Origin of the sequence: Spirillospora sp. NPDC127506 (assembly GCF_040302145.1) — a bacterium.
Classification (GTDB): Bacteria; Actinomycetota; Actinomycetes; order Streptosporangiales; family Streptosporangiaceae; genus Spirillospora.
Map to the genome: position 1 here is coordinate 1 of NZ_JBEORG010000003.1, position 112,308 is coordinate 112,308.

109 protein-coding genes and 2 tRNA genes (1 of these 111 only partly in view) are annotated in these 112,308 nt (G+C 73.5%); 46 read left to right on the top strand and 65 right to left on the bottom strand.

Annotated features, from left to right (window positions below):
- Positions 1–15: 15 nt before the first annotated feature.
- Positions 16–89: transfer RNA gene (locus ABTW95_RS04345), tRNA-Met, on the bottom strand.
- Between the two features lie 132 nt (positions 90–221).
- Here ABTW95_RS04345 and ABTW95_RS04350 point away from each other — a divergent pair.
- The gene (locus ABTW95_RS04350; protein ID WP_500224482.1) at positions 222–1,430 is read left to right on the top strand and encodes a cytochrome P450; all 1,209 of its coding nucleotides are present in this window, start codon (positions 222–224) and stop codon (positions 1,428–1,430) included.
- Here the strand turns inward: ABTW95_RS04350 and pruA are convergent.
- Positions 1,427–3,058 (bottom strand): L-glutamate gamma-semialdehyde dehydrogenase, encoded by a 1,632-nt coding sequence (pruA, locus tag ABTW95_RS04355; protein WP_500224485.1) that lies wholly within the window; start codon positions 3,056–3,058, stop codon positions 1,427–1,429. The two genes, ABTW95_RS04350 and pruA, sit on opposite strands and share 4 nt — an antisense overlap.
- 14 nt (positions 3,059–3,072) lie before the next feature.
- Positions 3,073–3,981, bottom strand: a complete 909-nt coding sequence (locus ABTW95_RS04360; protein ID WP_500224486.1) for a proline dehydrogenase family protein — start codon at positions 3,979–3,981, stop codon at positions 3,073–3,075.
- Between the two features lie 118 nt (positions 3,982–4,099).
- Between ABTW95_RS04360 and ABTW95_RS04365 the strand changes: the two genes are divergently transcribed.
- Entirely contained in the window at positions 4,100–5,203 is a 1,104-nt protein-coding gene (locus ABTW95_RS04365; RefSeq protein ID WP_500224489.1) for a PucR family transcriptional regulator, read from the top strand.
- Here the strand turns inward: ABTW95_RS04365 and ABTW95_RS04370 are convergent.
- Complete coding sequence (locus ABTW95_RS04370) at positions 5,200–6,774, bottom strand: acyl-CoA synthetase (protein ID WP_500224490.1); 1,575 nt, start codon at positions 6,772–6,774, stop codon at positions 5,200–5,202. The genes ABTW95_RS04365 and ABTW95_RS04370 overlap by 4 nt on opposite strands.
- A 103-nt stretch (positions 6,775–6,877) precedes the next feature.
- Positions 6,878–7,213 carry a cupin domain-containing protein gene (locus tag ABTW95_RS04375; RefSeq protein ID WP_396452795.1) on the bottom strand — a complete coding sequence of 112 codons (336 nt, stop codon included), beginning with the start codon at positions 7,211–7,213 and terminating at the stop codon, positions 6,878–6,880.
- Between the two features lie 71 nt (positions 7,214–7,284).
- Between ABTW95_RS04375 and ABTW95_RS04380 the strand changes: the two genes are divergently transcribed.
- A complete protein-coding gene (locus ABTW95_RS04380) occupies positions 7,285–8,238 on the top strand; it encodes a helix-turn-helix domain-containing protein (RefSeq protein ID WP_500224492.1) in 954 nt (317 codons plus the stop codon).
- A gap of 297 nt (positions 8,239–8,535) precedes the next feature.
- On the opposite strand, the gene ABTW95_RS04385 is transcribed toward ABTW95_RS04380, so the two are convergent.
- The 4 genes from ABTW95_RS04385 to ABTW95_RS04400 all read right to left on the bottom strand — a co-directional run bounded on the left by ABTW95_RS04385 (position 8,536) and on the right by ABTW95_RS04400 (position 10,746).
- Positions 8,536–8,609 (bottom strand) — tRNA-Met (locus ABTW95_RS04385).
- A 50-nt stretch (positions 8,610–8,659) separates the two neighbouring features.
- On the bottom strand, positions 8,660–9,709 hold the full coding sequence (locus ABTW95_RS04390) for a YlbL family protein (protein ID WP_500224495.1): 1,050 nt from the start codon (positions 9,707–9,709) through the stop codon (positions 8,660–8,662).
- 27 nt (positions 9,710–9,736) lie between these two features.
- On the bottom strand, positions 9,737–10,180 hold the full coding sequence (locus ABTW95_RS04395) for a molybdenum cofactor biosynthesis protein MoaE (protein ID WP_500224496.1): 444 nt from the start codon (positions 10,178–10,180) through the stop codon (positions 9,737–9,739).
- A 29-nt stretch (positions 10,181–10,209) separates the two neighbouring features.
- Positions 10,210–10,746: a PPA1309 family protein gene (locus tag ABTW95_RS04400; protein WP_396448996.1), complete on the bottom strand. Its 537-nt coding sequence runs from the start codon at positions 10,744–10,746 to the stop codon at positions 10,210–10,212.
- 32 nt (positions 10,747–10,778) lie between these two features.
- Here ABTW95_RS04400 and ABTW95_RS04405 point away from each other — a divergent pair, with 32 nt between their 5' ends.
- Positions 10,779–13,772, top strand: a complete 2,994-nt coding sequence (locus tag ABTW95_RS04405) for a UPF0182 family membrane protein (protein WP_500224497.1) — start codon at positions 10,779–10,781, stop codon at positions 13,770–13,772.
- 52 nt (positions 13,773–13,824) lie between these two features.
- Here ABTW95_RS04405 and ABTW95_RS04410 read toward each other — a convergent pair whose 3' ends face one another.
- Complete coding sequence (locus ABTW95_RS04410) at positions 13,825–14,907, bottom strand: NAD-dependent epimerase/dehydratase family protein (protein WP_500224500.1); 1,083 nt, start codon at positions 14,905–14,907, stop codon at positions 13,825–13,827.
- An 89-nt stretch (positions 14,908–14,996) separates the two neighbouring features.
- On the opposite strand from ABTW95_RS04410, the gene ABTW95_RS04415 reads away from it, so the two are divergent.
- The 3 genes from ABTW95_RS04415 to ABTW95_RS04425 are packed head-to-tail and all read left to right on the top strand — an operon-like array spanning position 14,997 to position 17,200.
- Positions 14,997–16,406, top strand: coding sequence for a zinc-dependent metalloprotease (locus ABTW95_RS04415; RefSeq protein ID WP_500224503.1), 1,410 nt, complete (start codon positions 14,997–14,999; stop codon positions 16,404–16,406).
- Positions 16,403–16,579 (top strand): hypothetical protein, encoded by a 177-nt coding sequence (locus tag ABTW95_RS04420; protein WP_500224505.1) that lies wholly within the window; start codon positions 16,403–16,405, stop codon positions 16,577–16,579. The genes ABTW95_RS04415 and ABTW95_RS04420 overlap by 4 nt, the downstream gene beginning before the upstream one ends.
- Positions 16,580–16,633: 54 nt before the next feature.
- Complete coding sequence (locus tag ABTW95_RS04425) at positions 16,634–17,200, top strand: NUDIX hydrolase (protein ID WP_500224506.1); 567 nt, start codon at positions 16,634–16,636, stop codon at positions 17,198–17,200.
- 25 nt (positions 17,201–17,225) lie between these two features.
- On the opposite strand, the gene ABTW95_RS04430 is transcribed toward ABTW95_RS04425, so the two are convergent.
- The 3 genes from ABTW95_RS04430 to ABTW95_RS04440 all read right to left on the bottom strand — a co-directional run bounded on the left by ABTW95_RS04430 (position 17,226) and on the right by ABTW95_RS04440 (position 19,389).
- On the bottom strand, positions 17,226–17,879 hold the full coding sequence (locus ABTW95_RS04430; RefSeq protein WP_396448991.1) for a hypothetical protein: 654 nt from the start codon (positions 17,877–17,879) through the stop codon (positions 17,226–17,228).
- Positions 17,876–18,427 (bottom strand): M48 metallopeptidase family protein, encoded by a 552-nt coding sequence (locus ABTW95_RS04435; RefSeq protein WP_500224508.1) that lies wholly within the window; start codon positions 18,425–18,427, stop codon positions 17,876–17,878. The genes ABTW95_RS04430 and ABTW95_RS04435 overlap by 4 nt, the downstream gene beginning before the upstream one ends.
- Before the next feature lie 161 nt (positions 18,428–18,588).
- Positions 18,589–19,389: an enoyl-CoA hydratase/isomerase family protein gene (locus ABTW95_RS04440; protein ID WP_500224510.1), complete on the bottom strand. Its 801-nt coding sequence runs from the start codon at positions 19,387–19,389 to the stop codon at positions 18,589–18,591.
- 176 nt (positions 19,390–19,565) lie between these two features.
- Here ABTW95_RS04440 and ABTW95_RS04445 point away from each other — a divergent pair, with 176 nt between their 5' ends.
- Positions 19,566–20,897, top strand: coding sequence for an ABC1 kinase family protein (locus ABTW95_RS04445; protein ID WP_396448988.1), 1,332 nt, complete (start codon positions 19,566–19,568; stop codon positions 20,895–20,897).
- Positions 20,898–21,074: 177 nt separating this feature from the next.
- Here the strand turns inward: ABTW95_RS04445 and ABTW95_RS04450 are convergent, their stop codons facing one another.
- The 5 genes from ABTW95_RS04450 to ABTW95_RS04470 all read right to left on the bottom strand — a co-directional run bounded on the left by ABTW95_RS04450 (position 21,075) and on the right by ABTW95_RS04470 (position 25,374).
- Positions 21,075–21,278 carry a hypothetical protein gene (locus ABTW95_RS04450; protein WP_500224511.1) on the bottom strand — a complete coding sequence of 68 codons (204 nt, stop codon included), beginning with the start codon at positions 21,276–21,278 and terminating at the stop codon, positions 21,075–21,077.
- 91 nt (positions 21,279–21,369) lie between these two features.
- Positions 21,370–21,648: a WhiB family transcriptional regulator gene (locus ABTW95_RS04455; protein ID WP_089326219.1), complete on the bottom strand. Its 279-nt coding sequence runs from the start codon at positions 21,646–21,648 to the stop codon at positions 21,370–21,372.
- A gap of 120 nt (positions 21,649–21,768) precedes the next feature.
- Complete coding sequence (locus tag ABTW95_RS04460; protein ID WP_500224514.1) at positions 21,769–22,095, bottom strand: hypothetical protein; 327 nt, start codon at positions 22,093–22,095, stop codon at positions 21,769–21,771.
- A gap of 239 nt (positions 22,096–22,334) precedes the next feature.
- Entirely contained in the window at positions 22,335–23,207 is an 873-nt protein-coding gene (tesB, locus tag ABTW95_RS04465; RefSeq protein WP_500224515.1) for an acyl-CoA thioesterase II, read from the bottom strand.
- Positions 23,208–23,307: 100 nt separating this feature from the next.
- Positions 23,308–25,374, bottom strand: a complete 2,067-nt coding sequence (locus ABTW95_RS04470; RefSeq protein WP_500224517.1) for an ATP-dependent DNA helicase UvrD2 — start codon at positions 25,372–25,374, stop codon at positions 23,308–23,310.
- Between the two features lie 135 nt (positions 25,375–25,509).
- Between ABTW95_RS04470 and ABTW95_RS04475 the strand changes: the two genes are divergently transcribed.
- Entirely contained in the window at positions 25,510–25,800 is a 291-nt protein-coding gene (locus ABTW95_RS04475; RefSeq protein WP_396448983.1) for a mycoredoxin, read from the top strand.
- A 95-nt stretch (positions 25,801–25,895) separates the two neighbouring features.
- Here the strand turns inward: ABTW95_RS04475 and nudC are convergent, their stop codons facing one another.
- Both nudC and ABTW95_RS04485 read right to left on the bottom strand, forming a co-directional pair.
- Positions 25,896–26,804: an NAD(+) diphosphatase gene (nudC, locus tag ABTW95_RS04480; RefSeq protein WP_500224522.1), complete on the bottom strand. Its 909-nt coding sequence runs from the start codon at positions 26,802–26,804 to the stop codon at positions 25,896–25,898.
- Positions 26,805–26,924: 120 nt separating this feature from the next.
- Positions 26,925–28,310 (bottom strand): dipeptidase, encoded by a 1,386-nt coding sequence (locus ABTW95_RS04485; protein ID WP_500224528.1) that lies wholly within the window; start codon positions 28,308–28,310, stop codon positions 26,925–26,927.
- A gap of 106 nt (positions 28,311–28,416) precedes the next feature.
- On the opposite strand from ABTW95_RS04485, the gene ABTW95_RS04490 reads away from it, so the two are divergent.
- A complete protein-coding gene (locus ABTW95_RS04490; RefSeq protein ID WP_500224531.1) occupies positions 28,417–28,695 on the top strand; it encodes a DUF4031 domain-containing protein in 279 nt (92 codons plus the stop codon).
- A 34-nt stretch (positions 28,696–28,729) separates the two neighbouring features.
- Here the strand turns inward: ABTW95_RS04490 and ABTW95_RS04495 are convergent, their stop codons facing one another.
- Complete coding sequence (locus ABTW95_RS04495) at positions 28,730–29,338, bottom strand: HD domain-containing protein (RefSeq protein WP_396448980.1); 609 nt, start codon at positions 29,336–29,338, stop codon at positions 28,730–28,732.
- Between the two features lie 172 nt (positions 29,339–29,510).
- Here ABTW95_RS04495 and ABTW95_RS04500 point away from each other — a divergent pair, with 172 nt between their 5' ends.
- Genes ABTW95_RS04500 through ABTW95_RS04515 form a run of 4 tightly spaced genes read left to right on the top strand, consistent with a single transcriptional unit; the run spans position 29,511 to position 34,949 of the window.
- A complete protein-coding gene (locus tag ABTW95_RS04500) occupies positions 29,511–30,683 on the top strand; it encodes an ATP-grasp domain-containing protein (protein ID WP_500224532.1) in 1,173 nt (390 codons plus the stop codon).
- Positions 30,680–32,266, top strand: a complete 1,587-nt coding sequence (locus tag ABTW95_RS04505) for an IucA/IucC family protein (protein ID WP_500224534.1) — start codon at positions 30,680–30,682, stop codon at positions 32,264–32,266. Before ABTW95_RS04500 ends, ABTW95_RS04505 begins: the two co-directional genes overlap by 4 nt.
- Positions 32,257–33,876 carry an IucA/IucC family protein gene (locus tag ABTW95_RS04510; protein WP_500224536.1) on the top strand — a complete coding sequence of 540 codons (1,620 nt, stop codon included), beginning with the start codon at positions 32,257–32,259 and terminating at the stop codon, positions 33,874–33,876. The genes ABTW95_RS04505 and ABTW95_RS04510 overlap by 10 nt, the downstream gene beginning before the upstream one ends.
- The gene (locus tag ABTW95_RS04515; protein ID WP_500224537.1) at positions 33,873–34,949 is read left to right on the top strand and encodes a type III PLP-dependent enzyme; all 1,077 of its coding nucleotides are present in this window, start codon (positions 33,873–33,875) and stop codon (positions 34,947–34,949) included. Before ABTW95_RS04510 ends, ABTW95_RS04515 begins: the two co-directional genes overlap by 4 nt.
- A 66-nt stretch (positions 34,950–35,015) precedes the next feature.
- Here ABTW95_RS04515 and ABTW95_RS04520 read toward each other — a convergent pair whose 3' ends face one another.
- The gene (locus ABTW95_RS04520; protein ID WP_396448975.1) at positions 35,016–35,654 is read right to left on the bottom strand and encodes a DinB family protein; all 639 of its coding nucleotides are present in this window, start codon (positions 35,652–35,654) and stop codon (positions 35,016–35,018) included.
- Between the two features lie 100 nt (positions 35,655–35,754).
- On the opposite strand from ABTW95_RS04520, the gene ABTW95_RS04525 reads away from it, so the two are divergent.
- The gene (locus tag ABTW95_RS04525) at positions 35,755–37,347 is read left to right on the top strand and encodes an AMP-binding protein (protein ID WP_500224539.1); all 1,593 of its coding nucleotides are present in this window, start codon (positions 35,755–35,757) and stop codon (positions 37,345–37,347) included.
- A gap of 95 nt (positions 37,348–37,442) precedes the next feature.
- Here the strand turns inward: ABTW95_RS04525 and ABTW95_RS04530 are convergent, their stop codons facing one another.
- The 5 genes from ABTW95_RS04530 to ABTW95_RS04550 all read right to left on the bottom strand — a co-directional run bounded on the left by ABTW95_RS04530 (position 37,443) and on the right by ABTW95_RS04550 (position 45,865).
- Positions 37,443–37,748: a hypothetical protein gene (locus ABTW95_RS04530; RefSeq protein ID WP_396448973.1), complete on the bottom strand. Its 306-nt coding sequence runs from the start codon at positions 37,746–37,748 to the stop codon at positions 37,443–37,445.
- A 53-nt stretch (positions 37,749–37,801) separates the two neighbouring features.
- Positions 37,802–38,581, bottom strand: a complete 780-nt coding sequence (locus tag ABTW95_RS04535; protein ID WP_396448972.1) for a class I SAM-dependent methyltransferase — start codon at positions 38,579–38,581, stop codon at positions 37,802–37,804.
- Between the two features lie 122 nt (positions 38,582–38,703).
- On the bottom strand, positions 38,704–42,075 hold the full coding sequence (locus ABTW95_RS04540) for an ATP-dependent helicase (protein WP_500224543.1): 3,372 nt from the start codon (positions 42,073–42,075) through the stop codon (positions 38,704–38,706).
- A 39-nt stretch (positions 42,076–42,114) separates the two neighbouring features.
- The gene (locus ABTW95_RS04545; protein ID WP_396448970.1) at positions 42,115–45,288 is read right to left on the bottom strand and encodes an ATP-dependent helicase; all 3,174 of its coding nucleotides are present in this window, start codon (positions 45,286–45,288) and stop codon (positions 42,115–42,117) included.
- 133 nt (positions 45,289–45,421) lie between these two features.
- Positions 45,422–45,865, bottom strand: a complete 444-nt coding sequence (locus ABTW95_RS04550) for a GlcG/HbpS family heme-binding protein (RefSeq protein ID WP_396448969.1) — start codon at positions 45,863–45,865, stop codon at positions 45,422–45,424.
- Between the two features lie 201 nt (positions 45,866–46,066).
- Here ABTW95_RS04550 and ABTW95_RS04555 point away from each other — a divergent pair, with 201 nt between their 5' ends.
- A complete protein-coding gene (locus tag ABTW95_RS04555) occupies positions 46,067–47,815 on the top strand; it encodes a PucR family transcriptional regulator (protein ID WP_396448968.1) in 1,749 nt (582 codons plus the stop codon).
- Here the strand turns inward: ABTW95_RS04555 and ABTW95_RS04560 are convergent.
- The 8 genes from ABTW95_RS04560 to ABTW95_RS04595 form a co-directional block, all read right to left on the bottom strand.
- Positions 47,812–49,155, bottom strand: a complete 1,344-nt coding sequence (locus ABTW95_RS04560; protein ID WP_500224548.1) for an MFS transporter — start codon at positions 49,153–49,155, stop codon at positions 47,812–47,814. The two genes, ABTW95_RS04555 and ABTW95_RS04560, sit on opposite strands and share 4 nt — an antisense overlap.
- Positions 49,142–49,504: a Rieske (2Fe-2S) protein gene (locus tag ABTW95_RS04565; protein ID WP_500224549.1), complete on the bottom strand. Its 363-nt coding sequence runs from the start codon at positions 49,502–49,504 to the stop codon at positions 49,142–49,144. Before ABTW95_RS04565 ends, ABTW95_RS04560 begins: the two co-directional genes overlap by 14 nt.
- 9 nt (positions 49,505–49,513) lie before the next feature.
- Positions 49,514–50,731 carry an NAD(P)/FAD-dependent oxidoreductase gene (locus ABTW95_RS04570; RefSeq protein ID WP_396448999.1) on the bottom strand — a complete coding sequence of 406 codons (1,218 nt, stop codon included), beginning with the start codon at positions 50,729–50,731 and terminating at the stop codon, positions 49,514–49,516.
- A gap of 16 nt (positions 50,732–50,747) precedes the next feature.
- Positions 50,748–51,092: a Rieske (2Fe-2S) protein gene (locus ABTW95_RS04575; RefSeq protein WP_396448965.1), complete on the bottom strand. Its 345-nt coding sequence runs from the start codon at positions 51,090–51,092 to the stop codon at positions 50,748–50,750.
- A 69-nt stretch (positions 51,093–51,161) separates the two neighbouring features.
- Positions 51,162–51,875: an iron-containing redox enzyme family protein gene (locus ABTW95_RS04580; RefSeq protein WP_396454247.1), complete on the bottom strand. Its 714-nt coding sequence runs from the start codon at positions 51,873–51,875 to the stop codon at positions 51,162–51,164.
- Between the two features lie 33 nt (positions 51,876–51,908).
- Positions 51,909–53,360, bottom strand: coding sequence for an aldehyde dehydrogenase family protein (locus ABTW95_RS04585; RefSeq protein WP_396448353.1), 1,452 nt, complete (start codon positions 53,358–53,360; stop codon positions 51,909–51,911).
- Between the two features lie 2 nt (positions 53,361–53,362).
- Positions 53,363–53,827, bottom strand: coding sequence for a RidA family protein (locus ABTW95_RS04590; RefSeq protein ID WP_500224553.1), 465 nt, complete (start codon positions 53,825–53,827; stop codon positions 53,363–53,365).
- Entirely contained in the window at positions 53,820–55,430 is a 1,611-nt protein-coding gene (locus ABTW95_RS04595) for a gamma-glutamyltransferase (protein ID WP_396448350.1), read from the bottom strand. Before ABTW95_RS04595 ends, ABTW95_RS04590 begins: the two co-directional genes overlap by 8 nt.
- Positions 55,431–55,739: 309 nt before the next feature.
- Here ABTW95_RS04595 and ABTW95_RS04600 point away from each other — a divergent pair, with 309 nt between their 5' ends.
- Together ABTW95_RS04600 and ABTW95_RS04605 are read left to right on the top strand one after the other, a co-directional pair.
- Complete coding sequence (locus ABTW95_RS04600; protein ID WP_500224555.1) at positions 55,740–57,365, top strand: hypothetical protein; 1,626 nt, start codon at positions 55,740–55,742, stop codon at positions 57,363–57,365.
- Positions 57,366–57,370: 5 nt separating this feature from the next.
- Complete coding sequence (locus ABTW95_RS04605; RefSeq protein WP_396448348.1) at positions 57,371–58,108, top strand: YoaK family protein; 738 nt, start codon at positions 57,371–57,373, stop codon at positions 58,106–58,108.
- 36 nt (positions 58,109–58,144) lie between these two features.
- On the opposite strand, the gene ABTW95_RS04610 is transcribed toward ABTW95_RS04605, so the two are convergent.
- The 6 genes from ABTW95_RS04610 to ABTW95_RS04635 all read right to left on the bottom strand — a co-directional run bounded on the left by ABTW95_RS04610 (position 58,145) and on the right by ABTW95_RS04635 (position 63,037).
- Positions 58,145–58,453: an MGMT family protein gene (locus tag ABTW95_RS04610; RefSeq protein ID WP_396454246.1), complete on the bottom strand. Its 309-nt coding sequence runs from the start codon at positions 58,451–58,453 to the stop codon at positions 58,145–58,147.
- A complete protein-coding gene (locus ABTW95_RS04615) occupies positions 58,437–59,708 on the bottom strand; it encodes a S8 family serine peptidase (protein WP_396448346.1) in 1,272 nt (423 codons plus the stop codon). The genes ABTW95_RS04610 and ABTW95_RS04615 overlap by 17 nt, the downstream gene beginning before the upstream one ends.
- Complete coding sequence (locus ABTW95_RS04620; protein WP_396448345.1) at positions 59,696–60,463, bottom strand: hypothetical protein; 768 nt, start codon at positions 60,461–60,463, stop codon at positions 59,696–59,698. Before ABTW95_RS04620 ends, ABTW95_RS04615 begins: the two co-directional genes overlap by 13 nt.
- A 40-nt stretch (positions 60,464–60,503) precedes the next feature.
- Positions 60,504–61,853: a S8 family serine peptidase gene (locus ABTW95_RS04625; protein ID WP_500224558.1), complete on the bottom strand. Its 1,350-nt coding sequence runs from the start codon at positions 61,851–61,853 to the stop codon at positions 60,504–60,506.
- A complete protein-coding gene (locus ABTW95_RS04630) occupies positions 61,847–62,716 on the bottom strand; it encodes a hypothetical protein (RefSeq protein WP_396448343.1) in 870 nt (289 codons plus the stop codon). Before ABTW95_RS04630 ends, ABTW95_RS04625 begins: the two co-directional genes overlap by 7 nt.
- 120 nt (positions 62,717–62,836) lie before the next feature.
- Positions 62,837–63,037 carry a CsbD family protein gene (locus ABTW95_RS04635; protein WP_396448342.1) on the bottom strand — a complete coding sequence of 67 codons (201 nt, stop codon included), beginning with the start codon at positions 63,035–63,037 and terminating at the stop codon, positions 62,837–62,839.
- 193 nt (positions 63,038–63,230) lie between these two features.
- On the opposite strand from ABTW95_RS04635, the gene moeZ reads away from it, so the two are divergent.
- Positions 63,231–64,412 carry an adenylyltransferase/sulfurtransferase MoeZ gene (moeZ, locus tag ABTW95_RS04640; RefSeq protein WP_396448341.1) on the top strand — a complete coding sequence of 394 codons (1,182 nt, stop codon included), beginning with the start codon at positions 63,231–63,233 and terminating at the stop codon, positions 64,410–64,412.
- A 117-nt stretch (positions 64,413–64,529) separates the two neighbouring features.
- Here moeZ and ABTW95_RS04645 read toward each other — a convergent pair whose 3' ends face one another.
- Positions 64,530–65,249: a TetR/AcrR family transcriptional regulator gene (locus ABTW95_RS04645; RefSeq protein WP_396448339.1), complete on the bottom strand. Its 720-nt coding sequence runs from the start codon at positions 65,247–65,249 to the stop codon at positions 64,530–64,532.
- Positions 65,250–65,410: 161 nt separating this feature from the next.
- On the opposite strand from ABTW95_RS04645, the gene ABTW95_RS04650 reads away from it, so the two are divergent.
- From ABTW95_RS04650 to ABTW95_RS04660, 3 genes are all read left to right on the top strand, one after another.
- Positions 65,411–67,567, top strand: a complete 2,157-nt coding sequence (locus tag ABTW95_RS04650) for an MMPL family transporter (protein WP_396448338.1) — start codon at positions 65,411–65,413, stop codon at positions 67,565–67,567.
- 121 nt (positions 67,568–67,688) lie between these two features.
- Positions 67,689–69,965 (top strand): MMPL family transporter, encoded by a 2,277-nt coding sequence (locus tag ABTW95_RS04655; RefSeq protein WP_396448337.1) that lies wholly within the window; start codon positions 67,689–67,691, stop codon positions 69,963–69,965.
- A complete protein-coding gene (locus tag ABTW95_RS04660; protein WP_396448336.1) occupies positions 69,950–70,252 on the top strand; it encodes a hypothetical protein in 303 nt (100 codons plus the stop codon). The genes ABTW95_RS04655 and ABTW95_RS04660 overlap by 16 nt, the downstream gene beginning before the upstream one ends.
- Positions 70,253–70,274: 22 nt before the next feature.
- On the opposite strand, the gene ku is transcribed toward ABTW95_RS04660, so the two are convergent.
- Positions 70,275–71,174 (bottom strand): non-homologous end joining protein Ku, encoded by a 900-nt coding sequence (gene ku, locus ABTW95_RS04665; protein WP_396448335.1) that lies wholly within the window; start codon positions 71,172–71,174, stop codon positions 70,275–70,277.
- A gap of 113 nt (positions 71,175–71,287) precedes the next feature.
- On the opposite strand from ku, the gene ligD (ABTW95_RS04670) reads away from it, so the two are divergent.
- From ligD (ABTW95_RS04670) to ABTW95_RS04705, 8 genes are all read left to right on the top strand, one after another.
- A complete protein-coding gene (gene ligD, locus ABTW95_RS04670) occupies positions 71,288–72,262 on the top strand; it encodes a non-homologous end-joining DNA ligase (RefSeq protein ID WP_396448334.1) in 975 nt (324 codons plus the stop codon).
- 27 nt (positions 72,263–72,289) lie between these two features.
- Entirely contained in the window at positions 72,290–73,198 is a 909-nt protein-coding gene (gene ligD / locus ABTW95_RS04675) for a non-homologous end-joining DNA ligase (protein WP_500224564.1), read from the top strand.
- Between the two features lie 107 nt (positions 73,199–73,305).
- The gene (locus ABTW95_RS04680; protein WP_396448332.1) at positions 73,306–74,679 is read left to right on the top strand and encodes a dihydrolipoyl dehydrogenase family protein; all 1,374 of its coding nucleotides are present in this window, start codon (positions 73,306–73,308) and stop codon (positions 74,677–74,679) included.
- Positions 74,676–74,951, top strand: a complete 276-nt coding sequence (locus ABTW95_RS04685; RefSeq protein WP_500224567.1) for an Rv3202a family protein — start codon at positions 74,676–74,678, stop codon at positions 74,949–74,951. The genes ABTW95_RS04680 and ABTW95_RS04685 overlap by 4 nt, the downstream gene beginning before the upstream one ends.
- A 212-nt stretch (positions 74,952–75,163) precedes the next feature.
- Positions 75,164–75,793, top strand: coding sequence for a TetR/AcrR family transcriptional regulator (locus tag ABTW95_RS04690; protein ID WP_396448330.1), 630 nt, complete (start codon positions 75,164–75,166; stop codon positions 75,791–75,793).
- A gap of 179 nt (positions 75,794–75,972) precedes the next feature.
- The gene (locus ABTW95_RS04695) at positions 75,973–76,206 is read left to right on the top strand and encodes a DUF3107 domain-containing protein (protein WP_396448328.1); all 234 of its coding nucleotides are present in this window, start codon (positions 75,973–75,975) and stop codon (positions 76,204–76,206) included.
- Between the two features lie 108 nt (positions 76,207–76,314).
- On the top strand, positions 76,315–76,617 hold the full coding sequence (locus tag ABTW95_RS04700) for a GlsB/YeaQ/YmgE family stress response membrane protein (RefSeq protein WP_396448327.1): 303 nt from the start codon (positions 76,315–76,317) through the stop codon (positions 76,615–76,617).
- 548 nt (positions 76,618–77,165) lie between these two features.
- Complete coding sequence (locus tag ABTW95_RS04705; protein ID WP_396448326.1) at positions 77,166–78,605, top strand: DEAD/DEAH box helicase; 1,440 nt, start codon at positions 77,166–77,168, stop codon at positions 78,603–78,605.
- Positions 78,606–78,652: 47 nt separating this feature from the next.
- On the opposite strand, the gene ABTW95_RS04710 is transcribed toward ABTW95_RS04705, so the two are convergent.
- Entirely contained in the window at positions 78,653–79,363 is a 711-nt protein-coding gene (locus ABTW95_RS04710) for a glycerophosphodiester phosphodiesterase (RefSeq protein WP_500224571.1), read from the bottom strand.
- Positions 79,364–79,421: 58 nt separating this feature from the next.
- On the opposite strand from ABTW95_RS04710, the gene ABTW95_RS04715 reads away from it, so the two are divergent.
- Positions 79,422–80,297 (top strand): alpha/beta fold hydrolase, encoded by an 876-nt coding sequence (locus tag ABTW95_RS04715; RefSeq protein ID WP_500224573.1) that lies wholly within the window; start codon positions 79,422–79,424, stop codon positions 80,295–80,297.
- A 3-nt stretch (positions 80,298–80,300) separates the two neighbouring features.
- Here ABTW95_RS04715 and ABTW95_RS04720 read toward each other — a convergent pair whose 3' ends face one another.
- Entirely contained in the window at positions 80,301–81,230 is a 930-nt protein-coding gene (locus ABTW95_RS04720; protein ID WP_500224575.1) for an SDR family oxidoreductase, read from the bottom strand.
- Positions 81,231–81,322: 92 nt separating this feature from the next.
- Here ABTW95_RS04720 and ABTW95_RS04725 point away from each other — a divergent pair, with 92 nt between their 5' ends.
- The gene (locus tag ABTW95_RS04725) at positions 81,323–81,904 is read left to right on the top strand and encodes a TetR/AcrR family transcriptional regulator (RefSeq protein ID WP_500224576.1); all 582 of its coding nucleotides are present in this window, start codon (positions 81,323–81,325) and stop codon (positions 81,902–81,904) included.
- Between the two features lie 40 nt (positions 81,905–81,944).
- Here ABTW95_RS04725 and ABTW95_RS04730 read toward each other — a convergent pair whose 3' ends face one another.
- The gene (locus ABTW95_RS04730) at positions 81,945–82,559 is read right to left on the bottom strand and encodes a TetR/AcrR family transcriptional regulator (RefSeq protein WP_500224579.1); all 615 of its coding nucleotides are present in this window, start codon (positions 82,557–82,559) and stop codon (positions 81,945–81,947) included.
- A 93-nt stretch (positions 82,560–82,652) separates the two neighbouring features.
- Here ABTW95_RS04730 and ABTW95_RS04735 point away from each other — a divergent pair, with 93 nt between their 5' ends.
- Entirely contained in the window at positions 82,653–83,897 is a 1,245-nt protein-coding gene (locus ABTW95_RS04735; RefSeq protein ID WP_500224580.1) for an alpha/beta hydrolase family protein, read from the top strand.
- On the opposite strand, the gene ABTW95_RS04740 is transcribed toward ABTW95_RS04735, so the two are convergent.
- Positions 83,876–85,192, bottom strand: coding sequence for a metal-dependent hydrolase family protein (locus tag ABTW95_RS04740; protein ID WP_500224582.1), 1,317 nt, complete (start codon positions 85,190–85,192; stop codon positions 83,876–83,878). The genes ABTW95_RS04735 and ABTW95_RS04740 overlap by 22 nt on opposite strands.
- A gap of 59 nt (positions 85,193–85,251) precedes the next feature.
- Entirely contained in the window at positions 85,252–85,854 is a 603-nt protein-coding gene (locus tag ABTW95_RS04745) for a class I SAM-dependent methyltransferase (protein ID WP_500224584.1), read from the bottom strand.
- An 80-nt stretch (positions 85,855–85,934) separates the two neighbouring features.
- Here ABTW95_RS04745 and ABTW95_RS04750 point away from each other — a divergent pair, with 80 nt between their 5' ends.
- Positions 85,935–86,579, top strand: coding sequence for a class I SAM-dependent methyltransferase (locus ABTW95_RS04750; protein ID WP_500224586.1), 645 nt, complete (start codon positions 85,935–85,937; stop codon positions 86,577–86,579).
- Here ABTW95_RS04750 and ABTW95_RS04755 read toward each other — a convergent pair.
- Positions 86,548–88,131 carry an FAD-binding oxidoreductase gene (locus ABTW95_RS04755; RefSeq protein WP_500224589.1) on the bottom strand — a complete coding sequence of 528 codons (1,584 nt, stop codon included), beginning with the start codon at positions 88,129–88,131 and terminating at the stop codon, positions 86,548–86,550. The two genes, ABTW95_RS04750 and ABTW95_RS04755, sit on opposite strands and share 32 nt — an antisense overlap.
- Positions 88,131–88,655, bottom strand: coding sequence for an Imm21 family immunity protein (locus tag ABTW95_RS04760; RefSeq protein ID WP_500224592.1), 525 nt, complete (start codon positions 88,653–88,655; stop codon positions 88,131–88,133). Before ABTW95_RS04760 ends, ABTW95_RS04755 begins: the two co-directional genes overlap by 1 nt.
- Positions 88,656–88,790: 135 nt before the next feature.
- Here ABTW95_RS04760 and ABTW95_RS04765 point away from each other — a divergent pair, with 135 nt between their 5' ends.
- Together ABTW95_RS04765 and ABTW95_RS04770 are read left to right on the top strand one after the other, a co-directional pair.
- Positions 88,791–88,982, top strand: coding sequence for a DUF1059 domain-containing protein (locus ABTW95_RS04765; protein WP_500224594.1), 192 nt, complete (start codon positions 88,791–88,793; stop codon positions 88,980–88,982).
- A gap of 133 nt (positions 88,983–89,115) precedes the next feature.
- On the top strand, positions 89,116–90,024 hold the full coding sequence (locus ABTW95_RS04770) for an oxygenase MpaB family protein (RefSeq protein WP_500224595.1): 909 nt from the start codon (positions 89,116–89,118) through the stop codon (positions 90,022–90,024).
- On the opposite strand, the gene ABTW95_RS04775 is transcribed toward ABTW95_RS04770, so the two are convergent.
- Genes ABTW95_RS04775 through ABTW95_RS04790 form a run of 4 tightly spaced genes read right to left on the bottom strand, consistent with a single transcriptional unit; the run spans position 90,021 to position 93,127 of the window.
- Positions 90,021–90,857 carry a RecB family exonuclease gene (locus ABTW95_RS04775; protein ID WP_500224597.1) on the bottom strand — a complete coding sequence of 279 codons (837 nt, stop codon included), beginning with the start codon at positions 90,855–90,857 and terminating at the stop codon, positions 90,021–90,023. The two genes, ABTW95_RS04770 and ABTW95_RS04775, sit on opposite strands and share 4 nt — an antisense overlap.
- Before the next feature lie 15 nt (positions 90,858–90,872).
- Positions 90,873–91,580: an MBL fold metallo-hydrolase gene (locus ABTW95_RS04780; RefSeq protein WP_500224599.1), complete on the bottom strand. Its 708-nt coding sequence runs from the start codon at positions 91,578–91,580 to the stop codon at positions 90,873–90,875.
- A gap of 10 nt (positions 91,581–91,590) precedes the next feature.
- The gene (locus ABTW95_RS04785) at positions 91,591–92,457 is read right to left on the bottom strand and encodes a PHP domain-containing protein (RefSeq protein ID WP_500224602.1); all 867 of its coding nucleotides are present in this window, start codon (positions 92,455–92,457) and stop codon (positions 91,591–91,593) included.
- 13 nt (positions 92,458–92,470) lie between these two features.
- On the bottom strand, positions 92,471–93,127 hold the full coding sequence (locus tag ABTW95_RS04790) for a DUF6758 family protein (RefSeq protein ID WP_396448310.1): 657 nt from the start codon (positions 93,125–93,127) through the stop codon (positions 92,471–92,473).
- 83 nt (positions 93,128–93,210) lie between these two features.
- Between ABTW95_RS04790 and ABTW95_RS04795 the strand changes: the two genes are divergently transcribed.
- Positions 93,211–93,600 carry an NUDIX hydrolase gene (locus ABTW95_RS04795; protein ID WP_396448309.1) on the top strand — a complete coding sequence of 130 codons (390 nt, stop codon included), beginning with the start codon at positions 93,211–93,213 and terminating at the stop codon, positions 93,598–93,600.
- Here ABTW95_RS04795 and ABTW95_RS04800 read toward each other — a convergent pair.
- Both ABTW95_RS04800 and ABTW95_RS04805 read right to left on the bottom strand, forming a co-directional pair.
- Positions 93,595–94,926 (bottom strand): CPBP family intramembrane glutamic endopeptidase, encoded by a 1,332-nt coding sequence (locus ABTW95_RS04800; protein WP_500224608.1) that lies wholly within the window; start codon positions 94,924–94,926, stop codon positions 93,595–93,597. The two genes, ABTW95_RS04795 and ABTW95_RS04800, sit on opposite strands and share 6 nt — an antisense overlap.
- Before the next feature lie 53 nt (positions 94,927–94,979).
- On the bottom strand, positions 94,980–95,918 hold the full coding sequence (locus ABTW95_RS04805; RefSeq protein WP_396448307.1) for an HpcH/HpaI aldolase/citrate lyase family protein: 939 nt from the start codon (positions 95,916–95,918) through the stop codon (positions 94,980–94,982).
- A 39-nt stretch (positions 95,919–95,957) separates the two neighbouring features.
- On the opposite strand from ABTW95_RS04805, the gene ABTW95_RS04810 reads away from it, so the two are divergent.
- Positions 95,958–96,458 (top strand): hypothetical protein, encoded by a 501-nt coding sequence (locus ABTW95_RS04810; protein ID WP_396448306.1) that lies wholly within the window; start codon positions 95,958–95,960, stop codon positions 96,456–96,458.
- On the opposite strand, the gene ABTW95_RS04815 is transcribed toward ABTW95_RS04810, so the two are convergent.
- Positions 96,459–97,346, bottom strand: coding sequence for an RNA polymerase sigma-70 factor (locus ABTW95_RS04815; protein ID WP_396448305.1), 888 nt, complete (start codon positions 97,344–97,346; stop codon positions 96,459–96,461). It lies immediately after the preceding gene.
- Positions 97,347–97,486: 140 nt separating this feature from the next.
- Between ABTW95_RS04815 and ABTW95_RS04820 the strand changes: the two genes are divergently transcribed.
- Both ABTW95_RS04820 and ABTW95_RS04825 read left to right on the top strand, forming a co-directional pair.
- On the top strand, positions 97,487–98,785 hold the full coding sequence (locus ABTW95_RS04820) for a magnesium transporter MgtE N-terminal domain-containing protein (protein WP_500224618.1): 1,299 nt from the start codon (positions 97,487–97,489) through the stop codon (positions 98,783–98,785).
- Positions 98,782–99,279 (top strand): DUF1003 domain-containing protein, encoded by a 498-nt coding sequence (locus tag ABTW95_RS04825; protein WP_500224622.1) that lies wholly within the window; start codon positions 98,782–98,784, stop codon positions 99,277–99,279. Before ABTW95_RS04820 ends, ABTW95_RS04825 begins: the two co-directional genes overlap by 4 nt.
- Here ABTW95_RS04825 and ABTW95_RS04830 read toward each other — a convergent pair.
- Positions 99,276–99,731, bottom strand: a complete 456-nt coding sequence (locus tag ABTW95_RS04830; protein ID WP_500224624.1) for a MarR family winged helix-turn-helix transcriptional regulator — start codon at positions 99,729–99,731, stop codon at positions 99,276–99,278. The two genes, ABTW95_RS04825 and ABTW95_RS04830, sit on opposite strands and share 4 nt — an antisense overlap.
- A 110-nt stretch (positions 99,732–99,841) precedes the next feature.
- On the opposite strand from ABTW95_RS04830, the gene ABTW95_RS04835 reads away from it, so the two are divergent.
- A complete protein-coding gene (locus tag ABTW95_RS04835; protein ID WP_396448301.1) occupies positions 99,842–100,981 on the top strand; it encodes an Mrp/NBP35 family ATP-binding protein in 1,140 nt (379 codons plus the stop codon).
- 673 nt (positions 100,982–101,654) lie between these two features.
- Here ABTW95_RS04835 and ABTW95_RS04840 read toward each other — a convergent pair.
- The 5 genes from ABTW95_RS04840 to sigE form a co-directional block, all read right to left on the bottom strand.
- Positions 101,655–102,017 (bottom strand): sec-independent translocase, encoded by a 363-nt coding sequence (locus tag ABTW95_RS04840; RefSeq protein ID WP_396452167.1) that lies wholly within the window; start codon positions 102,015–102,017, stop codon positions 101,655–101,657.
- Between the two features lie 99 nt (positions 102,018–102,116).
- Entirely contained in the window at positions 102,117–103,895 is a 1,779-nt protein-coding gene (locus ABTW95_RS04845; protein ID WP_396452166.1) for a S1C family serine protease, read from the bottom strand.
- Positions 103,896–103,997: 102 nt separating this feature from the next.
- Positions 103,998–105,134, bottom strand: coding sequence for a sigma-E factor regulatory protein RseB domain-containing protein (locus ABTW95_RS04850; RefSeq protein WP_500224629.1), 1,137 nt, complete (start codon positions 105,132–105,134; stop codon positions 103,998–104,000).
- A complete protein-coding gene (locus tag ABTW95_RS04855) occupies positions 105,131–105,745 on the bottom strand; it encodes an anti-sigma factor family protein (RefSeq protein WP_500224630.1) in 615 nt (204 codons plus the stop codon). The genes ABTW95_RS04850 and ABTW95_RS04855 overlap by 4 nt, the downstream gene beginning before the upstream one ends.
- 68 nt (positions 105,746–105,813) lie before the next feature.
- On the bottom strand, positions 105,814–106,557 hold the full coding sequence (sigE, locus tag ABTW95_RS04860) for an RNA polymerase sigma factor SigE (RefSeq protein WP_396454810.1): 744 nt from the start codon (positions 106,555–106,557) through the stop codon (positions 105,814–105,816).
- A gap of 191 nt (positions 106,558–106,748) precedes the next feature.
- Here sigE and ABTW95_RS04865 point away from each other — a divergent pair, with 191 nt between their 5' ends.
- Complete coding sequence (locus ABTW95_RS04865) at positions 106,749–107,408, top strand: O-methyltransferase (RefSeq protein ID WP_396452159.1); 660 nt, start codon at positions 106,749–106,751, stop codon at positions 107,406–107,408.
- 8 nt (positions 107,409–107,416) lie between these two features.
- Entirely contained in the window at positions 107,417–108,022 is a 606-nt protein-coding gene (locus ABTW95_RS04870) for a hypothetical protein (RefSeq protein ID WP_500224634.1), read from the top strand.
- Positions 108,023–108,041: 19 nt separating this feature from the next.
- On the opposite strand, the gene ABTW95_RS04875 is transcribed toward ABTW95_RS04870, so the two are convergent.
- Both ABTW95_RS04875 and ABTW95_RS04880 read right to left on the bottom strand, forming a co-directional pair.
- Positions 108,042–109,511, bottom strand: coding sequence for a leucyl aminopeptidase (locus ABTW95_RS04875; protein WP_396452156.1), 1,470 nt, complete (start codon positions 109,509–109,511; stop codon positions 108,042–108,044).
- 151 nt (positions 109,512–109,662) lie between these two features.
- On the bottom strand, positions 109,663–109,830 hold the full coding sequence (locus ABTW95_RS04880; protein ID WP_285698573.1) for a DUF3117 domain-containing protein: 168 nt from the start codon (positions 109,828–109,830) through the stop codon (positions 109,663–109,665).
- A gap of 178 nt (positions 109,831–110,008) precedes the next feature.
- Here ABTW95_RS04880 and ABTW95_RS04885 point away from each other — a divergent pair, with 178 nt between their 5' ends.
- The 3 genes from ABTW95_RS04885 to ABTW95_RS04895 all read left to right on the top strand — a co-directional run.
- The gene (locus tag ABTW95_RS04885) at positions 110,009–110,794 is read left to right on the top strand and encodes an enoyl-CoA hydratase-related protein (RefSeq protein ID WP_396452154.1); all 786 of its coding nucleotides are present in this window, start codon (positions 110,009–110,011) and stop codon (positions 110,792–110,794) included.
- 123 nt (positions 110,795–110,917) lie between these two features.
- The gene (locus tag ABTW95_RS04890) at positions 110,918–111,682 is read left to right on the top strand and encodes an ABC transporter ATP-binding protein (RefSeq protein WP_500224639.1); all 765 of its coding nucleotides are present in this window, start codon (positions 110,918–110,920) and stop codon (positions 111,680–111,682) included.
- Positions 111,683–111,686: 4 nt separating this feature from the next.
- A protein-coding gene (locus tag ABTW95_RS04895) for an FtsX-like permease family protein (protein WP_500224641.1) crosses the window boundary here: on the top strand, positions 111,687–112,308 show its beginning. 1,964 nt of this gene lie beyond the right edge of the window; the window shows 622 of its 2,586 coding nt (coding positions 1–622); it begins with the start codon at positions 111,687–111,689; its stop codon lies beyond the right edge, outside the window.

Sequence of the window (112,308 nt, forward strand, 5' to 3'; positions counted from 1 at the left end):
GGGACCCCAGACCAGTAGCGGGGGCAGGATTTGAACCTGCGACCTCTGGGTTATGAGCCCAGCGAGCTACCGAACTGCTCCACCCCGCGGTGATGGGTCAACTGTATGGGGTGGGGGGTGGTTAGGCAAACGGGTTCGGTTTGGGGGGTTGGAGGGCGGCGGTGCGGGCGGATACTGGCGGGCAGTGTTGTGTACGGCGCCTGTGTGACGGGAGGCCGCTGGTGGCGGATGTCTATGATCCTTTCGATCTGGGGTTCCAGGCCGATCCTTATCCGGCGTATCGGCGTCTCCGTGACGAGGAGCCTGTTCACCGCCATGAGGATCCGCCGTTTTGGGCGCTTTCTCGGTTCGCGGATGTCTGGGCGGCGACGCGGGATCCGGGCACGTTCTCGTCGGCGCGGGGTTTGACGTTCTATCCGGATGAGATCGGCACGCTGGGTCTGGCTCCGACGATCGTGATGTTGGATCCGCCGCGCCATACCGCTTTGCGGCGGCTGATCAGCCACGGTTTCACTCCTCGCCGTGTCGCGGCGATGGAGGGCCTGCTCCGCGGGTTCGTCCGGTCGCGGATCGCCGTGATGGAGCGGAAGGCGGCGGACGGCGGGATCCCTGACCTGCACCGGGATTTCTCGTCTCCGCTGCCGACGTACGCGCTGGCGCATCTGCTGGGTGTGCCGGAGGCGGATCGGGCCCGGTTCGACCCGTGGGTGTCGGCGCTGACGACCCTCCAGGACGAGGGTTTCGGCTTGCGGTCGCTGAAGAGCGAGGCGGTCGGGGCCGTGGCGGAGATGTTCGGGTACTTCACCGATGTGATCGCGGCGCGCCGCGCCGACCCGTCCGATGACCTGATCAGCGCGCTGGTGGCGGCGGAGCTGGACGGGGAGCGCCTCTCCGACTGGGACGTGCTCGGGTTCTGCTTCGTGATGGTCGCGGGCGGCAATGACACGACCGGCAACCTGATTTCGCACGGGGTGGCGCTGCTGGACGGCGACCATGCGCAGCGCGAGCGGCTCGTCGCGGACCCGTCTCTGATCCCGAACGCGCTGATGGAGTTCCTGCGCCTCGAAGGTTCGGTGCAGGCGCTGGCCAGGACGACGACCCGTCCGGTCATGCTGCACGGGACGGAGATCCCCGAGGGGGAGAAGGTGATGATGCTGTTCGGGTCGGCGAACCGGGACGAGCGCGAGTTCGGCCCGTCCGCCGACGAGCTGGACGTCACCCGGGAGATTCCGCGCCATCTGGGCTTCTCCAGCGGCGTCCATTTCTGCATCGGCTCGCATCTGGCGAAGCTCCAGGCCCGGGTGGCGCTGGAGGAGCTTCTCCAGGCCCACCCGGATGTCGGTGTGGACCTGGAAAGGTCCGAACGGATCTCGTCCCCGTTCACCCGCGGCTGGGTGTCGCTCCCGGCGACGGGCATCGGCGGGTCTTAGCCCATGTGGGGGTACCGGTAGTCGGTCGGCGGGACGAACGTCTCCTTGATGGAGCGCGGCGACGTCCAGCGCAGCAGGTTGAACACGGAGCCGGCCTTGTCGTTGGTGCCGGACGCCCGCGCGCCGCCGAACGGCTGCTGGCCCACCACGGCGCCGGTCGGCTTGTCGTTGATGTAGAAGTTGCCGGCCGCGTAGCGGAGCACTTCGGCGGTGTGGGCGGCGGCGGCGCGGTCGGTCGCGATGACGGCGCCGGTGAGCGCGTAGTCCGCGACGGACTCCATCTGGGCGAGCATCTCGTCGTACCGGTCGTCGTCGTAGACGTGGACGCCGAGGATCGGCCCGAAGTACTCGGTCCGGAAGATCTCGTTCTCGGGGTCGCCGGAGACGAGGACGGTGGGCCGGACGAAGTACCCGACGGAGTCGTCGTACGTCCCGCCCGCCACGATCTCGACGCCGGGGTCGGCCTGGGCCCGGTCGATCGCCGCCTTGCTCTTGGCGAACGCGCGCTCGTCGATGACCGCGCCCATGAAGTTGGACAGGTCCGCGACGTCTCCCATGGTGAGCCCGTCGACTTCGGCGGCCAGTTCCTCTTTGAACCCGCCGTCCCAGATCGACCGCGGGATGTAGGCCCGGGAGGCCGCCGAGCACTTCTGCCCCTGGTATTCGAACGCGCCCCGGACGAGCGCGGTCTTGAGCACGGCCCGGTCGGCGGACGGGTGCGCGACGACGAAGTCCTTGCCGCCGGTCTCCCCCACGATCCGCGGGTAGCCGCGGAACTTCTCGATGTTGTTCCCGACGGTCTTCCACAGGTGCCGGAACGTCGCGGTCGATCCGGTGAAGTGGATGCCGGCCAGTTCGGGGTGCTGGAGCGCGACGTCGGAGACGGCGAGCCCGTCGCCCGTCACCAGGTTGATGACTCCGGCCGGCAGGCCGGCCTCTTCGAGCAGCCGCATCAGCAGGACGGCGGAGTACGTCTGCGTCGGGGACGGCTTCCACACGACGACGTTGCCCATCAGAGCGGGCGCGGTCGGCAGGTTCCCGGCGATCGCGGTGAAGTTGAACGGGGTGATCGCGTAGACGAACCCTTCCAGCGGCCGGTGGTCGGAGCGGTTCCACACGCCGGGGCCGCTGATCGGCTGCTCGGCGAGGATCCGCCGGGCGTAGTGCACGTTGAAGCGCCAGAAGTCGACCAGTTCGCACGGGCTGTCGATCTCCGCCTGCTGGACGGTCTTGGACTGCCCGAGCATGGTGGCGGCCAGCAGCGTCTCCCGCCACGGCCCGGCGAGCAGGTCGGCGGCCCGCAGGAAGATCGCGGCGCGGTCGTCGAAGGACATCGCCCGCCAGGCCGGCGCGGCCTTCAGCGCGGCGTCGACGGCGTCCCGCGCGTCGTCCCGGGTGGCGGTGCCGAAGGTCCCGAGCACTGACGCGTGCCGGTGCGGCTGCACGACGGCGACTTTGGCGCCGGCGCCGAGCCGCCGCTCGCCCCCGATCGTCATGGGCAGGTCGATCGGCGCCTCCGCGGTCAGCTCGGCGAGCTTCGCCTCCAGCCGGGCCCGCTCGGCGCTGCCCGGCGCATACCCGCGCACCGGCTCGTTCACCGGCGTCGGGACGTTGGTCACGGCGTCCATGGAAATGGCCCTCCTTAGCGGGAGACGAACGAACGGAGAAAGAAGGCGAGGTTGGCGGGGCGTTCGGCCAGGCGCCGCATGAAGTAGCCGTACCAGTCGGCCCCGTACGGGACGTAGACGCGCACCCGGTGGGCCTCGGCGAGCCGCCGCTGCTCGGCGCCCCGGATCCCGTAGAGCATCTGGAACTCGTAGGACGAGGGCGGCCGCCCGGCGGCGAGCGCGAGCGCGATCTGGATGATCCGCGGGTCGTGGGTGGCGACCATCGGGTAGCCGTCGCCCTCCATCAGCAGCCGCAGCCCCCGCACGTAGGCGCGGTCGACCTCGCGGCGGCTCTGGTAGGCGACCGAGGCGGGTTCGGCGTAGGCGCCCTTCACCAGCCGGACGCGCGACCCCTCCCCCGCGAGGTCGCGCAGGTCCCCCGCGCTGCGCCGCAGCATCGCCTGGATCGCGACGCCCGCCCAGGGGAAGTCGCTGCGCAGCTTGCCGAGGGTCTCCAGCGTGGAGTCGACGGTGGTGTGGTCCTCCATGTCGAGCGTGACGGTCATGCCGGCCCGCCCCGCGGCGGCGCAGATGTCCCGCGCGTGGTCGAGCGCGAGTTCGCCCGGGAGGGCCTGGCCGAGCGCGGACAGCTTCACCGAGGCGTCGGCGCCGCCCGCGAGCCCGTGCTCCTCGAGCACCGCGAACATGCGCAGGTAGGCGTCCCGGGCCGCCTTCGCCTGCGCGGGCTCCCGGGTGTCCTCGCCCAGATGGTCGAGCGTGACGCTGAGCCCGGCGCCGCCGAGTTCCCGGACCGTCCCGAGCGCCGCCTCAAGATCGTCCCCGGCGACGAACCGGTCGACGACGCCCCTGGTGAGGGGCATGGACGTGACGAGGCCGCGCATCCGGTCGCTGCGCGCGGCGGCGAGGAGAAGAGGACCGAGCATGGGAGCCTCCAGCCTTCGAGGAACACCTCGAACGGTAGAAGCGGCGCCGCCGTCCCCCTACAGCCAAATGCCACTTTCATCCCGGCTACACTTCATACAGACGTATGAAGGGAGGCGTATGGCCCCCGACCTCCAGGACATCGTCGAGCAGGCGGCCGACCTCCTGCGCGCTCCCGCCACGCTGGAGGACCGCGACTTCCATCTCGTCGCCTACGCCGCCCACGGCGACACGATCGACCCCGTCCGGATGGACTCGATCCTGCACCGCCGCGCGTCCGAGGCCGTCCGCGCCCGCTTCGAACGCCACGGCATCGCCCGCGCCACGGGCCCGGTCCGCATCCCGGCCGACACGTCCCTCGGCCAGCTCGGCCGCCTCTGCCTGCCCGTCCGCTGGAACAACGTGACCTACGGCTACCTGTGGCTTCTCGACGACCAGGAAAGGATCACGAGCGCCCAGGCGGCCAAGGCGATGCCGCTCTGCGAACGGGCCGCCCTCCTCATGGCCCGCCAGGCCAGGGAACGCGACGACCTCGCGTGGAAGGTCGCCGATCTGCTCTCCACCTACCCCGAGACCCGCGCGCAGGCGGCGGACGACCTGTCCGGAGCCGCGGCTCCGGACACCCCGCTCACCGTCGCGGTCCTGCGGACGCCGTCCCCCGAGCCGCTCAATCCGTGGCAGCTCCACCACTCCGTCCTGACGACCGTCTGGCAGCGCGACCACGTCCTGGTGATCCCGGCTTCGACGCCCACCGCGCCCACCCTCGACAGGGCCCGCCGGCTCCTGGAGGAGCGCAACGGTCCAGTCCGGGCAGGGGTGTACTCCCCGTGCGCGACGTTGGAGGACGTCCACGAAGGCTGGCTCCGCGCCCGCATCGCGGCGCGTACCGCCGCCCCCGGCGAGACCCGCGACTGGGCGGACTTGGGCGCGCTCCGCCTCCTCCGCACAGCAGGCGACGAAGCCCTCGCCCAAACGACCCAGACCCCGGGCACCACCCGCCTGCTACAACACCCGGACCTGGCCGAAACGGCCCGCACCTACCTGGACCTGGCGGGCAGCGTCCAGCAAACGGCGAAGGCCCTGAACATCCACCGCCAGACCCTCTACCACCGCCTGCGCCGGATAGAAGACCTGACGGCCCTCTCCCTGACCAGCGGCCAGGACCGCCTGACCCTCCACCTGGCCCTGACCCTCGCCCCCCATCTGAGGCAGGACGGCTCCTAGCCTTCGGCCAGGGAGGCGTGGCGGTCGCGTAGCTCGCGCTTGAGGATCTTGCCGCTGGGGTTCTTCGGCAGCGAGTCGGCGAGCACCACGTACTTGGGGCGCTTGTACGACGCGAGGCGCCCGCGGGCGTGCGCGTCGACGTCGTCGACCGTCAGGGCGGCGCCGGGCTTGGGGACGACCACCGCGGTGACGGCCTCGATCCAGTGCGGGTGGCTGATGCCGAAGACGGCGACCTCGGCGACTCCGTCCAGCTCGTAGAGGGCCTCCTCGACCTCCCGGCTGGCGACGTTCTCCCCGCCCGTCTTGATCATGTCCTTCTTGCGGTCGACGACGGACAGGTAGCCGTCCTCGGTCATGATCCCGAGATCGCCGGAGTGGAACCAGCCGCCGCGGAACGCCTCGGCGGTCTTCTCCTCGTCCCGGTAGTAGCCGAGCGCCGCGTGCGGGCTGCGGTGGACGATCTCGCCGATCTCGCCCGGCGCCACGGGGTTCCCGTCGTCGTCCACGAGGATCGTCTCGACGTTGATGGACGCGCGGCCCGCGCTGCCGGCCCGCTCCAGCTGCTCGTGGGGGCGCAGGATGGTGGCGAGCGGCGCCATCTCCGTCTGCCCGTAGAAGTTCCAGAGCCGCACGTCCGGCAGCCGCCGCAGCAGCTCCCGCAGGACCTCCACCGGCATGGGCGAGGCCCCGTAGTAGCCCTTGCGCAGGCTGGAGAGGTCCCGGGTCTCGAAGTCGGGGTGCCGCAGCAGCGAGATCCACACCGTGGGCGGGCAGAAGAGCTTGGTGACCTTCTCCCGCTCGATCGTCTCCAGCAGGGCGGCCGGCTCGGGCGACGGCAGGATGATGCTGGTCGCGCCGAGGTAGACGTCGACGGAGAAGAAGCAGTCGAGCTGCGCGCAGTGGTACATCGGCAGCGTGTGCACCTCGACGTCGTCGGCGCTCATCTCCCCGTCGATCACGCAGCTCACGTACTGGCTGATCAGCGACCGGCTGGACAGCATCACGCCCTTGGGCCGCGACTCGGTGCCGGAGGTGTACATGAGCCGGAGCGGATCGTCGTCGGCGACCAGCACGTCCGGCGCCGAGTCGGGCCCTTCACGCCACCAGGAGTCGACGTCCTCCCATCCGTCGGCGGCCGCGGCCCCCGACAGCGGGATCCACCCCCGCACGCCGCCCTCGACACCGGCGGTGGCGAGGGCCTTCTCCGCCGTGGGGGCCAGCGCGTCCTCCGCGATGATCCCGGACGCCCCGGAGTGCCCGACGATGTAGGCGACCTCGTCGGCGGTGAGCATGAAGTTGACGGGCACGAGCACCACGCCGAGCTTCGCCGTCGCGAACGCGATCACCGCGTACTGCCAGCAGTTGTGGCTGAGCAGCGCGATGCGGTCGCCCTTGCCCACTCCGCGCGCGGCCAGCGCGTGCGCCGCCCGGTTGACCGCGGCGTCGAACTCCGCGTACGTGACCCGCAGATCCCCGCTGACGACGGCGAGCTTGTCCGGATACCGCCGCGCCGTCCGATGCAGCAGATCCCCCACCGAGTGCTGACGAGCACGAGCCACCGAGTCGGACAAGACCGCCACCTCCCCAACAAAAGCCCAGGTCAGCGGCATGCAACCACACCTGCCGCGCCTCCGCCACCCCCAAAAGGGGGTATCGGCGGGCCCGAAAGCAAGCTCACCCTTCGGGGTAGAAGAGGAACAGGGTGCACCCCTCCTCCGTCTGCGGAACGTGGCTGGATCCCGCCGGCGCATGGATGAACGACCCGGCCGGGTAGTCGCGCTCGCCGTCGTTGAAGACCCCGGACACCACGAAGACCTCCTCGGGGCCGGGTTCGTGCACGTCGACGCCCTCCCAGCAGCTGTTCGGGTCCATCTCCAGCACGTGCGCGGACGCGCCGCCGTCCCCTTTCCACAGCGACCGCACCCGTATCCCGGGGAAGATCTCGCGAACCGGCGCGTCCTGCACAGCGGACCACACATAGCCGGGCACCTGAGGCTCTGTCGAACTCATGGATCCACCTTGACGAAGCGCAGCACGACCTGCCGAGTGTCAGAAAAGACATTGAGCGGTACTTTTCTGCCATGCACCGAGTCGTCGCCCTGGTCCGCCCGCGGCAGTCGACGTTCGAACTGGGCTGCGCGGCCGAGGTTTTCGGGACGCCGCGTCCCGACCTCCCCGACCGCTACACGTTCACCGTGTGCGCGGAGCAGCCAGGCCCGATCACCACGCTCGCCGGCTACTCCATGCACGTGCCCGACGGCTTGGAGGCATTGGACGAAGCGGACACGGTGCTGATCCCGGGCTGGCTTCCCCCGGCCGAGCCCCCGTCCCCCACCTTGGCCGACGCTATCCGGCGTGCCCACGAACGAGGGGCACGGTTGGTCTCCATCTGCACAGGCGCCTTCGGGCTGGCGCACACCGGCCTGCTGGACGGAAGGCGAGCGACCACGCACTGGGCGCGCACAGCCGAACTGGCCGAACGCTTCCCCGCCGTCAAGGTCGACCCGGACGTCCTCTATGTGGACGACGGCGACATAGCGACGAGCGCGGGCGCAGGCGCGGGCATCGACCTCTGCCTGCACCTGGTACGCACCGACCAGGGCGCGAGCTACGCCGCACACCTGGCCCGGAGCATGGTCATGCCCCCACACCGCGAGGGCGGCCAGCTGCAGTACGCGGCACCCCCGCACCCGACCCAGATGGACGGCTCCCTAGCCCCGCTACTCGAGTGGGCGACCACCCACCTGGCAGCCCCCTTGACCGTGGAAACGCTGGCGGCCCGAGCAGGAGTCTCCCCCCGAACACTGGCCCGCCGTTTCACAGACCAACTAGGCGTCCCCCCAGGCCAGTGGCTACTGACGCAACGAATAACGGCAGCCCGCCAGCTACTGGAAACGACGGACCTCCCGTTGGAGGCCATAGCCCACCGAGTGGGCCTGTCCTCGGCCACGAACCTGCGCAGACGCTTCCAAAAGGCCCTAGGAACAACCCCAGGCGCCTACAGAAGAGCGTTCAATCCCCACCACCCCTTCTAGGGGCCGAAGCACCTGCAACCGGCCGACCACCCAGATCATGGGCAGGAGTCAAAGCGGCAGAGGCACAGAGACCCGAAGCCCGCGGAAGGCCAGGACGGAAGCCTGCGGGAGGCCAGGACCGAAACCACGGTGGGCGAGGGGCGAAGCCCCAACGGGGGACAGGGGCGGAGCCCCGGGGGCGGGCGGGTGGGGGGCGGGCGGCGGAACCGGGGGGCTCCGGGGGGTCGCCCCCCGGACGACATGCGAAGAGTCCCCAGGGAAGCCGCCAGAGGCGGCGACCAGGGGACCCCAGACCAGTAGCGGGGGCAGGATTTGAACCTGCGACCTCTGGGTTATGAGCCCAGCGAGCTACCGAACTGCTCCACCCCGCGGTGATGTTTCAAGTCTATGCCATGGCGGGGGGTGGTTCGGTCGGGCGGCGTCATTTGGTGCAGGCGGGGACGTCGCCTTTGCCGGATGTGAGGGCGTTGATGGCTTGGATGCTGCTGTGGAGGGTGTCGGCGCGGACGAGGCGGAGGCCGCCGGGGCGGGCGTCGAGGGCGTCGGCGCAGTTGTCCTTGGGGGTGAGGAAGACGGTGGCGCCGGCTTTGCGGGCGGCGATCATCTTCTGCTGGATGCCGCCGATGGGGCCGACTTCGCCTTTGGGGGTGATGGTGCCGGTGCCGGCGATGAATTTGCCCTGGGTGAGGGGGCCGGGGGTGAGTTTGTCGTAGATGGCGAGGGAGAACATGAGGCCGGCGGAGGGGCCGCCGATGTCGCCGATGCTGATGTCGATCTTGAAGGGGAATTTGTACTGGTCGGACAGGACGATGCCGACGACGGCGCGTTTGCCGGCGGGGTCGGCGACGGTCTTGAGGGCGGCCTTCTGCTCCTTGCCGGCGCGCTTGTAGGTCAGCGTGACGGTGTCGCCGATCTTGTGCTTGGCCATGGCGCCGGTGATCTGGGAGACGCTGGTGGTCTCGGCGCCGTCGAGCGCGGTGATCTCGTCGCCGGGTCTGAGGACGCCGTCGGCGGGGCGTCCTTTCTGGACGCCGTCGACGACGACGCGGGTGGTGACGGGGATGCCGAGTTCGTGGAGGGCGGCGGCTTCGGCGTTCTGCTGGGAGTCCTGCATCGCCCGGGTGTTCTCCTGGTCGACCTCTTTGGGCGACTCGTCCTTGGGGAAGATCGTCTCTTCGGGGACGATGGCGGTGTCGCCGTCGAGCCAGCCGCGGAGGGCGGTGAAGAGGTCGATGCGGCCGCCGGGGCCGCCGCGGTAGGTGACGGTGGTGAAGTTCAGGTTGCCCTGGTCGGGGTAGGTCTTGCGGCCTTCGATGCGGATGAGGGGCTGGCCTTTGTCGTTCGTGCCGAGGGTGTTGCTCGTGGGTCCGGGCATGAGCGCGACGTAGGGGACGCGCATGACGGAGCCGATGGCGGCGAGCACGAGGACGAGCACGCTCGCGACGGTGAGCGTGGCGGCACGGCGAGACATGCCGGAAACTCTATGCGGTCGGGGGGCTCAGCAGGCTCCGACCCACTCGTCGTCCCCGTCGGCGAAGGTCTGGTGCTTCCAGATGGGGACGTTGGCCTTGAGGTCGTCGATGAGGCTGCGGCAGGCGGCGAACGCTTCGGCGCGGTGGGCGGAGGACGCGGCGACGACGACGGCGATGTCGCCGATCTCGAGGGCGCCGACGCGGTGGACGGCGGCGAGGCCGAGGACGGGGTGGTCGGCGGCGACCTTCTCCATGACGGCGCGCAGTTCCCGTTCGACGGTGGGGTGGGCGCTGTAGGAGAGGCGGCTGACGGCGCGGGCGTGGTCGTGGTCGCGGACGGTGCCGGCGAAGACGGCGATGCCGCCGGCGCCGGGGGCGCCGACGGCGGCGTACGCCTCGTCGATGGACAGGGGCGTCTCGCGGACGCCGATCAGCCGGATGACGTCCTCGCCCGCAACGCTTTGGGTCACGTCCCGCAGGCTACCTCGCCGGGAGCGGCCTATGGCCGCGGGGACGCGCCGGGTTCGTCGGGTTCGAAGGTGGCGGCGAGCGCTTCGGCGAGGGCGGGGACGAGGTCGGGCCCGGCGAGGACCTCGTCGTCGCTGTCGTGGCGGCGCAGGCGGAGGGCGGAGTGCCGGGCGCCGTCGCGGAGGACGCCGACGACCATGCGCACGTCTTCCCGCTGCGGGTGGGACGCGGCGAACTCGGCGGCTTCGGCCTCGTCTTCGGGGATGTCGTCCTCGACGCCGGGCGGCAGGACGACGCGTTCCATGACGAGGGCGCAGCCTTCGACGGCGTCGGGCCAGGCGATGGAGGCGAGGGAGTCCTCGATGGCGTCTCTCTCCGGGAGGGCCGGCTGTTCGAGGGCGGCGAGGGTGTCGGCGTCGGGGGCTAGGCCGAGCTGGTCGGCGAGTTCGGGTTCGGCGCGGCGGAGCTCGGTGCTCCGGACGAGGGCGTAGAGGCGGGGCGCGCTGTCCCAGCCCTCCTGGGCCGAATGACGTTCCAGGTCCAGCACGACTTCTTCCAGAAGGCTCACGGGCCCATCTTTCCCCCAATCGGGACCTGGAAATGCCGGAACCTCCGCGGCAGTCGGTAAGTTGCATCTACAGCACCGGCGGGCTGCCGGTGAGCGAGACCTCGATCGGAGGGGCCGACTTGACGTTCCGGACTCCCGCTTTCGGGCGCCGGCTCGGTACCGGACGGACGCGGCTGGTCCTGCCGGTTCTGGTGGTACTGGCCGTGCTGCTGGTCGTCTTCATGATCTTCACGACGACGTACACGAACCTGCTGTGGTACCGCTCCATCGGCTTCTCGTCCGTCTACACGACGCAGCTGCAGGCGAAGATCGCCCTGTTCTTCGGGGCGGGCCTGCTGATGACGCTGGTGGTGGGCGCGAACATACTGATCGCCTCCCGGCTGCGTCCGGCGTACCGGCCGCTGTCGGTGGAGCAGCAGGGCCTGGAGCGCTACCGCGCGGTGATCGATCCGCGGCGGCGGCTGATCTCCTTCGTGCTGCTGGGCCTGCTGGGCGTGCTCACGGGCTCGTCGGTGGCGGGCCAGTGGCCGGTGTGGCTGGCGTTCCTGAACCGGACGCCGTTCGGCGTGGAGGATCCGCAGTTCCACAAGGACGTGTCGTTCTACGTCTTCACGTATCCGTTCCTGCGGCTGGTCCTCGGTGTGGTGTTCGCCACGGTGATCCTGTCGATCCTGGCCGCGGTGATGGTGCACTACCTGTACGGGGGGCTGCGGCTGCAGGGGCCGGGCGACAAGGCGAGCCCGTCCGCGCGGGCGCACCTGTCGGTGCTCTTCGGGGTGTTCATCCTGCTGAAGGCGGTCGCGTACTGGTTCGACCGGTACGGCCTGGTGCATTCGGAACGCGGGGTGACGACCGGCGCGTCCTACACGGACGTCAACGCCCTGCTGCCCGCGAAGACGATCCTGTTCGTCATAGCGCTGCTGTGCGCCGTGATGTTCTTCAGCAACCTGCTGCGCCGCGGCATGATGCTGCCGGGCGTCGGGTTCACCCTGCTGGTGCTGTCGGCGATCCTGCTGGGCGGCGTGTACCCGCTGCTGATCCAGCAGTTCCAGGTGAAGCCGGACGAGCTGGCCAAGGAGCGCCAGTTCATCGCGCGCAACATCAAGTTCACCCGCGCGGCCTACGGGGTGGACGGCGCGAAGGTGGTCCCGTACGGGTCGCAGCCCGTGACGGACAAGAAGAAGCTGCGGGAGGACGCCGACAAGCTCACCGACGGCGGCGTCCGCGTCCTCGACCCGAACGTGGTCGGCGAGACGTTCCAGCAGCTGCAGCGGATCCGCCCGTTCTACCAGTTCCCGGACACGCTCGACGTGGACCGCTACCAGGTGGACGGCAAGACGGTCGACACGATCGTCGCGCTGCGGGAGCTGTCGGGCGCCCCGGCGGGGCAGCGCAGCTGGATCAAGGACCACATGGTCTACACGCACGGCTACGGCTTCGTGTCGGCCTACGGCGACCGGTTCGACTCGCGGGAGCCGGACTTCATCACCCGCGACATGCCGGCGTCCCAGAACCAGCAGATCAAGGTGGCGCAGCCGGAGATCTACTTCGGCGAGCGCTCGCCGGAGTACTCGGTGGCCGGGGGGCGCGGCCAGCAGGAGCTGAACTACCCCGACAACAGCGCCTCGGGGCAGCAGAGCAGCACCTATGAGGGGCAGGGCGGCGTCCGCATCGACTCGTTCTTCCGCAAGCTGCTGTACGCGGCGAAGTTCCAGGACAAGAACCTGCTGCTGTCCGGCGCGATCAACCAGGACGCCAAGATCCTCTACAACCGGTCGCCGCGCGAGATGGTGCAGAAGGCCGCGCCGTGGCTCACGCTGGACGGCGACCCGTACCCGGCGGTGGTGAACGGGCGCATCCTGTGGATCGTGGACGGCTACACGACGTCCAGCAGCTACCCGTACTCGGAGCGGATGAGCCTCGGGGACGCGACCCGCGACACCATCACCGACACCCGGTCGGCGGTGGCGCAGCAGGCGAACGACCACATCAACTACATGCGGAACTCGGTGAAGGCCACCGTCGACGCCTACGACGGCAGCGTTCACCTGTACCAGTGGGACGAGAACGACCCGGTGACCAAGACGTGGATGAAGGTGTTCAAGGACACCGTCCAGCCGCGCTCGTCGATCCCGCCGGAGCTGGAGGCCCACTTCCGCTACCCGCAGGACCTGTTCAAGGTGCAGCGGAAGATCCTCACCAAGTACCACGTGACGGACCCGTCCGCGTTCTACAACGGCGAGGGCTTCTGGGAGGTCCCGCAGGACCCGACGGTGAGGGGCAAGCGGCAGCCGCCCTACTACCAGAGCCTGCGGATGCCCGGCCAGGACAGCCAGTCGTTCGCGCTGACGACGGTGTTCAACCCGCGCAACAACCCGCAGCTGGCGGCGTTCATGGCGGTGGGGTCGACGCCGGGGCGCGACTACGGGCAGATCCAGATCCTGCAGATGCCGCGCAACGCGCAGCCGGCCGGGCCGGGCCAGGTGCAGAACTCGTTCGAGACCGACTCGAAGGTGAAGAACGACCTGTTCGCACTGCGGCAGGGCGGCACGAAGACCGTCGCCGGCAACCTGCTGACGATCCCGTTCGGCGGCGACCTGCTGTACGTGGAGCCGATGTACACCAAGGCGTCGGGCGGCAAGGAGCAGCAGCCGTACCCGATCCTCGGCAAGATCCTCGTGCGGTACGGGGAGAGCATCGCGGCCGCGGACACCTTCGCCGACGCGCTCGACCAGGTCCTCGGCGGGACGGGCTCCGGCCCGCAGGCCCCGGCGCAGCAGGGCGCGCCGCCCGGCGGCGAGCTGAGCGCGGCGGCGCAGAAGGCGATCAACGACCTGAACAAGGCCGTGACGGACTACGAGAACGCGCAGAAGAAGGGCGACTACCCGGGCATGGGCGACGCCTGGAAGCGGATCAAGGACGCGCAGGCGGCGCTGGCCGCCGCGGGCAAGGCCGCCCCGAAGGCGTCGCCGAGCCCGTCGCCGTCCCCGAGCGCGACGCCGAGCGCCACACCGTCGTCGAGCTGACGCCCGGCTCCGCCCGGGCCGGGCGGGGCGGGGCGCCGGCGCGCGGCCCGGGCTACCTGCGGCGCTTGCGGGCGCGGCGGATGGCGGCGGCGGCGCCGATCGCGGCGACGGTGGCGCCCGCGGCGGTCGCCACCGTGGCCTCCTTGCCGCCGACGCGGCGGCCGACGACGGCGTGCCGCCCCGCGGTCTCCTCCATCGCGACGCGCAGGGCGGCGGCGTTGTCGTACATGGGCTTCCAGCCGGCGGCGCGGAGCCGGGCGCAGTCGACGACCCACGGGTAGGCGACGTAGTGCAGGTCGGTGGCGGGCGCGGGGGTCATGCCGAGCCGGTGCAGCCGCTGCGCCATGCCGAAGGTGAGCGCGGCGGGCAGCTCGAAGCTGCGCTTGCCGGTGATCTCGGCGACCTCCTCGGGGCCGAGCCAGCCCTCGCCGCCGACGGCGACGGGGCCCCGCACGCCCTCGGTGACGACGACGTCCAGCGCGGAGGCGAGGTCCTCGATGTGGCAGAACTGCCAGCCGGGGGTGCTGCCCTTGACCGACAGCAGCCGCGGCGCCTCGAAGTGGCGGGTGACCACGGTGTCGACGCCGGGCCCGACGACCGCGGCGGGGCGGACGACGGTGACGTCCAGGCCGGGGTGGGTGACGGGCGCGGTCGCGGCCAGCTCCTCCATCTCCAGGTAGTCGCCGGCGATGCTGGTGCTGGCCTCGGCGAGCAGCGGCGCGTCCTCGCTCAGCGGCACCTCGTTGCCGGGCCCCGCCCCGTACACCATCGCGGAGGTGACGAGGACCACCCGGCGGACGCGGGCGGCCGCGGCGGCGGTGACGACCGTCTGGGCGCCGCGGACGTTGTGGGTGCGGCGCTCGCGCGGGTCCGCGTCCGGGGACCGCTCGATGTCGAGGTTGACGATGACGTCCACGTCGGAGAGCCGCCCCGAAAGCAGCGGGTCGCGGATGTCGGTGACGCGCCAGGTGACGCCGGGCACGTCGCCGCGCTGCCCGTCGATGGCGACGACCTTGCGGATCTCTTCCCGTCCGGCGAGCCGGGCGGCCAGCAGCCGCCCCGCCCCGGACGCGGCGCCGGTGACGGCGACGACCGGGGCCTTGCTACGCCGAGGGCGAACCTTGCCCGTTGCCACGGGGCTGCCCCCTTCCTTGAGTACGCGACCTTGCCGGGACCGGCTAACGTTGCGGATATGAGCCCATCATGCATCCCAGGGGCGATCCGATGAGCAACACTCCCTTCGGCTTCAACCGTCCCGGCGACGGAGACGACGACGACCGGCCCCAGGATCCATTCAAGGGCATGGGCGGCGACATGGCGCAGTTCGCCGACATGCTGCACCGGTTCGCCGACATGATCGGCGCGCAGGGCGCGGGCGGCGGGGCGGGCGGCCCGCTGAACTGGGATCTGGCCAAGAACATCGCGCGGCACACGGTGGTGGAGCAGGGCGACCCGTCGGTCGTCGACACCGAGCGGCGCCAGGTCGAGGAGGCGCTGCGCCTGGCCGACCTGTGGCTGGACGAGCGGACGACGCTGCCCGCCGGCATCCGCACGCCGCAGGCGTGGAGCAGGTCGGAGTGGATCGAGCAGACGCTCCCCGTGTGGGCGAAGGTGTGCGACCCGATCGCGACCCGGATGGTCGACTCGATGGGCGGAGCGCTCGGCGGCGGCGAGATCCCCGCCGACGTGCAGGCGATGGCCGGCCCGCTGATCGGCATGGTCAAGCAGATGGCCGGCGCGATGGTCGGCGGCCAGGCCGGGCAGGCGCTCGGCGCGCTGGCCCGCGAGGTCACCGGCTCGGTCGACGTGGGCCTGCCGCTCGCGCCGGACGGCGTCGGCGCGCTGCTGCCCGCGGGCGTCGAGGCGTTCGGTGAGGGCCTGGAGGTCTCCGCCGACGAGGTCCGGCTGTATCTGGCGCTGCGCGAGGCCGCCCACCAGCGGCTCTTCGCGCACGTCCCGTGGCTGCGCTCGCACCTGCTGGGCGCGGTGGAGGAGTACGCGCGCGGCATCACCGTCGACCTCTCGGGCATCGAGCAGGCCGTGCAGGGGCTCGACCTGAGCAACCCGGAGGCCCTCCAGGAGGCGCTCGGCGGCGAGATCCAGCTGCAGCCCGAGGAGACGCCGCGGCAGAAGGCGGCGCTGGCCCGGCTGGAGACGACGCTCGCGCTGGTCGAGGGCTGGGTCGACACGGTCGTGAACGAGGCCGCGGAGGGGCGGCTGCCCGGCTCGGTGAAGCTGGCCGAGGCGGTGCGGCGGCGCCGCGCCACCGGCGGCCCCGCCGAGCGGACGTTCGCGACGCTGGTCGGCCTGGAGCTGCGGCCCCGCCGCCTCCGCGAGGCGGCCGCGCTGTGGCGGTCGCTGGGCGAGGCGCGCGGCACGCAGGGCCGGGACGCGGTGTGGGATCACCCCGACCTGCTCCCGACCGCGGACGACCTCGACGACCCGGACGGCTTCGTGCACGGCCGCGACGAGATCGAGGGCCTGTCCGACCTGGACCTGACCAAGCTGACCAAGGCGCCCGACGAGGGCGGGGAGTCCGCGGAGAAGCCGGACGAGAAGCCGGACGACGAGAAGCCGGACGACGGGGGGCCCGGCGGCGGGCCCGGCCCGGACGACGGCGGGCCGCGCGCATGACCGGGCCGCGTCCGCCCCGGGTGAACGGCTGCCGCTACGCGCCCGGGTCGTCCACGAACGCCGTGCGGCGCCGTGTCGCGCGGGCGAGCCTGTGCTGGCAGCGCCCGATCGACCAGGAGCGCCGTCGCCGCCGCCCCGACAACTCCCGCTACCCCCGCGTGGGCCGCACATGACGCGGGCCGCCCGATGACCGCGCGGCGCGGGCTCCACCCGGCGCGGAGGGGCCGGTGACCCGGGGTTCACCGGCACCGGACGGCCTCTACGGCGATGCGGTGCGGGTGCTGGCGTCGTGGCGGGCGCCCGACGCCGGGCAGGAGCGGGTGCGGCGGGACTTCCTGCGGCATCTGGAGGAGCATCCGGCGGACGGGATGTGGCGCGCGTGCGCGGCCGGGCACATCACCGCCAGCACGGCCGTGCTGGACGCGTCCCGCTCCCGCGTGCTGCTGACCCTGCACGCGAAGGTCAAGGCGTGGCTCCAGCTCGGCGGGCACTGCGAGCCGGGCGACGCCACCCTCGCCGCGGCGGCGCTGCGTGAGGCGACGGAGGAGTCGGGCATCGCGGGCCTGCGGCTGCTCCCCGAACCCGTCAAGCTGGACCGGCACGCCGTCCGCTGCCATCCCGGCGGAACCTGGCACCTGGACGTCCAGTACGTCGCGATCGCCCCGGCGGGGGCCCGGCACGCGGTGTCGGACGAGTCGGACGACCTCGGCTGGTTCCCGGTGGACGACATCCCCGAGCCCACAGACGACGCCGTCCGCGACCTGGTGGCGCGCGCGGTCTCGCTGAGCCGCTGACGCGCACGGCCCCGTCCGGCCCGGTTCAGCGGCCCAGGGGGTGGCCTTGCAGGAGCGCGCGGGTGTTCTCCCAGCCTTCGAGGCCGGGGTCCAGGCGGCGCAGGTCGGCGAGGGTGCGCAGGCGGTGCCAGCCGGGGCCCTGCGGGACGAGGCCCGGGCGGGGCGCGGCGGCGCGGAGGCGCGCCAGGGCGTCCGGTGTGTCGAGGTCGACGTCGTGCAGGGCGGCGGCGAGCCAGCCGGGCAGGGGCAGGCGGGCGGCCAGGGCGACGAGCGTCCCGTCTTCGGCCCGGCAGGCGGCGGACGGGGCGCTGCCGACGGCGCGGAACAGCTTGCCGAGCAGCAGCGGCGGCAGGTCGGGGGCGTCCTGCGCGACGAGCGCGGCGGATCCGGCGCCCAGCGCGTGCAGCGCGGCGAACGCGCCGGCGAGGGTCGCCTCCCGGACGATCGGGGTGCCGGGCCAGGTGACCGCCTCGGCGTCCGGCTGGTCGGGCGGGTCGAGGACGAGCGCGGGCGTCACCAGGTCGAGCCCTGCGACGACCTCGTAGGTGTCTTCGAGCAGCGCGAGCCGGAACTCGCCGGGGTCGATCCCCGGCGGGACGTCCCTGGGGCGGGCGGGGAGCGAGAGCACCGCGGCGAAGCGGGCGGGCGCTCCGGGCGCCCGGTCGGGGGCGTCGGTCACCCGGCGGCCTCGTGCGGGTACTCCGCGCCCGGGTGCAGCCCGTCGCCGCGGTGGATGCCGTCCCCGGCGGCCTCGCCGTCGGGCGCGTCGGCCTCCAGCGGCAGGTGCGCGGCGGCGGCGACGCCCTCCAGGTAGCCGCGGGCGCGGTCGGCCTTCGGGTAGTTGCCGACCAGCTCCCAGAAGTCGGCGCCGTGCCCCGGGACGAGCAGGTGCGCCAGCTCGTGGACGAGGACGTAGTCGACCACCCAGCCCGGCATGCCGCGCAGCCGGGTGGACAGCCGGATCGTGCCGTCGTCCGGGGTGCAGGACCCCCAGCGGGTGCGCTGGTTGGCGACCCAGCGGACGCTGACCGGGTCGGCGCGGCCGTCCAGGTAGCGGCGGGACAGCTCGCGGGCGCGCGACTGGAGGTCGGCGTCGGTCGGCCGCCTGCGGCGCTCGCGCTCCTCGAGCCGTTCCAAGATGGTCGCGATCCACTGTTCCTCTTCGGCCTTGGTGAGCCTGGACGGAACCATCACCACCACCTTGTCGCCGTCGCGGTAGGCGGACACGGTTCGCCTGCGCCTGGCACTGCGGCGGACCTCAACATTAGGGGGCACGCTTGAACCGTACTCGAAATTTGCCCGCACCAAAGGGGGTGTTTGACGTCGCCGCAGGTCAGGCCCTATGTTTTGACCATCCCCCGGGGGCGTGTGGAATCTCCGCGCGCGTTTTACTCACCCGTGAATTGCGGGCTGCGCCGCTCCTTCCGGGCCGTCAGTCCTTCGATCATGTCGCGGGACGACATCGTCAGCGGCTGCGCGAGCGACTCCCAGCGCAGCGCCGCCTCCATGTCGGCGTGGCCGCCCCCGGAGAGCGCGACCTTGGTGAGCCGGGTCGCGATCGGCGCCTGCGCGGCGACCCGCGCGGCGACGGCGAGCGCCTCCTCCAGCAGGTCCGCGCGCGGGAAGGCCCGGTTGACCAGCCCGTTCGCGGCCGCCTCGGCGCCGGTGAGGACGCGTCCGGCCAGCAGCATCTCGCGGGCCAGCGGGAGCCCGGCGACCTCGGGGAACAGCCAGGTCGCGGCCATCCCGGGGTGCAGGCCGAGCGCGGTGAACGGGGCGAGGAGCTTGGCGTCGTCCGCGGCGTAGCGCAGGTCGCAGGCGAGGGCGAGGCAGAGCCCGGCGCCGACGGCGTGCCCGTTGACGGCGGCGATCGTCGGGACCTCCAGGCCGCGGATCAGCAGCCACGTCCGGTAGAACTCCAGCATGCGGTCGCGGAGCGGCGGGACGGAGACGGAGTTGGTGCCGGCCAGCCAGGACAGGTCGCCGCCGGAGCTGAACGCGCTGCCGGCGCCGGTGACGACGACGCAGCGCAGTCCCGCGTCGGCGCGCAGGCCGCCGATCGCTGCCTTCCACGCGGCGGTCATCTCGTCCGACATCGCGTTGCGGCGCCCGGGGTCGTTCAGCGTGAGGACGGCGACCCCGTCGGGGCGGCGTTCGACGAGCAGCGCGTCGGCGGAGTCTCCGGGCATGCCCCGCACGCTACCGAATCCCGTTCCGCCCGTGTCCCCCGGACCGCCCCCACCGCCGTGAGAAAGCGCACACTTACCACATCGGTGCAGGTCACGCGTGCGAGCCGGTTCCGGCACCGGCGATACTTGCCGACCGTTGTGGCGTGAACGACACCCGATCACCGACAATGTACGGCGTGAGCGATCTTCCCCGCCGCGCGGTGACGCGGTCAGCAAAGCTGGCGTCCCTCCCCATCGGCTTCGCGGGTCGCACCGCCCTCGGCGTCGGGAAGCGGACCTTCGGCAAGCCCGCCGAGGCGGTCGCGATGGAGATCCAGACGCGCACCGCCGAGCAGCTGTTCAAGGTGCTCGGCGAGCTCAAGGGCGGGGCGATGAAGCTCGGCCAGATGCTGTCGATCTTCGAGGCGGCGCTGCCGCCGGAGATCGCCGGCCCCTACCGGGCCACGCTGACCAAGCTGCAGGAGGCCGCTCCCCCGCTGCCGGCGGCGACCGTCCACAAGGTCCTGGAGGAGTTCCTCGGCGAGGACTGGCGCGACTACTTCGAGTCGTTCGACGACAGGCCGGCCGCCGCGGCGTCCATCGGGCAGGTGCACCGGGCCGTCTGGCACGACGGCCGCGCGGTCGCGGTGAAGGTCCAGTATCCGGGCGCGGGCAAGGCGCTGATCAGCGACTTCAACCAGCTCGCCCGCCTCGGGCGGCTGTTCGGCGTGCTGATGCCGGGGCTGGACGTCAAGGCGATGCTCGCCGAGCTGAAGGAGCGGGTGGCCGAGGAGCTCGACTACACGATCGAGGCCGAGTCCCAGTCCCTGTTCCGCGAGGCGTACCTGGACGACCCGGACTTCTACATCCCCGAGGTCATCGCGCAGTCCGGCGACATCCTGATCACCGAGTGGATGGACGGCACCCTCCTCTCGAAGATCATCAGTGACGGCGACCAGGACACCCGGAACCACGCGGCGCTGCTGTACTGCCGGTTCCTGCTGTCCGGCCCGAAGCGGTCGGGGATGCTGCACGGCGACCCGCATCCCGGCAACTTCCGGCTGCTGGAGGACGGCCGGCTCGGCGTCCTGGACTTCGGCGCCGTGGACCGCATCCCCGGCGGCTTCCAGCGGCGGCTCGGGCTGCTGCTGCGCATCGGCACGATGGCCGACATCGACGAGATCGAGGAGGCGCTCCGCGGCGAGGACTTCATCCGCGAGGGCGTGGAGATCGACACCGAGTCGCTGCAGGCGTTCCTCGCCCCGATCACCGAGCCGTTCATCACCGAGACGTTCAAGTTCAACCGGGAGTGGCTGCGCGACATGGCCGCCCGGGTCACCGACCTGCGGCCGTCCAACGTCGTGCGGCAGCTGAACCTGCCGCCCGAGTACGTGATCATCCACCGGGTGCTGTCGGCGGGCACCGGCGTGCTGTGCCAGCTGGAGTGCGAGATCCCCGCCCGCGCCGAGTCGCTGAAGTGGGTGCCGGGCTTCGCCGGCGACGAGGACGGCGAGCTCGTCCCCGGCTGACGACCCGGCCGCGGACCAGCGGGGCCCCGCGCATTGATGAGATGCGCGGGGCCCGTTGTTCGCGCGCCCGGTGAAGTGGGGCACCGGACGCGCTCCACGTGCCCGCCGGGAGGCGCGCCGCCCGCCGAACCATCCGAGAAGGACGGGGGCGCGGCTGCGACCGGCGGGCGTCCGGTCTCAGTGGTCCCGGTGCCGCGGCTCCGGGACATGGGCGTACGCCTCGCCGCTCGCGGTCGGCGCGAGCAGGACGCGGCGGACGCGGGAGGCCCTCGTCCGGGCGTCCCGCCGCGCGCGGCGGAGTGCGCGCACGCGCGCGGCCAGCTCGTCGGACACGGTCACGGGTATTCGCTCACGGGCGAGGTCCTGGCTGAGCATCGTCATCTCGTTCCCCCCGGCGGCCCGGAGGCGCGGTCCCCGCGCGGGGGCCGCGCCTCCGGGGCGGATTCGGTCGATCGTCGCGGGCATGCCCGCCTCACACCGCCACTTCGTCCGGGCGCGGGTGCTTGCGCGGGCGGCCGCGCGGCCGCTTGCGCGGAACGATGACACCGCGGACGAACAGCTCGCCGCCCCAGACGCCCCAGGGCTCCTTGCGCTCGAGAGCGCCGGCGAGGCACTCCTTGCGGAGCGGGCACTCCAGGCACAGGGCCTTGGCGAGCTCGACGTCGGCGGGAGCCTCGGCGAAGAACAGCTCCGGGTCGGTCCGGCACGGAAGCGTGAGGTCCTCCTCGCTGATCGCGAGGGCCCCCTGCATCACAGTCACCCTTGTTCCTCTCGTTGGATCTCAACGGGTGTGTCGGTGGGTCGTCTGGACAAAGAAGAAGGCCGCGGATCCGGTGTCTGGATCCGCGGCCTGGGGGCTTGCCGGCCTTCGCTAGACCGGTCGCCTCCAGGGATACGGACCCGACACGCCACCCTTGACGGTGACGCCCACGTGGGCCGTGGCCGGAGCCTGGACGTTCGTGTCCTCGATGAGGTGTTCGAAGACACTCCGCCCCTGGTCGTCCTGGATCAGCTGCTCAAAGCGCAGATCGCGCAGCTTCGCGCGCCGCTGCCCGCGCAGCCCGCCGGACGCCGGGAGATAGGCGTCGGGCATGGACATGCGGGACATCGAGGCGCCGCGCACCGAGACACAGGGCATGGAGGCGCCAGGGACGGACGCGGTCCAGGACGACGCGAGTTTCAGCAACGTGCTGCTCACCGGACTGCACACCACCTCTCTGGCTCCTCGGGCCGGGGGCCGGTGGATCAAGATCCACACGGTCGGCCGGTTGAATGCTCGCGACGAGCGTACGGGGATCCCGCCGAATCAAGCAAGATATTTTTGACCTGCGGTTTTGTGGGTGACTTCACCCTTTTCCCGGGGAACCCGCGCCGCCTCGCGGGCGTCGAAGCTCACGGGAGCCCCATAGGGGGACGATCATCCCACAGGCCGCCGGATCAGCGCCGCGGCTCGGCGGAGACCCGGACGAGCCCCTCCTGCATCACCGAGACGACCAGCTCCCCCGACCGGGTGAACACCTGGCCGCGGGCGAGGCCGCGGGCGCCGCCGGCGAACGGCGTGTCCTGGTAGTACAGCAGCCAGTCGTCGGCGCGGAACGGCCGGTGGAACCACATGGCGTGGTCGAGGCTGGCGCCCATCGTCCGCTTGTCGCCCCAGGCCAGGCCGTGGTTGAGCAGGACGGTGTCGAGCAGCGTCATGTCCGAGGCGTAGGTCATGAGGCAGACGTGCAGCAGCGGGTCGTCCGGCAGCTCGCCGTCCACTTTCAGCCACACCTTCGACTCGGGGCTGGCGAGCGACGGGTCCCTGGCCGCCTCCCACGTCAGCGGGGTCGCGTGCCGGATGTCGAACGGGCGCCGGTCGGCGAACTCGCGCGCACCGACCTCGCCGAAGATCGGCGTCAGCCGCGCCAAGCTGTCCGGCAGCGTCTCCGGGGGCGGCGCGTCCGGCATCGCGGCCTGGTGGGACGGGCCGTCCTCGACGATCTGGAACGACGCCGACAGCGTGAAGATCGCCTTGCCGTGCTGGATCGCCATGACCCGCCGCGTGGTGAACGACCGCCCGTCCCGGACCCGGTCGACGGTGTAGACGATGGGGACGAGCGGGTCGCCGGGCCGGATGAAGTAGGCGTGCAGCGAGTGCACGGGCCGGTTCGCGGGGACGGTGCGCCCGGCGGCGACGAGCGCCTGCCCGGCCACCTGGCCTCCGAAGACGCGCTGCCTCCGCTCCTCGGGGCTGCGGCCGCGGAAGATGTCGTTCTCGATCTGTTCGAGGTCGAGGAGGTCCAGCAGGGCCTTGAGCGATTCCTTCACGGCGGCCAGTCTTCCGCATCGGCCCGCGTGACCGCGATCTCACCCCTGCGGCACCGGCTCATCCGCCGGGCCCTGTGACGGGGATCTCAGCCAGCGCGGGTCAGTGGCCGCAGAGGGCGAGGACGGCGTCGCCGTAGCGGTCGAGCTTGACCCTGCCGACGCCGGGGATGCGGGCCAGGTCCTCCAGCGACTCGGGGCCGCGCTCGGCGATCGCCTGGAGGGTCGCGTCGGTGAAGACCACGTACGCGGGGATCTTCTGCTCGGCGGACACCTGGGCGCGCCACTCCTTCAGCGCGATGAGCAGCTCCTCGTTCAGCTCGGACGGGCAGTCCTCGCAGCGGCCGAGCTTGCGCTCGACGGCGGCGGTCAGCGGGCGCCCGCAGACCCGGCAGGGCTGCGGGCCCTTCGCCGGGCGCCGCTTCGACCGGTCGGCGCGGGGCGGCGTGTGCGTGGCGGCCTTGCCCGTCAGGCCGTCGAGGAAGCGGGACGGGCGGCGGTTCTGCGCCCCGCCCGGCGACCGCGACAGCGCCCACGAGAGCGCCAGATGGACGCGCGCCCGCGTCACCCCCACGTACAGCAGGCGGCGCTCCTCCTCGATCTGCGCGGGCGTCTTGGCGTAGACGATCGGGAGCGTGCCCTCGGCCAGCCCGACGAGGAACACCGCGTCCCACTCCAGGCCCTTGGCGGCGTGCAGGGACGCCAGCGTGACGCCCTCCAGCGGCGGCGCGTGCTGCGCGGCGGCGCGCTCCTCCAGTTCGGCGACGAACTCGGCGAGCCCGGCCTTCGGGTCGTCGGCGGCCATGTCCTCCGCGAGCTGGGCCAGGGCGGCGAGCGACTCCCAGCGCGCGCGGGCGGCGCCCGCGCCCTCGGGCGGCCGGTCGGAGAACCCGGCCCCGGACAGGACGTGCCGGACGGTCTGGATCAGCCCCATCCCCTCGGTCTCGGCGTCGGCGCCCGCCCGCGCCGCGCCGCGCAGCCGGACCACCGCCTCGCGCACCTCGGGCCGCTCGAAGAACCGCTCGGCTCCCCGCACCACGTACGGGACGCCCGCCGCCGCCAGCGCCGCCTCGTAGGTCTCCGACTGCGCGTTGATCCGGAACAGGATCGCGATCTCGCGCGCGGGGACGCCCTCGTCGATCAGCTTGCGCGCCCGGCGGGCGGCGTCGTCGGCCTCGGCGACCTCGTCGTCGTACTCGTTGAACACCGGCTCGGGGCCGTTCTCCCGCTGGGCGACCAGCTCCAGCCCGTGCCGCGCTCCCCCGGCCCGGCCGATCACCCCGTTCGCGAGCCGGACGACCTGCGGCGTCGACCGGTAGTCGCGGACGAGCTTCACGACCTTCGCGCCGGGGTGCTCGCGGGTGAAGCCGAGCAGGTGGGACGGGGACGCGCCGGTGAACGAGTAGATCGTCTGGTTGGGGTCGCCGACGACGCACAGGTCGTCGCGGTCGCCGAGCCAGGTGTCGAGCAGCATCTTCTGCAGCGGGTTGACGTCCTGGTACTCGTCGACCACGAAGTACCGGTACTGCTCGCGGACCTGGTTCGCGACGTCCCGGTGCTCGGTGAGGACGGCGGCGGTCAGCTCCAGCATCCCCTCGAAGTCGAGGAGGTTGCGCTCGCGCCTGAGCTGCTCGTACATCGCGTAGACGCGCGCCACGTCCACGACCTCGGCGGGCGGTCTCCGGCCGGCCCCGGCGACCGCGGCCGGGTAGTCCTCGGGGCGGTTCTGGGTGACCTTCGCCCATTCGATCTCGCTCGCGAGGTCGCGCAGCTCGGTCCGGCCGAACGACAGCCGGCAGGCCCGCGCCGCGTCCGCGACGAGCCCGATCTTCGAGTCGATGATCTTCGGGGGTTCGCCGCCGACGACGCGCGGCCAGAAGTAGCTGAGCTGCCGCAGCGCCGCCGCGTGGAACGTCCGGGCCTGGACGCCGGGCGCGCCGAGCTGCCGCAGCCGGCCGCGCAGCTCCCCCGCCGCCCGCGTGGTGAACGTCACGGCGAGCACCCGCTGCGGCGTGACGACGCCCGTCAGCGTGGCGTAGGCGATCCGATGCGTGATGGCCCTGGTCTTGCCCGTCCCGGCGCCCGCGAGCACGCACACCGGACCCTTCACCGCCTCGGCGACCGCCCGCTGCTCGGGGTCGAGTCCCTCCAGCACCGACTCAGCCAACATGCCCCCATACTCGCAGCCCGTCCCACCTGCCTCAGCCGATACGCCCACCTGTGGACAGCGGAGGAATGCGCGGGGCGCGTCTACTGTTCTCCGGTAGGCACTGATCGTCCGAACGAACGAGGAGACGACGAAGCGATGGCGACGCCTTCGACCGCGCATGGCACGGGCCCGAGCGGCCGGCTCACCATGTACACGACCACCTGGTGCGGGTTCTGCCGCCGGCTGAAGAGCCAGCTCGCCCGGGACGGCATCGAGATGGTCGAGGTCGACATCGAGCGCGACCCGGAGGCCGCCGACTTCGTCATGAGCGTCAACGGCGGGAATCAGACCGTCCCCACCATCCTCTACCCCGACGGCACGGCCGCGACGAACCCGAGCGCCAAGGAGGTCAAGCGCCGCCTGGCGGAGATCGCGAAGACCGCGTAGGCCCATCGCGGAGCAGGCCCGCCGGCCACCGGGCCGGCGGGCCTGCTCATGCCCGCGTGCGCGGGGAGCGGACTGCTCGCGCCACGTGAGCGGCTTCAGAAGGCGGGCATCTTGGGGAGTTCGCCGCCGTACCAGCGCATGATGAGCTGGGCGGCGATGGACAGCGGGCCCGGGGCGACGATCTCGCCCGACTCGATGGCGGCGCGCAGCTCGTCCCGCGTGTACCAGGCGGCGTCCAGGATCTCCTCCGGGTCGGGGTTCAGCGGGACGTCGCCGTCCGCCCGCGCGGTGAAGCCCAGCATCAGGCTCTGCGGCAGCGGCCACGGCTGGCTGCCGAGGTAGCGGACGTCCCGGACGGCCAGCCCGACCTCCTCCTTCACCTCCCGCGCGACGGCCTGTTCGAGGGATTCGCCCGGTTCGACGAACCCGGCGAGGATCGAGCGGCGGTCGGCGGGCCACTGCGGTCCGCGGGCGAGCAGGACGCGGTCGGCGTCGTCGGTCACCAGCATGATCACGGCCGGGTCGACGCGCGGGAAGTGCTGCGAGTCGTCGCGCGGGCAGACGCGCACGTGCCCGGCGGACTTCACCCGCGTCTCCGCTCCGCAGCGCGGGCAGTACCGGTTCGTGTTGTGCCAGTGCTCCAGCGCGACGGCGTGGGTGAGCAGGCCGGAGTCGCGGTCGTCGAGGAGTGCGCCGACGCGGCGCAGCCCGGCCGGCTCCGCCCCCTCGATGGTGGGCAGCGGGCCGGACACGCCGTAGTAGACGACGCCGTCGTCGTCCGCGCCGAGGAGCCAGCGCTCTCCGTCCGGCGCCCGGTCCGGCGGGACGAGGACCAGCGCGGGAGCGGGCTCGCGGGTCACGAGCGCCCGCCCGTCCCGGACGATCAGGACGCGCGTCTTCGGATCGTTCCAGGTGGCCTCCAGCCAGGCGTCGTCGCTGCGGTTCAGCGCGACCCGGTCGAGGGTTCCGCGCGCGAGCGCTAGCCACTCGAGGCTCTCTGTCACAGGGGGCACTCCTCTCACACGCACGCGGGGCGTCGTCGGGGGCGACGCCGGGGGCGACGCCGGGGGCCCGCCTCACGCGGCCGCGGGCGGACACGTCGGCGGATACGCCGGCCGGATACGTCAGCGCAGCGCGGTGGCGAGTTCTTCCCAAAGGTACGCGGCGGCCTCCGCGCCCTTGAGCAGCAGCGGGATCTCGACCTTCTCGTTGGGCGCGTGGATGCGGTCGCCGTTCAGCCCGACCGCGACGAAGATCAGCGGCGCGTCCAGGATGTCGGCGAGGTCGGCCTCGGGGCCGCTGCCGCCCTCGCGGGTGAACAGCACCTCGGTGCCGAACGCCCGCTCCATGGCGCGCCGCGCGGCGGCGACGCCGGGCGAGTCGATCGGCGAGAAGCACGGCCGGACGCCGCCGCCCGGGATGCGGACCTCGGCCTCCACGCCGGGCGGGACGTGCTCGGCGACCCACGCCTCGAACGACTCCTGGACCTTGCGGGGGTCCTGGTCGGCGACGAGCCGGAACGAGATCTTCGCGTGCGCCTCGCGCGGCACGATCGTCTTGCCGCCCGGCCCGGTGTGCCCGCCCCACATGCCGTTGATCTCGGCGGTCGGGCGCGCCCAGACCCGCTCCAGGGTCGTGTAGCCCTTCTCGCCGTACGGGGCGCGGCTGCCGCCTGCGGTGCGCAGCCACTCCTCCTCGTCGAACGGCAGGCGCGCGAACAGCTCGCGCTCCTCGTCAGTCAGCGGGACGACGTCGTCGTAGAAGCCGGGCAGGGTGACGCGCCCGCCGGCGTCGTGCAGGGCGGCGAGCAGCGCCGCCATCGCGTGCAGCGGGTTCGGGACGGCGCCGCCGAACGAGCCGGAGTGCAGGTCGCCGGACGGGCCGCGCAGCGTGACCTCGGCCTCGGTGAGCCCGCGCATCCCGGTGCACATGGACGGGACGTCCTCCGCCCACATCGTGGTGTCGCTGATGACGACGGCGTCGCAGGCGAGCCGGTCGCGGCGCTCGCGGAGCAGCTCGGCGAAGTGCACCGACCCCGACTCCTCCTCGCCCTCCACCAGCAGCTTGACGGTCACGGGCGGCGCCTGCCGGCCGGACGCGGCGAGCAGCGCGCGGAGGCCGAGCGTGTGGAAGAACACCTGGCCCTTGTCGTCGGACGCGCCGCGCCCGATGAGCCGGTCGCCCTTCTCGACGGGCTGGAACGGGGCGGTCTCCCACTCCTCCAGCGGCTCGACCGGCTGGACGTCGTGGTGGCCGTAGACGACGACGGCGGGGGCGTCCGGGTCGTCGGCGGGCCATTCGGCGAACACGGCGGGCAGCCCGGCGGTCTCCCAGATCTCGACGGTCGGGAAGCCCTGCTTGCGCAGGCGGGCGGCGAGCCACTCGGCCGATTCGCGCACGTCGGCGGCGTGCGCGGGGTCTCCGGAGATGGACGGGATCGCCAGCCACTCCTTGAGGTCGGCGACGAACCGGTCCCGTTCGGCCTGGATGTACCCGACTACGTCGTTCACCCGCATGCCCCTTCGCATGTGTCGTGTCGTACCGTTGCACCGGCTCCGCAGGCCGTCACCGCCGCGAGCTTACATCGGTGTCAACGCAGTGTTAGGGGAAGCAGCCGTGATCCTCATCGATCCGCCGCTGTGGCCCGCGCGCGGCCGGATCTGGTCGCACATGGTGAGCGACGTCTCCTACGAGGAGCTGCACGCGTTCGCGGCGGAACTGGGGATGCCGCCAAGGGCGTTCGAACGCGACCACTACGACGTCCCGTCCGAGCTGTACGAGGCGGCGGTGCTGCAGGGGGCGCAGGCGGTCAGCTGCCAGGAGCTTCTCCTGCGGCTCACCAGGGCGGGCCTGCGCCGCCGCAAGGACTACCGCCCCCGCGTCGCCGGACGCTAGCCGCCTGTCGCCGGACGCCAGGCGTTGCCGGACGCTAGGCGTTGAGGAGCATCAGTTCCGTCCGGACGTTGTTGCGCGCCGGTTCCTCGAAGCGTTCGCGGGCGGCGGGCGTGTGGAAGAGCTCGGGGAGGGCCAGCAGGCCGTTGAGCACTTCGGCCCGCCCGGCGCGGAAGAACTCGTCGGGGACGAACGCGTACTCCTCCCGGACGGCGGCGGCGTAGGCGGCGTAGGTCTCGGGGTCCGCGCCGAGGATGGCGAGGTCGGCGTCGCACAGGACCTGGCCGTTGCGGTCGTCTCCGTCCGGCGCGTGCGTGGCGGTCAGCTCCACCAGCCGGACGACCTCCTCGACGCGGGCGGGCGCGAGGTCGGTGTCGGCGAGCATGCGGGCGGCGAGGCGGGCGCTGCGCTCCTCGTTGTCCGCCCGTTCGGGGGCGTAGACGGCGTCGTGGAACCAGGCCGCGAGCCGCACGGCGTCCGGGTCGGCGGCGTGCCCGGCCAGCTCGTCCACGAGGTCGAGGACGGCGGTCAGGTGCGTCCGAGTGTGGTAGCGGCGGTGGGGCTCGCCGTAGCGTTCGTCCAGTTCTGTCCCGATATGCCGGGTGTGAGGCCCTGCCAGCGCGACCCACCGGTCGACAAGATCCATGGCCCCATCCTGGCCGATGGGCGCCCGGCCGGGACACGCGGTGCGCCGTTCTTGCACGCGCCGCACCGCCCCGCCACTATGGTGATCACCGTGAGTTAGGCAAGCCTTACCTCACCACGGCTTGCCGCACCATCCGCCCGAACTGGAACCGCCCGAGCTGGAAAGGCCGACCGTGGCCGCCTCTGTCCATCTGGTCGCCGGGAAGGCGACCGACTCGGTGACGTACGGGTTCCTGCCCGCCGCCGCGCGCCTGGGCCGCGACGTGACGCTGCTCACCGACCGCCCCGCCGCGTACCGGTCCGGCCCGCACGCGTTCGGCGGGCCGGTCGTCGGATGCGACGTCTCCGACTTCCGGGACATCGTCGCCCGCGTCGCGGACGCCGGCGGCGAGCCCGCCGCCGTCTTCTCCAACAGCGACTTCCTGCAGGCGCCCGCCGCGCTGGCGGCCGCGTATTTCGGTCTCCCGGCCAAGGACTGGCGGGCGGCGGCCCGCGCGAAGAACAAGGCCCTCATGCGCCGCCACCTCGCGGCCCTCGACCCCGTTTTCTCGGCGGACGCGCGGCGGGTGCCCGCGGACGCGCCGTACCCGCTCGTCGTGAAGCCGCGTGAGGGAGTGGCCAGCGAGGACGTGTTCCTCGTCAACGACGCCGCGGAGCTGAACGCACGGATCGAGGAGATCTCCACCCGGCGGGACGACCCGCTGGTGGCGGAGGAGTACCTGCCGGGGCGCCTCCACACGCTGGAGACCCTCGGCGATGGGCGGGAGCTGCGGGTGCTGGGTTCGTTCCGTACGACGCTCTCACCGCCGCCCTTCTTCGTGGAGGAGCGCCTCGAGTGGACGGAGCCGCCCCCGGAGACGCCCCAGATCCTGCGTCAGCTGGAGGCGCTGGGCATCGGCTTCGGCGCATGCCACACCGAGTTCGTCGTCCACGAGGGCCGCGCCCGCATCATCGAGGTCAACTACCGGCTGATCGGCGACCACTGCGACTTCCTCCTGGCCGACCTGCTGGGCGTCCCGCTCTTCGAGCAGATCCTGCGGGTCCACCTGGGCGAGCCGTTGCCGGGCCCGCCGGCACCGGGCGTGCCGCGTCCGCGGCACGCGGTCGCGGAGCCGGTCATCGCCGACCGCTCCGGCACGCTCACCGCGGCCCCCGGCCCGCTGCGGCTGGACGACGGCCCGGTGCGGCTCTCCTACCGGCCGCAGCGCGCGGTGGGCGACACGATCGCGGTCACCCGCACCAACCGCGACTACCTGGGCACCGTGCGCGCCATCGGGCCCGGCCCGGACGAGGTCGACGCCGCCCTCGCCCGCTTCCGCGCGGCCCACGACTGGACGATCACGTGACGGGCGACCCCGAAGGCCCGTTGGCGGCCCGTGTCCTGGACGCGCTGCTGCGCGAGGACTACGGCGGCATACGCCGCTTCGTCCGCGACGGCGCGTTGGAGATGCCGGGCCGTTCCGTGCGCCTGCTGCGGGCGCGTCCCGTCTTCCTCGCCGAACTCGTCGTGGACCCCGAGCAGGGCCTCAAGCTCACAGACGTCTTCCGAGCCGTCCGCGCGGTCGCCGACCCGCGCGACGACACGGCGGCCTTCGAGCGCGAATGCCTCGACGCGCTGGCGGCCGCCAAGCTGCATGACGACGCCCGTCCGGCCGTGCACCGGCGGCTGGCGCGCGTCCCCGACGAGCTGCGCCGCGGACCCGGGACGTTCTACGAGACGCTGGCGGCCTACAACGGCCATCCGGTGCACCCGGCAGGGCGGGGCCGCGCGGGGCTGTCCATGGCCGATCTGAGCCGCTACGCGCCCGAGTTCGCGCCGTCGTTCCCGCTGCGGTGGGCGGCCGTCCGGAACCCGGTGCTCGCCGGGCCGCTGCCGGAGTGGTGGCCCGCCCCGTCCGACGTGGGGCTGGAGCCGGGGCCGGCGCTCTTCCCGGTCCATCCGCTGGCGGCGCGGCGGGTGCGCGAGCAGCCCGGCGCGACGCTGGCCCCCGCACCGTTCCTGCGGGTCGCCCCGACCCTGTCGATGCGCACCGTGGCCGTCCTGAACGGCGAGACACCGCACGTCCACCTGAAGATGCCGCTGCCGATCAGCACGCTCGGCCTCCGCAACCGGCGCACCATCAAGCCCGGCACCCTGCCGGACGGCGCACTGGTCGAACGCATCCTGCACCAGGTGCTCCGGCGCGAACCTGGGCTCCCCGTCCTCCTCGCAGACGAGCAGACCTACGGCCACGCCAACGACCCCCTGCTCGCCTACCTGGTACGGCGTTTCCCCGCGGACACGGCGCGCGCGCACATCGTGCCCGTGGCGGCCTTACTGGCGGAAGACCCCGCCGGGGGCCACGTCATCGAGCGCTGGGATGTCGAAGACCTCTTCGGCACCTACCTGTCGGCGCTGTTCGCATGGAACGTCACGCTGTTCCGCTACGGCATCGCGTTAGAGGCGCATCAGCAGAACGTCGCCCTCGTCTTGGACGACACGTCCCCGCCCCGCCTCCTCATCAAGGACAACGACGGCGCCCTGATCGACCCGTCCCGGCTCAGGGAGCGTGTGGCTCCATCCCCGGGCACGGACCCGCGCGACCTCTCGGACCGCCGGATGGTCGTCCACGACCCCGACGCGCTCGCCCGCGTGTTCGTCACCATCACGCTGCACCTGTGCGCGGCGGCGGTCGCCGCCGGCCTCGCGGAGCGCGGCCTGCTCCCCTGGCGCACCGCGATCACGATGGTCCGCGACCGGCTCGACGGCGCGCTCGGCCCGGACGACGCGTTCCTGCGCTCCCGCACCCTCGACGCCGACACGCTGCCGGGCAAGGCCATGGTCACCGCCGGGACCCTCGTCGACAAGGCCAGGACCGGCGCGGCCGACATCAACAAGCACTACGGGCCGCCAGGGCCCAATTACCTACGGGACGCGACGTGCTGCTGACTGGGCTCTCACAACACACCGGTGCGGCCGCCACGGCCGGCGACGCCACGGCGACCGCGCTGCTCAACTGCCTGATCCGCGAGGTATGCGCGCCCGAGCAGCAGGTATGGCCGGACGGTGCGCGGCTCGTCGTCCGCCTGCCCCGGGCCGGGGTCGTGTTGCGCGCGGGCCTGGCCCGTCCCCCGGCCGGCCCTACGCACCGCCTGGCACCGCCCTACGAGGAGCGACGCGAGGACGAGTGGATCCCGGCCCCATGGGATCGGCTGGCGAACCTGGTCGCGGGCGAGCTGGAACTGGCGACAGGCCGTCCCAACCCGGAGTTCCTTGCCCAGGTGGACGCCAGCCACACCGCACTGGCCGCCATCCTCGCCGCCAGGGGCGAGCCCTCGGACGACCGGTACATCGCCTCGGAGCAGGCCCTCGTGGCGGGGCACCGTTTCCATCCGTCTCCGAAGTCCCGCCAGGGGGCGCCCGAAGACTGGCTGCGGTACGCACCCGAGACGAGGGCTCGTTTCCGTCCGCACTGGCTGGCCGTCCACGAGGACCTCATCGCCGAAGAAGGGCACCCGGACGCGTTCACGGCCTTGTCGTCCCATGGGCCGGACGCTCCGCCCGGCCGAAAGCTGCTTCCCGTCCATCCGTGGCAGTTCTCCCTGCTGGCGGACAACCTCGTCCTGCGGAGCGCCATGGCGCAGGGCCTCGTACTCGACCTCGGTCCGTCCGGCATGGAGGCGATCCCGACCTCGTCCGTCCGGACCGCCTACCTGCCGGACGCGGACGTGTTCTGCAAGTTCAGCCTGGACGTGCGCATCACCAACTGCGTGCGCAAGAACGCCTGGTACGAGCTGACCGGAGCGATGGCCCTCAACGATCTACTGCCGCCCATCTTCGAGAAGCTGGACTCGACGCTCCTGTCAGAGCCCGCCTACCGCAGCGTCGCGCTCCCCGACCGCCGCCTGTACGAGGGCCTGGGGGTGATCCTGCGCCAAGGCGTCAGATCGCTTCCCGGGACACCACTGCTGGCAGGAGCGCTGACCGACCCTTACAGCACGTTCCTCGCAGACCTGCCCGCCCTCTCGACCCCGGAGAACGCACGAGCATGGTGGGACGCCTACGTCGCTCATGTGGCACCACCCGTTCTTCGCGCCTACTTGGATCACGGTGTCGTCCTGGAACCGCACCTCCAGAACGTCCTTGTCTGTGTCGACTCAACGGGAATGCCCGTCCATGCCGTGTTCCGCGACCTTGAGGGGACCAAACTGACCGCCGGGCGCTGGGACCTCGCCCACCTCCCGCCCCGCGTGGCCGAAAGCATCACCTACGCGCCCGACCGGGGCTGGAACCGCGTCGTCTACTGCCTGCTGGTCAACCACCTCACGGAGATCGCGGCCGCCGTGGCCGACCTCCATCCGCACCTGGAAGCAACGCTCTGGCAGGACGCGAGGAAGTACTTCGCCGCGCACGACCGCCACCCTCAAGTCAGGGCTCTGCTGGCCGGAGTCCCGCTGCCGGCCAAGGCGAACCTCCGCACCCGCTGGGCGCGCGCGGCCGACCGAGGCGCCACCTACGTTCCCGTGCCCAACCCGCTGGCAGCACCCCGACCGCTATGAACGAACTCGCCCTGAGCCTCGACGCCTACCCGGCCTACGTCTACGACCTGCCGGGCTTGGAACACCACATAAGGACGATCCGTGCCGCTCTCGGCCCCACGGAACTGTTCTATGCCGCGAAGGCCAACCCGGATGCCGAGATACTCCGCACCCTCGCGCCCCACGTGGACGGCATCGAGGTGTCATCAGGCGGCGAACTGGCCCACGTCCGGCAAACCCTGCCGGGCAAACCGCTGGCCTTCGGCGGCCCCGGGAAGACTCCTGAAGAACTGCGCCAAGCCCTGACCGCGGACCGCATCCACGTGGAAAGCCCGAACGAGCTGAGACGACTGGCCGCGCTAGGCCCCGCCGACATCCTTCTCCGCGCGAACCTGCCCTTGAACACCCCGAACGCCGCCCTCACCATGAGCGGCCCTTTCGGCATGGACGAGGACGCGCTCAACGAATGCGCCCGCCTCCTGGCCGACAACCCGCACCTCACCCTCCGGGGCGTGCACGCCCACCTGGCCTCCGGCCTGGACGCGCCCACCATGCTCGACCTCGCCCACCAGATAGCCGACTGGGCACTCCCCTGGCTGAAGGCCCGCGGCGTGGACGAGCCCGAACTGAACGTGGGCGGTGGAATGGCGGTGGACTACACGTCCCCCGAAGCGCTCTTCGACTGGCGTACCTATGGCACCGGCCTGGCCTCCATCCCGGCCAAGGTCCGCATAGAGCCGGGCCGTGCCATCACGGCCTACCACGGCTGGTACGTCACCGACGTCCTGGACGTGAAGACGACCAGGGGCGAGACCTACGTGATCCTCAGGGGCGGTACGCATCACCTCAGAACCCCGGTGACGAAGGGCCACGACCAGCCCTTCAGCATCCTGACCGCCATGGGCCCGGAGTCACCCGCCACCCTCGTCGGCCAGTTGTGCACCCCGAAGGACGTGTTCGCCCGTGACGTCCCCGTCCCGCCCCTGTCCCCCGGTGACGTGGTCGCCTTCGCGATGGCCGGCGCCTACGCCTGGAACATCTCCCACCACGACTTCCTGATGCACCCCAAGCCGGCCTTCCACTACCTGCGCTGAGCTCCCTTTCGTCCGAGACCGGGCGACGGACGGGTCGTGAACGTCCTGGGCCACCGCTGAGGAGCGTCAGGGACGCGGCTCCCCGTACCAGCGCCAAGAGGTGAGGCGCGGGCGGCCGGGGAGTTCCGCGCGTCCCGTCGCCCACAGCAGCGTCGTCCAGGGGTCGGTGTCGCGGGGCGCATCGGGGAACAGGCGGCCGAGCGCCCGCGAGCACAGGCCCGCGGGCGGCTCCCAGGCGAGCCCCAGCCCTTCGGCGAGGTCATGGGTGTGGACGAGCGTCTCCACGACCCCCATGGCGGCGAAGCCCTCGGCGTCGGCGGCGCCGAAGACGTGGTGGGCGCGGACATCGGGAGAGGCGGTGCGCACCATCGCGACGAGAAGTCCGCCGCACGCATCGAGCACTTGCAGCAGCCCGTCCGGCCCGGCCTCGCGGTCCGCGTGGATGACGTTCGCGGGGCCGCCCGGCCGCCGGCTCCACCAGACGAACGGCACTTCGCCGTCCATCGGCGGCGCTTCCGGGCCGAGCTGGGCGGCGTACGCGAACAGGTCGTCGCTCAGATGCTCGACGGTCTCCCAGCAGTCCCATTCGAGCGATCCGGCCTTGCCGTCCCACGCGTCCGGCGGCGCCTCCCGGAGAACGGACACGGCAAGCCGGACGGCCGACTCCACATCGTCGGCGGTCACGGCGGCATTCGAGGTCGGCATCCCTCGACGGTAACCAGCGATACGGAGGTACCGAGGTCGATATTTGGCGGGACGGTGGGTATGTCCTTGCGCCACGGCCGTTGACGGAGAGAGGCGTTCTGTGTTGGTCGAGAGGCTGCGCGGGGTCGCGCTGGCGGGCGGACGGGCGGCGAGGGCCGTCAGGAACACGGGGGTCCTGCGGCCGGTGCGTCCGGACCGCGCGCTGCGGCTGCCGTTCCCGTATCTGCGTTTCGGGCCCGTGCCGGCGACACTCTGCGCGATGTCGGCGCTGCGGTTCCCGCAGCGCACGGCGCTGATCGACGAGCGCGGCGCGCTGACCTACGCGGAGCTGGACCGGCGGGCCGCGTCGCTGGCCACCGCGCTGAGGAGCCGGGCCGGGGACGGCCGGGTCGGGGTACTGTGCCGCAACCACCGCGGGTTCGTGGAGGCGGTCCTCGCGGTGACCCGGCTGGGCAACGACGTCGTCCTGCTCAACACCGACTTCTCCGCCGCGCAGCTCGGCCGGGTCGCGGAGCGCGAGGGCATCTCGTTCCTCGTCCACGACGAGGAGTTCGCCGCCGCCGTCGACGAGTCGGGCTTCGCCGGCGGACGGGCGGTCGCCTGGGCCGACGGCGCCTCCGGCACCACCGACGCGCTGATCGGCGCCACCGAGCCCGAGCGGGTCGCCCCGGAGCGGGCGAGCAACGTCATCGTGATGACGTCCGGGACCACCGGCACGCCGAAGGGCGCCCGGCACGACATGTCGCTCTCGGCGCTGCTGCCGGCCGCGCTCACCCACGCCATGCGCGTGCCCGTCCGGTCCGGGGCGCCGATCGTGGTCGCGCCGCCGCTGTTCCACATCCTCGGCTTCGCGTACACGGCGGTCGCTCTCGGGATGGGGATGCCGCTCGTCCTGTCGCGGAGGTTCGACGCGCGGGAGACCCTGCGGGCCGTCGCGGACCGTCGCGCGGAGGCGCTCGTCGCGGTGCCGGTGATGCTCCAGCGCATCCTGGAGGTGGACGGCAGGCCGGAGACACCGCACCTGCGCGCGGTGGTGTCCGGTGGTTCGGCGCTCCCTCCGCACCTGTCGGAGGCGTTCATGGACGCGTTCGGCGACGTCCTCGTCAACGTGTACGGCGCGACGGAGACCGGGTGGGCGACCATCGCCACGCCGGACGACCTGCGCAGCGCGCCCGGCACCGCCGGGCGGCCGTCCCTGCGGATCGCCGTCAGGATCCTCGGCGAGGACGGGCGGGAGGTCCCGCGCGGGGAGGTCGGGGAGATCTACACCGGCGGCGGCCTGCGGTTCGCCGGGTACACGGGCGGCGGCGGCAAGCGGGTGCTGGACGGCCTGACGGGCACCGGCGACCTCGGCCACCTCGACGAGGCGGGGCGGCTGTTCGTCGACGGCCGCGCCGACGACATGATCGTGTCCGGCGGGGAGAACGTGTTCCCGGGCGAGGTGGAGGACCTGCTCGGCGGGCACCCGGACGTCGCGGACGTCTCGGTGACCGGCGTGGACGACGAGAAGTTCGGCCGGCGGCTGGCCGCGTACGTGGTGCGGGCGCCGGGCTCGTCCGTCACCGAGGACGACCTCAAGGCCCACGTGAAGAAGCACCTGGCCCGGTACAAGGTGCCGCGCGACATCCGGTTCGTCCGGGAACTGCCCCGCACGAGCACGGGGAAGGTCAGGGCGCGGGCGCTGCCGGGCTGAGGGCGGCGTCCGGGCCCAAGGCCGCACGGTCCCGGACGCGCCCGGTCAGTGGAGCGGGACGCGAGACCGCCGGCGCCGGGCCCCGGCGCGTCCGGTCAGGCGGCGCCGCGGTTCTTGGCGGCCATGCAGATGCGGGCGAGGTCGTTGAGGGCGTCGGCGCGGCGCTCGTCCAGGGTGCGGCGGTCGCCCGGGCCGGCCTCGGCCAGGGTGTCGATGACCAGGGAGAACACCGGCCATTCGGCGGGGCCGATGGCGCCCTGGAAGTCGACGCCGTCCTCCAGGTCGTCCAGGTCGAGGTTGCGGGCGAACGTGGCGAGGGCGGCCTCGGCGGCGACGACTCCGATGCGCATCGCCAGCGCGGCGGGCTCGCGGTCGAGGGACCGCGCGGTGGTGGAACCCATGTTCGACAACATAGAACATATGAGCGATCCACGTCGAACGTTTGCTCGAAACGTTACCCGGCGATCGCCTGCTGGAACAGGTACGAGTGCGTGAAGTGCAGGACGCCGTCGACCATGCTCGGGCGCATGCCGGTCGCCGGCCCGCCCTCCAGCTCGTCCCGCAGCTCCCGCCTGATCCGCGCGGCGTCGCCGGCCGGCGTCCGGGCGAACTCCAGCCACGGGTCGAGCGCGCGGACGTAGTCGAACCGCTCGGCGCGCTTCACCTCCGCGCCCGCCGCCGTGACGAGGTCCGCGATCTGCGACTCGGTGAGCATGGTGGCGTGCGAGGGGTCGCGGAGCCGCTCGATGCGGTCGGGGTCGCCCTCCAGGCCGTCCGGGCGGATGAGGTCGGCGATGATCAGCGCGGCGCCGGGACGGCTCACCCGGGCCATCTCCTTCACCACGGCCTCCGGGTCGGCGACCTGGTGCAGCGAGAAGCGGGTGACGACCAGCGTGAACGACCGGTCGACGTACGGCAGCGCGCTGGCGTCGCCGTGGGTGAAGGTGATGTTCATGAGGCCCGCGTGATCGGCGTCGCGCTTGCCTTCGGCGAGCATCGCGGGCGTGAGGTCGAGGGCGGTCACGTGCCGGACCCGGTGCGCGATGGCGCGGGACACGAGGCCGGTGCCCGCCGCGACCTCCAGGACGACGTCCTCAAGGTCGAGCTCGGGGTCCATGAAGCGGACGAGCCGGTCCAGATGGCGGGTGAACGCGACGTTGAGCCGCGGGTCGGCGAAGCCGGCCGCCTGCTTGGAGAACTCCTGTACGACTTTCTCGTCGTGGGTCACCGTCACCGTCGCCTCCCTCACATGGTTGCCCGGATCATCCCCGAAAGCACTCACGGTGAACAGGGGTGAGTGAGACTCATCACCCCGATTCCGGGACAAATCACACGGCTACGGGGCACCCGTGACGATCACAGCGCGGGGACGCCGTCCAGCAGCGCGGCGAGCCCGGCGGCGTCCAGCAGGTCGGCCGGGCGGACGGTGACGTTGGCGGCGACGTAGTGGAACGCCGCGCTCACCTGGTCGACGTCCACGCCGGCCAGCTCCGCCCACGCCAGCCGGTACGCGGCGAGCTGCACCGACGCGAAGCGCGCCTCGTCGCCGGACGGCGGCGACCCCGTCTTCCAGTCGACGACCTCGTAGCCGCCGCCCGGCGACCGGAACACGGCGTCCATCCGGCCCCGGACCAGCCGGTCGCCGATGATCGTCTCGAACGGCACCTCGATGTCGAGCGGCTCGCGGGACGCCCACTCCGACTCCTCGAACCGGGCCCGCAGCCGGTCGAGCTGCGCGTCGTCGGCCGCGCCCTCGTCGGCGGCGCCGGGCAGCTCGTCCGGGTCGATGAGGCGCTGCTGCCCCCAGCGGCTCTCCAGCCAGGCGTGGAACGCGGTGCCGCGCCGCGCGTAGGGGGCGGGCGGGCGCGGCATGGGCCGGCGGATCTGCCGGGCCAGCGCCGCCGGGTCGCGCGCCAGCGAGACGAGGGACGACACCGACAGGTGCGCGGGCAGCTCGACGAGCATGCCGTCGCCGCCGCGGCCCCGGTCGCGTTCGGCGAGCAGCAGTTCGACGTCGCGCGCCCACGCGGTCATGCGGGCGCGGTCGGCGTCGGACAGCCCGGCGTCGCCGGCCCAGTGCCGGGTGCGCCCGGCCATCTCGTCCTGGACCATGCGGGCGCCCTCGACGACCGCCTCGTACCGCTCCCGCGCGGTGATGCCGGACCGGCCTCGCTCGCCGGGCGCGACCGGCCACCGCGCCTCCTCGGGGTCGGCGAGCAGCGGGTTCGCGGCGCCCTCCTCCGGCGGGTCGGTCCACACCGGGACGGACCCGGCGCCGGCGACGCAGACCGCGCGCACCTCCTCCAGGAACGGCGAGGGCCCGAGCGGGCGCCCCGACGACCCCCACCAGTAGCCGGTGGCGATGAGCAGGCTGGACGCGCGGGTGACCGCGACGTAGGCGAGCCGCCGCTCCTCCCGCAGGTCGCGTTCGGCGCACGCCCGGTCGAACTCGGCGAGGTCGTCCTTCTCCAGCCCGGTCAGCACGGGCAGGTCGGCCCGGTCGCCGCGCAGCATGAACGGCAGGACGCGCGGGTTCGCCGTCCAGCGGGTGGCGTTCTGCGGCGGCGACGGGAAGACCGACCCCTTGGCGGGGCCGCCGTTCTTCTGCGGGGTGTACGACAGGCCCGGCACCACGACGACGGGCCACTCCAGGCCCTTGGACGCGTGGACGGTGAGGAGCTTGACGCTGTCGGTCTCCCCGACGCGCCCGGCCTCCAGCCCGAACTCCTCGGTCTCGGCGGCCTTGAGGTAGGCGAGGAACGCGCCGAGCGTCGGGTCTTCGGCGTCGCCCGCGAAAGTGGCGGCGGCGTCGATGAAGGCGTCGAGGTCGGCGCGGGCGGTGACGGGGTCGAGCCCGGACCGCGCGGCGACCTCGATGTCGAGCCCGAGCGCCCGCTCGACCTCGGTGACCAGGTCGGGCAGCGGCAGCCCGACCTGGCTCCGCAGGCCGCGCAGCTCGTCGCGGAGGCGGCGCAGCCGCCCGTACCCCTCCGGCGAGTACGCGTCCGCCGGGCCGAGGTCGTCGAGGGCGTCGACCAGGCTCCCGGTCTCCTGGCTCAGCTCGCCGACGAGCTGCCGGAGCGGGTCGCCGGACGGCGCGGCCTCGTCGCCGCCGGGTTCGGTCCCGTCGCCGCCGGGTGCGGCCGCGCCCTCGGGCGGCGTCACGTCGCGGGCGGACTCCTGCGCCAGGGCGCGGGCCCGGCGGCCGAGCGCGACGAGGTCGCGGGGGCCGAGGCGCCAGCGCGGGCCGGTGAGCAACCGGGCGAGGGACGCGCCCGCGGCCGGGTCGTGCATGACCCGCAGCGTCGCGACGACGTCCTGCACCTCGGGGACGGTGAGGAGGCCGCCGAGCCCGACCACCTCGACGGGGATGCCGCGCGCCTCCAGGGCCCGCCTGATCAGCGGGAACTGCGACCGCTTGCGGGCGAGGACGGCGATGTCGGAGTACCGCAGCGGCTCCGCCAGCGGCCCGCCGTCGGGCGCGGTCCCGGGGTCGGCGGCCATGAGGCCCGCGATGCGCGCGGCGATGCGGTCGGCCTCGTCCTCGACCGTGTGGAAGAGGGCGCATTCGACGCGCCCGCGCCCTTCGCGCCCGGCGCCCGGGACCAGGCGCGGCACGGCCTTCGTCTCGGCGCGCAGCTCCTCCTGCACCTTGGCGGCCGCCTCGAGGATGCGCTCGCCGTTGCGGAACGACCTGCTGAGCTGGACGACGGGCGCGGGCACGGGCCGCCCCCCGCCGGCGCCGGGCCGGAGGGGGAAGTCGTGCGCGAACCGCAGCAGGTTCCCGGCGCTCGCGCCGCGCCACCCGTAGATCGACTGGCACGGGTCGCCGACGGCCGTCACCGGGTGGCCGCCCGCGAACAGCGACCGCAGCAGGACCAGCTGCGCGTGCGAGGTGTCCTGGTACTCGTCGAGCAGCACGACGGAGAACCGGGACCGCTCGATCATCCCCACCTCGGGATGCCCGGCGGCGATGCGCGCGGCGAGCGCCATCTGGTCGCCGTGGTCGATGACCTCTCGTTGGGCCTTGGCCCGCCCGTACGCCTCGACCAGCGGCATGAGCTGCTCGCGGACGGCGTGCTTGGCGAGGATGTCGCGCTGCGCCTTGAGCGGCTTCTTCACCGCGGCGAGCCGCTCGTCCAGCCAGGCGCCGACCCTGCGGACGTCCTCGGCGGTCCGCAGGTGCTCCGCCAGGTCGCCGGCGAGGTCCATGACGGCCTTGGTGACGGTGTCGGGCTGCCAGTCGACGCGGTCCATGGGGCCGTGGTAGGCGTCGACCACCCGCGAGCAGATCTGCCAGGCGACGGCCGGCGAGATCAGCCGCATGGTGGGTTCGAGCGCCTCGCGCAGGGCGTGGTCGCCGAAGAGCCGCGCCGCGTACGAGTGGTACGTCGACACCGTCGGCTCGCCGTCGAACAGGGCCTCGCCGCCGAGCCGCTCCAGCTCGTCCCCCGGCAGGACCTCGCGCAGCCTGTCGAGCCGCTTGCGCACGCGCACGCCGAGCTCGGCGGCGGCCTTGCGGGTGAACGTCAGCCCGAGGACGCGCTCCGGCCGGACGAAGCCGTTCGCGACCAGCCACACCACCCGCGCGGCCATCGTCTCGCTCTTCCCGGACCCGGCGCCCGCGATCACCGCCATCGGCGCCAGCGGCGCCTCGATCACCCGCGCCTGCTCCTCCGTGGGCGCCGGGATCTCCAGCAGCCGGGCCAGCTCTCCCGGCGTGATCACCTCGCTCCCCCCGAGCCAGTCCGTTCCGTTACGGCCCGGTCAGTCGCCGACCCGGCCGCCCTCGTCATGGACGGGGCAGCAGGAGCGTACGGGACAGGTGCGACACTTGTCGTTCGCGCGCGCCTGGAAGACGTCGCTCGCCATCCCGGTCGCGACGATCTCGATGAGCTTCTTTGGCCATTCGGGGTCGGGGTCCTCGCTGGGCGGCGGCTGCTCCTGCTCGCGCGCCTTCGCGGCGAACGCGGCCTTGCCGACCTGGATCAGCTTGGCGCCGCCGGGCTCGATCAGCCCGTGCCGCTCGAACGCGCCGAGCATCACCGCGTACTGGTAGACGCCGAGCTGCGGGTGCCGCGCCAGGTCGTCCTTGGGGACGGCCGTGGAGGACGTCTTGATGTCGATGATGACGGCGCGGCCCTGCTCGTCGCGTTCGGCGCGGTCGATGCGGCCCTTGATGACGACGCGGCCGAGGTCGACCTTGAAGGACTCCTCCAGCGCGACGACCTCGTTGGGGTTGTCGCGGTGCCAGGCGAGGAACTTGTCGACCATCCTCGCGGCCTGCTCGCGCTGCTTCTCCGAGTACCAGGAGCTGCGGAACTCCAGGTCGCTCCAGATCTCGTCGAGGCGCTCGGCGACGTGCACCTCGTCGATCCCGTCGTCGGCGCCGGCCATCTCGGCGACCGCGTGGACGACCTTCCCCATCGTGCTGTACTCGTTGGGGCCGCCCTCCTGCGCGCCGACCGCCGAGGCGAGCAGCCAGCGCAGCCCGCAGGTGGTGAACGCCTCGACCTGGGACGGCGAGATGGTGATCTGCTCGTCGGCGGCGAACGCCGGCCCCGGGTCGGACAGCGCGGTGATGGCGTACCAGTTCTCCGGTCTCGCGCCGCGCACGCCCGCGCGGGCGAGCCGCGCCAGGTGCGCGGCGGCGGCGCGCCGCATGGGTTCCGGACGGGACGGGTCGGCCACCACCGAGCGCAGGTCGGCGACCAGCGCGGACAGCGACAGCCACCGCGTCTTCTCGTCGAGCTGCGACTGCTCGATGGCGCCGGGCAGGAGCTCGTTCAGGAACCGGGACGGCCGCTCCTCGGTGTCGTCGCCCCCGACGGCCGTGACGACGAGGCGCTTGCGGGCGCGCGTCACCGCGACGTAGAAGAGCCGCCGTTCCTCGTCGAGCATCTTGGCGGCCATGGAGGCGCCGGCCGCGGCGCCGCCTTCCGGCTCGGCGCCGGCGGCGTGCTCGATGAGCTCCTCGACGCCCAGCAGCGACCCGCGCAGGCGCACGTCGGGCCAGACGCCCTCCTGGACGCCGGCCACCACGACGACGTCCCACTCCAGGCCCTTGGAGCGGTGCGCGGTGAGGATGCGGACGGCCTCGCCCTCCGGCGCGTGCTCGGCGAGCGTGTCGCCGGCGATCTCCTGGGAGGCGATGTTGTCGACGAACAGCTCCGGCCCCGCCTGGGGGAGCCGGTCGACGAAGCGCGCCGCGTGGTCGAACAGCGCCACGACGGCGTCGAGGTCGCGGTCGGCCGCCGCGCCGCGCGTCCCGCCCTTCGCGCTCTGCTCCAGCAGGGCTTCGGCCTGGCCGCTCTCCTGCCAGACGGCCCACAGCACGTCCTCGGCGGTGCCGCCCTCGCGGACGGACCGCCGCGCCACCTCGATGAGGTGTGCGATCCGCTCGGCGGGGGCGCGCACCTTCTCATGGACGAGGATCAGCTCGCGCGGGTCGTCGATCGCCGCGACCAGGAGCTCGCCGAGCGGACGGTTCCCGCCCGACAGTTCCTCCAGGTCGCGCAGGGCCCGCTTGAGCCGCCGCATGGCCAGCGCGTCGGCGCCCCCGAGCGGGCCCGTCAGCAGGTCTTCCGCGACGACCTCGTCCAGGAAGCCCTTCTTCAGCGCGGCGCGCAGCAGGATCAGGAACGGCCGGACGGCGGGCTCGCCGATCAGCGGGACCTCGTCGCCCGCGACGACCACCGGGACCCCGGCCTGGGCGAGCGCGCGCCGGAGCACCGGGACCTGCCGCACCGCGCTGCGCACGAGCACGGCCATGCGCGACCACGGGACGCCGTCCAGCAGATGGGCGCGGCGCAGCTCGTCGGCCACCAGTGCCGATTCCTGGCTCTCCGAGTCGGCGATGACGGCGCGCACCTCCCCGTCGTCCAGCCCCTCGGCGGGAAGCAGCGCGCGGTGCTCGGCGGCGCCCGCCGACCCCGCGGGCAGCCTCCGCGCGATGCGGCGCGACGCGGCCAGGATCTCCGGCCCCATCCGGCGGCACGTCCGCAGCGCCACCACGGGCGCGGGCTCGCCGTCGATCGTGCGGAAGCGGTCGGGGAACTCCTGGATCCCCCGCACGTCGGCGCCGCGGAAACCGTAGATCGACTGGTCGGGGTCGCCCACGACGACGAGGTCGCGTCCCTCCCCGGCCAGGTGGTGCAGGAGGGCCTCCTGCGCGGGATCGGTGTCCTGGTACTCGTCCACGAACACCGCGTCGTAGGCGTCGCGCTCCCTGATGCGCACTTCCTCGTCGGCGAGCATGCCCGCGGCCATGTGGATCAGCTCGCCGTAGTCGTACGTCGGCACGGGGTCGAGCAGGAACCGGTCGACGTAGCGCTCCATGAACCCGCCGATGGCGGGCCAGTCGTCGCGGCCCCGCATGCGCCCGAGCGCGACGAGGTCTTCGGGGGCGTACCGCCGCTCGACGGCGCGCAAGGTGAAGTCGCGCAGCTCTTCGGCGAACCCGCGCGTCGCCAGGGCGGCCCGCAGGCGCTCCGGCCAGTCGCGGGCGCCGTCCGCCAGCTCGCCCTCCAGCAGCCGGCGCACTTCCAGGAGCTGCTCGGGCCCGGACAGCAACCGCGGCGCGGGCTCCTCGTTCAGGACGGCGTCCCGCCGGATCAGCGCGTAGGCGTAGCTGTGGAACGTGAGGGCGAGCGGTGTGCGCGTCGTCCGGTGCAGCCGCCCGGTGATCCGCTCCCGCAGCTCCCCGGCCGCCTTCCGGCTGAACGTCAGGACGAGCACGCGCTCCGGGTCGACGCCGCGGTTCTCGATGCGGTCGACGACCGCCTCGACGATCGTGGTCGTCTTCCCGGTGCCCGGCCCGGCCAGCACGAGCAGCGGCCCCCCGGCGTGCTCGACCACCCGGCGCTGCCGCTCGTCGAGCGCAGGCGGGACGGTCCGCGCGGGACCGGCGCGGCGCACGAGGCGGTAGGAACCAGAGGGCACAACAGTTCATTGGAACAGATCACCGGGACGGTTCTGACCACAACGCACGCATGTCGCGCAGGAGAAATCCCACACCGCGCCCCCGGTGCTCGGCGACCTTCCACCGCCGCCCGCCGCGCCGCACGGCCTCTGCTCAGGCCGCGGCGACCTTCTCCTTGAACGCCCGCAGCGCGGCGGCGCCCACCGCCTTGTCCTGCTCTCCGTTCCCGCCGCTGACGCCGACGGCGCCGACGACCTCGCCCTCGTGGACGATCGGGAAGCCGCCCACGAAGATCGCGAACTTGCCGGGGTGCATCTGCTCGATGCCGAACGCCTCGTTGCCGGGCAGCGCGGGCCCGTTCGGCGGCTCGTTGAACTTGTGGGTGTCGCGCTGGTGGCCGGCCGCGGTGAACGCCTTGGCGATGGCGATCTCGACGCCGGTGAGGCGGGCACCGGTCATGCGGTGGACGGCGATCGGGTGGGCGCCGTCGTCGGCGATGCAGATGGTCTGCTTGACGCCGATGCGGCGCGCCTCCTCCTCGGCCGCGGTCAGCATCACGAGGGCGTCTTCCAGGGTGAGCCGGTGGACGGTGTGCAAGGGGGCCTCCCATCGGGCGCCACCCCGCTTCTGAAATGCGGGGTATTGCCGGATTCGGACTGGTAAAGCAGGATGTGACAGACGGTCTTTCCTTTTTCCCGGCCGTCCGCCACGAACTCCTCCACTCCCGTCAGTCTCGGAGGACCGCGTCCGTCGAGGCTATGTACACTCTGCCGAACGAACCCGACGGGATGTGGGCACATGGCACATCACCCATCGATCGTGACGACCACCGACGGGCACGTGCCGGTCGGGACCCTGCTGGGCGAGCCGCTGCTGCGCGGCACCCTCCTCGCCGGGCGCGACGGGCTCGGCCGCGGCGTCGGCTGGTGCCTCCCGCTCTCCGAGACCCGCCGCTACGGCGATGGGCAGGACGCCGACCTCGCCGGCGTCGCCGTCCACCTGCCGGTGACCTCGCTGGCCGCGCCGGACGAGGCCGCCGCGCTGATCGCCGACCTCGCCCGCCGGGACGCCGCCGCGCTGCTCGCCTGGCGGCCGCCCGGCGTCGAGTCCGACCTGGTGGCCGCCGCGCACGCCGCCGACGCGGCGGGCGTCCCGCTGCTGGCCCTGCCCGCGGAGGCCGACTACCGGGCGGTGAGCCGGCTCATCGGGCAGAAGGCCCTCGCCCAGTCCGCGCACATCCTGGAGTACGGGTCGCGCGTGCACCGCATGCTCGCCGAGGTCCTCGCGCGCGGTCCGGGCGTGCCGGCGATGGCCCGCGCGGTGGTCGGGCTGTCCGGGTGCAGCGTGCTGATCTGCGACGCCGACGGCGAGCGCCTGGCCTGGGAGGAGGCGCCCGGCGCGACGCCGCCCGACCCGGACGCGCTGCTGTTCGCGCTCCCCGACGGCCTCGGCCGCCCCGAGGACCATCCCGAGTTCGCGGACGGGAGCACGCACACGGCGGAGGTGCGGCTGCGGATCGTCCCGGACGGCCCGGCCGTGTACGCGCTCGTCACGCCCGTCCTGGTGGGCGGCCAGGTGTTCGGGCGGATGGTGATGGTGGAGCGGTCCAGCCCGCCGGACCCGCACGACCTGGCTCAGCACCGGGTCGTCGCCGAGCACGGCGCGACGCTGGTCGGGTCGGAGATGCTGCGGCAGCGGTCGGTGCGGGCGGCGGAGGAGCGGGCGCGCGGCGACTTCGTGGAGGCGCTCGTCCACGGCCGGTTCGCCGACTCCTACGAGCTGGGGTCGCGGGCCCGGCACCACGGCTTCGACGTGGACGGGCACTTCGCCGTGCACGTGGTGGCGGCGCCGTCGCTGCTGCCGGTCGGCCGCGACTACCTGCGCCGGACGGTCACCGCGACGCGCACCGCGCAGAACCTGGAGCCGGGCGGCTGCGCGCTCACCGCCGCGATCAGCTCGACGATCGTGGTGATCCAGCAGGTCACCGCGCGGCACGACCCGATCAGGCAGCGCGGCGAGGCCGCCCGGTTCGCCGAACGGCTGCACCGGGCGCTGCTCCCCCAGCTGGGCGACGACCTGCGCGTCGCGCACGGCCGCCCGGGGCAGGGCGCCGCCGGGGTGGCGGCCGGATACCACGAGGCGCGGCTGACGATGGGCCTCGCCCGGCACGCCGCCGCCGGCCCCGTCTGCGGCTACGACGACCTGCGCGTGTTCGCCGCGCTGAAGGACGTCGCCGACAGCGCGGAGGCCCGCTCGTTCGCCCGCGAGACCCTCGCCCCGCTGCGCCGGGCGAACGGCGGCGACCTGGAGAAGATCGTGCTCGCCTACATCAGGGCGTCCGGGAACCTGAACGCGGCGGCCCGCGACCTCGGCCTGCACCGCAACACGATGCTCTACAAGCTGGACCGGGCGTCCCGCGCCCTGCGCATGGACATCCGGTCGGCGGAGGCCCAGTTCACGTTCTGGCTCGCCCACCACATCGACACGCTGACGAAGGTGACCGGCGCGCTCGCCGACGAGATGGCCCCACCCGCACCCGCCCGCTAGGCGGGGTCGGGGCCGGCGAAGGTCGCCAGCAGGCCCAGTACCGCCGTCGCGGCGCAGACGGCGAACACGACGCCGAAGGCGGGGGTCTGGTCGAGGACGGCGCCGACCCACGCGGCGCCGAGCGCCGAGCCGCCGAAGCGCAGCAGGTTGAACAGGCCGAGCCCGGCGCCGCGGCGGCCGGCGTCCGAGCGGGTGGCGCCGGTCGCCGCGGGCGTCTGCACGAACGCGACGCCCGCGCCGGTCAGGGCGAGCGCGGCGAGCAGCCACGGCACCGTCCCGGACGCGGCGAGCACCGCGCCGACGAGCACCTGCCCGGCGATGAGGACGACGAGGCCGCCGCGCAGCACGGCGCGCGGGGACAGCCACTCCATCAGCACCCCGGTCACCGGCCCGAGCACCGCCATCATGACGGGCAGGCTCAGCAGGACGCCCCCCGCGTAGAGGGCGTCGGTCTGGCGCTCGGTCGTGAGGTACACGGGGACGGCGAGCAGCGTGGCGCCCAGGCAGAACATCTGCGCGAGGACGCTGAGGCAGGAGCGCAGGTAGCGGGTCTCGATCAGGAGCCGGGGCGGCAGGAACGCGTCCGGGCGCCCCCGCGAGGACGCGACGTACGCCGCGGCGGCGAGGAGCCCCGCCAGCGAGCCCGACCACACGACCGGGGAGGTCGCGCCGAGCGTCGCGGCGGCCGACGTGGCCCCGAGCCCGAGCCCCGCCGCGAGCGTGAGCAGGGCCGCGCCGCGCCAGTCCAGCGGGACGCGCCGCGCCCGCCCCGCCGGGACGAACCGGACGGCGAGCGCGGCGGCGGCCACGCCCAGCGGCACGACCGGCCAGAACACCGCGTGCCAGCCGAACCAGGTGGCCAGGCCGCCGCCGAGGGTGGGCCCGGCGGCCTGGCCGACGCCGTTGGCCGCCGCCCACAGCCCGAGCGCCCGGCCCCGCCGCCCGCCGCCGAACAGCCGCGCGATCAGCGCCATGACCGCGGGCAGCATCGCCGCGGTCGCGACGCCCTGCACCACGCGCATCGCGACGAGCGCGGTCAGGTCGCCGGCCAGCCCGGCGCCCGCGGAGGCGAGCCCGAGCACCAGCATCGCGGCGATGAACACGCGGCGCGGGCCGCACCGGTCGCCGAGCCAGCCCGACACCGGCAGCAGGACGGCGAACGGGAGCGTGAACCCGATGACGACCATGGTCCCGGCGGAGATCGAGACGCCCAGGTCCCGCACGATCAGGGTCAGCGGGACGTTGACGATCGTGTTGGCGACCGTCCCGGTGAACGTGCCGAGGAGCAGCGGGACGAGCGCCGCCCACGAGCCGCGCGGCGGGGGGTCAGGCTCGGCCAACGGGCCTCCGCCGCCTGGGGCCCGCCTGCGCGGCGTCCTCCGGGGGTATGTGCACGAAGATCTGCCCGTCCTCCTCCTTCGCCGGGTACACCTTGACCGGCTTGGTCGCCGGCGGCGTGACCGGCTCGCCGGTCGCGAAGTCGAAGACGCTGCCGTGGCAGGAGCACAGCAGCCCGTCCTCGGTGGCGCGCCCGGACGACAGCAGGCAGTCGAGGTGGGTGCAGTAGTTCGACATCGCGTGCACCTCGCCGTCCCAGCGGGCGACGGCCACCTCGGCCTCGCCCACGTAGAAGCGGCGGACGACGCCCTCGGGCACCTGGCCCGACCGGGCCACGCGCTGGTACTCCATGGTCGCTCCCTAGCTCAGTGCGTCGAACAGGTCGGTGAGGTCGGTGTCCTCGTCCCGCAGGACCTCGGGGTCCGGGACGGCTTCGCAGGCGATGAGCTGCCGCGCGACGGCCAGGTCGGCGCCGCGGTCGATGGTGAACGCGCCGCGCAGCACCCCGTCGGCGAGGTAGAACGCGATGAAGTCGAAGTCCTCGACGCGGCCGCGGACGACGAGGCGGTCCGCGCCGTCGGCGAAGCCCGCGTGCTGGAGGCTGTGGCCGAACTGGTCGGACCAGAACCACGGCGGCGCCGTGTGCGGGGACGCGGCGCCGAGGATGTTCTTGGCCGCCGCCATGCCCTGCGTGTTGGCGTTGTCGAAGTGCTCCGCCCGCACGTGCCTGCCCAGCGCCGGGCGCCACTGGCAGGCCACGTCGCCGGCCGCGTAGACGCCGTCCAGGCCCGTCCGGCAGTACTCGTCGACGGGGACGCCGCCGGGGGTCCCGATCCCGGCCCCGGTGACCGGCTCGACGTTCGGGACCATGCCGGCGCCGACGACGACCACGTCCGCCTCCAGGGACGTCCCGCCGCTGGTGGTGACGACGCCCGCCGACGGGGTCTCCTCGTAGCGCTCGACCTTCTCGCCGGTGCGCAGGTCGACGCCGCTCGTGCGGAGCATCGCCGCCATCACGTCCCCCATCAGGTCGCCGAGGACGTGCCCGAACGGCCGCGCCGCCTGCTCGACGATCACCACCCGCGCGCCGCGGTCGAGCGCCGCCGAGGCGACCTCGCAGCCGATGAACCCGGCGCCGACGACCACGACCCGCGCGCCGGGCCGCAGCTCGGCGCGCAGCCGGTCGGCGTCGGCGATGGTCCGCAGGTACCGGACACGGTCGCCCGCCACGCCGGGCAGCCTGCGCGGGCGCCCGCCCGTCGCGATGAGCAGGACGTCGCCGCGCAGCGCCGTGCCGTCCGCCAGTTCCAGCGAGCGCTCGGCGGGGCGGATCGCCACCGCCTCCGCGCCGAGCCGCAGCTCGACGCCGTTGCACTCGCACCAGTCGGGCGTGAGCAGGCACAGCTCGTCGCGGTCCTGCTCCCCCGCCAGGTACTCCTTCGACAGCGGCGGACGCTGGTAGGGCGCGTCGTGCTCGGCGCCGACTAGGGTGATCCGGCCGTCGAAGCCGCGGCGGCGCAGCGTGCGGGCCGCGACGGCGGCGGTCTGCCCCGCCCCGGCCACCACAACGGATTCCATCACGGCCGCTCCTCCCTCACGGCTGCTCCTCGGTCAGGACGCGCGGCCGAGGGTCGACGTAGACGACGTCGCCGTCGACGCGCACCGCGTGGGTCGGCTGGCACTCGTCGCCGTCCTCGACCCGGCCGGTCGCCGGGTCGAACACCCACTGGTGCCCTGGGCAGATGACCCGCCCGTTCAGCACGGCCCCCTTCGACAGGGACCGCTGCTTGTGAATGCACACGTCGGCCAGCGCGTACACGTCGCCGCCGACGAGGAACAGCGCGATCTGCCGTCCCTCCACGGTCACGGCCAGGCGCTTGCGCCGCCGCACCTCCGCGAGCGTGGCCGCCGCCACCCACTCGCCCGTCCGCTGGTCCACGGGCGTCCCTCCTCACGTGCGGTCCGGCGGCGGGGCGGGCCGCGCCCCGCCGCCGGGTCGGAAATCGGATCAGGCCCCGACCAGGTCGGGCTTCACGTACGAGTCGTAGAGACCCTGCGTGTAGGAGAACCGCATCTCCGCGCCCCACCGGCACATCTGCAGGCAGCGCTGCTGCAGCTCCGGCGTGTCGGCGTGGTCGAGGACGATCTGGTAGCCGCGTTCGCCGTGCACCACGTCCGAGGTGATGTGCAGGTCGAAGAACTCGATCTCGTCCTCGGTGAACCCGTAGATCTCGCGCAGCGGCACGATCTGCTTCTTGTAGATGCTCGGGACCTGCGACTCCAGCCCGACCACGAGCGCCGCGGTCGCGACCACGAAGTGCTCGCGCATCGCCACCGCGTAGCACCATGCCTGCAGCCCGCGGGTGATGGCGTTCATGTTGGAGGGGTCCTCGACCCGCTCCCGGGTGGTGCCGCACGCCTCGGCGAACCGGATCAGCAGATCGGTGTGCCGGATGTCGGCCAGCTCCTCCTCGTACATGTTCTGGAGCGTGAAGTCCTTCGCGCCGGTGAACTCGTCGGGGGTGTTGGCGTAGACGTAGGCGAGATAGTCGGCGAACGGGCCCACGTAGTGGTAGTGGTTCTCCGCCCACCGGGCGAAGTGCTCCCTCTTCAGTTTGCCTTCGGCCCACGCCCTGCTGAACGAGGCGTCCTTCGCCTCACGCCCTTTGATGGCGTTCTGCAGCTCGGCGCGGAACGCGTCCTTTGACAGCAGCTCTGCCATTTCCTGCTCCTTCCGAACCCTTTCTCGGGTCTCTTACCGGGGTGAGATGTAGACGCTCTTCTCCTGCGTGTAGAAGAGCATCATCGAAGGTCCGGCCTGCTCCTTGAACGTCTGCGTGCTGGAGTCCTTGAGCCCGCCGAACGGCACCGTCATCGCCATTCCGGACGTCGGCTGGTTGACCTTGACCAGTCCGCTCTCGGACCGCCGCGCGAACTCCAGGGCCCGGTCCAGGTCCCGGGTGACGATCCCGGCGGACAGCCCGTACCGGGTGCCGTTCGCCAGCGCGATCGCCTCATCGAGCCCGGACGCGCGCTGGAACGCGAGCAGGGGCCCGAAGACCTCCTCCCGCGCGATCCGCATCTCCGGCGCCACGCCGGCGAAGACCGCCGGACGCACGAAGTACCCGTCGCCGCGCCCGTGTCCCGCGGGAAGGCGGCGCCCGCCGGTGACGAGCTTCGCGCCCTCCTCCTCGCCGATCCGCACGTAGTCGAGGAACTTCTCCAGCTGGAAGCCGGCGGCGAGCGGCCCCATGTCGACGTCCTCCCGCAGGCCGTCGCCCACGACCCGCGCCTCCGCCGCCCGGGCCACGCGTTCGAGCAGTTCGTCGTGGACGGCCTCGTGCGCGATGACGCGGCTCGTCCCCGTGCACGCCTGCCCGGACAGCCCGAACGCGCCCTTGGCGATGATCTGCGCGGCGCGGTCCAGGTCGGCGTCGTCCAGGACGACCACCGGGTTCTTGCCGCCCATCTCCAGCTGGCAGCGCCGCGACGGCCCGACCGCCGCGTGGACGGCGCGTCCCGCCGCCGTGGACCCGGTGAAGGTCACGGCCCCGACCCGCTCGTCGGCGGCCAGCGCCGCGCCCGCCTCGGCGCCGCCGTGCACCATCGCGACGACCCGCGGCGGCAGCCCGCCGGCCAGCAGCGCCTCCACGAGGCGCTGCGCGAGCAGCGGCGTCACGGGGCTCGGCTTGAACACCACCGCGTTGCCCGCGGCGAGCGCCGGCCCGATCTTCCGGGACGGGATGTTCAGCGGGAAGTTCCACGGCGTGATGGCTCCGACGACCCCGACGGGCTCGCGCCGCGTGTAGACGATGCCGCCGTCGCCGGCCGGGAAGCTCGTGCCGTCGATCCGGTGCGCCTCGGCCGCGTAGAACCGCAGATTGCGCGGCGTCCGGGACACCTCCATCGCGGCCTCGGCCCGCGTCTTCCCCTCCTCGCGCACCAATTCGACGACGAGTTCGCCGGCGCGTTCTTCAAGCCACCGCGCCGCCTTCTCCAGAACGTCGGCCCGTTTCTCCGCGGGCGTCGCGGCCCACAGGGCGGCGCCTTCGACGGCGCCGGCGACGGCCGCCTCCACATCGGCGGCCGACGATTCGGGGAATTCCCCGACGACGTCGTCCAGCGAAGCGGGATTGCGCCGCCGGAAAGTCGTCCCGGACGCGGCCGCCGTCCATTCCCCGCCGACGAAGTTCAGCCCTTGGTGCATGTTCACTCGTCCTCCGCGCTCGAATCGGCCGCCGCGGCGACCGCGGTCAGTTCGATCTCGACCGGGGCTCCGCCGGGCAGCGCGCGGACGCCGATCGCGCTGCGGGCGGGACGGCCGAGGCCCGGCGCCGCCTCGTCCAGCACGGCCGAGGCCCCGTCCGCCACCGCGGACAGCTCGGTGAACCCGTCGGCGCACGCGACGTACACGCTCATCCGCACCCACCTCCGGACACGGCCGGGCGCGCCCGCGGTGGCGGCGGCGACGGCGTTGCGGGCCGCCAGGGCGGCGGCCTCGCGGGCGGCGCCCACGTCCAGGTCGCGGCCCACCAGGCCGGTCACGGCCAGGCGGCCGTCCCGGCGGGGGGTCATGCCGGCGGTGGCGATCAGGACGTCGCCGGTGCCGAGCGGTTCGGCGACCACCGGGACGTAGGCGCCCTGGGGGCGGGGCATGGCGGACCGCTCAGACACCGAGGGTCACCCCGTCCTGGCGGGGGTCGGAGGCGCCGAGGAGGGCGTCGCCGGCGACGGAGACGACCTGCGCGCTGCCGCCGCCGTCCCAGGGGCCCTGGACGGTGACGTCGTGCCCGGACGCGCGCAGGGCGTCGATCCGGGCGGAGCCGAGGCGCGACTCGACGCGCAGTTCGGGCGGGCTGCCGAGGACGTCGGCGTCGCTGCCGGGGTGCACGGTGAAGCGGGGCGCGGCGACCGCGGTTGCCGGGTCGTGCCCGTGGTCGAGCAGGTGGGAGATCAGCTGGGTGTTCCACTGGACCTGGCCGTCCCCGCCGGGGGTGTTGCCGATGTGCAGGAGGCGGCCCGCGGCGTCGGTGACGAGCCACGCGTTCAGCGTGTGCAGGGGGCGGCGGCGCGGGCGCACCTCGTTGGGGTGGCCGTCGAGCAGGTAGGCGCCGCGGCCGAGGCGGTTGTTCAGGACGATGCCCGTGCCGGGGACGGTGATCCGGGCGCCGAAGGTGAACGCGAGGGAGTGGATGAGGCTCACCGCGCGCCCCTCGGCGTCCACCGCGACCATCGAGGTGGTGTCGCCGCCCGCGGGGACGGGCGAGGGCGCGGCCGCGGGGAGGTCGCCCGCGTCGAGGCGGGCGCGGGCGGCCTCCAGCGCGGACGGGGTGAGCAGCTCGCGCCAGTGGTCGTTGTCGGCGCCGCAGCCGGCGAAGCGGTCCGCGAACGCGATGCGGGCGGCCGAGGCCATCCGGTGGACGGCCTCGGCCGACAGCCACGGCAGCCCGGAGAGGACGCCGTCGCAGAGCCCGGCCTGCTGGGCGACCATCCAGCCGGGCGTGGGCGGCGGCGTGAGGTGGACGGTCGTCCCGCGGTAGGCACAGGTCAGCGCGGGTTCGGGGGCCGAGCGGCCGCTCGCCAGCCATTCGTAGCCGGAGAAGGGCGCCCCGGCGTCCACGAGGGCGTCCACGCAGCGTTCGGCGAGCACCCCTGAGTAGAGGTCGCCGGGGTCGGCGGCCAGGCGGCGCAGGGTGGCGCCGAGGTCGCGCTGGAAGACCGGCTCACCGGTGCGGGGGACGCGGCCGCCGGGCAGGAAGACCTCGGCGGTGCCCGGGTCGCGGGCGAGCGCGTCGCGGCGTTCGACGATGTCGGCGCGCGTCTTGGCGGTGCAGGGCAGGCCGTCCTCGGCGGCGGCGATCGCGGGCGCCCACAGCTCGGGCAGGCCGCGGGACGCCGAGTCGGCGTGCAGGGCGGCGAGGGCGGCGACCGCGCCGGGCGCGGCGACGGCGAGGGCGCCCTCCAGCGGGAGGGCGGTCAGGCCGCGGTCCCGGTAGAAGGCGGGCTCGCCGCCGTCCGGGCCGAAGCCGCTGCCGCCGAACGCGGCCACCGAGCCGTCCGGGCGGCGCAGCAGGACGAACGCGTCGCCGCCGACCCCGCACTGGCCGGGCAGCGCGAGCCAGGACAGCGCGGCCATGGCGAGCGCGGCGTCCGCGGCGTTCCCGCCGTCCGCGAGGACGCGGGCGCCCGCGAGGCTCACCGCCGGGTGGCTCGCGGCGACCATCCCGCCGGCCCCGGCGGCCGGGCCGCGTCCGGGAAGTCCGAACTCTGGTGACATGCCGCCCAGTCTCGGCGGCGCCTGATCAGCGCCGATACGGACCGAGTGCCGGGAATTCCGCGGATTCCTTGGGCACCGTGCACAGGGATGCCGGGCCCTGCGGGTTCATCGGCCGGGTGCCCGACATGGTGCACAAAATGACTAAGTCCGTCGTGTGCACGTTCCTCATTGTTCACCTCTCGCCGATCGAGCAGATTCTCTGCAATCGTTGCGCCCACCGGTCCAGCAGAGGCGCGTACAGGGAGGGGGCGTCCTTTGGGAGCCGCTCACTGGATCTATCTGTCCGGAATCATCCTCATCATCGCCGTGATGATCGCCCGCAAGAACGTCGTCATCCCCGCGGTCGCGGCGACGTTCCTCACCGCTTGGGTGTTCACCGGCAACTTCGTCACCGGGCTGGAGTCGATCTTCAACGCCAGCCTGACCGCGGCGACCGAGCTGTTCAGCATCTTCTTGATCATCGCGCTGGTGACCGCGCTGCTCGGGTCGCTGCGCTCGCTCGGCGCCGACCGCCGCATGGTGGAGCCGTTCCGCGTCGTCATGCGGTCCGGCCACTCCGCCTTCTGGGTGCTCGCGCTCGTCACCTACGTGATCAGCCTGTTCTTCTGGCCGACGCCGGCGGTGCCGCTGATGGGCGCGATCCTGCTGCCCGCCGCGATCGCCGCCGGGCTGCCGCCGATCAGCGCGGCGGTCGCGATCGCCATCGCCGGGCAGGGCATGGCGCTGTCCAGCGACTACGTCATCCAGGTCGCGCCCGGCCTGTCCGCGAAGGCGGCGGGGGTCGACACCGGAGCGGTCGCCGACCGCTCCATGGTGCTGTCCCTGATCACCGGCGGGATCGCGCTCGTCCTCGGCTACCTGATGTCCCGCTCGGAGTTCCGCAGGCCGGACGCCGTCCTGCTGGACCGCTGGGAGGCCGGCGAGTCGGAGGCCGCCGTCCCGGCGCCGCGCCGGTCGCTCATCCGGGTGCTGCCGCGGCGCCGCGTCCTGCAGACCGAGACCGTCGGCGGCGAGGGCTCGGTCGCCGTCCTCGACCCCGGCCCCGGCTCGGGCGGCGGGTCCCGCACGTCCGGCGGCGGGACGGGCGCCGGGACCGGTACCGCGAGCGGCGGCGGGACGGGCGCGGACACCGGCGGCGGGGCGGGCGGTGCGGACGCCGGCGGCGACGCGATGGCCCGCGAGGCGCTGGCGTCCATGAACGGCGACGACGCGCCGGGCGCCGACTGCCCCCGGCGGTCCAAGTCGTTCGCCGTGATCGTCCCGCTCGCCCTCATCGGCCTCGTCGGCTACATGATGCTGGGCAAGTTCACCGGCCTCGTCCCCGAGGTCGTCGGCGGGGACGCGGCCGCGCTCGTCGGCGGTGTCGCCGCCGCGCTGCTGCTGTCCGCCACGATCGCCAAGGACGGCCGGAGCAGCCTGGAGCGGTGCGCCGACCACGTCGTGGACGGCCTGGTGTTCGCGATGAGGGCGATGGGCATCGTCATCCCCATCGCCGGGTTCTTCTTCATCGGCAACGCCGACTTCGCCGGGAAGATCATGGGCATGGAGGAGGGCGCGAAGGCGCCCGCCTTCCTGTTCGACATCGTCGTCCGGATCCAGGACGCCATCCCCGACAGCCAGTACGTCGTCGGCTTCGGCGTGCTGATCATCGGCATGCTCACCGGGCTGGACGGGTCCGGGTTCTCCGGGCTGCCGCTGACCGGCTCGCTGTCCGGGTCGCTCGGCCCGGCGTCCGGCGTCGACCCGGCGCTGCTCGCCGCGATCGGGCAGATGGGCTGCATCTGGGCGGGCGGCGGCGTGCTCGTCGCGTGGTCGTCGCTGATCGCGGTGGCGGGGTTCGCCCGGGTCCCGGTGCTGGAACTCGTCCGCCGCTCGTTCCTGCCCGTCATCGCCGGCCTGGTCGTGGCCACGGTGGTCGGGCTGATCATCTATTAGGGGGTATGTTGACCGCCTCGTCCGATCTGTCCCCCGCCGCCGCGGCCACCGCGGCGGCGGGGGCCCGTCCCGCCGCGGGACCGCTCCGGCTGCGCGCCGCGCTGCTGGTGCTGCTCACCTTCGGCTCCGGGACGACCGACATCGTCGGGTTCCTCGGCATGGAGAAGGTCTTCACCGCCAACATGACCGGCAACATCGTGCTGTTCGGCCTCGCCGCCGGCGAGGGCAGCGGCGCCGACCTGGCCCGGTGCGGCGCCGCGACGCTGGCGTTCGCGTGCGGCCTGCTCGCCGGCTTCCTCATCGCCGGGCGCCCCGCACCCGGCCGGGTCTGGCCGCCCCGCGTCACCGCCGTCCTCGGCGTCGTGCTCGCGCTGCAGACCGTGTTCCTCGCGGGCTGGGCGGCCGCGGGCGCCGCGCCGCGCGGCGGCGGGCTGATCGCGCTCATCACGCTGTCGTCCACCGCGATGGGCGCGCAGACGGCGGCGGCGCGCAGCCTGTCCGCGGACGGCATCACCACCACGTTCGTCACCGGCACGCTCACGTCCATGATGGGCGGGTTCGCGGTCGGGCAGGGCGGCGCCGCGGGCCTGCGCACCGCCGTGATCCTCAGCCTCGCCGCCGGCGCCGCCGTGGCCGGCGCCCTGATGGCGAGCGCCCCCGTGCTCGCCGCCGCGCTCAGCCCCCTCGTCCTGGCGACCGTGATCGCCGGCGCCGTCCGGCTGCACCCGGCACGGGCGGCCTGACGAGCCGCCCGTGCCGGGTGCGGCTCCGGGCGCGGTTCAGGACGGTCCCGGCCAGCGGGCGCGGGCCATGTCGACGCGGCGGCCGTCGGGGCGCAGAGGCGTCCCCTCGGCGCGGTAGTGCTCGTGGGCGCGGCCCTCGTGGCAGCGCGGCGGGCTCCCGTCGGCGCGGATCACCCGCCACCACGGGACGGCGCCCCCGTACAGCGACATGACCCGCCCGACCTGCCGCGGCCCTCCGCTTCCCACCAGTTCGGCGACGTCGCCGTAGGACATGACGCGGCCCGGGGGGATGCGCTCCACCGCGTCCAGCACCGCCTCGGCGTACTCATCAGGTTCGGACCACATCCCCCGATTCTCCCGGATCGTGCGGCGCGCCGCGCAGGAACACCGCCGCGCCCGCCATGCCGAACAGGGCCAGCGCGCAGACCACCGCGTAGGTGAGGACCAGCGCGCCCGAACGGTGCACGACCTGCACCGGGCGGACGGGCTCGTCCGCGAAACGGCGGTCGCCGGGCAGGCCCGCGGCGCTCATCCGGGCGCCGGCGAGGCCGTCGGACGCGGCCAGCGCGGCCGCGGCGTCGACCCGGCCGAACCCCACGGCGCGGTTGTAGCCGCGCTCCGGGCGGTTCCGCGTGCTCTCCACGATCGCCTGCGAGACGAGCGCGGGCGCCATGCCGGGATGGCGCGACCTGATGAGCGCGGCGACGCCGGAGACGAACGCGGTCGCCGGGCTCGTGCCGTCCCCGATCCAGTAGCCGCCGTCCGGCCCGGCGCCGATGATCTGCACGCCGGGCGCGGACACGACGACACCCGAGTTGCGGTTGGAGAACCCGGCGTGCCGGCCCGCCGCGTCCACGGCGGCGACGGAGATCACGCCGGGGAACGAGGCCGGGTAGGAGTACTCGGTGTGCCCGCCCGCCGCGGCCCCGCCGGAGCCGCGGCGCCGTTTCGAGGGGCCCCGCACGCCCCCCGGAGCGCCCTCGTTCCCGCCGTTGCCGGCCGCGGCGACCACCACCGCGTTGTGCCGGATCGCGTAGGCGACGGCCTCCCGCTCGCGCGGCGTCGGGTAGGAGCGGCCCAGCGACAGGTTGATCACGTCGGCGCCGTGGTCGACCGCGTACCGGATGCCGTCCGCGATCGTCCCCGCGAAGCGCTCGGCGCCGGTGAACTCCGCGAAGCCCGGCTCGTCCCGCTCCAGGATCACCCGCAGGGACAGCAGCCGCGCCTCGGGCGCGACGCCGATCATGCCGAGCGCGTTGCCGGGGCCGTGGCCGTGCCCGGCGATGATGGACGCCATGTTGGTGCCGTGCAGCCGCTTCGGCCGGGCGCCCGCCGGGCCGGCGCCGCGGGTGAGGTCGGGGCCCGCGGTGACCGACCCCGCCAGGTCGGCCTGGTCGGCGTCCACCCCCGAGTCGAGGACGGCGACGGTCACGCCGCGCCCCTTCGACATCGTCCAGGCGCGCGGGACGTTCATCGACTCCAGGACGGGCATCACCGCGTCCCGCACCTGATCGGCGCGGGCGGCGGCGGGCATGAGGGCGGGCGCGGCGAAGGCCGACAGCGCGGCCAGCGCGGCGGCGGCCCGCCTCAGCACCGCCACTCCCGCTCCCCGCAGCGGACCTTCGCGGGCGTGGTCAGCGGCCGGAGCACGCCCCGCACCAGCTGCGGCGCGAGCTCGGCCGGGTCGGGCTGCCCCCCGCGCAGCGCGGGGCGCCCGTCGGCGTACCCGGCCGTCGCCGCCACCACGTACGGGCCGCGCTGGGCGGCGGCGGACGCCTGCCGGGCCGCGTCGCCGAACCGGGCCGCCACCGAGCCGGGGAACGGCAGCGCCCGCAGGCCGGGGCTCGGCGCGCCGTCGGAGAACCATTCGACCGCTTCGCGCGCCGCCGGCTCGCCGGGGAACACCACCACGCCGACCGTCACCGCGAGCCCCTGCGCCTGGTCGAGGTAGGTGGCGCGGAGCACGGCCCGGCAGCCGCGGGACGTCAGGGACCGGACGAGCGCGTCGTCGGCGGCCGCCTCGCAGCGGGTGTCGGCGCCGATCCCGACCCGGCGGGCCGTCTCCGGGGACGCCTGGCCGAGCGTGTACGGGAGCTCGGCGGGGAAGATCCGCCCGGCCGGCCAGGTGCGGTAGCGGCCGGCGAGCTCCGCCGCCGTCGCCGCGGCGCGCTCGGCGGGCGTCGGGCCGCGGGTCAGCTCCGCCGACAGCCGGACGCCGGCGACCACGAACACCGTCGCGCACGCGGACGCCGCCACCAGCGCGGCGGTGCGGCGCGACACCCGCCGGCCGCCGGGCGGCTCGCCGGATTCCGGTTCCGGCTCGGTGCCCGGGGCGGAGACATCGGCGCGCGACACGCAGCGGAGCGTAGCCGAAGCCGGGCCCGTACGGGCAGGGTCAGGGAGGAGTGAACGTCGGGCCGCCGGGCGCGGCGCGCGGGCCGGACGGCGCCGGTCCCGGCGGGCGCGGCGCGATGTACGGCGGGCGGGGCGGCGGCGGGACGTACGGCCCGGGTCCCGTCGCCGGGCCGGGCGGCGGGCCGTCCGCGGCCCTGGGGTGGCGGCGCCGGAACGCGAGGGAGATCGCGCCGGCGCCGGCGGCCCCGCCGACGCCGATGACCAGGATCGCGACGACCAGCCAGGTGACCCAGGCCGGACGGTCGATGATCTTCACCGGCCCCGGGTCCCCCGGGCCGAACCGCTCCCGGGCCGGCTTGCCCCTGCCCGGCCCGGCGGCCGTCGACGCGAGCGAGTCCGCGGCCGACAGCGCGCGGGCCGCGTGCACCTCGCCGAACCCGATGTCGGGGTCGTAGCCGTCCTTCGGCCCGTGCCGGACGCTCTCCACCAGCGCCTGCGACACCAGCGCCGGCGCCATGTCCGGGTGCTCGGCGCGGATCAGCGCGGCGATCCCGGAGACGATCGCGCTGGCCTGGCTGGTGCCGGCGCCGATGAAGTACCGGCCGCCGGGGGCCGCCGCGGGCACGGCGACGCCCGGCGCGGACAGCACCACCGAGTAGTTCCGGTTGGAGAACGGCGCGCGGGCGTGGCCGGGCTCGGCGGCCGCGACCGCGATGACGCCGGGGTAGGACGCCGGGTAGGAGTACGGCGCGAACCCGTCCTCGTCCAGCAGCCGGTCCTTGTCGCCGTCGTTGCCGGCCGCCGACACCACCACGACGCCCTTGCCGATGGCGTACCCGACGGCCTCGCGCTCGTCCGCGACCTCCTCGCCGCTGCCGATGGACAGGTTGATGACGTCGGCGCCGTGGTCGGCGGCGTAGCGGATGGCGCGGCCGACGGCCTTCCTGGCCCGCTCGGACCGGTTGTAGAGGGCGAAGCCCGCGTCCTCCCGCTCGCTGATGGCGCGGATGGACAGGATGCTCGCCCGCGGGGCCATCCCGATGATCCCGGAGCGGCCGCCGGAGCCGTGGCCGTGCCCGGCGATCAGCGACGCCATCCCGGTGCCGTGCAGCCGCGCGGGCTTCCCCCGGTCGACGAAGGAGATCATGTTGGGGCCGGTGGTGACCTTGCCGCGCAGGTCCGCCTGGTTCGGGTCGACGCCGGAGTCGATGACCGCGACGGTCACCCCCTCGCCCCTGGTGACCTTCCACGCGGCGTCCGTGCCGAGGAGTTTCAGGATCGGCCGCTGCAGTTCGCGGACCTCGTCCGCGTGCGCCGGGACGGGCGCCAGCCAGCTCCCGGCCAGCGCCCCCGCCAGCAGGGCGGCGGCCGCCCGCGAACGCCTCAGCATTCCCACTCCGGGTCGTCGCAGTCGGGCACCGCCTTGACCGCGAGCGACCGCGCGACGGCGTGGCCGATCTGCGGCGCCACGGCGAACAGCTCGCCCGGCCGCGCCTTCTTGATCTCCGACGCGGGGCGTCCGTCGGACTGCCCCGAGGTCGTCAGCACCACGTACGGGCCGCCGCGGTCGCTCGTCCGGTCCTGGCGGGCCTTGTCGGTGAACTTCGCGGACGCCGTGCCCGGGAACGCGGCCGCGTGCAGCGCGGGGTCGACCGGCCCGGCCCCCTCCTCGTCCGGTCCCTTCGAGCCGGGGATCTCCTTGTACGCGCGGTCGGCCTTCCACGGGTCGGGGAACGCGACGACGCCGACGGTGACGACGACGCCCTGGAGCTGGTCGACGTAGGTGGCGCGCAGGACGGCCCGGCAGCCGTGCCGGGCGAGCGCCGCCGCGATCTCCTCGTCGACGGCCTGGAAGCAGCCGGTCTCGGGGACGATGCCCGTCCGGGTCGCGTACTCGGTGTGCCGGCCGATGGGGCGGTACGGGATCCGCTCGGGGAAGATGCGGCTCGCGGGCCACGCCTGCCAGCGCCGCGCGACCTCCTTGTTCGCGGCCACCTGCAGTTCGGCGCTCGTGGGCTCGCGGTGGTAGGTCGCCCACGCCCCCGTCATGGCGATCCCGGTGATGAGGAGGTAGCAGCAGCCGACGACGAGCGCGACGAGCATCCACTGGCGCCCGGTCAGCCCCAGCACCGTCAGCGGGTCGCGCGGTGCGGGCAGCGGGCCGCCGGGCCGCGGCGGGCCCGCGTAGGGCGGCCCCGGCGGGCCCGGATACGGGGGGCGCGGCGGCTGCTGCGAGGGGGGCGTGAATGCCACAACAATCAAGATTAACTGTGCTTCGCGACATTCCGCCCCGCCGTTATGGCGAGGAAGCCCTCCCGGGGAGTACGGACAGGGGGAGGCCCCTCCGCGGAGGGGCCTCCCCAGCGGGTCCCGTCAGGACCCGGTCCCGAAGGTCTTGCGCGCCTCCTGCGCGGCGTCCTTGGCCTTCTCACCGACCTGCTTCGCGCCGCCGGACGCCTGGTCCCTGCGCCCCTCGGCCTCCAGGGACGGGTCGCCGGACCGCCGCCCGGCCTCCCGCTTGCCCTGGCCCTTGGCCTTCTGCGCCGTGTTCTTGAGCTTGTCGAGGAAGCCCATGGCTCCTCCTCCTGTGTGGACGTTCGTGCGTCCTGCCCCTGTGCCCGCTGGTTCCCGGGTCATGCGGGTGCTCCGCGTCACGCGACGGCCGGGCGGTCGCGGGGAATTCCGCGGGACATGGCAAGGTTGTGCGGGTGAGGACAGTGACGTCTTCCTCTACTCACCGCCGAGCGTCAGCACAGGAGCACCCACCGTGTCGTTGCCACCTCTGGTCGAGCCCGCAGCGGAGCTCACCCGCGACGAGGTCAACCGCTACTCGCGGCACCTGATCATCCCCGATGTGGGCATGTCCGGGCAGAAGCGCCTCAAGAACTCCAAGGTTCTGGTCGTGGGCGCCGGCGGGCTCGGCTCCCCCGCCCTCCTCTACCTCGCCGCCGCCGGCGTGGGCACCCTCGGCGTCATCGACTTCGACGTCGTGGACGAGTCCAACCTGCAGCGGCAGATCATCCACCGCCAGTCGTCCCTCGGCAAGCCGAAGGTGGAGTCGGCGGCGGAGACCGTCCGTGAGATCAACCCGCTGATCGACGTGGTCGTGCACAACACCGCGCTCGACCGCGACAACATCATGGACATCTTCTCCCAGTACGACCTCATCCTGGACGGCACCGACAACTTCGCCACCCGCTACATGGTGAACGACGCGGCCGTCCTGCTCGGCAAGCCGTACGTGTGGGGCTCGATCTACCGCTTCGACGGCCAGGCCTCGGTCTTCTGGGCCGAGCACGGCCCGTGCTACCGCTGCCTCTACCCCGAGCCGCCGCCGCCCGGCATGGTCCCGTCCTGCGCCGAGGGCGGCGTCCTCGGCGTGCTGTGCTCGTCCATCGGCTCCATCCAGGTGAACGAGGCGATCAAGCTCCTCACCGGCATCGGCGAACCCCTCGTCGGCCGGCTGATGATCTACGACGCCCTGGAGATGACGTACCGCTCGGTCAACGTCCGCAAGGACCCCGAGTGCCCCCTGTGCGGCAAGAACCCGACGCAGACCGAGCTCCTGGAGGACTACGAGGCGTTCTGCGGCGCGGTGTCCGAGGAGGCCACCGAGGCCGCCAAGGACTCCACGATCTCCGTCCACGACCTCAAGGCCATGCAGGACAACGGGGAGGACATCTTCCTCGTGGACGTCCGCGAGCCCAACGAGTACGAGATCGTCTCGATCCCGGGCGCGACGCTGATCCCGAAGGGCGAGTTCCTCAACGGCTCCGCCCTGGAGCGCCTGCCGCAGGACAAGAAGATCGTCCTGCACTGCAAGTCGGGCGTACGCTCGGCCGAGGCCCTCGCCGTCGTCAAGAACGCCGGCTTCTCCGACGCCGTCCACGTCGGCGGCGGCATCGTGGCCTGGGTCAACCAGATCGACCCGAGCCAGCCGTCCTACTGACCGCACGCGCCGACCGCGCACGAAGGCCCCGGGCTCCCCGCCCGGGGCCTTCGCACGTCATCGGCGATGTGGCGTTCGTAGACGTCCGTGAGGGACGGGCCGTAGGGCGCCCGCGGTTCAGCCCGCGGACGGCGGCCGGTACGGGAGAGCCAGGTCGGTGGAGACCTCGGTGAGCATCAGCTCGAACATCGGCGCGGCGTCGTCCAGGGCGAACTTCAGGTGGCCGAACACCTCCAGGCTCACGCCGCCCTGGAGGCGGATCCAGCATTTGAGGAACTGCCGGATGACGCCGAGGGGCAGGTCGATGCCGAGGACGTCGTCGCGGTAGTGGCGCAGCTGCTCGCGCAGGGCGGGGTCGATGTCCTCGTCGGCCGGCACCGGGAAGGGCTTCTTCTTCCACAGCTCCAGGAACAGGTCCATGAACGTCCAGGCGAACTCCCGGGCGCGCTCGTCGGCGAAGTCGGCCTCGTCGGTGTCCTCGGCCCCGCGCACGGGCGCGCCGAACAGCAGCGCGTACTCGCGGGGATGCGCCAGCGACCAGCTGCGGAACTGGCGGGACACGGCCAGGAACTTGCCGCCCATGTCGCCGGGCGGCACCTTCTCCAGCGCGCCGCGCAGCTCGCCGGTCAGCTCGCTGAACAGGTCGCCGACCAGGTGCCGCAGCAGCTCGCGGTGGCTGCCGAAGTAGCGGTACAGCGCGGGCGCGGTCATGCCCATCTCGCGGGCGATGGCCCGCAGGGTCACCGCCTCCGGCCCCTCCTCCACGAGGATGCGCCGGGCGGTCCCGGAGATCTCCCGGACCGTCGCGGCGCGCAGCCGATCACGCCGTGTTTCCAATTCGCCGCCCTCTTCCCTGCTCTCGCCGGCCGCTCCGGGCCGTCTCCGCATGATTCCCCATGAACGCCCTTGACGAAAGCTAACACTGTATGCGAAGTTAACGTCGTTCGCAGTTTACGGCGTTCACTCAACTGATAGGCGTTCGCAGAGGGGAACGGGTCATGTTCGATCGATGGGGACGGTGGGTCCACCTGCGCAGGCGATGGGTCCTCGCGGCGGCCGGCGCGGTGCTGGTCTTCGCCGGCGTGTGGGGGACGGGCGTCTTCGGGGCGCTGAGCACGTCCGGCGGCTTCGACACGCCGGGCAGCGAGAGCGCGAAGGCGGCGCACATCGCCGAGCGGGATCTCGGACGGGACGAGGCCGACGTCGTGGTCCTCTACCAGGGGCGCACCACGGTGGACGATCCGGCGTACCGGACGTCGGTCGAGCGGGCCCTGGCCGCGCTGCCACCGGACAAGGTCGCCGCCACGAGCACGTACTGGTCGACCGGCGCGCCGCAGTTCGTCAGCCAGGACCGCAGGTCCACCTACGCGGTGCTGCGGCTCGCCGGCGCCGACGAGGGCGCGCGGAGCGACAGCTACGAGGCGATCCGGGACGACCTGACCGACGTCGGCGGCGGGCTCACCGCCAAGGTCGGCGGGTCGGTGGCCACGGAGGCCGCGATCAACGAGCGGGTCTCGTCCGACATCGGGCGGGCCGAGGGCATGGCCATGCCGGTCCTGCTGGTGCTGCTGGTGCTGATCTTCGGCGGCCTGGTGTCGGCGAGCCTGCCGCTGATGATCGGCGGCATCGCGATCCTGGGGTCGTTCACCGCCCTGCACGCGCTGACGTACGTGACCGACGTGTCGATCTTCGCGGTGAACATCACCACCTTCCTGGGCCTGGGGCTGGCGATCGACTACGGCCTGTTCATGGTGAGCCGGTTCCGCGAGGAGATCGGGCGGGGCCGGTCCGTGGAGGACGCGCTGGCCGCGACGATGGCGACGGCCGGGCGCACGGTCGCCGTCTCGGGCGTCACCGTGGCGGTCTCGCTGTCCGGGCTGCTGCTGTTCGACCAGAACTTCCTGGTCTCGATGGGCTACGGCGGCATCGCGACCGTGTTCGTGTGCATGATCGGCGCGCTGACCGTGCTGCCCGCCCTGCTCTCCGTCCTCGGCCCGAAGGTCAACGCGCTGCCGGTGCGGCGGCGCCGCCGGGCGCAGGGCCGGCCGGACGGCTGGTGGGGCCGGCTCGCGCACAGCGTCATGCGCCGCCCGGTGGTCTACGTGGTCGCGACGGTGGCGCTGCTGCTCGCGCTGGGCGCGCCCTTCCTGCGCATCAACTGGGGCGGCGTCGACGCCAAGGTCATGCCGCAGGGGGCCGAGGCACGGGTCGTCGCGGAGGCGCTGGAGACGCAGTTCCCGCGCAACGCCACCAGCCCCATCGAGGCGGTGGTGACCGGGACGTCCGACCGGGCCGCGATCCAGGCGTACGGAGACCGCCTGGCGGCGGTGCCGGGCGTGACCGGCGCGGCGGTGACCGGCGCGAAGGACACCACGACGCGGATCTCGCTGACCTACCGGGCCGACCCGAACTCCGGCGCCGCGCGCGACCTCGTGCACAAGGTCCGGGACGTCCCGGTGCCGCCGGGAGCGCACGTCCACGTCGGCGGCGAGACCGCCGGGGTCGTCGACCAGCTCGCCAGCATCGGCGCGACGCTGCCCTGGCTGGCGCTGCTGGTGGGCGGGGCGACGTTCATGCTGCTGTTCCTGGCGTTCGGCTCGGTCGTCCTGCCGCTGAAGGCGATCGTGATGAACACGCTGTCGCTGTCGGCCACGTTCGGCGCGGTCGTGCTGATCTTCCAGGACGGCCACCTGTCCGGCCTGCTGGACTTCACCGCGACCGGCTCGATCGCCCCGGCCATGCCGATCCTGATGCTGGCGATGCTGTTCGGGATCTCGATGGACTACGAGGTGTTCCTGCTGTCGCGGGTCCGCGAGCAGTACGACCTGACCGGCTCCAACACCGCGGCGGTCGCCGCCGGCGTGCAGCGGACCGGCTCGATCATCACCAGCGCCGCGCTGCTGTTCATCATCGTGATCGGCGCGTTCGCCACGTCCGGCATCACGTTCATCAAGATGACCGGCGTGGGGATGGCGATCGCGATCCTGATGGACGCCACCGTCGTCCGGGCGCTGCTGGTCCCGGCGGCGATGCGGCTGATGGGACGCGCGAACTGGTGGGCTCCCGGCCCGCTGGCCAGGATCTACGGCAAGTTCGGCATCCGTGAGGGCGACTCCCCCGCGCCACGGCGGTCCCAGCTGGAGCCCGTGGGCTGACACGGGCGCGCGGTGGCCGGCGGCGGGGCAGCCGCCGGCCACCGAACTATGTCAAAGCAGTACAAAACGCTGTTTACCCTGCTTGGCGGTACCGGAGGTCGCGGCGGGCGGGGGGCAGCGGATGTTCGATCGATGGGGCCGGTGGGTCCACCGGCGGCGCCGGTGGGTCCTCGCCGCCGCGGGCGCCCTGCTCGTCTTCGCCGGCGTGTGGGGGACGGGCGTCTTCGGCGCGCTGAGCACGTCCGGCGGCTTCGAGACCCCGGGCAGCGAGAGCGCCGAGGCGGCGCGGATCGCCGAGCAGGCCCTGGGCCGGGACGCGGCCGACGTCGTGATCCTCTACCAGGGCGGGACCGGGGTCGACGACCCGTCCTACCGCGCCTCGGTCGAGCGCTCCCTGGCGGCGCTGCCGCCGGGGAAGGTCGCCGGCGCCGCCACCTACTGGACGACAGGCGCACCGCAGTTCGTCAGCGAGGACCGCACGTCCACCTACGCCGTCCTCGAACTGGCCGGCGCCGACGAGGCCGCGCGGGACGCCTCCTACCAGGCGGTCAAGGACGAGCTGGACGACGTGGGCGGCGGGCTCACCGCCAAGGTCGGCGGGCCGGTCGCCACGGCCGCCGCCATCAACGACCGCGTCGCCTCGGACATCCCCCGCGCCGAGGCCATCGCCATGCCGATCCTGCTCGTCCTGCTCGTGCTGATCTTCGGCGGGCTGGTCGCGGCGAGCCTGCCGCTGCTGGTCGGCGGCATCGCGATCCTCGGCTCGTTCACCGCCCTGCACGCGCTCGCCCGGCTCACCGACGTGTCGATCTTCGCGGTGAACATCAGCACCTTCCTCGGCCTCGGCCTCGCGATCGACTACGGCCTGTTCATGGTCAGCCGGTTCCGCGAGGAGCTGCGCCGGGACGGGACGTCCATCGAGGACGCCCTCGCCGCCACGATGACCACCGCCGGGCGCACGGTCGCCGTCTCGGGCGTCACGGTGGCGGTCTCGCTGTCCGGGCTGCTGCTGTTCGACCAGAACTTCCTGGTCTCGATGGGGTACGGCGGCATCGCGACCGTGTTCGTGTGCATGGCCGGCGCGCTGACCGTGCTGCCCGCCCTGCTCTCCGTCCTCGGCCCGAAGGTCGACGCGCTCTCCCTCCGCCGCCGGCGCCGGCCGTCCCGCGGCTGGTGGGGACGGCTCGCGCGCAGCGTGATGCGCCGCCCGGTGGTCTACGCGGTGGCGACGGTGGCGCTGCTCGCGGCGCTCGGCGGGCCGTTCCTGCGCATCAACTGGGGCGGCGTCGACGCCGCCGCGCTGCCGGAGGGCACCGGCGCCAGGACCGTCGCCGAGGCGATGGAGACGCGGTTCCCGCACAACGCCACGGACCCGATCAACGCGGTGGTGACGGGGACGTCCGACCGGGCGTCGATCGACGCCTTCGGCGACCGGCTCGCGGCGCTGCCGGGCGCTGCCGGCGCCACCGTCACCGGCGCGAACGCGGAGACGACGCGGTTCGCGGTCCGCTACGACGCCGACCCGTACTCCGACGCCGCGCGGGACCTGGTCCAGCGGATCCGCGACGTCCCGCCGCCGGCCGGGGCGCAGGTGCGCGTAGGCGGCTCCACGGCCGACGTCGTGGACGAGCTGGCCGGTCTCGCCGGCGCGCTGCCGTGGCTCGCGCTGCTCGTCGGCGGCGCGACGTTCGTGCTGCTGTTCCTGGCGTTCGGCTCGGTCGTCCTGCCGCTGAAGGCGATCGCGATGAACCTGCTGTCGCTGTCGGCGACGTTCGGCCTGGTGGTGCTCGTCTTCCAGGAGGGCCACCTGTCCGGGCTCCTGGACTTCACCGCCATCGGCGCGATCGCGCCCGCCATGCCGATCCTGATGCTCGTGCTGCTCTTCGGCATCTCGATGGACTACGAGGTCTTCCTGCTGTCGCGGGTCCGCGAGGAGTACGACCTGACCGGGTCGAACGTCGCGGCGGTGGCCGCGGGGGTCCAGCGCACCGGGTCCATCATCACCAGCGCGGCGCTGCTGTTCATCGTCGTGATCGGCGCGTTCGCCACCTCCGGCATCACGTTCATCAAGATGGTGGGCGTCGGGATGGCGGTCGCGATCCTGATGGACGCGACGGTCGTCCGGGCACTGCTCGTCCCCGCCATGATGCGGCTGATGGGCCGGGTGAACTGGTGGGCGCCCGGTCCGCTCGCCCGCCTCTACCGCAGGTACGGGATCCGCGAAGTCCCGGCCGCCAATCCGCGGAAACCGCTTGTGGTCTCCCTCACCCGGCGCGAGACTGAACGGCATTCCACCGGCACCACCGCGCGTGACGCGTACCGCGACGGACCATGCCCGGCGGACCCCCACACGACTTCACGGGACGTCCCTTTGGAGGCTCCATGGCCACGCGCCTGATCACCGAGGCCGACACGGCGCTCGGGCACCTGGACCGGCTCACCGAGGCGCTGCGCGCCGCGGGCTGGGCGGTCGAGGTCGCCGCGCCCGGCGACCGCCTGCCGTCCGCGACCGTCGCCGACCCGCACATGCGGCGGATCAACGAGAGCGTCATCGCCGCCCCGGAGGGCTCCGGCGGCGTCTGGTCCTACTTCTACGGCTGGGGCGAGCGCATCGCGCCGTGCACCGACCCGTCCGGCGCCGCCGCCGCCCTCGGCCGCGTCCTCACCGCCCGCCGCGACAACTGACCGCCCCTCCCGGCACCGCCGATCAGGCCGACTTGCGGGTGCGGCTCTTCGCCGGCTCCTTCTTCGCGCCCGACTTCGGCGACGACTTGCGGGCCGCGGGCTTCTTGCCGGACGCGCCCTTGGACGACGCGGCCCTGCCGTCGCGCTCGCCGCGGCTCTTCTTGGCGGCCTCCACGCTGGCGCGCAGCGCGCTGAGCAGGTCGGCGGCGGGCTCCTCCTCGGCCTCCTCGGGCCGGGTGACCTCCCTGCCCTCCACCTTGGCGTCGATCACCGCCTGGAGCGCCTCCCGGTAGGCGTCCTTGTACTCGGTGGGGTCGAACTCGCCCTCCATCGACTCGATGAGGGACGTCGCCATCGACAGCTCCTGCTTGCGGATCTCGATGTCCTCTTCGAGGAACGGGAAGTCGGGGGTGCGGACCTCGTCCGGCCACAGCATCGTCTCCAGCACGAAGACGCCCTCCCGGACGCGCAGCGTGGCGAGGGACTCGCGCTGCCGCAGGGCCACCTTGACGATGGCGACCTGCCCGGAGTTCTCCAGCGCGTCGCGGAGCAGCACGTAGGGTTTGGCGCCCTGCGCGTCCGGCTCCAGGTAGTAGGACTTCGCGAAGTAGATCGGGTCGACCTCGTCCTGCTCCACGAACTGCAGGACGTCGATCCGGCGGCTGGACGACAGGGGCAGGTCGGCGAAGTCCTCGTCGGTGAGGATGACCATCTCGCCGGTGGGCAGCTCGTAGCCCTTGGCGATGTCGGAGTAGGGGACCTCCTCACCGTCGATCGTGCAGACGCGCTTGTACTTGATGCGCCCGCCGTCCTCCCGGTGCACCTGGTGGAAGCTGACGTCCCTCTGCTCGGTCGCCGAATAGAGCTTCACCGGTATGGTCACCAGCCCGAACGAGATCGCGCCCTTCCAGATGCTCCGCATGACCCGTCCTTACCCAGCACGTTCCGGCTCCTAGCGTCGCAACCTCGCGCGATTTGCGCCAGAACGGCGCCTTGATCCTTTTCTGCGGGGCGGGGGCCGGGTAAGACGGCGGTATGACCATGCCGTGGCCCGTTGAGCCGATGATGGCCGCCACCGGGGACCTCCCCTCCGACGGCGAGCACTGGGGCCTGGAGCTGAAGTGGGACGGCGTGCGCGTCCTGTCGCACGTCTCCGCGGACGGCGTCCGGGCCTGCGGGCGGCGCGGCGGCGAGGTGACGGGACGGTACCCGGAGCTGTCCGCCCTCGCCGACCTGCTGCCGGACCACGATGTCGTCCTGGACGGAGAGGTCGTCGCCTTCGACGAGGGGCGGCCCAGCTTCGAGCGCCTCCAGCGCCGGATGCACGTCGAGCATCCCGACCCCCGCCTGATCCGCCTCGTGCCCGTCCGGTACGTGGTGTTCGACGTCCTGTTCCTGGACGGGCACGTCCTGTACGACCTGCCCTACACCGACCGCAGATCGCTGCTGGCCGAGCTCGACCTGGCCGGGTCCGGCCCGGTGGAGGTGCCGCCGTACCTGCACGGCGAAGACCGGTCGCAGGTCGGGGAGCTGCTCGCCTTCACCCGCGAGCAGCACATGGAGGGCGTCCTCGCGAAGCGGCTCGACTCCCCCTACCGTCCCGGCCGCCGCGTCGACTTCTGGCGCAAGGTGAAGAACTTCATGACGCGCGAGGTCGTCATCTGCGGCTGGAAGCCCGGCAAGGGACGGCGCGAAGGCGGGGTCGGGTCGCTGCTCCTGGGCGAGTACGACGTCAAGGGCCTGCTGGGCTTCGTCGGCCACGTCGGGACGGGCTTCACCGACCGCGCGCTGGACGAGCTGTACGAGACGCTGTGGCCGCTGCGGCGCCCGACGAGCCCCTACGACGAGGCCGTCCCGCGCGAGTTCGCCAAGGACGCCCAATGGGTTGAGCCGCGGCTCGTCGGGGAGGTCGCCTACAGCGCCCGCACCAGGGACGGCCGCCTGCGCTTCCCGTCCTGGCGGGGCCTGCGTGACGACAAGGACCCCCTGGAGGTCACGAGTGAGCAGTAGCCCGGACCCGGCCGCGGGCGGCGGCGCGTGAGCGGCGAGAAGACCGCCGTGGAGGTGGACGGGCGTCAGCTGACGCTGTCCAACCTCGGCAAGAACCTCTACCCGGAGTTCACGAAGGGCGAGGTCATCGACTACTACGCGCGCATCGCGCCGGTGATGCTGCCGCACCTGAAGGACCGCGCCGCCACCCGCATCCGCTGGCCGGAAGGCGTGGACGGCGGCAAGTTCTTCGAGAAGAACGCCCCGTCCCACACGCCCGGCTGGATCCGCACCGCGACCGTGCCGAGCCCGGGCAGCACCAGGGGCCGCGACACGGTCGAGTACATCGTGATCGACGACCTGCCCACGCTCGTGTGGTGCGCGAACCTCGCGGCGCTGGAACTGCACGTCCCGCAGTGGAAGGTGGGGCCGCGCGGCAAGATCCACAACCCCGACCTCCTGGTCTTCGACCTCGACCCCGGCGACCCGGCCACGGTCGTGGAGGCGTGCGAGGTGGCGTTGCTGCTCCGCGACCTGCTCGCCGAGGACGGCCTTGAGTCGTACCCGAAGACGAGCGGGAAGAAGGGCCTGCACCTGTACGTCCCGATCAAGGAGCCCAAGGAGGCCGAGCGGACGTCGGAGTACGCCAAATCCGTCGCCGAGCGGCTCGCCGCCGACCACCCCCGGCTGATCGTCGCGAAGATGGAGCGGCGGCTGCGCAAGGGCAGGATCTTCGTCGACTGGAGCCAGAACAACCCGGCGAAGACGACCGTCGCGCCGTACTCGCTGCGGGCCGCGAGCCGCCCGTCCGTCTCGACCCCGGTCACCTGGGACGAGCTCGAAGCCTGCCAGGACGCGGCCGACCTGGTGTTCTCCCCCGGCGAGGTGCTCGCCCGGGTGGACAAGCACGGCGACCTCCTCAAGCCGCTTCTGGAGGACCACCGCCCCCTTCCCTGACGAACCCGTGAAATCCGAGTGCCCTATGTGTTCGAACCGGCACTCTCCGGGTTCGGATTCCGCCACCATGGACGCGGGGACACCGAGCGGGGTGGAGGGAAGGGCAGTTGTCGCAGAACCACCACTACGACGCCGTGGTGCTGGGCGGGGGAACGGCGGGGGAACGGGTCGCGGCGGGCCTCGCCCGCGCCGGCCGGGACGTCGCGCTCGTGGAGAGCCGCCTGGTCGGCGGGGAGTCCCCGTACTTCGCGTGCGTCCCGTCCAAGTCGCTGCTGCTGTCGGCGCGGCGCGGCGAGACCTGGGAGATGGCGCTCGCCCGCCGCGACGCGCTGACCGGGCGCGACGCGCCGGCCGGGCGGCGCGGCGACGACCCGGCCGTCGCGCGGATGGCCGAGGACGGCGTCACCGTGCTGCGCGGCCGGGGCCGCGTCCTCGAACCCGGGCGGGTCGAGGTGGACGGGGCCGTGCACGGCTACGGCGACCTCGTCGTCTGCACCGGCGGCGAGCCGGTGATCCCGCCCGTCGAGGGGCTCGCGGACGTCCCGCTGTGGACGAGCGCCGAGGCGCTGTCGGTGCCCGACCTGCCGCGCCGGCTGGTGATCCTCGGCGGCGGCCCGGTCGGCTGCGAGCTGGCGCAGGTGTACGCGGCGTTCGGGTCGCAGGTCGCGGTCGTCGAGTCGTCCGGGCGGCTGCTGACCGCGGAGGCGCCGTTCGCCGGCGAGATCCTCGCGGACGCGCTGCGCCGCATGGGCGTCGACCTGCGGCTCGGCGCCGCCGTCGGCAACGCCGAGCGCAAGGACGTCGGCGTGCGGCTGTGGCTGTCGGACGGCGGGACGCTGGACGCCGACCGCGTCCTCGTCGCCGCCGGGCGCCGCCCGCGCGTGGCGGGGCTCGGGCTGGAGAACCTCGGCGTCGCGGTCCGGCCCGGCGAGGGCATCCCCGTGGACGAGACGTGCGCGGTGCCGTCCGCGACCGGGGGCGTGTGGGCGGCGGGCGACGTCACGGGCGTCGCGCGCACCGCGCACGCGGCCCGCTACCAGGCGGACGTCGTGCTGTCGAACCTCCTCGGGCGGCGCCGCGAGGCCGACTACCGCGCGATCCCCCGCGTCGTCTACACCTCCCCCACCGTCTACTCGGTCGGGATCTCCCCCACACAGGCGGAGGAACTTCGCATAGACCTCGCCACCGCCGGGTACGACCTCGCCGCGACGGCGCGGGCCGCGGTGGAGGCCGACGAGCGCGGCCGGGTGGAACTCTACGCCGACCGCTCCCGCGGGCTCCTGGTCGGCGCCGCCGCGGCCGGACGCTACGCCGAGGAGTGGATGAGCGAGATCGCACTGGCCATCCGGGCGGAGACGCCGCTGAGCCTGCTCGCCGACGTCGTCCACCCGTTCCCGACGTACGGCGAGGCGGTGGAGGCGCCGCTGCGCGAGCTGGCGGGCGGCCTGCCCGGCGGGACTGCTGAGGAGGAGCCGAGATGAGCGAGACCGACGACCTGGACCGCCTGGCCCCGGACACCGTCGACGAGGCCGACGCGTTCGAGCAGCGGGTCGCCCTCGACGAGGCGGGCGACCCGGTCGGCGCCGCCCCGATGCCGGACGACGCGAACGCCGCCGACGCCGCCGAGCAGCGCGCCGCGCTGGACGAGGCCGGCGACCGCGTCGACATCGCCCCGATACCGGACGACGCGAACGAGGCCGACGTGGCCGAGCAGCGCCGCGAGGTGCCGGTGGACGAGGACGACTACCGGTGACCTGCGTTGGCTCCCGCCACAGGCAACAAGGTTTACCGAAAGTATCGGTGCGGGGCGCTCGGCCCCCGGCGGGAATACACTGACCTGCGCGAAGGAACGACGCCGGTCCTCATGTGCGACCGGCGGAGTTACCCGCGCGTAGGATGATGTGATTGTTCACACGCGGCGGAGCACCCCCTCCCGCCGCGACGATTCGGTGATCGGAGAGTGTGGTGACCGCGACCCCGGACGCCCGCCCCCGCGGCACGAGGCTGCCGCGGCTGGCGCGCCGCAAGCAGCTGCTCGGCGCGGCCCAGGAGGTGTTCGTCGCGCAGGGGTACCACGCTGCGGCGATGGACGAGATCGCCGAGCGCGCAGGCGTCAGCAAACCCGTGCTCTACCAGCACTTCCCGGGCAAGCTGGAGCTGTACCTCGCCCTGCTGGACGAGCACGCCGAGGCCCTGGTGAAGATCGTCCGCGAGGCGCTGGAGTCCACCACGGACAACAAGCTGCGCGTCCAGGCGAGCATGCAGGCCTTCTACGACTTCGTCGACGGCGAGGGCGAGGCGTACCGGCTCGTCTTCGAGTCCGATCTGCGCAACGTGGCGCCCGTCCGGGCCCGCGTCGAGCGCGCCAACCAGCAGTGCGCCGAGATGATCGCCCAGGTCATCGCCGAGGACACCAACGCCCCCGCCGAGGAGGCGCACCTGCTCGGCATGGGCCTGGTCGGCATGGCGGAGGTCAGCGCCCGGTTCTGGCTCTCCCAGCACCGCCCGATCCCCAAGGACACCGCGGAGAAGGTCATCGCCCGGCTCGCCTGGCGCGGCATCTCCGGCTTCCCCCGCACGGCGGACCAGGGCTGACCGGCCGCACGGCGCCCCCCGGCGGCACACCGGCCCCGGCGGGACGATCTCCGCGCGGCGGCCGGCGGTGCGTTCACCCTCGGCTCAACCGAGTGACCGCGGATCCGGTGATCTCCGTGCGACCATCGGAGGGGACCCGCCGGTGGTCGGCGGGCGCGAGGGACGACGGGAGCAGCGCGTTGCAGGTTCGCATCGGGGTGCAGAACGTGCCGAGGGAACTGGTGGTGGACACGGCGCAGTCGGCCGACGAGGTGACGGACGCGCTGTCCGCCGCGCTCACCGAGCCGAACGGCGTGCTCGTCCTCAAGGACAGGCGCGCGGGGCGCGTCGCGGTCCCGGCCGCCAGCGTCGGCTACCTGGAGATCTCCGAGGAGGAGCAGCGCAGCGTGGGCTTCGGCACGCAGTACACGTGACGGCCCGGCCCGGTTCGACCGGGCCTTGACCTGCATTTTGTTTCAACCCGACACAACGGGCATATCGATCGTCGTTCACGGGCCGTCCGGCCCACGGAAAAGGAGTGGATGATCGACATGCTCACGACGATCCTCTGGTTCATCGTCGTCGGTGCCGTCATCGGAGCCCTCGCCCGGCTGCTCGTCCCGGGCCGCAACCCGATCGGTATCCTGCTGACGATCCTCGTCGGCATCGCCGGCGCGATCCTCGGCGGCGTGGTCGCGGACGCGCTCGGCGCGGGCACCCTCGTCGCCTTCGTGTTCTCGGTCGTCATCGCGGCGCTCGGCGTGGCCGCGCTGACGGCGCTGAACACGCGCGGGCGCGGCAGCGGCCGCAGGAGCGGCTGGCGCACCCGCCGCGGCACGTTCTGACGCGCCGCCCACCGACCGACCCCCAGCGAAGGCCCCCGTCCGCCAGGCGGGGGCTTTCCCCGTACCGGCGGGCCTCCGGACGCCCGGCCGGGCGTCCGCCCCGGCCGCGACCTGTCCGGATGTGGCCGCTCGCGCGGACCGCGCCGGCGAGCCGGGGAGCGCCTCCGCCCCCGCCGGATAATGCCTGGAGGAACGGGCATGGAATAGACGAAACCGCGGAAACGTTGGGTCCAGTGATCGGCTATTGGTGTATGCAACTGCCGGTCGGTACACTGCGTCGCGGAGTGTGACCGCACGCAGCCACAGCGAGTGACTGCTTTCAACCCCTGACTGCGGTCGCCGAGAGATTTGATCAACGGCTGGTCCCTCCCGCGCGAGCGCGCGGCAACAGGTACGACGGACGCGTCCGCGAGGACGGAGTCGCGCCGGCGAGCCGCGCCGCACCCGGGAGCGGAGACCCCGCACATTGGAGGCTGAAAGCCCTGACTACCTTTCGTGAACTCGGGGTCGTCCCCGAGATAGCAGACGCCCTTGAAGCCGAGGGCATCGTGGAAGCGTTCCCCATCCAGGAGCTCGCCCTGCCGATCGCGCTGGGCGGGCACGACATCATCGGCCAGGCCCGCACGGGCACCGGCAAGACCCTCGCGTTCGGCGCCGCGCTGCTGCAGCGCATCGAGCACGGCGGCAGGGAGCCGCGGGCGCTCGTCGTCGCCCCGACCCGCGAGCTGGCCCTCCAGGTCACCGACGACCTGCTCGTCGCCGGCGGCAAGCTCGGCACCCGCGTCCTGTCCGTCTACGGCGGGCGCGCGTACGAGCCGCAGATCAGCGCGCTGCGCGAGGGCGTCGACGTCGTCGTCGGCACGCCCGGCCGGCTCCTCGACCTCGTGAAGCAGAAGCACCTCGACCTGTCCAAGGTCGGGATCCTGGTGCTGGACGAGGCCGACCGCATGCTCGACCTCGGCTTCCTGCCCGACATCGAGCGGATCGTCGAGCGGATCCCGAAGCAGCGGCAGACGATGCTGTTCTCGGCCACCATGCCGGGCGAGATCGTCGCGCTGTCGCGCAAGTACCTGACCCGCCCGACCAACGTCCGGGCCGAGTCGCACACCGAGTCGGACGCGGCGCCGCAGGTCGCCCAGCACGTGTTCCAGGCCCACCAGATGGACAAGCCGGAGATGCTCGCGCGCCTCCTGCAGGCCGAGGGCCGCGGGCTGACCATGGTGTTCTGCCAGACGAAGCGGGCCTGCGACCGCGTGGCCGCCGACCTGGCGCAGCGCGGCTTCGACGCCGCCGCCGTGCACGGCGACCTCGGGCAGAGCCAGCGCGAGCGGGCGCTCCGCGCGTTCCGCAACGGCAAGATCGGCGTGCTGGTGGCCACCGACGTGGCGGCACGCGGCCTCGACGTCGACGACGTCACGCACGTCGTCAACTACGAGTGCCCCGACAGCGCCGACACCTACGTGCACCGCATCGGCCGGACGGGCCGCGCGGGCAAGAAGGGCGTCGCGGTCACGTTCGTCGACTGGTCCGACCTCACCCGGTGGAAGCTGATCAACGGCCAGCTCGACCTGCCGTTCGCCGCCCCCGAGGAGACCTACTCGACGTCCCCGCACTTCTTCGCGGCGCTCGGCATCCCCGAGGGCACGAAGGGCACGCTGCCGAAGGAGAAGCGGCACGGGCGCGCCGGGCTGGACGCCGAGGAGCTGGAGGACATCGGCGAGACCGGCAAGGTCCGCAGCCACCCGCGCGGCGACCGGGACCGGGAGCGCGAGCGTCCCCGGCCGCGCCGCCGCAAGCGCAACCGGACCCGCACCCGGGCCGGCAAGCCGGTCGAGGCGGCCGCGGCGGAGGCCGAGGCCGCCGCGGACGACAACGTCGTCGACGCGGTCGCGACCGAGCGCAAGCGCAGCCGCACCCGCCGCCGCACCCGCTCCGGCCGGCCCGCCGCAGGGCAGGCCGAGGCCGCCGAGGCGTCGCAGACGGCGTGATCCACCAGGTCACGACCGCGAGACCTCCACCGGGTCTCGCGGTTGTGCTATGTCCGGGCGTGGCCGCGGTCCCCGTTCCGGCCGTCCCGTAGCCGCAGGGCGGTGCCGGGGTGATCGGTCACGAGGACGGCGACGCGCGGGTCGCCGAGGAAGCGCCGCATCACGGTCTCGGCGTTGACCGTCCAGATCATGGCGGGGACGCCGGCGCGGCCGCACTGCCGCAGCACGCCGACGCGGGCCAGCCGGTGGTTGAGCGCGACCATGTCGGCGCCCGCCCGGCGGACGAGGCGCAGCGGCGCGAAGTCGTGCGCGGCGCCGCGCTCCCACAGGTTGCGCCCGACCGACAGGGCCGTCCGCACCCCCGGGAAGCTCTTCTTGATCTCGAAGAGGGAGCCGACCTCGCGGGTGGTGACGACGAACCCGTCCCGTCCGAACGCCTCCACGGCGAGCGCGACGGTCTCGTGCTCGCAGCCGCGCTCCTTGAGGTCGAGATGGCCCAGGGCGCGGCCCGCGATGACGTCCATGGCGTCGCTGACGAGGGGGACGGGCCGGGTCGCGAGGTCCTGGATCCGGGCATAGCTCAGCCGGCTCAGGCGGAGCCCGCCGACCTCCGGGTCGTGGTGGACGACGAGGCGCCCGTCGCCCGTCCGCCTGATGTCGATCTCCACGTACTCGGCGCCGGACGCGGCGGCCTCGCTGAGCCCCGCCAGCCCCGCCTCGTCACGGCGGTGCGCGGAGATGGCCGGCTTGGAAGGCACGCTCGTGACGCTACCACCGAAACTTTTTCACCGATGCCATTGACTAGGCTGGTACCCCGTGAGTACGCCCCGGTTCCTGACCCTGCCCCCCGGCGTCAGCCGTACGACGGTCGAGACCTCCCGCGGCCCGTTCGCCGCGCTGGAGGCGCTCCCCGGATCGGGCGTGCCCGAACGCTGCCCCGCCCTGCTCGTCCCGGGCCTCACCGGCAGCAAGGAGGACTTCCTCGCCGTCCTGCAGACGCTCGCCGCGTCCGGGCGCCGGGTCGTCGCCGTCGACATGCGCGGCCAGTACGAGTCGCTCGGCCCTGACGACGCCTCCGCCTACACCCGCGCGGCCCTGGGCGACGACATCGCGGCCCTGCTGGACGTCCTCGGCCCCGACCCGGTCCACCTGGTGGGGCACTCGTTCGGCGGTCTCGTGTGCCGGGAGACCGTCCTCTCCGGGGCGCTTCCGGCCTCGCTCACGCTGATGAGCTCGGGTCCGTCCGCCGTCGACGGCCAGGCCGCGGCGAAGGCCCGCGCCCTCCGCGACGCCATCCCGGAACTGGGCATGGAGCAGATCTGGGCGCTCAGCCTCGAACCCGACTATGTCGGACGGGGCCTCCAGGATGAGATCCTCGCGTTCCTGCGGGCCCGTACGCTCGGCAACTCCGAGAAGGGCCTGGCCTGCATGGCGAACGAGATCCTCACGGCGCCCGATCTCGTCGACGAGCTCGCCAAGCACTGCACCGAGTCCAGCCTGCGCACGCTCGTCCTCTACGGCGAGGACGACGACGTGTGGTCCCCCGCGGCCCAGGCCGTCATGGCCGAGCGCCTGGGCGCCGCGAAGGTGGTCATCCCGGGGGCCGCCCACTCCCCCGCCTGGGAGGCCCCCGAGACCACGGCCGCCGCGCTCCGCACGTTCTGGAACGAGGCGGAGCACACGCTCAAGTAGCGGTCAGCGGCCCGCCCCTTCGGCGAAGTAGTGGCCCAGCTCCAGGTCGTCGAGGAGGCCGGGGCGGGTCGGCCGCCAGCCCACCAGCTCGCGGGTCAGCGCGCTCGACGCCGGGCTGTCGGCCCCGACCATCGGGGCGAGCCACCCGAAGTGCCCGGGGGCGTCCTCCGGGGCGATGGAAGCGGCCGGCACGCCGAGCCGGCGTCCGATCACCTCGGCGACGGCGCGCAGCGGCACACCCTCGTCGGCGGCGGCGTGCAGCGCCGACCCGGCCGGGGCCTTCTCCAGCGCCAGCCGGAACAGGCTCGCGGCGTCCTGGACGTGCCCGGCGGGCCAGCGGTTGGCCCCGTCCCCGAGGTAACCGGAGACCCCCTTGGCGCGGGCGATGGCGACCAGACCCGCCACGAACCCCTTGTCCCCTTCGCCGTGCACGGTCGGGGGGAGCCGCACGACGGACGAGCGGACACCGCGCGACGCGAGGGAGAGCGTGAGGCCGGCCGTGCCCTGGCGGACCGACGGCCCCTCCCCCCATCCGGCGGCGTCGCCCTCGTCCCGCTCGGTCGCCACGCGTCCCGGCGCGAGGCCGAGCAGCCCGGACGCGAGCACGAACGGCCTGCCGGTGCCGGCGAGCGCGTCGGCGAACGTCTCGACCGCGCGGCGGTCGGCGTTGGCGGCGTCCAGGAAGCGGCCCTCCCCGAACGCGACGTCGTGCTTGAACGCGAGGTGGACCACCCCGTCCGAACCGGCGGCCGCGTCCCGCAGGACGCCGAGGTCGTCCAGGCTGCCGCGCCGCACCTCGGCTCCGGCCTTGCCGAGCGCCGCGGCCGACGCGTCCGACCGCGCGAGCCCGACGACCTCGTGACCCGCGCCGATGAGCTCGGGGACGACGGCGGACCCGATCCAGCCGGACGCCCCGGTGACGAAAACGCGCATGAGGAAACCTCCAGTACCGCGACCGATGTCAGTCACTGTCGTCACCGTAGCACACCGATGTCAGTCCCTGTCATCGGCTAGGATCGCGTCGTATGGGGCGATGGGAGCCGAACGCGCGCGGCCGGCTCGAACAGGCGGCACTGGACCTCTACGAGGAACGCGGTTTCGAGAAGACGACCGTGGCGGAGATCGCCGCGCGCGCGGGCGTCACCGAGCGGACGTACTTCCGCCATTTCGCCGACAAGCGCGAGGTCCTGTTCGGCGGCACGGCCGAACTCCAGGACATGCTCACGTCCGCCGTGGCCGACGCCCCCGCCTCCGCGACCCCGCTGGAGGCGACGGCCCTGGCGCTGGAGGCGGTCGGCGGCGTCTTCCTGGGGAACCTCGACCGGGCCCGCCGCCGCCAGGCGATCATCATGGCGAACCCGGAGCTGCGCGAACGCGAGCTGATCAAGATGGCCGGCTTCGCCGCGGCCCTCGCCGGGACCCTGCGCGAGCGCGGCGTCCCGGACCCGGCCGCCGCCCTGACCGCCGAGGCCGGGATCGCCGTCCTCAAGGTCGCGTTCGCACGCTGGCTGGACGCCCCGGCCGGGAAGGAACTCCTCGACTTCATCCGGGAGTCCCTCGCCGAGCTGAGGTCCGTGGCACGCTCGGCCGGCCCCGCGGCCGTGTGAGCACGGCGGCCGGCCGCCGTCCGGCGCGGTGCGCGGCCGCCTATGACCGGCCCTGGTGCTCGCGGACCAGGGGCAGGAAGAGGTCGTCGACGATCGACTGGACGCGGGCGGGCTTCACGGGTTCGAGGTTCATGAGCAGGTCGTGCCGCACCAGGTCGAACGGCAGGGCGAGCACGTCTGCGGGGATCCGGTCCAGGTCGATCTCACCGCGGTCGTGGGCGCGCCGGTAGATGGTCTCGACGCGGGTGAGCCGCTGCTCGCCCAGGATGCGGTCGCGCACCTGGGTGGGGGTGAGCCCCGTGTCGGCCAGCAGCCCGGAGAAGGCGGTGACCGCGACGGTGACGAAGAAGGCGGCGCGGGCCTCGCCCATGCCGGTGAGCGCGGCGACGAGGTCGCCGCGCAGGGTTCCGGTGTCGGGGATGTCGACCGGATGGCTGCTGCGGTGGTGCTCCAGCGCGGCGAGCGCGAGCTCGTCCTTGTTGGCCCAGCGCCGGTACAGCACGGCGATGCCGGTGCCGGCGCGGGCGGCGACCGACTCCATGGTCAGCTTCGCGAAGCCCGTCTCGACCAGCTCGTTCCAGGCGGCGTCCAGCAGCGCCGCCTCGAGTTCGGCTCCGCGGCGGCGCCGGCGAACGGGTTGGGTGTCGGAGGTCACAGCCCCGATTATAAGGGAGGTTTGCATTCCTTATCGGGGCGGCCTACTCTCATAAGAGATGGATTCCACTCTTATTTGAACGGAGCGACCGGCATGACCACTGCCACGGGCACGCGTTCCACCTTCTTCACCGACCCCGGGATGAACTCCATGACCCGGGCGATGCTCGGCCGCGTCCACACCGGCGCGGCGGACACCGGCGAGGCGCTGACCACGATCGACCGCATCACCGACGGCGACTACGCCTCATGGGAGCGCGAATGGGAGGCGACGGCGGACCGCGTCGCCGCGATCGGCGGCGACAGCCTGCGCCGGGGCCACCGGGTGAGCGCCCGCGGCGCCCTGCTGCGCGCCGCGACCTACTACACCGCGTGCGTCCTGGTGGCCGACGGGTGCGCCGACCCGGACGCCGTGATCGCGCGGACGTTCGCCGCGTACCGCCGGTGCTGGGAGGGGTACCTCGGCCTGCTGGACGAACCGCCCGAACGGCTCGACATCCCCTACGAGGACACGACGCTGCCCGGCTGGTTCTTCCCCGCGCGCGGGGAGGGCCCGAAACCGACGCTGGTGGTGACCAACGGCGCGGACGGCGCGCTGAGCTACCTGTGGCCCGGCCACGGTTCCGAGGCCGCGGCGCGCGGCTACAACGTCGTGCTGTTCGACGGGCCCGGCCAGCAGCGCATGCTGTTCGAGCGGGGCGTGCCGTTCCGTCCCGACTGGGAGAACGTCCTCACACCGGTCGTCGACACCGTGCTGCGCCGCCCGGACGTCGACCCGGGGCGGCTCGCGCTCTACGCCGTCAGCCAGGGCGGCTACTGGGCCCCGCGCGCGCTGGCGTTCGAGCACCGCTTCGCCGCGGCCGTGATCGACGGCGGGGTGGTCGACGTGACCGCGGCGTGGGAGGCCGTGCTGACGCCCGAGCAGAAGGCGCTGCTCGACGGCGGCGAGCGCGACCGGTTCAACGCGGCCCTCGACCGCGCCCCGGCGGGCACCAGGCGGATGCTCACCTGGCGGGCCAAGCCGTACGGCCGGCCGACCCTCTTCGACACCTACCTGGGCGTCCGCCCGTACCGGATCACCCCGGAGCTCGCCGCGCGGATCACGACGCCGGTGCTGATCGCCGACCCGGACGACGAGCGGTACTTCGCCGGCCAGCCCGAGCGCCTGTACGACATGCTGCCGGGCGAGAAGGAGCTCGTCCGCTTCACCGAGGCCGAAGGGGCCGCCGGACACTGCCAGCCGATGGCGCGCGCCCTCGCCGCCCAGCGGTTCTTCGACTTCCTGGACGACCGGGTCGGTCTCACCGCCGCCATCGATCAGGCCGGCGCGCCCTTGTAGACGCGGCCGTCCTTGATGATCACCTTCAGATTGGCGGCGGGGTCCGCCAGCAGGCTCAGGTCCCGTGTGGGATCGCCGTCGACCAGGAGCAGGTCGGCCCATGCCCCCTTCGCGATGACGCCCAGGTGGGCGACATGGGGCTCGGTGCCGTAGGCGGCCGCGTCGGCGGCGGTCGGGACCTGGTACGGGTCGCGCGGGCCGGACTTGCGGAACAGCTCGGCGTTACCGGACGTCGCGATCCGCAACGCCGCCATGGGTCCGCCCGCGAGCCCGGCCAGCCGGGCGAGCATCTCGCTCTGCCTGGCGCTGCGGGCGGGGTCGAGCATCAGGTCGGTGCCGAACGCGATCCGCACCCCATGCTCCAGCGCCCACCCGAAGACGCGTTCGACCCCCTCGCACACCTGCCGGTTCTTCTCGGCCGACGCCGGGTTCGGGTACGTGTGGTCGCTCTCGGCGAACGGCTGGACGCACAGCCAGGCACCGTGGTCGGCCATGAACCTGAGGTCGTCCTCCGCCGCCAGGTGCCCGTGTTCGATCACCTGGACGCCCGCCTCGACCGCCCGGCGGATGCCGGCCCCGGTGTAGACGTGGACCGCCACGTAGGTGCCCCAGTCGGCCGCCGCCCGGACTCCGGCTCGCAGCTCCTCCGCGGTGTACTGCAGGACGTCCAGGTGGTCATAGGCCGAGGCGACGCCGCCGCCCGCCATCATCTTGATCTGGGAGGCGCCCTTCTTCAACTGCTCGCGGACGCCCGCCAGCACCTGCGCCGGGCCGTCGGCGATCCGCATGAGCCCGAGCTGCTCGGCACGCGTCGCGGTCCCGCCCAGCACGGTCGGCACGTCGTAGACCATGCCGTAGTCGCCGTGCCCGCCGGTCTGCGAGAGCCCCGCCTGGCTGGGATAGATCCGCGGGCCGGGCAGCGCACCCGCGTCGATCATGCGCTTGAGGTCGCCGGTGTCGCCCGCCATGTCGCGGACCGTGGTGAACCCGCGCATCAGCATCGCCTCGGCCTCGGCCGCGCCCTTGAGGTATCCCAGGCCCGCGCCCCCGAGCATCAGCTCGCTCTGCGTGGCGCCCGCCAGGATCAGATGGGCGTGGGCGTCGCTGAGCCCGGGGATGAGCGTCGCCCCGCGCCCGTCGATGACCGTGTCCCCCGCGGGCGGCTCCCCCTCCCCCACGGCTGCGATCTTGGTGCCTTCGGTCACCACGTGCCCGGCCCGGACCCGGTCGCTCACCCCGTCGAAGATCCGCACATCCCGGATCACGATCGTCCGGGCGCCCCCCTGTGCACTCACGCCCGCCTAGTGCCCGCTGCGCGGCCGCCGAACCACCCCCGCCGGCCACGACCCCCGCGCTACCTCAGGCGTTGCGCTTTCAGAACGATGTCGTGGGTGTGGCTGTGATGGGCTCCGGCGGGGGTCGGCGAGGTGCGCGGGCGGGTCTCGTCGGCCTGGACGGTCCAGGCGTCGTCGAGGAACCCGGCGATGTCGGCGGGCGCGTAGTAGTCGGCGGGATCGAAGCCGGGCCGCGACGGCAGGCCGCTGAGATCGTGGCTGACGAAAAGCAGGGTGCCTCCGGGAGCGACAGCGGACAGGAGGGCCCGGAGCGCGGTGTGACCCGGCCTGCGCGGCAGCGGGAAGAACTGGACGGACACCAGGTCGAACGCGGCGACCGGAGGCGGTGTGGCGGTCAGGTCGGCACGTGCCCAGGCGATACGGCCGGCGACGTCCCCGGCCGCCGCCGCCGCACGCTCCAGGGCGGTACGAGAGATGTCGACCGCGGTGACCTGCCAGCCGTGCCGGGCCAGCCATATCGCGTCGGCCCCTTCGCCGCAGCCCACGTCGAGCGCCTGCCCCGGCTGCAACCCCGCGGCCTCGGCGACGAGCGCCTCGTTGGGCTCGCCGTCATAGAGCCGATCGCGGCTGCGGTACCTCTCATCCCAGTACTGAGCGTCCATGCTCCGAGGTTGCCCCCACCCGCCGCGGTCCGACAAAGCCCTTTGCGGAAAAAGCAAAGCGGGGGGTTACCGTGGGCGGCATGGATGACGGCGTGGACGCTCTGGTGCGGGAGCAGATCGCTTACTACCGGGCGCGGGCGCCCGAGTACGACCGCGAGTACCTTGAGCGCGGTGATCTGCCCGAGTTGGGGCCGGTTTTCGACGCGCTTCCGGTCTCCGGTGACGTGCTGGAACTGGCCTGCGGGACCGGGCAGTGGACGGGGCGGCTGGCGGCGCGGGCGCGTTCGGTGACCGCCGTGGACGCCTCGCCCGAGGTGCTGGCCATCGCGCGGGAACGCGCGGCCGCCGAGTACGTGTGCGCCGACCTGTTCACGTGGCGCCCGGCCCGGCGCTACGACACGGTCTTCTTCGCCTTCTGGCTGTCGCACGTGCCGCCGGCGCTGCTGCCCGGCTTCTGGGAGACCGTCGCGGACGCGCTCGTCCCCGGCGGCGCGGCCGTGTTCCTCGACAACGGGCCGGGGGAGGCCGCGATCGAGGACGTTCTCACCGGGCAGCCCGTCCCGTCGGTGCGGCGGAGGCTCGGTGACGGCAGCGAGCACCGCGTCGTCAAGGTGTTCCACGAGCCCGAGCTCTTGGAGCGCGACCTGGCGGGTCTGGGGTGGTCTGCGCGGGTCCGGCCGGTGGGCGCGAACTTCATCGCGGGGAGCGCTCGGCGGGATCGATGAGGACGCCGGGATTGAGGATCGCCGCCGGGTCGAGGGCGGACTTCACGGCGCGCAGGGCGGCGGCGAAGGGGGCGGGGCGCTGCCGGTCGTACCAGGGGCGGTGATCGCGGCCCACGGCGTGGTGGTGGGTGATGGTCGCGCCGTGCGCCGAGAGGACGCCGGAGACCGCCGATTTGATCTCGTCCCACTGCGCGACGGTCGAACCCCAGCGACCGGCGGCGTAGACGCCGAAGTAGGGCGCCGGGCCGTCCGGGTAGACGTGGGTGAAGCGGCACGTCACCACGCCCGGCGCGCCGACCGCGCGCATCGACTCCCTGGCCGCCGCCACGACCGCCTCGCGCAGGGCGGGGAAGGCGCCCCACGTGCAGGCGGTCTCGAAGGTCTCCACGATCATGCCGTGGGCGGCGAGGGCGTCGCGCTGGTAGGGCATGCGCAGGAACGCGGTGCGCCAGGTGCCGGACGCGTCGCGCGCCGAGCGCGGCTGCGGACGGCCGCCGTGGTCCCCGCACAGTTCCAGGGCCCGGTCCAGGGACGCGTCGACAGGGTGATCGGCGGACTCGAAGCCCAGCACCAGCACGCCGCCGGGCGAGTCGGTGCCGGCGTTCAGCAGCGCTTCCATGGGGTCGAGCAGGCGGCAGTTCGCCGGGTTGAGACCGGACTGCGCCAGGGCGCGGGTCGCGTCGACGGCGTCGTCATAGCGTGCGAAGAGGACCGATGCCCCGGCGCGCCATCGCGGGCGCTCCTGGAGGCGCATCCACGCCTCGGTGATGACGCCGAGGGCGCCCTCCGAGCCCAGGAAGAGGCGGTCCGGGGACGGGCCCGCGCCCGAGCCGGGCAGCCGCAGGGACTCGCTCACCCCTATCGGCGTCACCACCCGCATCGACTCGACGAGGTCGTCGATGTGGGTGAGGACGGTCGCGTAGTGGCCGCCCGAGCGGGTGGCCAGCCATCCGCCGAGCGTGGAGAACTCGAACGACTGCGGGAAGTGCCGCAGGGTCAGCCCGTGCGGGCGCAGGCGGTCTTCGAGGGCCGGGCCGTAGACGCCCGCCTGGATCCGGGCGGCGCGGGCGGCGGCGTCCACCTCGATCACCTCGCCGAGCCGGCCGAGGTCGAGACTGACCGCGCCGGCGTGGTCACCGTCCAGGCGCGGCTCGACGCCTCCGACGACCGAGCTTCCGCCGCCGTAGGGGATCACCGCGATCCCGGCGCCGGCGCACCAGTCGAGCACGTCGACCACATCGCGTTCGCCGCGCGGCCGCACCACCAGGTCGGGGACGTCCCCGAGCTCGCCCAGCAGGTTGCGGACCACGTCGCGGAACGCCTTGCCCCGGGCGTGCCCGGCGCGGTCTGCGGGGTCGTCCGAGCAGAGGCCGGCGAGCGCCGGGGGCGGCGAGACCCGCGGCGGCGCCAGGCCCAGCTCGCCGACCGGCGGCGGTTCGTGATCGGCCAGGTCGGCGCCCGGCAGCAGCGCGGCCACCCGGCCGATCAGCGCCGCCCGCTCCGCGCCGGTGACCGCGTCCTCCAGATGACCCCAGCCCCACCAAGACCGCATCACCCCATGATGCCGGGATCCGGCCGCGGCTGGAGCTGGACGAGGATCATCCAGGCGGCGCCGTCCTCGCGGTAGGCGGCGCGGACGCGGTAGCTGCCGGGCGGCAGGTCGATGCGCAGGTGGTTGCCGGGTTCCGGGGTCGCTCCGGGCCACGCGGCGTCGATGAGGACGACCGGGCCGTCCACGTCCCAGACGAGGTCTTCACCGGCGTCCCATCGGACGTCCCGGAGGGCGCTGCGCGCCGCGGCGAGCAGTTCGGCCTCCGAGTCGGCCGCGGCCCAGCGCACGAAGAGCCGCTCGTCGGGCAGGTAGGTCGTGATGGCGGGCTCGTCGCCGAGGACGAGCCCCTGCCCGGCGCCGACGTCCACCAGCCCTATGTAGCCCTCGACCGCGCACGCGCGCCCGTAGTCGCCCCACGTCTCCACCGGGCCGTCGTCGTCCGCCACGCCGCCCCAGTGGGCGAGCTGCGACGCGGGCGCGGCCAGCAGCGGCCCTCCCCCGGACTCGACCCACGTCAGCCCCATCGCTTCCCGCCTTCCGTCGGTGGCCGCGCCACAGTACAGGGCGCCTCCGACATCCGCGCACCTCTTCTCTTCGACCTGGGCTTATGTGACGATTGAGAGTAAGGCGCGGCGGTGCGGCGGGCACGAGGGGGAATCATGCGCAAGGTCGTCGACTGCAGGGACATGCCGAGCGAGATGGGGTGCACGCTCACCATCAGCGGCGAGGAGGACGAGGTCGTCCGCGCCGCCGCCGAGCACGCCGCCTCCGTGCACGGGCACGAGGACACGCCCGAGCTGCGGGACGAGATCCGCCACAACCTCAAGAACGAGGAGTTGAGCGTCCGGTAGGACCCGGGACGGCGCGGCGCGCGTACCACGAGGGCCCCGGCGAAGACGCATCCTGAGCGGAACGAGGGGGCGGTGTCGGACGCGCCCGGCGGTAATGACACACTTACATGAGTTTGTCTCATGGAGGTGTCCATTGCCCGCGACCGTCCAGCCCCCCGAGAGCGTCACCTGGCGGATCCACCTCGACCGGACCATGTGGGTCGGCGGGGTGCGCAGCCTGATGCTGCAAGCGCTGCACCCCATGGCGATGTGGGGGGTGTGGCAGAACTCGAACTTCCGCGAAGACCCGTTCGGACGGCTCCAGCGGACGTCCGACTTCGTGGGGCTCGGCACGTTCGGCAGCCCGGAGGAGGTCGAGAAGGCCGCGTACCGGGTGCGGGAGATCCACCGGAGCCTGCGCATCCTCAACCACGACACCGGCAAGAAGGAGCGGCTCGACCAGCCGGAGCTGCTGCTGTGGGTGCACTGCGCCGAGGTCTACTCCTACCTGGAGGTGGCGCGGCGCGCCGGGCTGCCGCTCACCGACGCCATGGCCGACCGGTACCTGGACGAGCAGCGCAAGTCGGCGGCGCTCGTCGGGCTGCACGCCGAGGACGTTCCCGGCAGCGTCGCCGAGATGGAGGCGTTCTTCGCCGAGATGCGGCCGAGGCTGCGCGTCACCGAGGAGGCCGCGGAGACCGTCCGGTTCCTCATGTGGCCGGCGCTGCCGGACAACCTGAAGTTCCTAGCGCCGGGGAAGCCCGGCTACTTCCCGTTCGGGGCGCTCTGCTACTACACCCTGCCGGACTGGGCGCGCGCGATGTACGGGACGCTGCCGGAGGTGCCGCAGCCCGCGGTGACGGCGGCGCTGAGATCGTTCCGGCTCGCGATGAACTCCGTCCCGGAGCGGCTGCACGACTACGCGTTCGCGAAGAACACCCGCGACATGCTCGAACGGTGCAGGCGGCGGCTCGCCGCCGAAGGTTACGACCTCAGCAAGGGGCTGTACGGGCTCCGCGACCCGCGCCGCTGGCCGGGCAGGCGGGCGCTCGAGCCGGCCTAGCCGGCCGGGAGGGCCGCCCAGGGCTCCTTGCGCGGGGCGGCCTCCTGCCCCTCCGGGCAGTGGCGGGCGAAGTCGCACCACCCGCACAGGGTGCTCGGGCGCGGCGGGAAGACCTCGTCGTCCGTGCGGCCGTGCGACCGGTACGCCTCGTCGGCCGCGGCGGCCTCGGCGGCGATCTGCTCGGCGCGGCGCATGTGCCGGGCCAGGGACTCGTCGGTGTGCTCCCACACCGCGACCTCGCCGGACGGCAGATGGTGCAGCTCGACCCGGCGGCACGGGCGGCGCAGGACGCGCGACGCCGCCGCCGCGTAGATCGCGAGGGCGAGGGAGCCGCGGGCGTCGTCCGAGGTCAGGACGTGCCGCCCCGTCTTGTAGTCGACGACGACGAGCTCCTCGCCGCGCGCGTCGAGGCGGTCGATGCGGCCGGACACCGCGATCCGGTCGGTGCGGGTCGCGACCGTGCGCTCGACGCCGAGCGGCTCGTCGGCCGGGTCGAGGCCCGCGACGTAGCGTTCGGTCATCTCGCGGGCCCGCTCGCGCCACCGCGCGGACTGCGCCTCGTCGCGGAAGCCCTCCGTCAGCCAGCCCCGCACCAGCAGCCGCCCGGCGGCCTCGGGCGTGCGCTCGGCGAGCGGCAGCCGCCACCAGCCCGCCAGGGCGTTGTGCACGCTCGCGCCGAGACTGTTGTGCGCCCACGGCGGGCCCTTCGGCGGCATCGGACGATCGAGGTAGGTCATCCGGTAGCGGCGCGGGCAGTCCAGCCAGGTGTTCAGCCGCGACGGCGTGCACGTGTACAGCCGCTGGGGCATCCCGTCGAAGCCCAGCTGCTCCACGGTCAGCCGCCCACGTCAGTCGTCGGACTCGTTCGCCAGCGAGCCCCAGGTCTCCCAGCGGGCGTCCTCGTCGCCGACCGTGGTCTCCTCGCCCTGCGCGGGCAGGACCTTCAGCTCCTTCGGCAGCGGGGTCAGCAGCGCGCCGATCGAGTTGAGCTGCTTGCGCAGGTCCTCGAACACGCCGCCGATCGAGCCGGGACGGCCGCGGTGCAGCGTGTCGCCGGAGAACAGGACGCCGAGCTGCTCGCTGATCACGCAGACGCTGCCGGGGGTGTGGCCCGGGGTGTGCACGACCTCCAGCTGCGCTTCGCCGATCTCGAAGACGCCGCCGTCCTCCAGCCAGATGTCGGGTTCGAGGGAGCGGAGCGCCTTGGCGTCGTCCTCGTCCTCCTCCTCTTTGGCGAGGCGGCCGAAGTAGTCGCGCCACAGCAGCCGGTCGGCCCGGTGCATCGCGATGGGAGCCCAGTCGTCCTCGTCCTCCTCGCCGGCGGCGGCGACCTCCAGCACCACGTTGAGGTGGTGCTCGTTGCCGTCGGTCAGGATGACGGCCATGACCTCGCGGTCGCCGACCTCCTTGAGGATGGCCTCGGCGTCGTACGCCGGGTCGATCACGATGACCTCGTCGTCGTCGCCGACGATGTAGGTGTTGTTCTCGACGTCGTACTCGGTGTCGTCCAGGGTGAGCTTCCCCGACGTCACCACCTGTTCGATGCGCGCGTCCACGCAACGCACCCTACCGTGCTTCGCGGCCCCGATCCGGCACACGGAGATCACTGCCGGACGCGGCCTCCGCGAGCCGCTCGAACGCCTCCGGCGCGGTGGTCTCCGCGCCGAGCCGGTCGCCGGTCAGCGCCCCGTGGTCGTCGCTGGAGCCGGTCGCGGCGAGCCCGAGCGACTTGGCGAGGCCGTGCAGGTGGGCGCGGTCCTCCGGGAGGTGGTCGGGGTGGTCGGCCTCGACCCCGGCGAGCCCGGCGGCGGCGAGGCGCTCGATCACCTCGTCCTCGAACACGCAGCCGCGGCGGCGCGCCCGCGGGTGCGCCAGCACGCACACTCCCCCGGCCGCGCGGACGAGCCCGATCGCCCGCTCCGGGTCGAGCGCGTACCGCTCGACGTAGGCGCGGCCGCCCTGCGCGATCCACTGGGAGGTGAACGCCTCGTCCGCCGTCCTGATCGCGCCGGCCTCGACCATGGCGCGCGCGATGTGCGGGCGCCCGACCGCCTCGCCGCGCGCGAGCGCCCGGACCATGCCCCACGTGACGTCCACGCCGAGGTCGCGGAGCCGGTCGACCATGCCCCGCGCCCGGATCACCCGGTCGTCGCAGATGCGGGCCAGCTCGGCGGCGAGCTCCGGATGCTCCGGGTCGAACAGGTAGCCGAGCATGTGCAGGCTGCGGCCGTCCTCCTTGCACGACAGCTCGATGCCGGGGACGAGCGCCAGCCCGTCCGGCAGCGCGCCCGCGGCCTCGTCCCACCCGGCGACGGTGTCGTGGTCGGTGAGCGCGACGACGTCCAGTCCGCGGGCCCGCGCCCGCCTGACCACCTCGGCGGGCGGCCTGGTGCCGTCGGACGCGTCGCTGTGGCAGTGCAGGTCGATCCGCATCAGCCGGTCCGGGTCATTCGTCGAGCCGGGGGGTGTAGGCGCCGTAGGGAAGGTCGATCTCCATGCCCGGTTCGCGCAGGTCGAGGAGGTTCTGGGTCTCCAGCATCAGGACGCCGGCGTCCGCGGGCCACAGCACCGCCCACAGCCAGTTGCCCATCGCCTCGCCGACGAAGACGGCGCGGTCGGCGCGGTCGGGGCCGGTGCGGACCGCCCACATGGGCACCGACCGCCCGCACGTCGCGGCCGGGCCGCTGATGTCGAGCTTCACGTGCGGGGGGCTCCCGTTGAACGCCTCGCCGGGGTCGGGGGCGTCGAGTCCCGCGTAGTGGGCGCCGAGCCCGATGCCGGGCTCCTCGGCGATCAGCAGCAGGTCGGCGGGGCCGCGCAGCAGCCCCGGCCCGGACACGGCGACGGCCGTCGCCCGCGCGCCCGAGCGGTCGTCCCCGACCGTGGCGAAGCCCGTGACGAGCCAGGCCGGCGGAAGGGGCCATGGCGTCCAGACGGGGACCTTCGCGTCGCGCAGCACGGCGGCGAGCCCGTCCGGGCCGGGACGTTTGGACGGCTGCCTCGGCAGGACGGCTCCGTGCACGCCGCAGTTCCAGTCGCTGGACCAGAGTCCCGGTGCGCGAAGTGGCCCCGCGCAGCGCGGGCACATGGGCTCCGCCCTCATGAGTACCCACCTTGCGCGGCCACGTCCCGGGTCGTCAAGTTCGGCCAGGTAGCCGCCTGGGAAAGGGGGAACAAACTGAGGTCATGAGGAAGCGTTGCGTCGGCGGGATCGTGCACGACGGGGAGGGGCGCCTGCTGCTGGTGCGGCGCGGGCGCCCGCCCGGCGAGGGCCAGTGGTCCATCCCCGGCGGGCGGGTCGAGCCCGGCGAGGACGACCCGGCGGCGGTCGCGCGGGAGCTGAAGGAGGAGACCGGCCTGGACGTCGCCGTCGGCGCCCTCGCCGGGACGGTCGAGCGCCCCGGCCCGGACGGCGTCACCTACGAGATCCACGACTACACGGCCACCGTGACGGGCGGGACGCTCCGCGCGGGCGACGACGCGGCCGAGGCGCGCTGGGTGCGCGTGGACGACCTCGGCGGCCTGCCGGTCACACCGGGGCTCGTCGACGCGCTCAGGCAGTGGGGCGTCCTATGACACCGGCACCGGTTCCGTGTCCGGCGCGGCGGGCACGTCGTCCTGCGCGGTGAGCCGCTGGATCCGCATCCGGCGCGCCAGCCACACGACCGCCAGCGCGTAGAGCACCATCGGGACGACGTCGGCGAGCACGACCTGCCAGGGGACGCTGCCCTGCTCCATGTCCAGCTTGCCGACCGCCGCCGGGAGCAGGAACGCCATCAGGTTGTTGAAGACGTGCAGGGCGATGCCCGATTCGAGGCCGCCCGTCCGCACGGCCAGCCACGCCGCGATCGCGCCGAACAGGAAGATGTCGAGGATGCCCCAGCTCGTGTAGCCGTGCCCGGCCGTGAACAGCGCGGATCCGACGACGATGCCGGGCCAGGGGGTGCGGAACACCGCGCTGAAGATCCGCCCCACCGGGCCCCGGGCGTTCTCCAGCGTGCAGGCGCCCACGGCCTGGAGCAGCCAGCCGCGGAAGACGTACTCCTCGGCCGCCGCCTGGAACGGCACCAGCAGCACGATCACGAGCGCGGGGACCAGGAACGCGCCCCACCCGACCCAGTGCTCGTCGCCGCCGGACCGGTCGTCCATCGCGAGGGCCGCAAGGATCGACGTCCCGTACGACACGAGGCAGAACAGGACCGCCAGGCCGGAGCACACCAGCAGCCAGCGCCACCGCAGCCGTCCCGCGACCGACGACAGCGTGCCCGGCCGCCGCCGCTGGATCAGCCACGCCGCCCCGAGCACCGGCGGCAGGAACAGGGCGAGCGCCGCCAGGTTGAACGCGACGTCGGCGGTGGCGTTGCCGAAGATCGTGTCGCCGTCCGCCCCGGCGGGGTCGGTGAACTCCCCGGTGACCGCGACCTTGATGATCGCCCCGACGGCCATCAGGACCAGGACGAAGACCATCCCGACGACGAGGATGGAGACGGTCCCCACCAGCGGGCGCCACCACCGGTGCGCCTCGTTCCGCGCCGCCTGGTGGTACGGGCGGCCCTTCGGCGGCTCGACCGTCCACGGCCGCTTGACGGGCTGCGCGCCGTACACCGGCGCGTACGGCCCCGGCCCGTACCCCCATCCCTCCGGCCGCGCCGCGGCCCCCGGCCAGTAGGGCATCCCGGGCGTGTACTCCGGAGCGCCCCCGTGTGCCCGCCCGTAGGGCTGCGCCTGCCCGTACGGCTGCTCGTACGGCTGCCCGTACGGCTGCCCGTACGGCTGCCCGTACGGCTGCCCGTACGACTGCCCGTAGGGCTGCGGCGGAGCCGGCGGCCCGGGCGGGTTCCGCGGCTCGGAAGGGGCGGGGTCGACGGGCGCCCAGCCGTCGGTCTCCCCTGGCTCTGACACGTCCGACCCCTCCCGGTGAACCTTCGCGTAGGTGGGACGAATCGTACGGGGCGTCAGTTCCCCGGCGGGTCGGGGCGCCGGGTGCGGGCCATCCCGGCGGCGCGGCCCTTGGCGGCGACGACGAGCGCCATCTTGCGGGACGCCTCGTCGATCATCTCGTCGCCGAGGGTGGCGGCGCCGCGGCCCTCGCGCAGGGCGCGGTCGTAGGCGTCCAGGATCAGCTCGGCGCGGTCGTAGTCGTCCTGGGACGGGGAGAACACCGCGTTCCCGGCCTCGATCTGCGCCGGGTGCAGCACCCATTTGCCGTCGAACCCGAGGGCGGCGGAGCGGCGCGCGACCCGCGTGAAGGCGTCCACGTCCCGGACGTTGAAGTAGGGCCCGTCGACGGCCTGCAGGCCGTGGGCGCGCGCGGCGATCAGGATCCGCATCAGGATGTGGTGGTAGGCGTCGCCCTCGGTGTAGCCGGGCGGCTGCTCGCCGACGACGAGCGTCTTCATGTTCAGCGACGCCATGAGGTCGCCCGGCCCGAGCACGAGGGCCTCCAGGCGCGGCGACGACGCGGCGATCGCGTCGATGTTCGTCAGGCCGCGGGCGTCCTCGATCTGGGCTTCGATGCCGATGCGGCCCACGGGCAGGTCCATGGCCCGCTCGATCTGCGTCAGCAGCCGGTCGAGCCACTGCACATGGGTCGCGTCCGACGCCTTCGGCAGCATGATCGCGTCCAGGTTCGCGCCGGCGCCCTCGACGACCTCGACGACGTCCCGGTACGCCCAGCGGGTGTCGGCGTCGTTGACGCGCACCACCCGCGTCCTGCCGGACCAGTCGCCCTCGTTGAGCGCCGCGACGACGGTCTTGCGGGCGTCCTCCTTGGCGGACGGCGCGACGGCGTCCTCCAGGTCGAGGAAGACCTCGTCGGCGGGGAGGCCCTGCGCCTTCTCGATGAAGCGCGGGTTGCTGCCCGGGACGGCGAGGGTGGTACGTCGAGAGCGCATGGCCCGGATGCTATCCAGCGGGTGTGAGACCCTTCCGGCATGGGTCTGAACAGGGCGCTGGTGGAGGAGGCGGCCAAGAAGTCGGGGCTGCTGTGGCTGGACCTGCCCGGCCTGCCCCAGCCGAGGGCCGCCTGGCACGTGTGGCACGACGGCTCCGCGTACGTGCTGACCGGCGGCGAGGGCGAGCAGCCGCTGCCGGGGCTGGCCGAGTCCGCGCACGTGCCGGTGATCCTGCGCAGCAAGGACAAGGGCGGCCGGCTCGTCACGTTCATCGCCGACGTCGAGGTGGTCGAGCCGGGCTCGGAGCTGTGGGACGCCGTGGCGCCGATCCTCGCCAAGGAGCGCCTGAACGCCCGCACCCACGAGGGCCAGGTGGAGACCTGGGCGACCGAGTCGTGGATCGTCCGGTTGACCCCGGCGGACGAGGTCGTGACGCAGGACGACGGGTACGCGGCCGTCCGCCCGGTGCCGACCCCGGCGACGACCGCCGGCGCCCCTCCGCGGATGTTCGGCGGGAAGCGCCGGCAGGCCGACCGGTAGCTACATCGGGAGCGTGCGCCCCTCCGCGACGGCGCGGAGCTTGTCCGGGTTGGCGACCAGGTGGATCGTCTGGACCTGCCCGGTGGGGGCGATGTCGACGGTGAAGGCGCTGATCGGGCCGTCCGGGCCGGCCACCACGACGGCCGGCTCGCCGTTGATCTCGACGCGCTCGAAGCGCATGTCGGCGGGGTCGACGCCCTGGTAGGCGACGCCGTTGATGCCGATGAGGAAGCGGCCCACCTTGTCGGCGCCGAGGATCACCCGGCGCGGCGCCCGGACCTTGCCGCCGCCGTCCGACCACAGCGCGACGTCCGGGGCGAGGACCTCCATGAGCCGGTTGATGTCGCCGCCGAGGACCGCGTCGAGGAACCGCTCGGTCGCGGCGCGCCGCTGCGCGCCGCCCGCCTCGAAGCGGGGCCGCCGCGCCTCCACGTGCTTGCGGGCGCGGGTGCCGAGCTGGCGCACCGACGCCTCCGACCGGTCCAGCGCCTCCGCGATCTCCGCGTACGGGTAGCCGAAGACCTCCTTGAGGACGAACACGGCCCGCTCCAGCGGGCTCAGCGTCTCCAGGACGACCATCATCGCCATCGACACCGACTCCGACAGCTCCGCGTCCTCGGCGACGTCCGGGCTCGTCAGCATCGGCTCCGGCAGCCACGGCCCGACATAGGTCTCCCGCCGGACCTGCGCGGACCGCAGCCGGTCGAGCGCCACATTGGTGGTGATCCTGACCAGGTACGCCTTCGGGTCGGCCACCTCGGACCGGTCGCCCGCGGACCACCGCAGCCAGGCGTCCTGCACGGCGTCCTCCGCGTCGGCGGCCGTGCCCAGCATCCGGTAGGCCACCGCGAACAGCAGGTTCCGGTGCTCCTCGAAGGGGTCGTCCATGGTTGCTCAGCCTCGCATGCCGGAATGTTCGCCACACCTTCGCCCCTCACGACGGGGCGCCCGTCCGGGATGTGACATGGGGGGCCGCGGAACCGGGGCGGATCCGGATCAGTGGGGCGATCATGGGTAGTGTCCGGACCATGAGCGGAGCTCCGACACGGGTGTTCATCGCCCGGCTGGCGGGCGTCGCGGTGTTCGACCCGGCCGGCGACCAGGTCGGCAGGGTCCGCGACGTCGTGGTCGCGCTGCGCCTGACGCCGCGGCCGCCGCGGGTGCTGGGGCTGGTGGTGGAGGTCGCGTCGCGGCGGGCGGTGTTCCTGCCGATCACCCGGGTGACCGTGATCGAGGCGGACGCGGTCATCTTCGACGGGCGGCTGAACGTGCGAAGGTTCAGCAAGCGCGAGTCGGAGACGCTGGTCATCGCGGAGATGCTGGACCGGACGGTCCGGCTGCGCGACGGCGGGGAGGCCGTGTCCGTGGTGGACGTGGCGATGGAGCCCACCCGCACCCGGGACTGGCTGATCTCGAAGGTCGCCGTGCGCCGCCGCACCGGGCGCGGGCTGCGCAAGCGCGGGGAGAGCCTGATCGTCGACTGGGACGCGGTGGAGGGGTTCTCCGCCGTCGAGCACGGCCAGGGCGCCGCCGGGCTGATCGCCGCGTTCGGCCAGATGAAGGCCGCCGACCTCGCCAACATCGTGCACGAACTGCCGGCGAAGCGGCGCACCGAGGTCGCGGTGGCGCTGGACGACGAGCGGCTCGCCGACGTCCTGGAGGAGCTGCCGGAGGACGACCAGATCGAGATCCTCGGCAAGCTCAGCGTGGACCGGGCCGCCGACGTCCTGGAGGCCATGGGCCCCGACGACGCCGCCGACCTGCTCGGGGAGCTGCCGACCGAGCAGCGGGAGCGGCTGCTGACGCTGATGGAGCCGCAGGGCGCGGCGCCGGTGCGGCGGCTGCTCACCTACCCCGACCACTCGGCGGGCGGGCTGATGACCACCGACCCGGTGATCGTCCCGCCGGACGCGACGGTCGCCGAGGCGCTCGCGCTGATCCGCCGCCCCGACCTGAACCCGGCGCTCGCCGCGCAGGTGTACGTGTGCCGGCCGCCGACCGCGACGCCCACCGGCCAGTACCTCGGCACCGTGCACTTCCAGAAGCTGCTGCGCGAACCCCCGCCGACGCTCGTCAGCGGCATCGTGGACGCCGAGCTCGACCCGCTGCGCCCCACCATGTCGCTGGAGGCGGTCGCGACGTTCCTGGCCACCTACAACCTCGTCGCGGGCGCCGTGGTGGACGAGAACGGGCACCTGCTCGGCGCCGTGACGATCGACGACGTGCTCGACCACCTGCTGCCCGAGGACTGGCGGGAGACCGTGATGGACGCCGCCGCCGAGGAGTCCGCGGATCCCGAGGAAGAGGCTCTCCGGGGGACCACATGATGACGACACGCCCGATGACCGCGCGCCTGGACCAGCCGAGGGAGGTCCGCCGGACGCTGCTGCCGCGGATCCACTACGACCCGGAGTCGTTCGGGCGGCTGTCGGAGCGGATCGCGCGGTTCCTGGGCACCGCCAGGTTCATCGTGTACATGACGGTGTTCGTCACGGCGTGGCTCGGCTGGAACCTGTTCGCCCCGGCGTTCCTGAGGTTCGACCCGTACCCGTTCATCTTCCTGACGCTGATGCTGTCGCTGCAGGCGTCCTACGCGGCGCCGCTGATCCTGCTCGCGCAGAACCGGCAGGACGACCGGGACCGCGTCCAGTACGAGCAGGACCGGGCGCGCAACGAGCGCAGCATCGCCGACACCGAGTACCTGACGCGGGAGATCGCCGGGCTGCGGATCGCGCTGAGCGAGGTCGCCACCCGCGACTTCCTGCGCTCGGAGCTCCAGCAGATCATCAAGGAGCTGGACGCGAAGGAGCACGTCCCCTAGGCGGGGACCCGTTCGTCGGCGAGCTTGTCGAGGATGCCTCCGAGGGCGCGCAGGTCGGCCTCGTCCAGCCGGCTGAGCATGTGGTCCTGGACGCCCCGCCGGTAGGTGGGGGTGGCGTCGGCGAGCCGGTCCCGCCCGGCGGCGGTCAGCGCGGCGTACAGGCCGCGCGCGTCGTCCGCGCAGGACTGCCGCACCACCAGCCCGTCGCGCTGCAGCCGGTCGACGAGCCGGGTGAGCCCGCTGCGCGACAGCAGGACCCGGTCGGCGAGGTCGTTCATCCGCAGCCGCCCGCCCGCCGCCTCGCCGAGGTGCATGAGCACCTCGTAGGAGCCGAGGGCGAGGCCGTGGCGGGACAGCAGGTCGGCCTGCAGGCGGCGGGAGAGCTGCGCCTGCGCCCGGAGCATGGTCCGCCAGACGACCAGCTCGGCGGCCGTGAGGGTACCGTCGGTCACCGCACCGATGGTACGGCCGGCGGGCCGCCCGCGCGATGGAGACGCACGCGACATGTGACGACGCACACCCTGATTAGCGGGTACGGCCTCCGGGTTCATACCATGGGCGCATGGCCTCCCAGTTGACGACCGAGCGGGTGACCGAGGCTCTCGCCACGGTGAACGATCCTGAGATCCACAAGCCCATCACCGAGCTCGACATGGTCAAGAGCGTCGACATCGCCTCGGACGGCACGGTCCGCGTCGGCGTATACCTGACCGTGGCCGGATGTCCGATGAAGGACACCATCACCAAACGCGTCACGGAGGCCGTCTCCAAACTCGACGGGGTCGCCTCCGTCCAGGTCGACCTGGACGTGATGAGCGAGGAGCAGCGCAAGGCGCTGCAGACGAAGCTGCGCGGCGGGCAGCCCGCCAAGGAGATCCCGTTCGCGAAGCCGAGCTCGCTGACCAAGGTGTACGCGGTGGCGAGCGGCAAGGGCGGCGTCGGCAAGTCGTCGGTGACCGTGAACCTGGCCGCCGCGCTGGCCGCGCAGGGCCGCAAGGTCGGCGTCGTGGACGCCGACATCTACGGCCACTCGGTGCCGCGGATGCTGGGCGTCGACGCCCCGCCCACCAAGGTCGAGGACATGATCCTGCCGCCGACCGCGCACGACGTGAAGGTGATCTCGGTCGGCATGTTCACCGCCGGGAACCAGCCGGTCGTGTGGCGGGGGCCGATGCTGCACCGCGCCCTGCAGCAGTTCCTCTCCGACGTGTACTGGGGCGACCTCGACATCCTGCTGATGGACCTGCCGCCCGGCACCGGCGACATCGCGATCTCCGTCGCGCAGCTGCTGCCGTCCGCGGAGATCCTGGTCGTCACCACGCCGCAGCAGGCCGCCGCCGAGGTCGCCGAGCGGGCGGGCGCGATCGCCGCGCAGACGCACCAGCAGGTCGTCGGCGTGATCGAGAACATGTCCTACCTGACGTGCCCGCACTGCGGCGAGCAGCAGTTCATCTTCGGCGAGGGCGGCGGCCAGACGGTCGCGGACGCCCTCACGAAGACCCTCGGCACGCGCGTCCCGATGCTCGGCCAGGTGCAGATCGACCCGCGCCTCCGCGAGGGCGGCGACAGCGGCCTCCCGCTCGTCCTGTCGGACCCCGACGCGGGCGCCGCCAAGGAACTCCGCACCATCGCCGACAAACTGGCCGGCCGCTCCCGCGGCCTGGCCGGAATGTCCCTGGGCATCAGCCCAAAGGGCAGGTGACCCAGGCACACACTCAGCACATAGACCGGGTGACCGCCGGACACCCGCGACGGGCCGGATGATCGTAGGGCCGTCTCTGTTCGGGGCACCTGGCCATGTACGGATCGTGCGGCTTCGGTGACCGTAAGGTGCCTGCCGCAGGTGCGCGGCGACCGCAAGATGCAGCTCACGGGTCGGGCGGTCGCCCAGCCGCCTCTTGGACGAGCACAATTCGCACCCTCTCGGACCAGACCCGAGCCGGGCCGCAGACCGAAGCGACCACCACGGGCAGGCACGCGGAGGGCGCTCAGCGCCCGGAGCGGGCATGCCCGGCGACGCAGGCGACCGCAGCGACGCCGCACAAACCGCAACAGGCGCAGAAACCGCAACAGCGGCGCGAGGATCGCCTGCGTCGCTAACGGGGTTCCAGGGGGTCGCCCCCCTGGGCAAACACAGCCGCCTCTTGGACGAGCACAATTCACACCCTCTTGGACCAGACCTGAGCCGGGCAGACCGAAGCGGCGGTCACGGGCAGGCACGCGGAGGGCGCTCAGCGCCCGGAGCGGGCATGCCCGGCGACGCAGGCGACCGCAGCGACGCCGCACAAACCGCAACAGGCACAGAAACCGCAACAGCGGCGCGAGGATCGCCTGCGTCGCTGACGGGGGTTCCAGGGGGTCGCCCCCCTGGGAAATTAAGTCGCCTCGTTGTCGAAGGGCGGGCGCTCGTCGGGGCCGAGGGCGCCGGCGCTGGTGGCGTAGGCGGGCTCGTCGTCGAAGAGGGCGGAGCCGTTCGTGCCCTTGGCGGACGGGTAGGTGTCGTCGTCCTCGAACAGGTGCTTGCGGACGAACGTCTTGGGGTTGAGGTCGTTCAGGTCGAAGTCCTTGAACTCCGGCCCGAGACCTTCCTGGAGGTCCGCCTTGGCGCTGTCGGCCATCTGCCGGAGCTGCCGCAGCATGCGTCCCGCCTGGCCGGCGACCTGCGGCAGCTTGTCGCCGAAGATGACCAGGGCGAGGACGACGAGCACCGCCATCTCACCGAGTCCGACGTCGAACAACCCGTCCTCCGAAAACCGTCAGGGGCCGGTCCGCGCGGACCGGCCCCCTCAGCGTATCCCGAGCCCGGACGAACCGGACCCCGCGGATCTCGGCGCCGGTCAGTCGGCGCCCAGCGTGACCTGGACCGTGCTCTCCTTGCCGTCGCGCTCGTAGGTGACCTTGATCTGGTCGCCGGGGGCGCGGCTGCGGATCTGCGCGATGAGGTCGGTGGCGTCCTCGATCGGCTTGTCGTCGATCTTGGTGATGACGTCGCCGGGCTTCAGCCCGGCCTTGTCCGCCGGGCCGCCCTTGACCACCGGGTCCTGCCCGTTGACGGGCGTCGACATGATCCGGGCGCCGCCGTCCTGGTAGCGCGGGTCGGGGAAGACGCCGAGCTTGGCCTGCCGGACGGTGCCGTTGCGGATGATCTCCTCGGCGACCCGCTTGCCCTGGTTGATCGGGATCGCGAAGCCGAGGCCGATGCTGCCGCTCTGCTGCTCGCCGCCGAGGGACTGGCCGCCGAGCGTCGCGATCGCGGTGTTGATGCCGATCACGCGGCCCTTCGCGTCGACCAGCGGGCCGCCGGAGTTGCCGGGGTTGATGGCCGCGTCGGTCTGGATCGCGTTGAGGTAGGACGCGTCGCCGCCGCCCTCGCCCTGGGTGGGCACGGCGCGGTTCAGCGAGCTGACGATGCCGGTGGTGACCGAGCCCTGCAGGCCCAGCGGCGAGCCGATCGCGATCACCGGGTCGCCCACGGCGATCTTGCTGGAGTCGCCGAGCGGCAGCGGCGGCAGCGAGTGCCGGCCCTCCGGCTTGAGGACGGCGACGTCGGAGCTCGGGTCGGCGCCCTTGACGGTCGCGGGCAGCGTCTTCTTGTCGTTGAAGACGATCTGGATCTGCCCGCCGCCGGAGCCGGCGACGACGTGGTTGTTGGTGATGACGTAGCCGCCGTTGACGATGAAGCCGGTGCCGCCGACCTCGCCCTGCGCGGACTGCACGCGGATCATCACGACGCTGGGCAGCACCCGCTGCGCCACGCCGGCGACGGAGTCGGGCGGGCGGCTCTGCACCTTGGTGTCGCTGCCGTTGCCGCCGCCGAGGCTGACCGCGCCGCCGTCGTCGTCGCCGTTGGTGGCGATGACGCCGATCCCGGCGCCGAGCGCGCCCGCGACGAGCGCGACGATCAGCGCGACGACCGCGAGGAGCCCGAGGCCCGGGCCGCCGCGCGAGGACGACGGCATCGCCGGCACCGGCGCCCAGTTCGGCCCGGTGCCGCCGGGCGGCATCCCGTAGCCGGCCATGGGGCGCGGTCCCGGGCCGCCGGGCGGGGGGCCGCCGAGCGGCGCGGGCGGCGGCGCGAGCGGCGGCTGGGCGCCCGGGGGCGGCGGGCCCTGGTGCGACTGGTGCGGCCAGCCGCCGTGCGGGCCGCCCTGCGCGGCGCGCGGGTCCTGGTTGTGCGGGACGAAGCCGGGCCGCGGGCGGTCGTCGTCGGCGGGCTTGTCCAGCGCGACGGGCGGCGGAGGCTGCGGCATGTCGCGCGGCGGGACGTCCTGCAGCGGCACCTCCTGCGGCCCCATGCCGGGGGCGGCGCCGCGCGAGAGGACGTCCTCGCTGGTGTCGGGCGGGTTCCCGAGCGAGTCCGGCGGCGCGAACCCGCCGGCCACCAGGCGGTCGCCCTCGTGGCCGGGCTCGTGGTCGGGTTCGGGGTCGTCCGACGGCCGCGGGGCACCGGTCTCCGCCGCCGGCTCAGGGTCGTCCGCCGGCTGCGCCGGCGGGATCTCCTGGTCGGTCACCGTCTCGGGGGGAGCCGCCGCCTCCTGCCGTCCGGGCTCCTGTCCGGAGGCGACCTCGTCGTCCTCCGAGGGCGCCCTGACCGGCCCGCGGTTGTCTTCCGTCATCCCCATCTCTCCTACCGAGCATGGTCCTCGTCATCCGTGCTCATGCTGCCCCGAAAGGCATGTGGCGAGCATAAGACCTGAATTCAATACGCTCATCCCGGGTCAGTCGAACGGATTCGCCGACGAGGCCAGGCGCCGCGCGCCCCGGGAGACGCGCGTCCAGAACGTGTCGGCGGGGCCGTGCGGCATGCTCACCGCGACCGCGTCCGCGGTGCTCTGCGGGGCGTCGGTCAGCACGGTGTACACGTAGCCCTTCCCGGCGGACACGGCCCAGCGGCGCAGCCCCTCGCGCCGGAAGACCGTCCGGCCGCGGCGGAAGGTCTTCTGCCAGCCGGCCATGCCGCGCTCGTCGAGCCGGCCGCGCTGCACGAACACCGAGACGGCGGCGAGGCCGTCGGAGTAGCTGAGGTGGACGGTGCCGCCGCCGTTCTCACGGCGCACGTCGTAGAGGGTGAGGCGGCCGGGCAGGTCCGGCGGGACTGGCCAGCCGCGGTCGCGCAGCCCGTCGATGGCGGCGCGGTCCAGCCGCTCGCCCCACGCGCTCGCGCCGGACGCGGCGCCGGTGCCCGCGGCCGGCTCGCCGACGCCGGCCCCGGGGAAGCGCAGCAGCCCGCCCCGGGGCCGGCCGAGCACGGGGTTCTCCGCCGGCGGCATGGTGAAGCTGATCTCGCTGAACCCGGTGACGACCACGGCGCGGCCGGTGGCGTCGATCAGCTCGCGGTGCAGCATCAGCCCGGTCTCGCGGTCGATCCAGAAGCGCCCGGCGGGGCTGCCGTCCGGCCGGCGGGCCTCGACGACGCGCGCCGCGCGGCCGCAGACGACGGAGTCCCCGGCGCGCACCACCGAGTAGTTGCGGGTGAGCAGGGCGAGGGTGTCGCGGGTGAAGCCGGTGGTGTCCCCGGCGGCGGACTCGGGCCGGTACCCGGCGCCGCTCGTCCCGGACCGGTAGCGGATGCCCTCGCCGGGCCGGTGGGTCACGCTGACGCGGGACGTGGCGGACCGGTCGCGGTTCCACGTGGTGAGGAAGCGGCGCCCCTGGTACGGGACGCGCTGCGCGGCGTCGGCGGCGGCGCGCAGCAGCCCGACCGCGCCGGGGTCGCTGCGGACGCGGCGGACGGCGGCGGGGTCGCCGGACAGCAGCCCGGCGACCGCGAGCGCTCCCACGATCCCGCAGGCCAGGACGGCGTACCGCCGGCTCCGCCGGCCGCCCGCAAGGCCGCTCGCGGTCGGTGCGGTCACGGCCCCGGCGAGACCTGTACCTGGTAGACCGGGTCGGTCAGCGGGTCGGTGAGCGGCGCGTCCCCGGAGGTCAGCGCGTGCTCCACGGCGAACCGGTCGAAGGCGGGCGTGACGGTGGGCGCCTCCTGCCGCCCGCCGGCGGCGTAGGAGGCGGTGCCGAGGCCGATGACGAGCGTGGCGGCGCCGACGACGAGGGCGCGGCGGCGCGGATGGGCGTGCGCGGCGGCGCGCCCGGCGGGGCGGTTGTCGCGCGGGCGCGCGGCGGGAGCGTTCCGCACCGGGCGGGCCGATGATCGCAGCGGCCGGGCGGGGCGGTGCGGCGGCGGGGCCGGGGGCGGCCCGGGCGGGACGTCGGCGGGCGCGGGCGCCTCGGGGGCGCCGGCGGGCAGCGAGCGCAGCCGGGTCAGGAAGTCGGGGGTGGGCAGGTCGTCGGTGCCGTCGGCGGCGGGAAGCTCGGACAGGCCCCGCAGCCGCCCCTTGAGGAGGCGCAGCTCGGCGACCTCGGCCCGGCACTGAGCGCATCCCGCGAGATGGGCGAGTACGCGGTCGCGCTCCTCGTGCCCCAGCTCATCGTCGACCAGAGCGGTCAGACGCTCCCCCAGACAACTCACGCCGCCTCCGTCGATTCCAATTCTCGGTCGGGCGCGCGGTCCCGCCCCGCGCGCGTCCATGTACGGCTCTACGCGCCGCCCGGCTGCGGCAGCGCGCCGCCCGCCGCGCGCAGGCCCCCCGCCGGCGCCGCGGCCTCGCCGCCGGCCGCGGCGTCGCGCGCCTCGGCCGCCTGGTACTCGTTCCTGGTGCCGGGTCGGCGCCGGGTCGGCGCGCGGTGCTCCAGCGCGGCGCGCAGCTGCGCCCGCCCCCGGTGGATGCGGCTGCGCACGGTGCCGAGCTTCACCCCGAGCGTCGCGGAGATCTCCTCGTAGGACAGCCCCTCGATGTCGCACAGCACGACGGCCGCGCGGTACTCGGGCGCGAGCGCGTCGAGGGCGGCCTGGACGTCGGCGTCGAAGTTGGTGTCGTCGAACGCCTGCGCCGGGGTCGGCTCGCGGCCCTGGAGGCGCTCGGCGGCGTCGTCGGCGAGGCCCTCGAAGCGGATGCGCTGGCGGCGCCGCGCCATGTCGAGGAACAGGTTCGTGGTGATGCGGTGCAGCCAGCCCTCGAACGTTCCGGGCGTGTAGTTCGACAGCGATCGGAACACGCGGACGAAGACCTCCTGGGTGAGGTCCTCGGCGTCGTGCTGGTTACCGGTCAGCCGGTAGGCGAGCCGGTAGACGCGCGCGGAGTGCTCGCGCACGACCTCGTCCCAGGACGGCGGCGCCCACTCCGCCTCGGGTGCGTTCTCGCGGGTGCGAGCGGCGTTCCCCAGCCCCTGCCGGGCGCCGACCCCCACAGCGCTTCTGAAACTCAGTGCTGCGACTCCCATGGTGCCGGGCTGTTCCTCTCTCGTGAGCCAAGGTCTCGCCTTGGAACGGCACGGTCTCGCCTGGGCTGGGGCGGTTCGTGAACCAACGCTGTCTCTGGCCTGCTGTGTGCGTACTCCCGCTTTCACTCCATACAACGCGCTGAAACGCCGGACGGTTCCCTGTCAACGATATGGTCTTTCCAGCATGAGGCATGCGGGGGTCCCGCGAGGAGGCAGCCATCGACGCCATTCAGGCCACCCGGGCCTATGTGGAGGATTACCTCCCCGAAGACGAGGCGCTGCTCGCCGCCAGGCGGCGCGGCCAGGAGGTCGGCGCGACCCCGATCGGCCCCGCCGGCGGTGCGGCGCTGCGCTTCCTCGCGACCCTGATCGGCGCCCGGACGGTGGTGGAGGTCGGCTCCGGGTGCGGCGTGTCCGGCGTGTGGCTGATGCGCGGCATGCCGAAGGACGCGGTGCTGACGAGCGTGGACATCGAGCCCGAGAACCAGCGGCTGGCCAAGCTCGCCTACCGGGAGGCGGGGCTGTCCGGCTTCCGCACCCGGATGATCAGCGGGCCGGCGCTGGAGGTGCTGCCGCGGCTCACCGACGGCGCCTACGACATGGTGTTCTGCGACGCCGACAAGCGGGAGTACCCCGAGTACCTGACGGACGCGCTGCGGCTGCTGCGTCCCGGCGGCGTGGTCGCGTTCGACAACGCGCTGTGGCACGACCGGGTCGCCGACCCCGCGCACCGCGACCCGGACACCGAGGCGATCCGCGAGGTGCACCGGATGATCCGGGACGACGACCGGCTCGTCCCGCTGCTGATCCCGGTCGGCGACGGGCTGCTGTGCGCCGTCAAGCGCGCCTGAGCGAGCCGATGGAGACGGCCGGGACGCGCGAGCCGTTCGCGGTGCGGAACCGGGTGACCTGGCGCGGGGTCTGGCAGGCGGTGGCGTTCCTCATCCTGTTCCTGGCGTCCGTGGGGTTCATCACGAGCGGCGTGGTGCGCGGCGCCGGTGTGGGGAGCGTCACGTTCATGGTGCTCGGGGTCGCGGGGCTCGTCCTGTTCGGGGCGGGCCTGCTGCTGTCGGCGGGCGGGATGCTGGCGCGCCGCCCCGTCCTGGTGCTGGACGGCGACGGGGTGCGCCGCCCGGCGCGCTGGCCGCTGCCGCGCTCGTCGGGGCGCACGCTGCCGTGGGACGAGGTGGCCGGGATCGCGGCGCTGCGCCGCGGGATGGCCGGCACCCGGCGCGGCGAGCAGGACTACCTGGTGTTCCTGCCGGCCCCGGAGCTGGCGGAGATGGCGCGGACGGCGGAGCGGCCGCGGCTGGTGGCGCTGACGATGCGCGACGTCCCGTCCACGGCGCCGGCCGTCCCGTGGTGCTTCGCGGTGGAGCCGGGCTGGGACGCGACGCTCCCGGAGATCGTCAAGGAGGCCCGGCGGCGCCGCGGCGTCCCGGTGATCGACCGCCGCACGAAGTGACCGCCGGGCGGCCGGGCGGTCAGGCGGCCAGCCAGTCCAGCAGCAGCCGGACGCCGAAGCCGGTCGCGCCGCGGGTGAGCTCGGCGTCGGCGGAGGCCGCGCGGCCCGGCCCGGCGATGTCGAGGTGCGCCCAGGGGCGGCCGCCGGTGAACTCGCGCAGGAACAGCGCCGCCGTGATGGAGCCGGCGCCGTAGCCGCCGCGCCCGATGTTGGCGACGTCGGCGACGTCGGAGTCGATCGCGGCGCGGTAGTCGCCGGTGAGCGGGAGCCGCCACACCGGCTCGCCGGCCGCCGCGCCGGCGCGGGTGAGCGCGTCGGCGAGGGCGTCGTCGGTGGCGAACAGCGCCGCGTGCCGCAGGCCGAGCGCGACCTTCGCGGCGCCGGTGAGGGTGGCGACGTCGACGATCGCGTCGGGGGCGAGCTCGGCGTCGGCGTAGGCCAGCGCGTCGGCGAGGACGAGCCGCCCCTCGGCGTCGGTGTTCAGCACCTCCGAGGTCGTCCCGCCGAAGTGGCCGATCACGTCGCCGGGGCGCATCGACGACCCGGACGGCATGTTCTCCGCCGCCGCGACCAGGCCGGTGACGCGGGCGCGGACGCCGAGGCCGCGCAGCGCGCTCATGGCGGCGATGACCGCGGCGCCGCCGGCCATGTCGGTCTTCATCGTCTTCATGCCCTCGTTGGGCTTCAGCGACAGGCCGCCGCTGTCGAAGGTGATGCCCTTGCCGACCAGCACGACGTGCCGGCCGGCCTGCTCGTCCGGCTCGTCCGGCCGGTAGGAGAGCTCGATGAGGCGGGGCGGGCGCGCGGATCCGCCGCCGACGGCGAGCAGCCCGCCGAAACCGCCCTCGGCCAGCTCCTTCTCGCCGCGCACCCGGACGTCGAGGCCCGCCTCGGCGGCGACCTGCTCGGCCCTGGCGGCGAGCCAGGACGGGTCCTTCTCGGCGGAGGGGGTGTTGGCGAGATCACGGGCGAGCGCGGTGGCCCGCGCCCGCGCGGTGCCCCGCTCGATGGCCGGGGCGGCGGCCTCCGGCCCGGCCTCGGTCAGCACGGCGAGGGCGCCGAGCGCCTTCTTGGCGGGCGCGGCGCCGATCTTGAACTCGTAGGACGCGAGCAGCGCGCCCTCGACGAACGCGGCGAGATCGCCGTCGGGGACGCCCGCGACGAGCGCCGTCCGGCCCCTGCCGCGGCGGGCCAGCGCGGCGCCGGCCCTGCGCAGGTCGGCCGGGGCCGCGTCGCCCACCCCGTACAGCAGCAGCTCGCGGATCCGGTCGCCGACGCGGACCTGGGTCGCGGTGATCTCCCCCGGCTCCCCCTTGGCCTCGTGCAGCTCCAGCAGCTCGTCCAGCGTGAAGGGCAGCCCGGCGGCGGCCTCCGCCGCGGGCGCGACGGGGCCGGTGCGGACGGGGACCGCCATCGCCTCCGCCCCCAGGTCGGCCGCGGTCTGCGACACGGTGCCGGCGGCGCCGTGGACGCGGGTCTCGATGGGCATGCCGATGATCCCCCCAGGTAGGAGCCGGTGCGGGCGCCGTGCGCGCACCGCGCGCGCGGTGCCGCCGCGCGCGTGAAGGACGTGCGGAAATGGCAAGGGCCCCGGCGGCGTCGCCGGGACCGTCACCAACAGGCCGGGAGCGGTGGAGCCGTCAGCCCACGACGTCCTTGAGCGCGTCGCCGAGCTCCTTGGCCTCGTCGGCGGAGAGTTCGACCACGAGGCGGCCGCCGCCTTCGAGGGGAACCCGCATGACGATCCCGCGCCCCTCCTTGGTCACTTCGAGCGGACCGTCTCCCGTCCGCGGCTTCATCGCCGCCATGCGTGCATCCCCTTCCTGCGTAGGGCCGCGGCCTCGCACACCCTTGGCCGCGTGGCCGCGTGTCGCATCCGCGTCATCAGTAGTGGTCCATTATCTCGTCTTCCGGGCGCGAAGTGGTAACGATCAGCCTCCAGATCGGAAGATGGGAGGATCTGCGGGCGAAACGAGGAGGACGACGATGTCTGAGACCGTGCTGTACGACGTGACCGACGGTGTGGGGACGATCACACTGAACCGCCCGGACGGGATGAACTCGCTGACCGCCGAGATGAAGGAGCTGCTGCGCGCGACGGTGGTGCGCGCCGCCGCCGATCCGGCCGCCCGCGCGGTGATCCTGACCGGTGCGGGCCGGGCCTTCTGCGCGGGCCAGGACCTGCGGGAGCACGCCGCCAACCTCGCCGCCGGGAAGGGCCTGGACGGCACCGTCCGCGGGCACTACAACCCGACCGTGCTGGCCCTCGCCGGGATGCGGAAGCCGGTGGTCGCGGCGGTGAACGGCGTGGCGGCGGGGGCGGGCGCGTCGCTGGCGTTCGCCTGCGACCTGATCGTCGCGTCCGACAGGGCCCGGTTCGCGACGGCGTTCACCGGGATCGGGCTCGCGCCCGACAGCGGCATGTCGTGGACGCTGCAGCGCCTCGTCGGCCGCGCGAAGGCCGCGGAGCTGCTGCTGCTCGGCGAGCCGGTGAAGGCCGAGCGGGCGCTGGAGCTGGGCCTGGTGAACCGGGTCGTCCCGGCCGACGAGCTGGCCCCGGCCGCGGTGGAGCTGGCGCGGCGGCTCGCGGCCGGCCCGACGGTCTCCTACGGCGCGGTGAAGGCGGCGCTCGACCACGCGGCGACGCACGACCTGGCGTCCGCGCTGGAGCGGGAGGCCGAGCTGCAGGACGAGTGCGCCGAGACCAGCGACCACAAGAACGCGACCGAGGCGTTCCTGAAGAAGCAGGAGCCGGTGTTCGAAGGCCGCTGACGGCGGCCCCGCGGCGGGGCCGGCGGCAGGGGCAGCGGTAGGCCGGTGGTGGGGCTTCCCCCCGTAGCGGCCGGGGAGTCTGCGCCAATGCGGCCGGGTGGGCGCCGGCGGTTTGCTTGAGGCATGACCCAGACAACCGCTGCACCCCCCGCCGGGCAGGTCCACGACCACGCCGCCGTCGCCCGCGGCGTCGTCAAGTCCTACGGGACGGGCGAGCACGCGGTGACCGCGCTGCGCGGCGTCTCGGCGGCGTTCCCGCGCGGCCGGTTCACCGCGATCATGGGGCCGTCCGGGTCCGGGAAGTCGACGTTCCTGCACTGCATGGCCGGGCTGGACACCGTCTCGTCCGGGTCGGTGCTGATCGGCGGCGTCGACATCACCGGGCTGTCCCGGACCCGGCTGACGAAGCTGCGCCGCGACCGGCTCGGGTTCGTGTTCCAGTCGTTCAACCTGCTGCCGATGCTGACGGCGGAGGAGAACATCCGGCTGACCGGGCGGCTCGGGAACCGGCGCGCCGACCGGCAGTGGTTCGACACGATCGTGGACGCGCTGGGGCTGCGGGAGCGGCTGTCGCACCGGCCGAGCGAGCTGTCCGGCGGGCAGCAGCAGCGGGTCGCGGTGGCGCGGGCGCTGCTGACCCGGCCGGAGGTGCTGTTCGCCGACGAGCCAACCGGCAACCTCGACTCCCGGTCCGGCGCCGAGGTGCTGGGGTTCCTGCGCCGCGCGGTGGACGCCTACGGCCAGACCGTGATCATGGTGACGCACGACCCGGGCGCCGCGGCGCACGCCGACCGGGTGCTGTTCCTCGCCGACGGCATGATCGTGCACGAGCTGCTCTCCCCCGCCATCGACCAGGTGCACGCCGTGATGCGCCGGATGGAGGGCTGACGCCGTGTGGCTCATCGCGCGCCGCTCGTTCGCCGAGGGCTGGATGCGGCTGGCGGCCACGCTGCTGGCGGCGGTGTTCTCGATCGGGCTGATCGCGGGCTCGCTGCAGTTCACGCTGCGGGCGCAGGAGGCCGTGTCGGGCAGCGACGCCAGCGAGTACTCCCGCGCCGACGTGCTCGTCCAGGGCGGCTCGGTCGACGCCGACGACCCCTACGCGGCCCCGGACGGCCAGGTGGCGCTGGGGTCGGTGGCGGGGCGGCCGGGGGTCGCGGCGGTCGCCGGGGACGCGATGGTCCCGGTCTCCGCGAACGGCTCCGACGGCAAGCTCGTCCTGCCCCCGGCCGGGGCGGGGACCACGCTGCGGCCGTGGCCCTCCGACGCCCGGCTGAACCCCTACCACCTGGAGTCGGGGCGCGCCCCGGCGGCCGACGACGAGGTCGCGGTCACCCGGCACGTGGCGCGGGCCGGGAAGCTGGACGTCGGCGACCCGCTGAGGGTCACGCTGCCGAAGCAGAACCGCACCCTCAAGATCGTCGGGATCGTCACGGTGCAGGGGCACAGCGCCGTCGCGAGCGGCGATCTGCTGCTGGCGGCGCCCGCGACCGTCCAGCGGGCCGCGGGCCTGC

Bases quoted from the DNA above. Each gene is read 5' to 3' on its own strand.
- pruA (WP_500224485.1), bottom strand. From the start codon at position 3,058: ATGGACGCCGTGACCAACGTCCCGACGCCGGTGAACGAGCCGGTGCGC.
- ABTW95_RS04360 (WP_500224486.1), bottom strand. From the start codon at position 3,981: ATGCTCGGTCCTCTTCTCCTCGCCGCCGCGCGCAGCGACCGGATGCGC.
- ABTW95_RS04365 (WP_500224489.1), top strand. From the start codon at position 4,100: ATGGCCCCCGACCTCCAGGACATCGTCGAGCAGGCGGCCGACCTCCTG.
- ABTW95_RS04375 (WP_396452795.1), bottom strand. From the start codon at position 7,213: ATGAGTTCGACAGAGCCTCAGGTGCCCGGCTATGTGTGGTCCGCTGTG.
- ABTW95_RS04380 (WP_500224492.1), top strand. From the start codon at position 7,285: ATGCACCGAGTCGTCGCCCTGGTCCGCCCGCGGCAGTCGACGTTCGAA.
- ABTW95_RS04390 (WP_500224495.1), bottom strand. From the start codon at position 9,709: ATGTCTCGCCGTGCCGCCACGCTCACCGTCGCGAGCGTGCTCGTCCTC.
- ABTW95_RS04405 (WP_500224497.1), top strand. From the start codon at position 10,779: ATGCCGGAACCTCCGCGGCAGTCGGTAAGTTGCATCTACAGCACCGGC.
- ABTW95_RS04415 (WP_500224503.1), top strand. From the start codon at position 14,997: ATGAGCAACACTCCCTTCGGCTTCAACCGTCCCGGCGACGGAGACGAC.
- ABTW95_RS04420 (WP_500224505.1), top strand. From the start codon at position 16,403: ATGACCGGGCCGCGTCCGCCCCGGGTGAACGGCTGCCGCTACGCGCCC.
- ABTW95_RS04440 (WP_500224510.1), bottom strand. From the start codon at position 19,389: ATGCCCGGAGACTCCGCCGACGCGCTGCTCGTCGAACGCCGCCCCGAC.
- ABTW95_RS04450 (WP_500224511.1), bottom strand. From the start codon at position 21,278: ATGACGATGCTCAGCCAGGACCTCGCCCGTGAGCGAATACCCGTGACC.
- ABTW95_RS04455 (WP_089326219.1), bottom strand. From the start codon at position 21,648: ATGCAGGGGGCCCTCGCGATCAGCGAGGAGGACCTCACGCTTCCGTGC.
- ABTW95_RS04470 (WP_500224517.1), bottom strand. From the start codon at position 25,374: ATGTTGGCTGAGTCGGTGCTGGAGGGACTCGACCCCGAGCAGCGGGCG.
- ABTW95_RS04475 (WP_396448983.1), top strand. From the start codon at position 25,510: ATGGCGACGCCTTCGACCGCGCATGGCACGGGCCCGAGCGGCCGGCTC.
- ABTW95_RS04495 (WP_396448980.1), bottom strand. From the start codon at position 29,338: ATGGATCTTGTCGACCGGTGGGTCGCGCTGGCAGGGCCTCACACCCGG.
- ABTW95_RS04515 (WP_500224537.1), top strand. From the start codon at position 33,873: ATGAACGAACTCGCCCTGAGCCTCGACGCCTACCCGGCCTACGTCTAC.
- ABTW95_RS04520 (WP_396448975.1), bottom strand. From the start codon at position 35,654: ATGCCGACCTCGAATGCCGCCGTGACCGCCGACGATGTGGAGTCGGCC.
- ABTW95_RS04530 (WP_396448973.1), bottom strand. From the start codon at position 37,748: ATGGGTTCCACCACCGCGCGGTCCCTCGACCGCGAGCCCGCCGCGCTG.
- ABTW95_RS04555 (WP_396448968.1), top strand. From the start codon at position 46,067: ATGGCACATCACCCATCGATCGTGACGACCACCGACGGGCACGTGCCG.
- ABTW95_RS04565 (WP_500224549.1), bottom strand. From the start codon at position 49,504: ATGGAGTACCAGCGCGTGGCCCGGTCGGGCCAGGTGCCCGAGGGCGTC.
- ABTW95_RS04570 (WP_396448999.1), bottom strand. From the start codon at position 50,731: ATGGAATCCGTTGTGGTGGCCGGGGCGGGGCAGACCGCCGCCGTCGCG.
- ABTW95_RS04580 (WP_396454247.1), bottom strand. From the start codon at position 51,875: ATGGCAGAGCTGCTGTCAAAGGACGCGTTCCGCGCCGAGCTGCAGAAC.
- ABTW95_RS04585 (WP_396448353.1), bottom strand. From the start codon at position 53,360: ATGCACCAAGGGCTGAACTTCGTCGGCGGGGAATGGACGGCGGCCGCG.
- ABTW95_RS04595 (WP_396448350.1), bottom strand. From the start codon at position 55,430: ATGTCACCAGAGTTCGGACTTCCCGGACGCGGCCCGGCCGCCGGGGCC.
- ABTW95_RS04600 (WP_500224555.1), top strand. From the start codon at position 55,740: ATGATCGCCCGCAAGAACGTCGTCATCCCCGCGGTCGCGGCGACGTTC.
- ABTW95_RS04605 (WP_396448348.1), top strand. From the start codon at position 57,371: ATGTTGACCGCCTCGTCCGATCTGTCCCCCGCCGCCGCGGCCACCGCG.
- ABTW95_RS04610 (WP_396454246.1), bottom strand. From the start codon at position 58,453: ATGTGGTCCGAACCTGATGAGTACGCCGAGGCGGTGCTGGACGCGGTG.
- ABTW95_RS04625 (WP_500224558.1), bottom strand. From the start codon at position 61,853: ATGCTGAGGCGTTCGCGGGCGGCCGCCGCCCTGCTGGCGGGGGCGCTG.
- ABTW95_RS04635 (WP_396448342.1), bottom strand. From the start codon at position 63,037: ATGGGCTTCCTCGACAAGCTCAAGAACACGGCGCAGAAGGCCAAGGGC.
- ABTW95_RS04650 (WP_396448338.1), top strand. From the start codon at position 65,411: ATGTTCGATCGATGGGGACGGTGGGTCCACCTGCGCAGGCGATGGGTC.
- ABTW95_RS04655 (WP_396448337.1), top strand. From the start codon at position 67,689: ATGTTCGATCGATGGGGCCGGTGGGTCCACCGGCGGCGCCGGTGGGTC.
- ABTW95_RS04660 (WP_396448336.1), top strand. From the start codon at position 69,950: ATGGCCACGCGCCTGATCACCGAGGCCGACACGGCGCTCGGGCACCTG.
- ku (WP_396448335.1), bottom strand. From the start codon at position 71,174: ATGCGGAGCATCTGGAAGGGCGCGATCTCGTTCGGGCTGGTGACCATA.
- ligD (WP_396448334.1), top strand. From the start codon at position 71,288: ATGACCATGCCGTGGCCCGTTGAGCCGATGATGGCCGCCACCGGGGAC.
- ABTW95_RS04685 (WP_500224567.1), top strand. From the start codon at position 74,676: ATGAGCGAGACCGACGACCTGGACCGCCTGGCCCCGGACACCGTCGAC.
- ABTW95_RS04700 (WP_396448327.1), top strand. From the start codon at position 76,315: ATGATCGACATGCTCACGACGATCCTCTGGTTCATCGTCGTCGGTGCC.
- ABTW95_RS04720 (WP_500224575.1), bottom strand. From the start codon at position 81,230: ATGCGCGTTTTCGTCACCGGGGCGTCCGGCTGGATCGGGTCCGCCGTC.
- ABTW95_RS04725 (WP_500224576.1), top strand. From the start codon at position 81,323: ATGGGGCGATGGGAGCCGAACGCGCGCGGCCGGCTCGAACAGGCGGCA.
- ABTW95_RS04735 (WP_500224580.1), top strand. From the start codon at position 82,653: ATGACCACTGCCACGGGCACGCGTTCCACCTTCTTCACCGACCCCGGG.
- ABTW95_RS04745 (WP_500224584.1), bottom strand. From the start codon at position 85,854: ATGGACGCTCAGTACTGGGATGAGAGGTACCGCAGCCGCGATCGGCTC.
- ABTW95_RS04750 (WP_500224586.1), top strand. From the start codon at position 85,935: ATGGATGACGGCGTGGACGCTCTGGTGCGGGAGCAGATCGCTTACTAC.
- ABTW95_RS04755 (WP_500224589.1), bottom strand. From the start codon at position 88,131: ATGCGGTCTTGGTGGGGCTGGGGTCATCTGGAGGACGCGGTCACCGGC.
- ABTW95_RS04760 (WP_500224592.1), bottom strand. From the start codon at position 88,655: ATGGGGCTGACGTGGGTCGAGTCCGGGGGAGGGCCGCTGCTGGCCGCG.
- ABTW95_RS04765 (WP_500224594.1), top strand. From the start codon at position 88,791: ATGCGCAAGGTCGTCGACTGCAGGGACATGCCGAGCGAGATGGGGTGC.
- ABTW95_RS04785 (WP_500224602.1), bottom strand. From the start codon at position 92,457: ATGCGGATCGACCTGCACTGCCACAGCGACGCGTCCGACGGCACCAGG.
- ABTW95_RS04790 (WP_396448310.1), bottom strand. From the start codon at position 93,127: ATGAGGGCGGAGCCCATGTGCCCGCGCTGCGCGGGGCCACTTCGCGCA.
- ABTW95_RS04795 (WP_396448309.1), top strand. From the start codon at position 93,211: ATGAGGAAGCGTTGCGTCGGCGGGATCGTGCACGACGGGGAGGGGCGC.
- ABTW95_RS04805 (WP_396448307.1), bottom strand. From the start codon at position 95,918: ATGCGCTCTCGACGTACCACCCTCGCCGTCCCGGGCAGCAACCCGCGC.
- ABTW95_RS04810 (WP_396448306.1), top strand. From the start codon at position 95,958: ATGGGTCTGAACAGGGCGCTGGTGGAGGAGGCGGCCAAGAAGTCGGGG.
- ABTW95_RS04815 (WP_396448305.1), bottom strand. From the start codon at position 97,346: ATGGACGACCCCTTCGAGGAGCACCGGAACCTGCTGTTCGCGGTGGCC.
- ABTW95_RS04820 (WP_500224618.1), top strand. From the start codon at position 97,487: ATGAGCGGAGCTCCGACACGGGTGTTCATCGCCCGGCTGGCGGGCGTC.
- ABTW95_RS04825 (WP_500224622.1), top strand. From the start codon at position 98,782: ATGATGACGACACGCCCGATGACCGCGCGCCTGGACCAGCCGAGGGAG.
- ABTW95_RS04835 (WP_396448301.1), top strand. From the start codon at position 99,842: ATGGCCTCCCAGTTGACGACCGAGCGGGTGACCGAGGCTCTCGCCACG.
- ABTW95_RS04845 (WP_396452166.1), bottom strand. From the start codon at position 103,895: ATGACGGAAGACAACCGCGGGCCGGTCAGGGCGCCCTCGGAGGACGAC.
- sigE (WP_396454810.1), bottom strand. From the start codon at position 106,557: ATGGGAGTCGCAGCACTGAGTTTCAGAAGCGCTGTGGGGGTCGGCGCC.
- ABTW95_RS04865 (WP_396452159.1), top strand. From the start codon at position 106,749: ATGCGGGGGTCCCGCGAGGAGGCAGCCATCGACGCCATTCAGGCCACC.
- ABTW95_RS04870 (WP_500224634.1), top strand. From the start codon at position 107,417: ATGGAGACGGCCGGGACGCGCGAGCCGTTCGCGGTGCGGAACCGGGTG.
- ABTW95_RS04875 (WP_396452156.1), bottom strand. From the start codon at position 109,511: ATGCCCATCGAGACCCGCGTCCACGGCGCCGCCGGCACCGTGTCGCAG.
- ABTW95_RS04880 (WP_285698573.1), bottom strand. From the start codon at position 109,830: ATGGCGGCGATGAAGCCGCGGACGGGAGACGGTCCGCTCGAAGTGACC.
- ABTW95_RS04885 (WP_396452154.1), top strand. From the start codon at position 110,009: ATGTCTGAGACCGTGCTGTACGACGTGACCGACGGTGTGGGGACGATC.
- ABTW95_RS04890 (WP_500224639.1), top strand. From the start codon at position 110,918: ATGACCCAGACAACCGCTGCACCCCCCGCCGGGCAGGTCCACGACCAC.